Genomic DNA, 113,769 nt, shown 5'->3' with positions numbered 1-113,769 from the left:
AAGGCCGATGCCCGCGTTGTTGACGAGCACGTCGACGGGGCCGCTCGCTTCCAGCGCCGCGGCGATGCTGGCGGGCCGGGTCACGTCGAGCGCCAGCACGCGAAGCCGGTCCGAGCGGGGCAGGACGTCCTGGTCCGGCGTGCGCATGGTGGCCACGACATGCCAGCCCTGCGCATGGAAATGGCGCGCGGTTTCGAGGCCGTAGCCGGAAGAGCAGCCGGTAATCAACACAGTTTTCATGACGCATCCGATTGGGGTTTCGACGTCCGCCACGATAGCGGCAATGCGCCGGACTTCCTACAATGGGAAGTCCAATTTTCGTTTGCCATCGTCCAGACATGAGCGATCCCCTGTCGCAGGTCATCTCGCTGCTCCAGCCGCGTGCCGTGTTCTCGAAATGCATCAGCGGCGCCGGCCGCTGGGGCGTCCGCTACGCGGAATTCGGCCAGCCGAGCTTCTGCGCCGTGCTCGCGGGGCGCTGCCGTCTCGCCGTCGACGGCCACGCGGCACTCACGCTCGAGGCGGGCGACTTCGTGCTCCTGCCGGCAACGCCGGGCTTCGTCCTGTCGGGCTTCGAGGCGGTCACGCCCGAGCGCATCGACCCGAAGCTGACACCCGCGCCGGCCGGCGAGGTCCGCCACGGCACGCGTGGCGGGCGCCCCGACGTGCGCCTGCTCGGCGGTTACTTCGTCTTCGACTCGTCCGACGCGGACTTGCTGGTGCCGCTGCTGCCGGCACTCGTGCATGTGCGCGGCGCCGAGCGGCTTGCGGTGCTGGTGCGCCTGGTCGGCGAGGAAGCGGGCGAACGGCGCTCGGGCCGCGATCTCGTGCTCACGCGCCTCGTGGAGGTGCTGCTCATCGAAGCGCTGCGCGCGACGGCGGGCGAGGATGCGCCGCCGGGGCTGCTGCGCGGACTGGCCGATGCCCGGCTCGGCGCGGCGATACGCCACATGCATGCCGATCCCGCGCGCCCGTGGACGGTGGCCCAGCTTGCGAAGAAGGCGGCGCTGTCGCGCTCGGCATTCTTCGAGCACTTCGCGCGCACCGTGGGAATGCCGCCGATGGAGTACCTGCTCGCCTGGCGCATGGCCATCGCGAAGGATCTGCTCCGCCGCCAGGACTGCGGGATCGCCGAGGTCGCCGAACGCGTCGGCTACGGCTCGGCAAGCACCTTCAGCACCGCGTTCAGCCGGCACGTGGGCCAGCCGCCGGGCCGCTTCGCGCGCGAGCGCTAGGACGTCGGGGCGTGGGGCGTGGGCGCGCTGGGGCGCCGCGGGCGTCGGGGCCGCTCGGCCAACAACGGCAAGCATCGGCAAGCATCGGCATCCCGATGGCGCACGGCACGCCACGGTTCGGTGCCGCACACAGCCGGACCGGCAGCGGTGGTAGTGGTAGAGCTTTCGCGACCGGCCTCGAAGGAGCCACCCATGCGCTTGAACAGAACGGCATGCTTCGCATGCGTCCTGGCGGCCTGCAATGCCGTGCCGGGACTGGCCCAGAACACCGACCCGGTCGCGACCGGCGCCGTGACGGGCTTTACCAGCAACGCCGGCAAGAAGGGAGAGAAGCAGCACTACACCATCTTGCTCAACCTGAACTGGGCAAACGCCGGTTCCGATCCGGGCGCCGTCGTCGCCTTCGGGGCCATGGATAACGGCGATGTCGTCTGGCTTGCCCAGACCGACTACCGCCCGACCTTGCGGCCCGCCAGCGCCCGGCGCGAGTTCGTCACGCCGAAGGCGCCGCTTGCGCTGGCTCAGACGCCGCGCTACCTGATGGTATGCGCGTGGCATCTCGACGACCAGCGAAAGCCTGTCGGCACGCCATTCTCGGCGTACGCCGAGCGGGACGACTCGGGCGCCATCGTCGGCAAGCCGGGGCGCGAACAGGACTCTCTCACGGTCCACTGGGTCCCGGTCCCCGCGCAGCGCGCGCGGGCGAAGTTTGCCGGGGCGGATTATTGCGGCGAGGCGCAACGGTCGCGGACGAGTGCGGTTCCCCATTGGATGGCCGATGCGCCCAAACCGTAGGCAGCCACCAGGCAGTTGCCGCCCGGCGCCCGGGCAATCGTTGCGGGCGGCTTCGTTCGCGTGAATAATGCGTGCTCATCCCCGGCCCGGCTTCGCGGCCGCCAGCACAAATCGGAGTTCTCACATGCTCACGCAACCTCGCTACGTGATCGGCGTACCTGATCTTGCGCGCTCGGCGTCGTACTACCGGGACGTACTCGGCTTCAAGGTGTCCTGGGAAGAGCTGCCGGGCTGGCGCCTGTTCGTGCGCGACGCCTGCATCATCATGGCGGGAGAATGCCCGGACGCGATGCCGGTCGGCGCGACCGGAGACCACGCCTATATCGCCTATATCCAGGTCCAGGAGATCGACAAGCTCCATGCCGAACTGGCGGAGCGCGGGGCGAACGTCATCAAGCCGCTGCGAACGGAACCCTGGGAGATGCGGGAGTTCGCCATCGAGACCGTCGACGGCCACCGGATGATGTTCGGCGAGCCGTGCGCGGGCTGAGCGAAATCCGCTCGCGGCGCGCCATGCGCGCGCTCATGCCTTCCTGACGAACTCCGATTTCAGGCTCATCGCACCGAAGCCGTCGATCTTGCAATCGATGTCGTGATCGCTGTCCACCAGCCGGATGTTCTTCACCTTGGTGCCCATCTTGACCACGCCGGCCGAACCCTTGAGCTTGAGGTCCTTGATGACGGTGACGGTATCGCCGTCCTGCAGGATATTGCCGGCCGCATCGCGATAGACCCGCCCGGCCGCCTCGGCCGGCGCGGCGGCCTGCGCCGGCCATTCATGCGCGCATTCCGGGCAGATGTAGACGCTCCCGTCTTCGTACGTGAACTCGGAATTGCATTTCGGGCAGGAGGGCAATGTGCTCATGGATGATCCTTGGTGCCGGGCGGCGGCAATGAAAACGCGGAAGTATAGCGCTGCCCGGCGGCTGGCCTGCCCTGCCGTGCCCGCGGCGTCCGGGCGGCTCGCATCGTGAAGCGGCGGATATCGGCGGATCATGGAGCATAGCGCTCGACAGCATCGAGTTCGCTGCCCCCGGAGGAGAACCCGCCGACGACCAGCACGCTGCCGTCGGTCAGCAAGGTCGCCGCGGCTGCCCTGCGCGCCACGGACATCGATGCCGCCGTGGTCCAGGCATTGGCGTCGGGATTGTAGATTTCGGCAGTGTCCAGGTCGCTGCCGCCGGCCAGCAGCACGCGCCCGTCGGCCAGCGTGGTCATGGTCGGCAGGGTGCGCGCGCTGTTGAGATTGCTCGTCGTCCAGCTCGAGGTTGCTGGATGGAAGCGCCACGCGGTAGTGCTGATGTCCGACGTCGCCAGCACGCTGCCGTCGGCAAGGCGCGCCGATTGGAAGACATTGCCGCTCGCGCCCATCGGCATTTGCGTGGTGGCACCGCTGTCGTTGACCGGGAACAGCTCGGCGGACGACACGTACCCCCCGGCATTGACGCCGCCGATCACCAGCACGGCGCTGCCGTCGGGCAGCAGCTCGCCGGCGTGCTGGCCGCGCGCGCTGGCCAGCCGCGTGTTCAGGAGGGTCCAGGTGTCGGACGCGGGGTCATACAACTCGGCCGTTTGCGAGAAACCGATGCTGCCTTGGTAAATGACACCGCCGATGACCAGGACCTTGCCATTGGGCAGCAGCGTGGCCGTGTGCCGCGTGCGCGCCTCGGCCATGCTGGCGGCGGCCCGCCAGGTGCCGGTGGCGGGGTCGTAGATCTCCGCGGTTGCCACGGATGTCGTCAGCGAGACTTGCCCGCCGGCGACCAGCACCCTGCCATCGGGCAGCACCGTGGCCGAATGGTCGGAGCGGGGGCCGATCATGCCGGCCGCGGCCGCCCAGTTACCCGCGGCGGGATCATGGATGGCCACCGAGTTGGTGACGCCGGAGCCCGTGTAGCCGCCGGTGGCAAGCACCTTGCCGTCATGGAGCAGCGACACGGAGAAATAATGCCGCGCCGTGGGAAGGGTCGCGACGGACGCCCAGCTGCCGCGCGCGGTGACCGAGATCCGAACCTGCGCCTGGGCCGAGCCTGCCCGGTTGCTGGCGGTGACCGTGTACGTTGCCTGCGACTGGACCGCCGCCGGGGTACCGGTGATCGCGCCGGTTTGCGCATTGAGGCTCAGGCCGGCCGGCAACGCCGGCGCGACCGTAAACGCCGAGGCCGCGCCGCCGGTCACCCGCGGGGTATTGGGAACGATGGCTTCCGCCGCCACGTACAACGCCGCGGGCGTATCGTAGGCCAGGCTGGCCGGCGCGACCGGGGCCGCCTGCACGGCCAGGCGCAACGTGACGACGACCGTGCCCGCCGCGTTGGTGCCGGTGATGGTATAGAGCGTTTCGGCGACGGTAACGGTCGGCGTTCCGCTGATGACGCCGGTCTGCGCGTCGAGGGTCAGTCCCGCAGGCAGGGCCGGCGCAATGCTGTAGCCCGTGATCGGACCGCCGCTGCTGGCAGGCGCGTTGATGGCGATGGGCTCGCCGACGGTGTAGACCACCGCGGTTTCGCGGTAGGTCAGCCCGGCCGGCGCCGCCGCCGGCGACGCGGCCCCGGGCCGAAGGCGGCAACGGCGTTCCGTGCGCCGGCCGGCGGCCGGCGGCCGGGGCATCGGCACCGCTAGCGCATCACGAACGGATTTGCCGTTGCCGCGCCGGTGTTGATCCAGACGCTCTTGGTCTGCAGGTATTCGAGGATGGCGTCGGCCCCGTTCTCGCGCCCGAGGCCCGAGTCCTTGTAGCCCCCGAACGGCGACATGTAGCTGACCGCGCGATAGGTATTGACCCATACCGTGCCGGACTCCACGCGCTCGGCCATGCGGAAGGCGCGGCCGATGTCGCCGGTCCAGACGCCCGCGCCCAGGCCGAAGCGCACGTCGTTGGCTATCGCCACCGCCTCCGCCTCGTCCTTGAAGCGGATGACCGACAGCACCGGCCCGAAGACCTCTTCCTGCGCGATGCGCATGCGGTTGTCCACGCCGGCGAAGATGGTCGGCTCGACAAACCAGCCCTGGCCGCATTCCGGACGGCTGGCGGGCCCGCCGCCGAGCACCACCCGGGCGCCTTCGCGCCGGCCGATGTCGATGTACGACAGCACCTTCTCGTATTGCGCGCGCGTGGTGACCGGGCCGATCTGCGTGCCGGCGTCCATCGGGTCGCCCATGCGCGCGGCGCGCGCGATCGCCAGCAGGCGCGCCATGGCGTCGTCGTAGATCTCGTCCTGCAGCAGCAGGCGCGAGCCGGCGATGCAGGTCTGTCCGGTCGCGGCGAAGATGCCGGACACGGCGCCATTGACCGCATCCTCGATGTTGGCGTCGGCAAACACGATATTGGGCGACTTGCCGCCCAACTCCAGCCCGACGTGCTTCAGGTCGCGCGCGGCCTGCTGCGCGATCAGCCGGCCGGTGCCGTCGGCGCCGGTGAAGGTCACCTTGCGCACCAGCGGATGCGCCACCAGCGCGGCGCCGGCTTCGCCGCCCAGCCCCGTGACGACGTTCACCACGCCGGGCGGGAAGCCGGCTTCCTCGACCAGCTTCATCAGCGCGAGCGTGGACGCCGAGGTGTACTCGGAGGGCTTGATGACGACCGTGCAGCCCGCCGCCAGCGCCGGCGCGAGCTTCCACGCCAGCAGCATCAGCGGCGAGTTCCACGGCGTGACGATGGCGACCACGCCGAGCGGCTCGTGCCGGGTGAAGTTGAAGTAGCCCTTCTTGTCCAGCGGAATCACGCGCCCTTCGACCTTGTCCGCCAGCCCGCCGAAGTAGTGGAACCACTTCGGCACATAGTGCAGCTGCGCGGACATCTCGGACAGCAGCTTGCCGTTGTCGCGCACCTCGATGGCCGCAAGCCGCGCGGCGTGCGCGGCGATGCGGTCCCCGAGCCGGTGCAGCAGCAGGCCGCGCTCGCTGGCGGTGAGCGCCGGCCACGCGCCGGACTTCAGGCTCCGGTGCGCGGCCTGCACGGCGTGGTCCACGTCGCGCGCGTCGCCCCTGGCGATTTCCGCCCATGGCTGCCCGGTGAACGGATTGTCGCTCGGGAGATACTGGCCGCCGGCCGGCGCGGCGCACGCGCCGTCGATGTAGTGCGCAAAGCGTTCCAGCGTCATGCCGCCTCCCGGATGCAGCCCGCCAGGATGTCCAGGGCTTCGTCGAACACGCGGTCCTCGATGGTCAGCGGGTAAAGGAAGCGGATCGCGCTGGGCCCGGGCCCGCACATCAGCAGGATCAGCCCCTTCTGCCACGCCAGCGACTGCACGCGCCTGGCCAGCGCGGGATCGAATGCGCGCGGGCCTTCGCCGGGCACGCCGAACTCGACCGCGACCATGCTGCCCTGGCCGCGCACGTCGGCAATGGCGGGCACTTCGCCGCGCAGCGCCTCGAGGCGGCTCACCAGCCTGCCGCCCAGCGCGTCGGCGCGCGCGAGCAGTTGCTCGTCGGCGATCACGTCGAGCACGGCATGCGCCGCGGCGATGGCGACCGGGCTGCCCGCGTAGGTGCCGCCCAGGCCACCGGGCTCGGCGGCGTCCATGATGGCTGCCTTGCCGATCAGTCCCGACAGCGGATAGCCGCCGGCGAGGCTCTTGGCCACGGTGATCAGGTCCGGCTCCACGCCGCTATGCTCGGTGGCGAACCAGCGCCCGGTGCGGCCGAATCCGGCCTGCACCTCGTCGGCGACCAGCACGATGCCGTGCCGGTCGCACAGGCTGCGCAGGCCCTGCATCAGCGCCGGCGGGGCGACATTGAAGCCGCCTTCGCCCTGCACCGGCTCGACGATGACCGCCGCCACGCGCGACGGCTCCACCACGGTGCGGAACAACTGCTCGATGCTTTGCAGCGACTCGGCCGCCGACACGCCGTGCGAGGGAAACGGCACGTGGAAAATATCCCCGGGAAACGGACCGAAGCCGACCTTGTAGGGATGCATCTTGCCCGTGAGCCCCATGCCGAGCAGCGTGCGGCCATGAAAGCCGCCCGTGAACGCGATGGTGGCCGCACGGCCGGTGTGGGCGCGCGCCACCTTGATGGCGTTCTCCACCGCCTCGGCGCCGGTGGTGAAGAACGCGGTCTTCTTCTCCCCGCCGATCGGCGCCAGCGCATTGAGGCGCTCGGCCAGGCCGACGTAGCTCTCGTACGGCACCACGCTGTAGCAGGTATGCGAGAACGCCTCCACCTGCGCCTGCACCGCCGCCGTGATGCGCGGGTGCGCATGGCCGGTGTTGAGCACGCCGACGCCACCGCCGAAGTCGATGTAGCGCCGGCCCTCCACGTCCCACAATTCCGCGTTGCGCGCGCGGCGCGCGAAGAAATCCGCCTGCGCGGGGGCGCCGCGCGGCGTGGCGGCGAGGCGCCTGGCATGGAGCGACTGGTTGGTCGGGGTGGTGTTCAATTTGGTCTCCGGGTCGATGAGGATGTTTGTCATGGCTATGAGCGCGGCGTTGCCGATGCGCGGTGCCGTCACGTCGCGCGGCGGCCTTCCAGGAAGCCGCCGAAGAAGGCCCGCGCGTTCGCGTCCAGGCTTTCGATGTGGTACCCGCCCTCCTGCACGATCAGCGTGGGCAGCCCGAGCGCGGCGACGGCCGCGCCGAGGCGGGCAAAGCCCTGCGTCGTCACCGCGACCGCCGATTGCGGGTCATCCTTGTAGATGTCGAAGCCGAGCGCGAGCACCAGCGCGTCGGCTTCGAAGCGCGCCACGGCGCGCAGTGCCGTGTCAAGCTGCGCGAAGAAGACGTCCTCGCCCGCGCCGTGCTGCATCGGCAGGTTGACGTTGTAGCCGTCGCCTTCGTCCGCGCCGCGCTCTTCCTCGTAGCCGGCCACCACCGGGTAGAAGTTGACGGGGTCGCCGTGGATCGACACGTACATGACGTCGGCGCGGCGGTAGAAGATCTCCTGCACGCCCTGGCCGTGGTGCATGTCGGTGTCGAGGATGGCCACGCGGCCGAAGCGCTCGCGCAGCGCCTGCGCCGCGATGGCCGCGTTGTTCAGGTAGCACAGCCCGCCGGCGCCATCGACGCGCGCGTGGTGGCCCGGCGGGCGGCACAGCGCATAGGCCTGCCGCGCGCCATCGACGACGGCGCGCGCGCCGGCCACGGCGCTCTGCGCCGACCAGTAGGCCGAGCGGTACGTGTGCGGCCCGACCGGGCAGCTCCCGTCGGTCAGGTAGCGCGCGGCCTTGGCCAGGATCCCGCGCAGCGGATTGTTCTCGCGCACGAAGATATTGGACATGACCTCGTCGCCCCAGTCCTGCGGCATCTGCTTCCACTGCGCATGCGCCTCTTCGAGAAAGCGCAGGTAGTCCATGCCGTGCACGGCGGTCAGCGGGGCGTGGCCGAAATCGGCGGGCTCGCGCACCTCGAATTCCAGCTTCTTCACCGCCTCCAGCAGGCGCAGCGCGCGCTCCGGCACTTCCTGCGGCGTGCGCATCTGGCCGCGCGAGAAATAGGTGCGGGGATGGTGCCGCAACTGTTCGGGATGGAAATAGGTCAGCATGTCTTTCCTCATTGATGGACAGCCTGCGCGACGGTGCCCCGGGCCGCGGCGTGGCGCTGCTTGAGCGCGCCGAGCGCCACGATGCAGGCCAGGGACAACGCGGCCAGGCAGGAATAGAACACCGCGAGCGGCCACCACTGGCCGACGTAGCGGTGCGCAAGCCAGGTGCCCACCAGCGGCGTCATGCCGCCGGCGACGGCGCCGCACACGTGGTACGACAGCGAGATGGCCGAGTAGCGCACGCGGATGGGAAACACGCCGGCCACGAAACCGGCGATCACCGAGTAGAACGAAGCCAGGAAGACCACCGCCATCGCGATGCCGGCCGTCAGCGAAAGCCCGTCGCCGTTGCGCACCAGCAGGAACATCGGATACGGCGAGACCATCGCGCACAGCGCCGCCGCCTTGAGGAAGCGCGCCTCGCCGAACTTCTCCGCCAGCAGCGCGGCAAGCGGCTGCGTGAGGAACTGGATCACCGCCACGGCGAACAGGCAGTCGAGGATCAGCGACTTCGTCACGCCGACATATTGCGTGGTGTACGAGATCATGAAGGTGTTGGTGAAGTAGACTCCGGCGATGCCGAAGGTATTGGCCCCGATGCACAGGGCCACCAGCGCCCCGTAACCGCGGAACACCTCGACCACCGGCAGCCGCGCGGCGGGCTGCTTGTGCCGCTCGCTCTCGAATTCCGGCGACTCGCTCACGCCGAGCCGGATCATCACGCCGACCAGCAGCAACGCCGCGCTGGCCAGGAACGGCAGGCGCCAGCCCCAGCTCATAAAGTCCGCGTGGTCCAGCGAACTCACCGCGCGGAACGCAAGCAGCGACAGCAGCAGTCCGGCCGGACTGCCGAGCTGCGCGAACGAGGCAAAGAAAGTGCGGCGCCCTTCCGGCGCGTGCTCGCCCGCCATCAGCACCGCGCCGCCCCACTCGCCGCCGGCGGAGATGCCCTGCACGATGCGCAGCAGCACCAGCAGCGCCGGCGCCAGCCACGGCACCGGCAGGCGCGCGGGCATCAGCCCCACGCCGACCGTGGCCACGCCCATCATCACCAGCGTGGTCATGAGCGCGCGCTTGCGCCCGAAGCGGTCGCCCAGGTGGCCGAACACGACCGCGCCGAGCGGGCGGGCAAAGAAGCCCACCGCGAATGTCCCGAACGACGCCATGGTGCTGATGAAGGGGTCGTCCGACGGAAAGAACAGTTCGCCGAACACCAGCGCGGCGGCGGTGGCGTAGATATAAAAGTCGTACCACTCGATCGCCGTGCCGATGAAAGCGGCCGCCGCGGCCCGTTTGGGCTGGCGCGGCGGGGGCAGCGTGGAAGTCATGGGAAGTCTCCTCTCTTGGTGCTGCGCGCGTCGGATGGCACTGCAGTGGGAGATTTATAAGCGGCGGGCTGACATTAATCCAATTTCTAATTATTATTCACATCATTAGCGTGACTTATGTCGACGGCCTGGCCGCCGCCCTCCTGCCATGACGACTCCCCGCACCGAAGCCGCCCGCTTCCTGCACGACCGGCTCGACTGGAACCTGCTGCGCACCTTCCTCGTGATCATGCAGGAGCGCAGCGTGAGCCGCGCCGCGGCGCGGCTGTACCTCACCCAGCCCGCGGTCAGCCTGGCGCTCAAGCGCCTCGAGGACACGCTCGGCCGCACGCTGATCCAGCGCCACGGCACGGTCTTCCGCCCGACGCGCGCCGGCGAAGAGGTGTACCGCCTCGCCGGCGAGATCTACGGGCAGATGTCCCGGCTCGAAACCGAACTCGACGACCGCAGCGGCGACATCACCGGCACGGTGCGGCTGTTGACGGTAAGCCGCATGGACTCGCCCGTGTACGACGAATTCCTCGCGGATTTCCACCGCGCCCATCCGCGCGTCGACCTGCAGATCGAGGTGATGCGCTCGTCGGAGATCGTTTCCTCGTTGCTGCGCAATACCGCCACCGCGGGCCTGGCGCTGTGCCGCACGCCGCAGGACAAGCTGGAGCAGCGCTGCTTCCTGCACCAGCGCTACGCCATCTTCTGCGGACGCCACCACCGGCTGTTCGGCCGGCAAGGCCTGACGGTGGCGGACCTGCTGGAGGAGAACTTCGTATCGTTCACGACCGAGCAGCTGGGCGACAGCCTGTCGCCGCTGGCCGTGTTCCGCGACCAGCAAGGCTTTACCGGGCGCATCGTCGCGGTGTCGTCGAGCCTGGACGAGATCCGGCGGCTGATCTTCGCCGGCTACGGCATCGGCTGCCTGCCGGAACACATCGTCCGCGACGATCTCCTGCAGCAGCGGCTGTGGCGCTTGCCTCCGGACGAAGGCATCGCCGACGTGGACATCCACCTGCTCCAGCGCCGCTCGCGCAAGATGACCATCGCCGAGCAGGCCTTCCTCGATGGCATCGAGCGCACGATGCAGCGGTATTCGCTGGCGGAACGGCTCGGCGGGCGCTGAGGCGCCGGCGCTTTGCGGCTGCCCCGCGAAATCCCTTGACTCCGCAAATACGGGGATATACCCTCTTTAAAGGTGCATATCCACCCAACCGCACCCGGCCGGATACATGACAAGCTCCCCAGACGTCCCGGAAGTCAGCCCGTGCAACTGCACGGCCATGCGCAAGGCCTCCAGGCGCTTGTCGCAGATGTATGACAACGCGCTGGCGCCCACCGGCCTGAAGTCCACCCAATACTCCATCCTGGCCGAGATCAAGCGGCACGGCGAGCCGCCGACCATGCGCGAGCTGGCCGACGCGATGGTCATGGACCGCTCCACCCTGGGCCACAACCTGGGGCCGCTGGAGCGGGACGGCCTGGTCGAGCTGGCCGCCAGCGCAACGGACCGCCGCAGCAAGCATGTGGTCCTTACCGCGCGGGGACGCGCCCGGATCGCCGAGGCGCGGCGGCTCTGGCAGGCGGCGCAGAAGCGCTTCGAACAGCGTTTCGGCGCGGCGCAAGCTGCCGCGCTGCGCGCGGTGCTGCTCGACATTGCCGCCGACGAAACGCTCGTGAACCCGGCCTAGGGCGGCCTCACCCACATTGAAGAAAGGCCGCCATGGTCACGGATGCAAAGCGGCCCGAGCCCGACCAGGCGGCCGCAGACAAGAAGAAATTCCTGGTCCTGCTGACGGCGGGGCTGGTGTCTTCGCTGATCATGCTGGACTCCAACATCGTGGCGGTCTCGCTGCCGTCGATCGCGAAGACGCTGGGCGCCACCTTCACGGAAATCGAATGGGTGGTGAGCGCCTATGTGCTCACCTTCGCCGCGCTGCTGCTGGCGGCGGGCTCGTATGCGGACCGGCACGGGCGCAAGCTCGCCACGCTGATCGGGCTGGCCGTCTTCACGGTGGCGTCCGGCCTGTGCGGGCTGGCGTCGACCGCCCTGATGCTGAACCTGGCGCGTGCGTTGCAGGGCGTCGGGGCGAGCCTCCTGCTGACCGCGTCGCTGGCCATCATCAACCATGCCTTCGCCGGCGCCGAGCGCGCCCGGGCCTATGCGTTCTGGGGCGCGTGCCTGGGCATCGCCATCACGGGCGGGCCCATCGTCGGCGGCGTGATCACCGACCTGTTCGGCTGGCGCTGGGCCTTCCTGATCAACCTGCCGATCTGCACGGTGCTCTTTATCGCGGCCGCCGCGGTGCTGACCGAATCGCGCGACCACGAAGCCAAGCGGCTCGACATCGCCGGCATCCTGACCTTCAGCAGCGGGCTTTTCCTGCTGATCTGGGCGCTCATCGACGGCACCGGCACGGGCTGGACCTCGGCGGCGATCGTGGGCCGGATCGCGGGCTCGGCCGCGCTGCTGTCCTGCTTCGTCGCGATCGAGCTGCGGCAGGCGCGGCCGATGGTCGATTTCCGCCTGTTCCGGCAGCCGACCTTCCTCGGCGCCGCGTTCGCCATGCTCGGTTATGCCGCGGGCGCGCAAGTGCTGATCTTCTTCCTGCCGCTGTACCTGCAGAACACCTACGGGTTCGCGCCCGCGGCGGCGGGCCTGGCGATGCTGCCGTTCGCGCTGCCGATGTTCCTCACGCCGCGGCTCGGCGCGGGGCTGGCGACGCGCTATTCGGGCCGGACGCTGCTCGCGCTCGGACTGGCGACCACCGTGGGCGGCGACCTGCTGCTGTGGGCGTTCGCCTCGGCGCACGCGGCGTACCCGCTGTTCGTCGCCGGCATGCTGGTGGCGGGCGCGGGCGCGGGGCTGCTCAACAGCGAAACCGCCAAGGTCATGCAGGGGGCGGTGCCGGTGCAGCGCGCGGGCATGGCGTCGGGGCTGTCGGCGACCACGCGCTTCGTGGGCCTGCTGCTGGGCGTGGCCGGCCTCGGCGCGGTCTTGTCGCACGGCGTCACGCAGCGCTTCGTGGCTGCCGGCGCGACGCTGGGGCTGGACCCGGCAGTGGCGGCGGCCGCGGCAAGGCGCGTGGCCTCCGGCGACACAGCGGGCCTGCTCGGTGCGGTGCCGGCCGGATTGCAGGCGCAGGTGCATGCCGCCGCCGCCAGCGCGTTCGCCGGCGGCTTCGCCGCGGCGAGCCTGGTTGCCGCCGCGGTGGCGGCCATTGCCGGCGTGCTGGCGTTCGCGCTGGTGCGCGCGGCCGATACGGCGCCGGTGAAGGGCGCCGGCCCGGAAGCCAATCTTGTCGCGGTGATGGAATAGCGGCGGGAATAGCAGCGGAAATAGCGGCGGCGGGAATGGCCGCGCGGCAGCCAGCGCCGCCGGCGCCCGGCCTTTACGCCGGGCGCGGCTCCGACACCGCCAGCAGCGTCGGGTCCGCGGGTATCTCGGCGCAATCGTCGCCCACCAGCGGGCACTCCTCGAAGACCAGCGCCACCCAGTCGACGAAGACCCTGACCTTGGGCGCCAGGTGCCGGTTCTGCGGATAGACGATCGAGATCGGCAGCGAGCGCGGGCGCCACTGCGGCAGGATCTCCACCAGCGCGCCCGACTGCAGGTACTCCTTGAGCATGAAACGGGGCGCCTGCAGCAGTCCGGTGCCGCTCAGCCCGTAGGTGACGTAGGAATCGACATCGCTGAAGCTGATTTTGCCCGGCATGCGGATTTCCGTCATTTCCCCATTCACCATGAACGCCAGATCGATTATCCGCCCGGTGCGATTGGATACATAGTGAATGGCGGTATGGTGCTGCAGGTCGGACAAGGTGCGCGGAATGCCGTATTGCGCCAGATAAGCGGGAGCCGCCACCGTGGAAAACCGCATTTCGCCCAGGCGGCGCGCAATCAGGCTGGAGTCGTCGAGCTCGCCGACACGGATGGCGCAGTCCACGCCATCCTGGATCAGGTCGACGAACCTGTCGCTGTGGCTGACCATCAGGTCGATGTCGGGATAGCGGCGGTGAAACCGGTGGAGCTGCGGCGTGACCACCAGCCTGCCCAGCGTGCCCGGCATGTCCGCCCGCAGCTTGCCCTTGGGGCCTTTTCCCAGCGTCGATAGCGCGACTTCCGTCTCCGCGACCTCGGCCAGGATGCGGATGCAGCGTTCGTAGTACTCGGCGCCCTCCGCCGTCAGCTTGAGCTGGCGCGTGGTCCGGTGCAGCAGGCGCACGTGCAGGTGCGCCTCCAGGTTCTTGATGATGGTGGTCGCCGAGGTGCGCGACAGATCGAGCGATTCCGCCGCGCGCGCGAAGCTGCTCATTTCCACCACGCGCGTGAATACTTCCATTGCCTGCAGGCGATCCATTTTCCTCACCGGGATGTCATTCCGGACCACGCCGCTTTCGGGCGAACCGGCGCAAAAGCCGGCCACTGTTCCGTCTCGCCAAATTGTGATGAAAGTTATTGGCGTTTATCCGTGCGAAGCAATGTACCAGAATTCGTGCATCGCAACAGCCGGAATGGGCATATACCCCGAAATGGGTTGCCCGGCTATGTATGAAGACCCTCCGCAACCAGATCCTGAGCATCGAGAGCGCCACAATCAGCGGCCATGCTCAGCGCATTCAATTGCGCACGTACACGCCGGCGCATGCGAGCCGGTGCCTGCCCGTGGTGCTGTATTTCCACGGCGGCGGCTTCATGCATGGCGACCTCGATAGCGCCGACGTCGCCGCGCGCGCCATCGCCGGCCTGACGCCCGCCGTCGTCGTCTCGGTCGCGTATTCGCTCTCGCCGCGCTTTCCGTTTCCGGCCGCGCTCGAAGACGGCTATCTCGCGGCCGCCTGGGTGCTGGCCAATGCCAGGACGCTGCGCATCCATGCCGGGCGCATGGGCGTGGCGGGACACGATGCCGGCGGCAGCATCGCCGCGGGCATCGCCGCCATGGCGCGCGACCGCAAGGACGTCCGCCTGGGGGCGCAGGCGCTGCTGGCGCCGCTGCTGGACCCCAGCATGACCCGCCTGGCCGACGCCCGCAAGATCGCCGCGCCGGACCTGCCCGCCAGCGAATGCGCGCTCGGCTACCGGTCTTACCTGCCCGAGGTGCGGCACCGCATGCATCCGTACGCCGCGCCGCTCGAATCGCGCCGGCTGGCCCAGTTGCCGCCCGCGCTGATCGTGAGCGCCGGGCAGGACCTGCTTCATGTGGAAGGAGAAACGTACGCCCGCGAGCTGATCGCCGCCGGCGTGCCGACCGAGACCACGCGCTATGCGCAGGCATCCCACCGGTCGATCGCGACCGATCCGGCCGCGCTGGCCGCCGTCGCCGCGTTCTTCGGCCGGCGGCTGGCCGGTCCGTGACCACGAATTTCCGATTCCCGAATCCCGATTTCCGAAACCAACTCAGGAGTAGTGAGATGCTCAGTCAGAGATCCCCGTTTCGCAAGCCGCCGGTCCTGGCCGGCATTTCGCTGGCCGTCGCCGCGGCGGTAGCCGGCGTGGCCGGCCTTGCCGGCACCGAGACCAAGGCCGCGCAATCGTCGGCGTCGCCGCCGACCGAGGTGCAGGTGCAGTCGGTGGCGCCGGAGAACGTGCGCGTGTGGTCCAGCTTCTCGGGGCGGCTCAAGGCCGTCGACGAAGCGCAGGTGCGGCCCGAAGTAAGCGGCCGGATCGTCGAAGTCCGCATCAAGGACGGGCAGACCGTGCGCGCGGGCGACGTCATGTTCGTGATCGATCCGCGCACCTACGAGGCCGCCGTGGCCAGGGCGAAGGCGGACCTCGCCGCGGCGCGCACGCGCGCTGACTTCGCGGCGACGGAATACGAGCGGGCCCGCGGCCTGATCGGTTCCGAGGCCATCCCGCGCAGCCTGTACGACCAGCGCGGCAACGAAGACCGCGTCGGCCGCGCCGCCGTGCTGGCCGCCGAGGCGGCGCTGCGCCAGGCCAGCATCAACCTGGACTATGCCTACGTCAAGGCGCCCATCTCGGGCCGCGTCAGCCGCGCCGAGATCACGCTGGGCAACCTCGTGCAGGCCGGCCCCAACGCGCCGGTGCTCACGCGCATCGTCTCCAGCGACGGCATCTATGCCGATTTCGAGGTCGACGAGCAGAGCTACATCCGCAGCATCCGCGGCCAGGCCGACACGCACAGCAAGGAACAGAAGCTGCCGGTCGAGATGACGTTGCTGGGCGATGCCGGGCACACCTACCAGGGCACCATCTACACCTTCGACAACAGCATCGACGTGGCCAGCGGCACCATCCGCGCGCGCGCGAAGTTCGCCAACACCGACGGCGCGCTGGTGCCGGGCATGTTCGTCTCGATACGGCTGGCCGGCGGCAGCGACACCCGCGCCCTGCTGGTGCCCGACGTGGCGCTGGGCAGCGACCAGAGCAAGAAGTTCGTCTTCGTGGTGGGCGCCGACAACAAGGTCGCCTACCGCGAAGTCACGCTCGGCGCCGGCATAGAGGGAAGGCACATCGTGCTGGCCGGCCTGAGCGCTGGCGACCGCGTCGTCACCAAGGGGCTGCAGTTCATCCGGCCGGATGCGGTCGTCTCGCCCAAGGAAGCCGCCGCGGCGCCGCCGAAGGCCGTGACCACCGCCGCGGTCCAGCCGGACGCGGCCAAGAAGACCACGGACTGATGCGATGAACCTCTCCAAATTCTTCGTCGACCGGCCCAACTTCGCGGCCGTCATCTCGATCCTCATCTTCCTGGCCGGCCTGATCGCGATCCCGCGCCTGCCGATCTCCGAGTATCCCGAAGTGGTGCCGCCCTCGGTGGTGGTGCGCGCGCAGTTCCCGGGCGCCAACCCGAAGGTCATCGCCGCCACCGTGGCCACGCCGCTGGAGGAACAGATCAACGGCGTCGAGAACATGCTCTACATGTCCTCCCAGGCCGCCAGCGACGGCGTGCTGACGCTGACCGTCACCTTCAAGCTGGGCACCGACCCCGACCTGGCCACGCAGCTCGTGCAGAACCGCGTCAACGAGGCCCTGCCGCGCCTGCCCGACGTGACGCGCCAGCTCGGCGTGAGCACCGTCAAGAGCTCGCCCGACCTGACCATGGTGGTCCACCTGGTCTCGCCGAACGACCAGTACGACATGCTGTACCTGCGCAACTACGCGCTGATCAACGTCAAGGACGAGCTGTCGAAGATCACCGGCATCGGGCAGATCAACATGTTCGGCTCGGGCAACTACGCCATGCGGGTGTGGCTCAACCCGCAGAAGATCGCCGAGCGCAACATGAACCCCGACGAGGTGGTGGCCGCCATCCGCAAGCAGAACATCCAGGTCGCGGCCGGCGTGGTCGGCGGCGCGCCATACAAGGACAACGTCGAGATCCAGCTGCCGGTCAACGTGCAGGGCCGGCTCACCGACGTCGACCAGTTCGAGAACATCATCATCAAGCGCGAGAACGGCGTCGTCACCTACCTGCGGGACGTCGCCCGCGTGGAGATGGGCGCGTCCGAGTACGCGCTGCGCGCGCTGCTCGACAACAAGCAGGCGCTCGCGCTGATCATCTTCCAGTCGCCGGGCGCCAACGCCATCGAGATCTCGAACAACGTGCGCGCCAGGATGGCCGAGCTGAGCAAGCGCTTCCCCAAGGGTCTCGAATACCGGATCGCCTACGATCCCACCACCTTCGTGCGCGACTCCATCGATGCCGTGATCCATACGCTGCTCGAAGCCATCCTGCTGGTGGTGCTGGTGGTGATCCTGTTCCTGCAGAGCTGGCGCGCGGCCATCATTCCGCTGCTCGCGGTGCCGGTCTCCGTCATCGGCACGTTCGCGGTGATGCACGGCTTTGGCTTCTCGATCAACGCGCTGTCCCTGTTCGGGCTGGTGCTGGCCATCGGCATCGTGGTGGACGACGCCATCGTGGTGGTGGAGAACGTCGAGCGCAACATCGCCGGCGGGCTCAGGCCGCGGGAAGCCACCATCAAGGCCATGCAGGAAGTGACCGGCCCGATCATCGCCATCGCGCTGGTGCTGTGCGCGGTGTTCGTGCCGATCGCCTTCATCAGCGGGCTGACGGGGCAGTTCTACCGGCAGTTCGCGCTGACCATCGCCTTCTCGACGGTGATCTCCGCCTTCAACTCGCTGACGCTGTCGCCGGCGCTGGCGGCCTTGCTGCTGCGCTCGCACGACGCGCCCAAGGATGGCCTCACGCGCTTCATGGACCGCTACCTGGGCGGCTTCTTCGCGCGCTTCAACCGCGTGTTCCACCGCGGCTCCGAGAACTACAGCAGCGGCGTGACCCGCGCGCTGCACCGCAAGCGCGGCTCGCTGCTGATCTACGCCGTGCTGCTCGGCGCCACGGTGTTCGGCTTCAGCCACGTGCCGACCGGCTTCGTGCCGATCCAGGACAAAGGCTACCTGGTCAACCTGATCCAGCTGCCCGACGGCGCCACGCTCGACCGCACCGAGGCCGTGGTGCGGCAGATGACGGACATCGCCTCCAGGGAGCCCGGCTACCGCAACGCCGTGCAGCAGCCGGGGCTGTCGCTCAACGGCTTCATCAACAGCCCGTCGGCGGCCACGGTGTTCTTCGGCGAGAAGAGCTTCGACGAGATGGGCAAGCTCGGCGTGACCGGCCCCAGCCTCGCGCATAGCCTGCAGGCCAAGTTCAGCGCCATCAAGGATGCCTTCATCGCCGTCTTCCCGCCGCCGCCGGTGCAGGGGCTGGGCAACACGGGCGGCTTCAAGCTGCAGATCGAGGACCGCGGCGACGCCGGCTACGAGGCCCTGAGCAAGTCCGTGACGGCGGTGCTGGAGAAGGCGCGCAAGGCACCCGAGCTGGCCGGGGTGTACACCACCTACAACGTCACCACGCCGCAGTTGTTCGCCGACGTGGACCGCACCAAGGCCGCGCAGCTCGGCATCGACGTGGACGACGTCTTCAAGACGATGCAGATCTACCTGGGCTCGCTCTACGTGAACGACTTCAACAAGTTCGGCCGCACGTACCAGGTCATCGCGCAGGGCGACAAGGACTTCCGCTCCAGGCGCGACGACATCCTGGACCTGAAGGTGCGCAACTTCGACGGCAAGATGGTGCCGCTCGGCGCGGTCGTCACCCTGAGCGACACCACCGGCCCGGACAGCGCATCGCGCTACAACGGCTACCGCTCGGCGGACATCAACGGCGGCCCGGCGCCCGGCTATTCGACCGGGCAGGCGCAGGCCGCCATCACCAGGATCCTGGACGACACGCTGTCCGGCGACATGGCGTTCGAATGGACCGAGCTGGCCTACCAGCAGATCCTCTCGGGCAACACCGCGCTGATCGTGTTCCCGATCTGCATCCTGCTGGTCTTCCTGGTGCTCACCGCGCAGTACGAGAGCGTCTTCCTGCCGCTGGCGATCATCATGATCGTGCCGATGTGCCTGTTCTCGGCCATCATGGGCGTATGGCTCACGGGCGGGGACAACAACCTCTTCACGCAGATCGGCTTCTTCGTCCTGATCGGGCTGGCGTGCAAGAACGCCATCCTGATCGGCGAATTCGCCCGCGAGCTGGAGATACACGGCAAGTCCACCTACGAGGCCGCGGTCGAGGCGGCGCACCTGCGCCTGCGCCCGATCCTGATGACCTCCATCGCGTTCATCGCGGGCGTGCTGCCGCTGGTGCTGTCGCACGGCGCCGGCGCGGAAATGCGGCACGCGATGGGCGTGGCGGTCTTCTTCGGGATGATCGGCGTGACGTTCTTCGGCCTCTTCCTGACTCCCATTTTCTACGTGCTGGCCCGCGGCCTGGAGAAGCGCCTCACGAAAACCGAAAAGGTACATCACCATGTCGAAGCGTAATGTGATGGCGGCGCTGGCCGCCGCCGCGTTCCTGGCCGCGTGCACCAGCCCGGTCGGGCCCCAGCCCTCGGGCATCGATACCGCCGCGTCGTGGCGCCGGCTGGACGGCGGCAAGGCCAACGAGGGCGGCGAGGGCGCCGGCGCGGCGCTCCTGGTCGCCAGCGCCGATGCCGAGGTCGACCAGCAGTGGTGGGGCCGTTTCCGGGATCCCACGCTCGATGCGCTGGTGCGCGAGGCGCTCGGCAACAACAAGACGCTGAAGATCGCCCGCGCGCGCGTCGACGAGGCGCGCGCCGGCCGCCTGCTGGCGCAGTCCGCGCTGGCGCCGCAGATCAACGCGGAGGCAAGCAGCGAGCGCGGCAACCGCGGCTTCCTCACCAGCGACAAGGCGGTGACGATCAACCAGGTGGACATCGCCGCGAGCTGGGAGCTCGACCTGTTCGGCCGCAACCAGGCGCGCGCCGCGCAGGCGGGCGCCATCCTGCAGTCGGCCGAGGCCAGCCGGCAGGCCGTGCGGGTGGCGCTGCTGGCCGAGGTGGCGCGCACCTACTTCGACCTGGGCAACTATGCGCGCCAGATCGAGCTGACCCGGAACAACCTCGCCACCCAGCGCAAGACGCTCACGCTCATCCAGGCCCAGTTCCAGGGCGCGATGGCGAGCAACTTCGACGTGCAGCGCGCGGCCGCGCAGGTCTCGGCGACCGAATCGCTGATTCCCGCGCTGCGGACCGGCTATGACCAGTCGGTCAACCGGCTGGCGAGCCTGCTCGGGCGCACGCCGGAATCGATGGGCGGGATGTTCGACGGCGCGGCCGCGGCGCGCGCGACGGTGCCGCCGCTGGACAATGGCATCCTGGTCTCGGCCCCCGCCACGGTGCTGGCGGCGCGCCCCGACGTGCGCGCGGCCGAGCGCGGCTTCGCCGCCAGCATCTCGGGCCGCAAGGCGGCGGTCGCCGAGCTGTTTCCCAACATCTCGCTGACCGCGCTGTTCGGCGCGCAGAACGCCACGCCGTTCTCGTCCACGCCGTGGGGCATCGGCGCGGGCCTGGTCCAGCCGATCCTGAACTTTGGCCGCATCTCGTCGCAGATCGACGCGGCCGACGCGCGCCAGCGGCAGGCCTTCCTCGGCTACCAGCAGACCGTGCTCGAAGCGCTGGAGGACATGGAGAACGCGCTGTCCGGCTACCTCAACGAGAACACGCGCAATGCCTCGCTCTCGGCCGGCGTGGCGCAGAACCGCAAGGCGGTCGAGCTGGCCAGGATGCAGTTCAGCCACGGCTACATCGGCCTGCTCGACGTGCTGGTGGCCGAACGGGACCTGCTCGACGCCGAATCGAAACAGGCTGCCTCGGACGCGAGCCTGCGCAAGGACCTGGTGCGCATCTTCGCGGCGGCGGGCGGCGGCTGGCGCGACCAATAGCGCCGCGCGGCCTTCGCCTGGACGGAACGGCGCGGTGGGATGGCTTGCCATCCCACCGCGTTCGCATTGCCGGCCCAGCATCCAGGCAGGTTTCGCCCTTTCCTCTCCTGACCGGCCTGCTAATCTTATTGCGGTGCAACGTGCGCCGCGTCCGGCTCAACCGAGGAGGGGAAAATGTTTCCATGGATCTGGCTGTGGTCTCCGAATATTCACTTTCCCTGGAGCGGCGCGGTCGCCCAGAACATCGACCCCGACGTGCTGTTCAACGGCATTTCGCCCTCCGCCGGCGACGCCGACATCGAGCGGCGGGCCTTCCACATCGCCTCGTATGGCCGGCAACTCGGCCTCATCACCGAAGTGCTGCTGCACGCGGTGGACCCCGCCTCCATCGACCCGCAGCGGGCCGCCAGTTCCCTGGAGAGGCTGAAGCGCATCCGCGACGAGATCGAATGGCTCAAGACGGACGACGGCGCGCTGTCGCCGGACGCGCTGCTAGGCCATCTGGCCCGGCTCAGAACGGAGAATCCTGCCGAATTCGCGCGGGTGCTGCGGATTGCGAACGGGTGAGTGGCGGGGGCGAGCCGGCGCGGCAGGAGTGCCGGCGAGGAGAAGGAGACCCGGCGATGCCGCCGGGATCGACGGCCGGGCTCTCAGCACCCGGGCTCATCGCCGAGGCCATATGTGCAGGCGAATGGATCATGCCATTTGTTTCTCTTGTACAGAAGATGTACTCCGCCGCCGCCCGCCCACTCGAGTCCCGCCGAACCACTCGAATAGAGGATCCACTCGCCGCCAAAGCCATCGGCAAATTCGACTGTCCCGGTTGCGTAGCAAGGCGAGTAGCGGTCGTGATTCAACACAAAGCCTGGCACCGGATATGCCTTGGAGAAATAGGCCCTGACCTGGGCAGGCGTGGGCTTGAACCGCCCGCATTCCCTGATGAGCATTGGATCTTCGCCATCCTTTATCCCCTGTACCATGCCGGTCCGATTGATGACGACCGACCGGACATTTCTTGCATGGCTATCGAAAGAAACCACGCACAGAAAAACCGCCAGCGTTGCCACAAGTCTGCCGCTGCCGAATAGACCCTTTACCATTTTGCCGTCCTTGCTTCGGTCTCATTCTTGTAGGAAACCTCTGGATGCAAGTACACCTCGTGCATGCTTACGTCCAAGGTTTCCGCCAGTTCGGAGATGAGCCATTTCAGTGAAATACGCTGCGAATCGGTGACGTCATCGTAGATCTCCCTTCCAGCCGGCCCGCTGTGGTTGCCGACCAGTTCGATGCCGATGGCGTCATCGTTGGAGGGAAATCGTCGTGGCCATTCCTTTTTCTCCTCATGCTTGTGAAGGGCGCGCGCTCCACGCTTTGCGGCGGCAGCCGAAATCTCGACCGGACTGCATTTTCTTGTCTCCAGGCACCGCGATCGCAATAGTCCGACATGGGCGGTGGCCCTGAGCAAAGAGGCTGTCTGATAGATCGTGCCATCCAGATCAATGAGGAAATGCGCCCCATTGGCGCTTTTGTTCCCATAGCTGTTGAAGGTACTCTTCGCGGTCGGCGCGCCGGTCTGATGCACCACGATCCCATTCACCTTATGCATCGGCCCGCGCTCGATCGCGGGATGGATGGCCAGCTTGACGCGCTCCGCGTCGACATGACCGTGCTTCGAAATGAACAGCATGGCGTTTTCTCCCTCGGTCAGATGGCCTTGTTGGCCTTGATGTCGTATCTCGCGCCCACGGTCCCGGCGCTGCCGCCTTGCGCGTTCTGCAGCACGTAGTCGTGCCGCACGCGGGCAAAGGACAGCCGGACCTCCTCGCGCGGCATGGCCATGTTGTGGTTGCCCGCCACGGCAACCCGGGTGACCAGCACGTCTTCCATCGTGATCTTCAGGTATTCGAGCGGCGCGCCGCCGGCCTTGCGCATGACCAGCACGGCGGTGTCGATGTGCTTGCCGGCCAGGCAATACTGCACGAGGGTTGGCGTGGCCCGGTCGACGTAGTGCTCGAAAGTCAGGTCATCCACGCTGCATTTGCCCGCGCCGCCGCCGCTGCCTTCGTGCATGCCGGACGGCTGGCTGACGGACCAGTCCCACGTCAGCACCTCGATCTCGTTCGGATGGCGGGCGTCGGCGGATTCGCCGTCGATGCCTGCCAGCTTCAGGAAAATGTCCTCGGACATGGCCTTGCTCCTTGTTGCCTGCGGGTTGAGGTGCGAATGCCGGCCGGCATCGCATCGGCCGGCAAAGCACGGTATCAGCGCAAGCCATTCGCGGATATTGGACGGGTATGAAATGCCCTTTCTCGACCCCGGCTGCCCCGGCGGACAAGCGCCGGGCCGCAACGCCCGGCGCCGCCGCATAGCCCCGCGCAGGCCGGCGCAGGCGTCGAAAGCCCCGCCCGGTAGGCGAAATGAAAGCGCTTTCCGCTAGAATCCTGCCTTTCCGATTCGTGCAGCGCGAGCCGGCGATACCACGCGCGGAATTCACGGGAACCGATGGACATGAAAACAGCGGCTTTCAGCCTGCCACGTTGGCGTTCTACGGGCTGGTTGTGCGACCCCGGCGCGAATGTCCCGCAAGACATCCGCGTCAAGCTGATCGGCAGCCTGTTCGGCACCCTGCCCATCTTCGCCGGCGGCGTGCTCAACACCATCGCCGTGGCCGTGGCCATCGCCTGGCGCGACCCCAGCCCGGCCTTCCTGGCGTGGGTGGTCATCGAGATCCTGCTGTGCGGCACGCGGCTGTGCGTGCTGGTGGCCGCGCACCGGGCCGCGGCCGCGGGCAGGCCCACCTTCACCGATGTCTACGTCCTGCTCGCCGTGCTGTGGGGGGCGAGCGTGGGTTATGGCACGTTCATCAGCATCCTCAGCAACGACTGGGTGGCGGCCACCCTGTCCTGCCTGTCCGCCGCCGCGATGGTGGGCGGCATCTGCTTCCGCAATTTCGGCGCGCCGCGGCTGGTGGCGATCATGATCCTGCTGTCGCTGGGCCCCTGCTGCATTGCCGCACTGCTGTCCGACGAGACCGTGCTGCGCCTCACGCTGGTCCAGATCCCGTTCTACCTGGTCGCCATGAGCATCGCGGCCTTCCACCTGAACAAGCTGCTGGTCACCACCATGAAGGCGGAGCGGGAAAACGACCACCGCGCCCGCCACGATGCCCTCACCGGCCTGCCCAACCGCGCGGGGCTGGTCCACGCCTCCGCCCACCTGTACCAGGCGGACCAGATCGGCGAGGGCAAGACGGCGGTGCTGTACATGGACCTCGACGGCTTCAAGCCGGTCAACGACCGGCACGGGCACGAGGCCGGCGACCAGTTGCTGGTCACCATCGGCAAGCGGCTCGATGCGCTCAAGGGCCCGGACGACATGGTCTTTCGCATCGGCGGCGACGAATTCGTGGTCATCGTGCGCGCGGGCGACCAGGCGGAGATCGCCAGCTTCGCCGACCGGCTGGTCAGCGAGGTGCCGGCGCCGTTCATGCTGGAGCCCGAGGTCAGCGTGGAGATCGGCGCCAGCATCGGGGTCGCGCTGATCCCCGAGCACGGCGCCGACGTGATGGCCGCGCTGACCGCGGCGGACAAGGCCCTCACGCTGGCCAAGCTCAGCGGCAAGGCCCAGTGGACGCTGGCGACCTAGAGACCGGCACGCGAGCGGCGGGAACCGCTCTGTAAATCGCGCCGCGGCGCCCCGCCGCAGGCGGGATTGTGGCGATAGCCGCACAGCCGCCGGCCCGCACCGGCATGCACGCGGGCCGCAGCGGGCATTGCGAAGCGCGTCGACAGATGGCAAACTCGCAACTCTGTTGCAATAACCGGTTCCACCTCGAGAAAACCGGCCGCCCTTTCTCTTCAGCCATCCGTGTTTCGCCGCTCGCTCGCCCTCCTGCTGGTCGTGGCCTTGCTCTTCGGGCAGGCGGGCAACTACGTCCATGCGCTGTCCCATCTCCACGCGCAGCTGCAGAGCAGCTCGTGCGTGGAAGCGGACGACGCCGGCCAATGCGCGCCCGACCAGGACGTCTGCCTGCAGTGCCTGGCATTCGCGGCCCTGGCCGTGGCGATGCCGGCGCTGGCCTCCTGGCTGCTCATCGCCTGTGCGCGCCGCTGGCATTACCCGCTGGCCGCCGAGCGCCACCTTGCCCCCGTATTCTCGCCGCGGCCCCGCAGCCGCGGCCCGCCTCTGACCGGCCCGTCGTTCGCGTAGTGCATTGGCGCGGGCAAGGAGTCCCCGCGCGACACTCCCATATCGTCAGAGGCATTGCCATGTCAGTTTTCCAGCTTCGAGCCATTGCGGCCGGCGCCGCGTCGGCGCTCGCCGTTTCAGCGCACGCCCAGTCGGCGCCCGCCGACACACCTTCCACGCCGCCCACAACGCGGCAAACCCAGGCGCAGCCCGCCGCCCCGGCCAGCCCGGCCACCCCAGCCGCCGGCGACAAGACACTCAACGCGGTCGTCGTCACCAGCAAGCGCCTGGACGAGGCGCGCAACGCCCTGTCGCCCGATACCGGCAGCTCGGTCTACCGTTTCGACAGCGAGGACATCAACGCGCTGCCGCTCGGCGACAACACCCCGCTGAACCAGGTCCTGCTGCAGGCGCCCGGCGTGGTGCAGGATTCCTTCGGCCAGCTGCACGTGCGCGGCGACCACGCCAACCTGCAGTACCGCATCAACGGCGTCACCATCCCCGAGCCGATCAGCGGCTTCGGCCAGATGCTCGACACCCGCTTCGCCGACGAGATCAAGCTGGTGACCGGCGCGCTGCCGGCGCAATACGGCTTCCGCACGGCCGGCATCGTGGACATCCGCACCAAGGGCGCGGCCACCGACGACGAAGGCGAGCCCCGCGCCTTCGGCGGCGAGATCGGCACCGTGATCGGCAGCCACGCCGACCATGAAGCCAACGGCTACATCCAGGGGGCCAAGGGCCCATGGAGCTACTTCCTGAGCGGCTCGTTCAGCGAGAACAATCTCGGCATCGAGAACCCGACCGGCGGCAGCAACGCCATCCACGACCACACCGACCAGGGCAAGGCCTTCGGCATGCTGTCGTACCTGGTCAACCCGAACAGCCGGATCAGCTTCATGTTCGGCAGCGCCGACAACCGCTTCCAGATTCCCAACAGGCCCGGCCTGTCGCCCTCGTTTTCCATCGACGGCGTGGTCCCGCCGGCATCGGACGCGCTCAACGCCAACCAGCGCGAGAAGACCGACTTCCAGATCCTCTCGTTCCAGAACAAGGTCTCGTCCGCGCTGGACTACCAGGTGTCGCTGTTCCACCGCACCAGCCGGGTGGACTACAACCCGGACCCGATCGGCGACCTGGCCTACAACGGCGTGGCCGCCGACATCACCCGCCGGAACGAAGCCTACGGCGTGCAGGCCGACGGCAGCTACATCCTCAACCCGTCGCACACGCTGCGCGCGGGGCTGTTCCTGCAGCGCGAGCGGTTCGGCGTGGACAACACCTCCACCGTGCTGCCGGCCGACGCGGACGGCAACCAGACCAGCGGCGTGCCGCTGTCCATCGTCGACAATTCCAGCAACACGGGCACCACGCTGGGCTTCTACCTGCAGGACGAGTGGAAGGCCACCGACAAGCTCACCATCAACTACGGCGCCCGCTACGACCACGTCAACACCGTGGTCAGCGAGCAGCAGCTCAGCCCGCGCCTGGGCCTGACCTACGACCTCACCAACACGACCCGCCTGCATGCCGGCTATGCGCGCTATTTCACGCCGCCGGCGACCGAGAAGATCGACCCCACCTCGGTGGACAAGTTCGTCGGCACCACCAACGCGCTGCCGTCGGACGCCAATACCGCGGTGCGCTCGGAGCGCTCGGACTACTTCGACCTGGGCATCTCGCACCAGGCCACGCGCAACCTGACGCTCGGCCTGGATGCCTACTACCGCAAGGTCCGCCACCTGCAGGACGAGGGCCAGTTCGGCAACGCCCTGATCTTCTCTTCGTTCAACTACGACGAAGGCAAGATCTACGGGCTGGAGGGCACCGCCAACTACCGGCAGGGAAATTTCGCCGCCTATGCCAACGTGAGCGTGTCGCGCGCCATGGCCAAGGGCATCGAGACCGGCCAGTTCAACTTCGAGGCCGACGAGCTGGCCTTCATCGCCAGCAACTGGGTGCATCTGGACCACGACCAGACCGTGGCCGGCTCGTTCGGCACCTCCTACCTGTGGCGCGGCACGCTGCTCACCGCCGATGCGCTGTTCGGCAGCGGCCTGCGCAACGGCTTCGCCAATACCGGGCACCTGCCGCCGTACCTGCAGGTCAATGTCGGCGCGGCGCATACGTTCGATACACCGGTCGCCGGCAAATTCAAGGTGCGCCTGACGGTGATCAACCTGTTCAACCACGCCTACGAGCTGCGCGACGGCACCGGCATCGGCGTCGGCGCGCCGCAGTACGCGCCGCGGCGCGCCTTCTACGTGGCGGTCTCCAAGCCGTTCTAGCGGGACGCGGGTTCCCTCGCGGGAACCCGCGGATTGCCGGCGAACCTGCTGCACATTGATTTTGCCGGCGGCCCTGGCGCGCTCTGCCTGGCAAACGGCGTGCCGCGCGGCCTGGCGCGGCGCAGCCGTATCGCCCGAACCGCCCTCCGCCGGGACCGTCGCGTGATGGGGGGCAAGGCCCCTCGGTGTTACGTAACACGTAACGGCAACGATCGGCACAGCGGCGGCATGAAACGCCCGCCGACGACCCCCGCCGGATACCCGCAAACCCAGCCTGCAAGCGGGTTCCCGGCCAGCGAAGCAGCACGGTCCGCAGACCTGGAAAACACCTCCGGCCTCGGGCACAGCTATTGCGTGAATGCCCGGTAAGAAAAAATGACTGGAGAGGTCAACCGTGCGTAATCAGCAATATCTGCTTGGCGTGTTGGGCACCCTGGTGCTGCTTGGCGGCTGCGCCAACGGCCACGACGGCAAGATGGGCGCCACCGGGCCCACGGGCGACCCCGGCGCGACCGGCGCCCCGGGCGCGGGCGGCCCGCCCGGAACCACCGGCGCGACGGGCGCGGCCGGCGCCAAGGGAGATACCGGGGCAACCGGTGCGACCGGCCCTGCCGGGGGTGCCACGGGCGCGACCGGGGCAACCGGCGCCACCGGCGCCGACGGCGCAACGGGACCCACGGGCGCCACTGGCGCAACAGGTACCACAGGCGCAACGGGCACGACCGGCGTCACCGGCGGCACCGGCCCCACGGGCGCGACCGGCCCCGCTGGCGGGACAGGCGCGACGGGAGCTACCGGGCCCGCCGGCCCCACCGGATCGACGGGCGCTCCCGGCGCCACGGGTGCCACGGGTGCCACGGGCGCAGCCGGCCCCACCCTGCTCAACGAGGTCGGCGCGGCCGTCAGCAGCGTCGGCAACACCATCGGCGGCGCCGGCACCGGCCCGCTGGCGGCTGTCACGGCGCCGGTGGGCGCCGTCGTCAGCCAGACCGGCGCGCTGGTCGGCGGCCTGGCGCCGCAGACGCTGGCCGATCCGGTCAACCAGGTCCTCACCAGCGCAAGCAAGGCGATCGTCCCGCTGACGTCCACGCTGGCCAGCACCACGCAGACGCTGGGCGCGGCCACGGGGCTGGGCCCGGTGGCCAACAACCTGCTCGGCACGGTCGGCGGCGGCGTGTCCACGCTCGGCACGGCCCTGGCCAACACCAACGCTCCCCTCGTGACCAGCGTGGGCGGCATCGTGAATACCGCCGGCACGGCCGTGGCGTCGCTTGGCGGCCTGTTCAACCCGCCGGCCGGCACCCCGGGCGGCAGCCCGCTGGACCCGGTCACCGGCCTGCTGGGCAGCCTGACCGGCGGCCTCCAGGGCGGACTGCCGGGATTGCCCGGGCTGCCGGGCTCCGGCAATGGCGGCGGCGGCGCGGCGGGCCTGCTGGCGCCGGTCACCACCCTGCTCAACAACACCGTCGGCGGCCTGACCGGCGCCGCCGGGGGCGGTACCGGTGGAAGCGGCGGAAGCGGCAATCCGCTGTCGGGTGTGCTGGCCCCGGTCGCCGGCGTGGTATCCGGCGTGACCGGCGCGGTGGGGGGCGCGGCGGGCGGCAACAATGCGCTGTCCGGCGTGCTGGCCCCCGTCACCAGCCTGGTGTCCGGCCTGACCGGCGCGGCGGGCGGCACGGGCGCCCCGGCCGGCGGCCTGCTCGGCGGGCTGGGGAACACCAGGAAGTAAGGATGGCGCGCCGGCGGACAGCACCCGCGCCGAGCCTGCGTCGCGCGCCGGCTAGCCGCGCAGGGACGCCGCCAGCGCCCGCAGCAAGGCGGCGCCGTCGCCGCGCCACGCGCTGCCATGCATGCACGCCAGCGTGCGCGGCGCCAGCGTTGCCAGCCGCTCGAGCATGGCGCCGGTGCCGGGCGCGTGGGCGTAGTAATCCATGCTGCGCCGGAAGGCTTCGCTCGGCCCCAGGATGTCCCCCTCGGTCAGCGCGGGAAGGCGCGCGCCGGGCTGGGTGAACAGGTCGCTGCACAGCAGCGTGCCGGTGGCCTCCTCCATCAGCACGCCGCAATCCCAGCCATGCGGCAGGTGCGGCGTGGCCAGCCAGCGCACGCTATGGCTGCCGAGGCTGCGGACCTGCCCGTCTTCCAGCGCCAGCACGTGGCGGTCCGTCGCATCGCTGACGGAGACCATCGCGGCGATGGTGCCGCACAGCGGCGCCGCGTGCGGCGCGGCCGCCAGCCATTCGCCGAGCGATCCGCACTCGTCCCCCTCGACATGCGAGAACGCGACATGGCGCAGGCGTTCGGGCGGCATGACGCTGGCCACCGCCTCGCGCACCAGTTCGAACATCTTGCGCGGGCCGGTGTGGAACAGCAGCGGCTCGTCGTCGAGCACCAGGTACTGGTTGAAGGAAAACCCGCCTGGACCGCCCTCGAGGATGACGGGCGTATTGATGCGGTAGATCCCGTCCGACACTTCGTGGACGTTGGTGCCTGACAGTGCATTGGTGATCATCGCCTGCCTCCTCGCTCTCGCAAGCCGCCCGGCGCCGGGCCGGTTGCCCCGGGGCGCGCCGTGGGGACAGTGCTCAGTCTAGGCGAGCGCGGCGGTCCCCGCCATGCCGGCGGCCGGCCGCAAGGCAGCCGCGCGGGGCGCCGACCCGGTTTCCGATCTTGCAGTAGGATTGCGCCATCGCAACGGGGGCCGGCACCGCCAGCCCGTCCGCGCCCTCCGCGCCCGGTCGCATCCAGCAAATCAGGAGAACCACATGTCCACCGACATCCCCCGCACCGCTCTCCAGCTGCGCTCGCTGGTCAAGGCCAGCGGCGAACTGGAACTATCCCTTGCCAGCGTCGACGTGCCCACGCCGGGCCCCGACGAAATACTGGTCCGCATCGAAGCCTCGCCGCTCAACCCGTCTGACCTGGGCCTGCTGTTCGGCGCGGCCGACATGAGCACGGCGAAGGCCAGCGGCACCGCCGGCCAGCCGGTGGTGACCGCGCGCGTGCCCGAAGGCGCGATGAAGGGCATGGCCGGCCGGGTCGGCGAATCGATGCCGGTCGGCAACGAGGGCGCGGGCGTGGTGGTGGCCGCCGGCTCGTCGGCCGCGGCGCAGGCGCTGCTCGGCCGGACGGTGGCCGTGCTGGGCGGCGCCATGTACGGGCAGTACCGCTGCGTGCCGGTGGCGCAGAGCCTGGCGCTGGCGCCCGGGGCCACGCCCGCGGACGGCGCCTCGTCGTTCATCAATCCGCTGACCGCGCTGGGCATGACCGAGACCATGCGGCGCGAGGGACACAAGGCGCTGGTGCACACCGCGGCGGCGTCCAACCTGGGCCAGATGCTCAACAAGATCTGCCAGCAGGACGGCATCGGCCTGGTGAACGTCGTGCGCAAGCAGGAACAGGCCGACCTGCTCAAGTCGCTGGGCGCGGCCCATGTGTGCAACATGGCCTCGCCCACCTTCGCGCAGGACCTGACCGAGGCGATTGCCGCCACCGGCGCGACCATCGCCTTCGACGCCACCGGCGGCGGCAAGCTGGCCGGGCAGATCCTGAGCGCGATGGAAGCGGCCTTGAGCAGGACCGCGGGCACGTACAGCCGCTATGGCACGTCGACGCACAAGCAGGTCTACCTCTACGGCAGCCTGGATCCCAGCCCGACCGAGTTCGTCCGCAATTTCGGCATGGCATGGAGCATGGGCGGCTGGCTGGTGTTCCCGTTCCTGCAGAAGATCGGGCCGGAAGCGTCCGGCGCGCTCAAGGCGCGCGTGGTGGCTGAGCTGAAGACCACCTTCGCCAGCCACTACGCCCGCGAGATCTCGCTGGCCGAGGTGCTGGACCTGGAACAGATCGCGGTCTACAACAAGCGCGCCACCGGCGAGAAATTCCTGGTCAATCCGAACAAGGGACTGGCGTAGGCCGGTGGCCGGAAGCGTGGACCGGCCGGCGGCGGAATTCGCCGACCGGCGGTTTGCTCCCCTCTCCCGCGCAGTGGGAGAGGGGACGGGGGAGAGGGCGGGGGCCGGCGAATGCTGCCGTGCTGGACAACACCATCGGCTTCGTTTCTCGCCGCTAAGCCGGACAAAACCGTCGGCCTCGCTTGATGTGGCTCCTGGCCGAACCGCCCCTCTCCCCGGCCCTCTCCCCGTGAGGGGAGAGGGAGAACACCTTGCTTGGGCTAGCGCTGACGGCGTGGGCGTATCTGGCGGCTTCGTTCATTGCCCTGCGCGCCGAACCGCTCACTCGGTGAAGTCGGTGCTCACGGTGAGGTGTTCCCACTTGTCGATTTCCGCGTTCAGCTCCCTGAGCTTCTCGCGCACGAAGCCGAGCGCGTCGGTGCCCAGCAGCAGGTGCACCGGCGGGTCTTCGGCGGCCACCACCTGCAGGATGGCCTGCGCGGCCTTGGCGGGGTCGCCGGGCTGCTTGCCCGACCTGGCCGCGCGCGCGGCGCGCTGCGGCGCGAGCATGGTGGCGTAGTCCTCGATCTCCGACGAGGTGCGCTGCATCGAGCGGCCGGCCCAGTCGGTGCGGAACGCGCCCGGCTCGATGGCCGTCACCTTGATGCCGAACCCGCTCACTTCCTTGGCCAGCGCCTCGTTGATGCCTTCGAGCGCGAACTTGCTGGCGTTGTAGATGCCCACACCGGGGAAGGTCATCAGGCCGCCCATCGAGGTCACGTTCAGGACATGGCCGCGGCGGCGCTGCCGCATGTAGGGCAGCACCGCCTGCGCCACGCTGAGCGCGCCGAAGACGTTGACGTCGAACTGCGCGCGCACGTCCGCCGGCGCGGCTTCTTCGATGCTGCCTTCGTAGCCGTAGCCGGCATTGTTGACCAGCACGTCGATGGGGCCCGCCTCGCGCTCGACCTGCGCCACCACGCCAGGGATGGCCGCGTCGTCGCGCACGTCGAGGATGTAGCCGAAGGACTGGCCCTTGGCCAGCGCGGCGAATTCCGCGCGCTGCGCTTCGTTGCGCAGCGTGCCGGCGACCTTGTCGCCCTGCGCGATGGCGGCTTGCGCCAGCGCACGTCCGAAACCGGTGCTCACGCCCGTAATGAACCAGGTTTTCATCACTTCTCCAGATGGTTTGCTTGAATTGCCGTTGCCTGCATGGAGCCGTCATCTCGGGCGGCTCCGGCACAACGGAGTATGGACGTTGCTTACCGTATCAAGAAGGAAGATAATCAAAAAGGACTTTGCAAATAAACTGCACAATGAACCACGCTGATTTCCAGGCCTTGTCGGTCTTTGCCCGGGTGGCGCAGGAGCAGAGCTTCAGCGCCGCGGCGCGCGCGCTGGGCATTCCGGTGACCTCGGTCAGCTACACGGTGCGCAAGATCGAGGAACGCCTCGGCGCCCGCCTGCTCAACCGCACCACGCGCAGCGTCAGCCTGACCGAGGCCGGCGCCAAGTTCCTCACGCGCATCGCCCCGCTGCTGCAGGAGCTGGAGCTGGCCATGCATGACGTGGCCGGCGCCTCCAGCCGCTCGATGGGCACCTTGCGCCTGAACGTGCCCCACTCTGCCATACCGCGCGTGATCCAGCCGGTACTGAAGGACTTCCTCACCGCCTACCCCGACATCAATATCGACGTGATCGCGGACAACAGCCTGGTGGACATCGTCGGCCGGGGCTTCGACGCCGGCATCCGCTACGACAACGTGCTGGAAGAAGACATGGTGGTGGTGCCGCTGGTCACGCAGATGCGTTTCTGCGTGGTGGCCAGCGCCGGATACCTGCAAGACAGGCCCAGGCCGCGCCACCCGCGCGACCTGCTCGCGCACGAGTGCGTGAACTACCGCAGCGCCGACAACGGCGCGCTGTACCGCTGGGAGTTCGAGAAGGCCGGCGAAAAACTGCGCATGGCGGTGACCGGGCGCGTCGCCACCAACGACAACACGCTGCTGCTGCAGGCCGCGCTCGACGGCTTCGGCTTCACCTACATCCAGCATCGCGTGGCCGAGCCGCATATCCAGGCCGGCCGGCTGGTCAGCGTGCTGGACAACTGGATTCCGCGCACGGGGCTCTATCTTTATTACTACAATCGGACGGGTATGCCGAAGAAGCTGCGCGTCTTCATCGATTTCGCCAAGGCCGCGCTGGACGGCAACGACAACGGATAGCCGGGCGGCGCACGGGCGCCGCCGGCCAACCAACGGAGTGCGCCGTGTCATCGACCCCCGCGATCTTCAGCTCTGCCCTCCATAACCAGTTCGGCACCTGGCCGCTGGCGTACATCCCCTACGGCGGCGCCGACTACGGCGAGATCCTGGCGGTGGCGCGCGCGGTCGGCGATGGCGACGACAGCGCCTTCCACGCGGCCTGGATGGCCGCCGGCGGCCGGCTCGAAACCCAGGCCGACGCCGCGCTGGCCGCTGGCCACCGGACCAGCGCGCGCGAACTGTACCTGCGCGCGAGTTGCTTCTACGCCACCTCGTTCCATCCGCTCTACGGCACGCCGGTGGACCCACGGCTGCTGGCGGCGTTCCGCAAGGAGATGGCGGCCTTCGACAAGGGCATGGCGCTCGGCGATCCGCCGGTCACGCCGATGCGGATTCCGTTCGAGCACACCACGCTGCCCGCCTACCTGATCCCGGCCGCCGGGCAGGCCGGCGCGCGGCGCCCGCTGCTGATCGTCACCAACGGCTACGACGCCACCATCCCCGACGTCTATTTCTTCATCGCGGCGGCTGCCTCGCGGCGGGGCTACCACACGCTGCTGTTCGACGGCCCCGGCCAGGGCGAAGTGCTTTACGAGCAGGGCATCCCGCTGCGGCCGGACTGGGAAACCGTGGTGCGCGCGGTGGTGGATTTCGCGCTCGCGCTGGACGTGGCGGACCCCGCGCGCATCGCGCTCTACGGCATCAGCCTGGGCGGCTACCTGGCGCCGCGCGCGGCTTCGGGCGAGCCGCGCCTGGCCGCCTGCATCGCCGACCCCGGGCAATGGGCGGTGGCCGACGGCTTCCGCGCGGCGGCGCGCAAGCTGGGCGCCACGCCGGCCGAGGCGGCGGATCTCGGCCAGCTCGGCGATGCCACGCTGGCCCGGCTGGAGCAGGCCGTGGAGCAGGACCCGCACCGGCGCTGGGCCGTGGTGCAGCGCGGCTTCTGGGTCAACGGCACGGCCAGCCTGCGCGACTACCTGGCCAGTGTCGAGACCTACACCATGCAGGGCCGCGCGCAGGCGATCCGCTGCCCCACCCTGCTCACGCGCGCGGAAGAAGACCCCGTCGCCGACGGCGCCGGAACGTTGTTCGAGGCCCTCACCTGCCCGAAGACCTTGCTGCCCTTCACCGCGCAGGAAGGCGCCGCCGACCACTGCGAGACGCAGAACCGCTCGCTGGCGAACCGGCGCATGCTCGACTGGCTCGATGATGTCTTCGGCAAGAGCTGACCGCCGGCGGCGATGCAGGGACAATCCGGCGGCCCGGCCTCAGCCGAAGTTGCCGAAGATATCGTTCAGCTGCCTTGACGGCACCGCGCCGCCGAGCCCGTCGAACGAGCCCGCCTTGAGCTGCCCGGCGGCGGCCAGCATGCCGGCCCAGGCAGCGCGCGCGAGCCCCCCGCCCACGCTGATGCGCCGCACGCCGAGGTCGGCCAGTTCGTCCACGCTCATGCCGGGCCGCATCATCAGCACGTTGAGCGGCCTGGGCGCGACGGCGCGCACCATCGCCGCGATGTCCGCCTTCGCCGCCACGCCCGGCGCGTAGAGGCAATCGGCCCCGGCCTCGGCAAACGCGACCAGCTTGTCGATGGCGGGCGCCAGCGCGGCCGGATCGGCCAGCATGCCTTCGGTGCGGGCAACCAGCAGCACGTCCTGGCCCGAAGCGTCGATGGCCGCGCGCGCGGCGCGGATGCGCTCCACCGCGAGCGCCTGGTCGTACAGCCCGCCGCTGCGCGCATCGAGATCCTCGATGGACAGGCCGGCCACGCCGGCGTCGACGGCCAGGCGCACATTGCCCGCCACGCCTTCCGGCTCCTGTGCGAAGCCCGATTCGAAATCGGCATTGACGGGCAGGTCCACGCCCGCGCACAGCGCCGTCAGGTGCCGCAGCACATCGTCGCGCCCGACCGCGTTGTCGGCGCGGCCCAGCGACCATGCCAGGCCCGAGCTGGTCGAGGCGAGCGCGGCAAAGCCCAGGTGCTGCAGCATGCGCGCGCTGCCCACGTCCCACGGATTGGGCAGCACGAAGCAGCCTTGCTGGTGCAGGGCGCGGAAGGCGGCGCGCTTCTCGGCGACGGGGCGGGTCATGGCTATCTCCTGGTCTTCGCTCTGTAGGTATGCGGAATGCGGTACGTGGAATGCGCCCGGGCCGGCGCGCGCCGAGCGAAGATCATACCGCCACCCGCGCCGCCGCGCGCCGGCCGCCGCGTGCTCAGGCCTCGTCCTCCCGGCTCTCGAACGCATGCACGATCTCGTCGATCATCGCCCGCACGCGCGCCGTGTGGCGCAGGTCCTGGTGCGTGACGAGCCAGACTTCATAGTGCATGGCGCGCGTGCGCTCCGGCCACACGCGCACCAGCCCCTCGCGCTCGGCCAGGTAGGCCGGCACCTCGCCGATGGCGATGCCGGCCTTGATGGTGCTGCGCAGCATCAGGCTCGAATACATGGCGGCCACGATCCGCCCCGCGTGGATCGGCTCGCCGGCCAGCGTGGGGGCCCGGTTGCCCGCCACCAGCGGCTGGTAGACCACCAGGTCGTGGCCGGCGAACGCGGTGCCGGGCACCGGCTCGCCGTGGCGCGCCAGGTAGGCAGGCGCGGCATACAGCCCGACCGGCCAGCGCGCCAGCCGGCGCGCCACCAGGTCGGGGTTGGCGGGCTTCATGGTGCGCACCGCGATGTCCGCCTCGCGCCGCGCCAGGTTGAGCATGTTGGTGGAGGTATTGAGCAGGATCTTCACGTCGGGATGCGCCGCGTGCAGGCGCCCGATGGCGGGGATCAGGAATTCCAGCGCCAGCGAGTCCGTGGTGGTCACGCGCACCTCGCCCTCCAGCCGCGTGTCCACGCCCTGGGCCTGCCTGAGCAGCTCGTGCGCCGACTGCTCCATCTTCAGCGCCGAGCGCAGCACCGCCTCGCCGGCCGGCGTGAGCGCATAGCCGTCGGAGGTGCGCAGGAACAGCGTGGCGCCGAGCGCCCGCTCCAGCGCGGCGAGGCGCCGGCCCACCGTGGCCTGGTCGAGTTCCAGCGTGCGCGCGGCACGCCGCAGCGTGCGCTCGCGCTGCACCGCGAGAAAGATCCGGGTGTCGTCCCAGTTCATGAAAAGCCGCTCCGGTGTGATGCAAATCTGCATCTGACGGACGGAATAATGCAGCACAAATTCATCACCGTGCAAACCTATACTCGGCCCATCGACCACAAGACACGAAACCGGGACCAGATACATGAACGACATGAACATAAGCGACATGAACGGCATGAAGGCCATCACCTTCCACGAGTTCGGCGAAGCCGACGTCTTGCGGCTGGAGACCGTGCCGGCGCCGGCGCTGCGCCCGCACGACCTGCTGGTGCGCAACCACGCCGCCGGCGTGAACCGCGCCGACCTGATCCAGCGGCGCGGCGGCTACGGCCGCCAGTATTTCGGCGACTCGGACATCATGGGGCTGGAGATCGCCGGCGAAGTGATCGGCATGGGCGCACAAGTGAGCGGCTTCGCGCCGGGCGACCGCGTGATGGGCATCGTGGGCGGCGGCGCCTATGCCGAGCTGGCCCGCATCGACCACCGCATGGCCATGCGCATCCCCGACGGCATCGGCTACGTGGAGGCCGCGGCCATCCCCGAGGTCTTCGTCACCGCGCACGAGGCGCTGCTCCACCTGGGCCGCGCGCAAGCCGGCGACGCGGTACTGATCCACGCGGCGGCCGGCGGGGTCGGCTCGGCGGCGGTACAGCTTGCGCGCGCCGCCGGCGCGAAAGTGTTCGCCACCGCCGGCGCGGGCAAGCTCGGGCGAGTGCGCGCGCTGGGCGCCGACGTGGCCATCGACTACAAGGCGGAGGACTTCGCCGCGGCGGTGGCGCGGGAAACGGACGGGCGCGGCGTGGACGTGGTGGTGGACTTCATCGGCGCGCCCTACCTGGAGCGCAATGTGCGCGCGCTGGCCGATGGCGGCAGGCTGGTGCAGGTGGGCCTGATGGGCGGCGCCGAGGGTGCGGCGCTGCCGCTGGAGCGGCTGCTGTACGGCCACCTGCAGATCATCGGCACGGTGATGAAATCGCGCCCGCCCGAGGTCAAGCGCGCCATGACGCAGCGCTTTGCCGCGCGCTGGCTGCACCGCTTCGGGCCGGGCGGCCTGGCGCCGGTGGTGGACAGCGTGTTTGCGCTGGCCGACGCCGCCGGCGCGCACCGGCGCATGGAATCCAACCTGGGCGTGGGCAATATCGTGCTCGCCGTCGGGTGAGCGCAGCCCGCCCGGGCGCCGGCGCTATACTCCGCCACGAAGCGCCGCCATGCGCACAACTGGCACAATTGGCACGACGGGCACGGCCAGCGGCCAGCGGCGGCGGGCAGACAAGCACGGCGAAGACGGGGAGAACGCGGGGTGGACCGACTGCAGGCCATGAAGACATTCGTCACCGTGGTGGAGACCGGCGGCTTTACCGCCGCCGCGCGCAAGCTCGACGTCTCGCCGTCGGTGGTGAGCCGGATCGTCAATGAGCTGGAAGCGCACCTCGCCGTGCGCCTGCTGACCCGCACCACGCGGCTGGTGCGGCTGACCGATACCGGCTCGGCCTACTTCGAGAACTGCCGCCGCATCCTCGGCGAGATCGACGATGCCGAGCTGCTCGCGGCCGGCTCCCACGCGGAGCCGCGCGGGCCGCTCGCCCTCACCGCGCCGGTCCTGTTCGGCGCGGCCTACGTGACGCCGATCGTCACCGCGTACCTGCAGCGCTACCCGCATGTGGACGCCACCTGCCTGCTGCTGGACCGCACGGTCAACCTCGTCGAGGAAGGCATCGACGTGGGCATCCGCATCGGCGAGCTGCCGGACTCCTCGCTGCAGGCGGCGCCGGTCGGGAGCGTGCGGCGGGTGGTGTGCGCGGCGCCCGCCTATCTCGAGCGGCACGGCGTGCCGCAGGCGCCGGAGGATCTCGCGCGGCACACGGTCATCGTGGCCAGCGCGGTCTCCGCCTCGCCCGAATGGCGCTTCGACGCCGGCGGCAGCCAGGTGGTCACGCGCCTGCAGCCGCGCCTGACCACCTCCACCAACGAGTCGGCCATCGTCGCGGCGGCGGCCGGCTTCGGCATCGTGCGGCTGCTGTCGTACCAGATCGCCGGCCATCTGCGCGCCGGCACGCTGCAGGTGGTGCTGCGCGAATTCGAGCCGCCGCCCTTGCCCATCAACGTCATCCACCGGGAAGGCCGCCATGCCACGCGCAAGGTGCGCGCCTTCCTCGACCTGGCCATCGACACGCTGCGCGCCGATCCCTCGCTGCGCTGAGCGCGCGTCCCGCTCCCGGTCTTCCTCCCCTCCCCACGCCTCCCCGGCGCATCCCATTATTGGGCCAGCGAGAAGAATCCTTTCTCGCCGGCGCCGTTTTTCCCGCGCGGCGCCACCCCTAAGATGCCTTCACGCACTCGGGCAAGACGCCAGCGGCCACTCCGGCACGGCGCGCGGCCCGCGGCGATTCCACCCTACCCCGATCCCAAGGAATCCCAGCCATGAAGGTCTACTTCCACCCGCTCTCCGGCCACTCGCACCGCGTCCGCCTGTTCCTCGCGCTGACCGGCACCGATGCCGAGTTCATCCACGTCGACCTCGCCAAGGGCGCGCACAAGGAACCGGCGTTCCTGCGGCTCAACCCGTTCGGCCAGGTACCCGTGCTGGTCGACGGCGACACCGTGGTCACCGATTCGAACGCGATCCTGGTGTACCTGGCCACGAGCCTGGGTAAGAGCGACTGGCTGCCGGCCTCGCCCGCCGGCGCCGCCGCGGTGCAGAAGTGGCTGTCGGTCGCCGCCGGCGAGATCGCCTACGGCCCCGCCGCCGCGCGCCTGATCACGGTGTTCGGCGCGAGCCTGAACGCGGAGGAAGTCATCGGACGCGCCCATGTGGTCCTGCGCCGCGTGGACGACGCGCTGGCCGCCTCGCCGTGGCTGGCGGCGGACCATCCCACGCTGGCCGACGTGGCGCTCTACAGCTATATCGCCCGCGCCCCGGAAGGCTTCGTCGACCTCGCGCCGTATGCCAACGTCAATGCGTGGCTGGCGCGCATCGAGGCGCTGCCCGGCTTCGTCGCCTTCCAGAAGACGCCGGCCGGCCTGGCCGCCTGACCGGGCGGCCGCAAGCCAGCCCCGACCGACCGCCCGCCCGAACGCCACCAGGAGACCGCCATCATGTCCCAGCTCTCGCCTACCGTACCGACCCGGGTTCCGCCGCTGCCCTGGCATGCCGGCGAACGCGTGCTGCAGGAGCGCGCGGGCGTGGCGCGCAAGATGGAGGAGCTCGGCGCGCGCTTCGTGCGCGACCACATGCCGGACCAGCATCGCCAGTTCTTCGCGCAGTTGCCGGTGGTGGTGCTGGGCGCGGTGGATCCGGACGGCAACGTCTGGGCCACGCTGCGCGCGGGCATGCCGGGCTTCCTGCATTCCCCGCACGACAAGGCGCTCGGCGTGCGCCTGCCGCGCGAGGCGGCCGACCCCGCCGAGCGCGGCATGGAGGACGGCGACGCCATCGGCCTGCTCGGCATCGACCTGCTGACGCGGCGCCGCAACCGGCTCAACGGCACCATCCGGCGCGGCGCGGCGGCGCCGGGCGCGGCGGCGTTCGAGATCGCGGTGGGGCAGAGCTTCGGCAACTGCCCGCAGTACATCCAGCAGCGCAACTACGCCTTCACGCGCGACCCCGCCGCGCCGGGCGCGGCACAGCCACAGCGCACGGACGCGCTGGACGCGCGGGCGCGCGCGCTCGTCGCCAATGCCGACACCTTCTTCGTGGCGTCGTACGTGGACCTGCCCGACGGCACCCGCCAGGTGGACGTGTCCCATCGCGGCGGCAAGCCGGGCTTCGTGCGGCTGGACGACGACGGCGGCATGACCATCCCGGATTTCGCCGGCAACCTGTTCTTCAACACGCTCGGCAACTTCATGGCCAACCCGCGCGCGGGGCTGGTGTTCGCGGACTTCGCCACCGGCGAACTGCTGCAGATGACCGGCTCGGCCGAGGTCATCCTCGATTCGCCCGAGATCGCCGCCTTCCAGGGCGCCGAGCGCCTGTGGCGCTTCAAGCCCGCCAGCGTGGTGCGGCGCGCGGATGCGCTGCCGGTGCGCTGGGCGCCGGAGCCCGATGGCGTGTCGCCCGCGGTCGAACTCACCGGCGACTGGGACGCCGCCGCCGAGCGCCTGCGCGCCCGCCCGCTGGCCAATGCGTGGCGTCCGTTCCGCGTGGCGCGGCTGGTGGAGGAAAGCGTGGGCATCCGCTCCTTCCACCTCGAGCCCGCCGACGGCGCCGGGCTGCTGCCGCACCTCGCCGGCCAGTACCTGCCGGTCCGCGTGATGGCCGGCTCGCCGCCGGCGCCCGCGATCCGGACCTATACGCTGTCGTCGGCGCCGGCCGACGGCATCTACCGCATCAGCGTCAAGCGCGAAGGCACGGTATCGCAGCACCTGCACGACAACTTCAAGGTCGGCGACATCGTGGAAGTGCGCCCGCCGGCCGGCGCCTTCACCATCGACGCCGCCGCGCAGCGCCCCGCCGTGCTGCTGGCCGCCGGCATCGGCGTCACGCCCATGCTGGCCATGCTGCGCCACCTGGTCTACGAAGGGCTGCGCACCCGCCACATGCGCCCGGCCTATTTCTTCCATGCCGCGCGCACGCTGTCCGAGCGCGCCTTCGCGCGCGAACTGAGCGCGCTGGCCGACAGCGCGCAGGGCGCCGTGCAATACGTGCGCGTGCTGAGCGACCCGCGCGACGCCGAGCCGCAACGGGACTTCGACGAAACCGGCCGCATCGACATCGGCATGCTTCGGCGGCACCTGCCGTTCGGCGACTACGACTTCTACCTGTGCGGCCCGGGCCCGTTCATGCAGTCCCTCTACGACGGCCTGCGCGCGCTCAACGTGGCCGACGGCCGCATCCATGCCGAAGCCTTCGGCCCGGCCGCGCTGCACCGCCGCCGCGATGCCGCGCAGCCCGCCGCCGCGCCGGCCCCCGCCGCCAGCCCCGCCACGGCGGCGGTGCCGGTGGTCTTCGCCCGCTCGGGCAAGGAAGCGCGCTGGTCGCCGGACGCCGGCTCGCTGCTGGAACTGGCCGAACAGCGCGGGCTCGCGCCCGGGTTCGGCTGCCGCAACGGCAGTTGCGGCACCTGCCGCACGCGCGTCCTGCAAGGCGCGGTGGCCTATCTCGAAACGCCCGAATTCGCGGTGGAGGACGGCGAAGCGCTGATCTGCTGCGCGGTGCCGGCGGCGGGTGGCGAAGGAGAAGCGCCCGCGCCGCTGCAGCTCGATCTTTGAATGCGGCCTGCCCGCGGGCCGCCTGCGCCTGCCGCCACGGCGCCGATCCCTCCGCGCCGCCCCGGATACACCACTTGCCGCGCCCCTCGTCCAGCGAGGAGCGCGGCTTCGCCGTTCCTGCGGGGAAGTTCTCTTTCCGCCAAAACAATCTACAAAGATTGTTTTTATATATTTTTTAGGCTAGCATTCCTCCCAGTGATCGCGCGGCGGCGATCCCTCTCTTCCCATCATCCAGATCCCTGAGACAGGAAAACCCCATGCGTTACGTCCGCTTCACCCTTGACGGCAAGACTCTCCTCGGCGCCCGCGAAGGCAGCCAGATCCGCGTCCTCGGCGAGGAACCGCTCGAATCCCTGCTCGCCGCCGGCGTCGACCTCGAAACCTACGCGAGCACCCGCCGCGGCGGGCGCCTCGTCAGCGAGGACGACATCACCTTCCTGCCCGTGGTCGAGCATCCCGCCAAGATCTTCTGCATCGGCCTGAACTACGCCGACCACACCAGGGAAAGCAAGTACGAGCAGCCCGCCTATCCCACCATCTTCCCCCGCTACGACACCAGCCTGGTCGGACACGGCCAGCCCATCGTCCGCCCGCGCGCGTCCGACACGCTCGACTACGAGGGCGAGCTGGCCGTGGTGCTCAAGAAGGGCGGGCGCCATGTCGCGAAGGAAGACGCGCTCGGCTGCATCGCCGGCTATGCGCTGTTCAACGACGGCTCCGTGCGCGAGTACCAGTTCCTCACGCCGCAGTGGACCGTGGGCAAGAACTTCGACGCCACCGGCGCCTTCGGCCCCGAGCTGGTCACCGCCAGCGAAGTGCCGCCCGGCGGCAAGGGCCTGCTGCTCGAGACGCGCCTGAACGGCGTGGTGGTGCAGTCCGCCAGCACCGATACCATGATCTTCGACATCGCCACGCTGATCTCGGTGATCAGCGAAGCCATCACGCTGGAGCCCGGCGACGTCATCGTCACTGGCACCCCGAGCGGCATCGGCTGGGCGCGCGAGCCGCGGCTGATGATGAAGCCGGGCGATGTGTGCGAGGTCTCGGCAACGGGCTTTGCCACGCTGCGCAACACGATTGCCGACGAGGCCGGCGAGGCCGAGGCAGCCCCGGTGGCCGGGGCCGCGCTGGCTGCCTGACGCCATTCGCGGAGGAGACAATGAATAAAGACAATGGCCGGCCCAAGGCCGCCGTGCATTCGCTCGATCACTATGCGCTGACCGTGCCGGACCTCGCGCAGGCCGAGCATTTCCTCACTGCCTTCGGCCTGGCCGTGACGCGCCGGCAAGGCCGGCTCGACGTGGCGGCGCGCGACGGGCACGTCTCGGCGCGCTTCTTCGCCGGCGAGCGCAAGGCCCTCGCCTACCTGAGCTTCAACTGCTTCGCGGGCGACCTCGACGCCATCCGCGGGCAGCTGCTCGCGGCCGGGGCGCGCTTTGCCGGCGGCAGCCCGCACGTCACGGCAGAGGGGCTGTGGTTCTTCGATGCCGACGGCAATCTCATCCAGGTCAAGGCTGGGCCCAAGACCTCGCCCGGGGCCAAGAGCCCGCTCGACGAGGTGCACGGCCCGGCGGATGCGCGCGGCGCCCGTTTCCGCAGCGGCGTGAAGGCGGTCCGCCCGCGCCGGCTTTCGCACGTGCTGCTGTTCACGCCGGGCGTGTCGCGCGCGCTGGCCTTCTACGGGCGCACGCTGGGCCTGCGCCTGTCGGACCGCTCCGGCGAAGGCATCGCGTTCACGCATGCGCCGCACGGCTGCGACCATCACCTGGTGGCCTTCGCCGGCAGCGCGGCGCGCGGCTGGCACCACGCGGCGTGGGACGTCGCCAGCATCGACGAGGTCGGCCAGGGCGCCGCGCAGATGGCGGCGGCGGGCTACAAGGAGGGCTGGGGGACGGGCCGGCACGTGCTGGGCTCCAACTTCTTCCACTACGTGCGCGATCCCTGGGGCTCGTTCTGCGAATACTCGGCGGACATCGACTACATCTCCGCGGGGCGGGACTGGCCGTCCGGGGATTTCCCGCCGGAAGACTCGCTGTACCAGTGGGGCCCCGACGTGCCGCCCTACTTCACCCACAACACCGAAGCCTGACGACATGCGGCGCCGGAAGCGCCGCGCGCGGCCTTACACCGCGACCACCTTGCGCGCGCGCGTCCTGGCCGCGACCTCGCTGCCCTTCTGCGCGGCGAGGTACGCCATGACGAGGTTGGTGGTTTCCTGGAAGTGCCTGTTCAGCAGCGCGCAGGCCAGGTCGGCGTCGCCGTTGATGGCCGCGTCGACGATCGCCTCGTGCTCGGCGGCCACGTCGCGCTTGCGCCCGGTGCCCGGCAGCTGCATCGACAGCAGGCGGTAGCGCGCGGTCTGGTCGCGCAGCAAGGCGGAAAAGCGCAGCAGCCAGGGCGAGCCGCAGCCGGCCACCAGCGCGGCGTGGAAATCCGCGTGCGCGGCCTCCCACTCCGGGTTCATGTGCCGGCCCTCGCCGGGCAGCAGGACCGGCAGGCGCCTGAGCCGGTGATGCGCGGCGATCAGTTGCCCTTCCCACTCGACGTCGCCGGCGGCGATCGCGTCGCGCAGCGCCTGCGTCTCGATCTGCTGGCGCACGCGCGTGATGTCCAGCAGCTCGCTCGCGGACAGCTCGGCCACGCGGAAGCCCTTCTGGTCGATGGCCACGACGAAGCCCGTCGCGCACAGGCGCGAGAGCGCCTCGCGCAGCGGGATCACGCCAGCCTGGTAGCGTTCGGCAAGCTCCTTGAGCCGCAGCTTGCTGCCGGCGGGCAGCTTGCCCTGGATGATGTCTTCCCGCACCGTGAGTTCGAGAATCGACGCCCAGGTGCGCCCGCCGGTATCGAACGCGCCGTCCGCGGAAGCAGCCGGCGAGGCGCCGGCATGTGGCGTTGGCGAGGTAGCCAAGTCAGCCCCTGTTTCATAGATATTCCGCATTTTATCTATTTTCCGGCGATGGCCGGCCAGAGTTTGCGAAACCGGGCTGGCGAAGCGCAGCCGCCGCTACACCACCCCCTGCGCCAGCATCGCGTCGGCCACCTTCACGAACCCGGCCACGTTGGCGCCTTCCACGTAGTTGATATAGCCGTCCGCCTTCTGGCCGTAGTGGATGCAGTTGCCGTGGATGTCCTTCATGATGGCGTGCAGCTTTTCGTCGACCTCGGCGTGGTGCCACGCCAGGCGCATGGCGTTCTGCGACATCTCCAGGCCCGAGGTAGCCACGCCGCCGGCGTTGCTGGCCTTGCCCGGCGCGTAGAGGATGCGCGCGGCCAGGAAGCGGTCGACCGCGTCGAGCGTGGACGGCATGTTGGCGCCTTCGGCCACGCAGAACACGCCGTTGGCCAGCAGGCGCCCGGCGTCGCCGCCGTCGAGCTCGTTCTGCGTGGCGCACGGCAGCGCCACGTCGGCCGGCACGTGCCACGGCGTGCGGCCGGCCTCGAAGTGCAGGTCCTGCGCGGCGGCGAAATCGGCCAGGCGGCCGCGCGCCTCGTTCTTGAAGGCCATCAGCGCGGCCAGCTGCTCGCGGTCCATGCCCTGCGGATAGTGCAGCACGCCGCCGGAGTCGGACACCGTGAGCACCTTGGCGCCGAGCTCGATGGCTTTCTCGGCGGCGAACTGCGCCACGTTGCCCGCGCCGGAGATCAGCACGCGCAGGCCGTCGAAGCCGCGCCCGCGCCGGTGCAGCATCTCCTGCGCGAAGTACACCGTGCCATAGCCGGTGGCTTCGGGCCGCATCAGGCTGCCGCCGAAGGCCAGGCCCTTGCCGGTGAACACGCAGGCGGCATGGTTGGAGAGCTTCTTCATCATGCCGGCCATGAAGCCGACCTCGCGCGCGCCCACGCCGATGTCGCCGGCGGGCACGTCGGTGTCGGGGCCGAGGTGGCGGTACAGCTCGGTCATCAGCGCCTGGCAGAAGCGCATGACCTCGCCGTCGGACTTGCCCTTGGGATCGAAGTCGGAGCCGCCCTTGCCGCCGCCCATCGGCAGCGTGGTGAGCGCGTTCTTGAAGGTCTGCTCGAAGCCGAGGAACTTCAGCACCGAGAGATTGACGGTGGGATGCAGGCGCATGCCGCCCTTGTAGGGGCCGATGGCCGAGCTGTGCTGCACGCGGAAGGCGCGGTTGACCTGCACCTGCCCGCGGTCGTCGGTCCACGCCACGCGGAACTGGATCACGCGCTCGGGCTCCACCAGCCGCTCCAGCAGGGCCTGTTCGCCGTAGCGCGGATGCTGTTCCACGAACGGCCACAGCGTCATCATGACTTCCTTCACGGCCTGGAGGAATTCCGGCTGGTCGGGGTCGCGCCGGGCAACCCCGGCCAGGAAGGTTTCGAGGGAGGCAGGTCTCACGGGTGTCTCTTCGTCTTGGTTGTGCTGAAGCTTCGGGCTGGGATGGCCGCCGCGGATACGTGTCAGCGGGCATGCCTGGGGATGCCGCGGCGCGGCCCCGGGACTTCACGGGCGGCGCGGCCGCAGACATGTAGGCACATTCATGGCTGGGCATGAATGTATCGACAAGGCGAGAGCTTAGCATCCGCTGTGCCTTGGCAGCCATGTGCGCGCGGAGCGGCGACGGCAAAGCGCCGCCCATGGCGGGAAGCGCCCGTTTTTTCCGTGCGATCAACGGCCACGCGCGGGCATGTGCGGCGGGCGCGGCCCGCGGCGGCTCACACTGGCGCCAGCCCGATCAGGCGGCTGACGTTGGCGGCCGCCTTTTGCAGCGCGGGCACGATCTCCACCGGAATCCGCTCCGGCGTCGCCTCGCCCGACGAGGTGGAGATGCCCAGCGACAACTGCCGCGACCCCGCGGCGGGCACCGGCACCGAGACCGATACCTGGTTGCTTTCCGGGTAGGCCAGCACGCTCCACTCGCCCGGCGGCAGCGGCAGCGCCATCGCCAGCGCGCTGCCGGGCGGCAGCACGCTGCCCACGCGCAGGTTCATCACCACCAGCCGGCGCCGCTCGGCCGGCGCCATGGCCCGCCCGATGATGATCACGCCCTCCGGATTGGCTTCGCCGAGGTTGGCCGTGCCGGAGTAGGCGTCGGCGAGCTGCTGCAGCCCTTCCTGCACGGCCTCGGTCACGCCGAGGCTTTCCAGCGCCGCGAAACCAATCTCGAAGATGCGGGTGGTCAGGCGCCAGCGGTTGCCTTCGCGCGCCACATAGGCGTCCTCTTCCAGCGTCAGCAGAAAGCGCAGCACGGTGGGATGCGGCAGGTCCACCGCGCGCGACAGCTCCGCCAGCGTGGGGCGGCCGTTGTGACGGAATGCCTGCAGGATGGCTAGACACCGCTGGATCGATCTATTATTCTTCATTCGCTAACCGTTCACCTAGAGGACTATACGTTCACTAAGTGAACATATTAAAGCAATGAGAAGGCCGCGGCAAGTACCGCGCCTCGTTCCTCACGGAGACAACATGACGACACCTTCCGCCCCGGACGCGCCCGCGCCCTCTTTGTCCTTGCCGCGCTGACGGCCCTGGCCGCCGCCGCCGCGCCGCTGGCCGCGCGCGCCGCCGACGCCTGGCCGTCGCGGCCGATCAAGTGGGTGGTGCCCTACCCGCCGGGCGGCTCGACCGACATGCTCGCGCGCATCGTCGGCCAGAAGCTCGGCGAGCGGCTGCGCCAGCCCGTGGTGGTGGAGAACAAGGCCGGCGCCGGCGGCAACGTAGGCACCGACTACGTCGCCAAGCAGCCGGCGGACGGCTACACCATCGTGATGGGCAATATCGGCCCCATCGCCATCAACCCTTCGCTCTATCCCGACCTGCCCTACAGCCCGCTCAGGGACCTGGCGCCGGTGACCATGCTGATGGCGGTGCCGAACCTGCTGGTGGTCAACCCGGCGCTGCCGGTGCATTCGGTGCAGGAGCTGGTCGACTACGGCAAGCGGCAGCCGGCGCCGCTCAGTTATGCCACGCCGGGCGCCGGCACCTCGCTGCACCTGGCGGGCGAACTGTTCGCCACCACCGCCGGCCTGCGCCTGACCCACGTGCCGTACAAGGGCAGCGCGCCGGGCCTGAACGACACCATGGCCGGCCACGTGCCGCTGATGTTCGACAACATGCCGTCCGCGCTGCCGCTGGTGAAGGCCGGCAAGCTGCGCGCGCTGGCCATCACCAGCGCGCAGCGCTCGCCGCAGTTGCCTGACGTGCCCACCATGGCCGAGGCCGGCCTGCGCGGCTACGAGATCGCGGGATGGTTCGGCGTGCTGGTGCCGGCGGCCACCCCCAGACCCATCGTCGCCCGGCTCGACGCCGAGCTGCAGGCCGTGCTGAACCTGCCCGACGTGCGCCGCAAGCTCGAAGAGATGGGCGGCATCGTCTCGGGTGCCGGCCCGCAGCCGTTCGGCCGCTATATCGAGGCGGAAGCGCGCAAGTGGGGCACGCTGGTGCACAGCGCCAACATCACCATTCAATGAACCGCGGCGCCACCGGCCACCGGCCACCGGCCGCGGCCTGCCGCATCCACCACGGAGACCAGCCATGACGCAATACCGTTTCATCGAAGTCCAGCCCATCGCCGGCGCGCTCGGCGCGGAAATCGGCGGAGTCGACCTGGCAAAGCCGCTGCCGGCGGAAACCTTCGCCGAGATCCAGGCCGCGCTGCACGCGCACCTGGTGATCTTCTTCCGCGGCCAGGAGCTCACGCCCGAGCAGCACAAGGCCTTCAGCGCGCATTTCGGCGAACTGCTCGAGGTGCCGTTCATCCGCGCGCTGCAGGGCCACCCGGAAATCCTGCCGGTGATGAAAGGCAAGACGGAACAGACCCGGCGCAATTTCGGCGGCCTGTGGCATTCCGACATGAGCTACGCCGAACAGCCGCCGATGGGCTCGGCGCTCTATGCGCGCGTGATCCCGCCCTATGGCGGCGACACGCTGTGGACCAATATGTACCGCGCCTACGATGCGCTGTCCGACGGCCTGAAGGCGGTGCTGGACAACCTGCGCGCCGTGCACAGCCCGGTGCGCTCGTACGGCGCCGCGGGCGCGGTGGTCAACAACGGCGATCCGGCCCACAAAATGGACGTGCGCACCGACGAGCGCGCCAGCAGCGAGGTCACGCACCCGGTGGTGCGCGTGCACCCGGCCACCGGCAAGAAGGCGCTCTACGTCAACAGCACCTACACGCTGCGCTTCGAAGGCATGACCGAGGAAGAAAGCGCGCCGCTGCTGCAGTACCTCTACGGCCACGCGGTGCGGCCGGAGTTCACCTGCCGCTTCCGCTGGACGCGCGGCGCGCTGGCGGTCTGGGACAACCGCTGCACGCAGCATCTCGCCATGAACGACTACGACGGCTTCGACCGCGAACTGCACCGCACCACCATCGCCGGCGACCGGCCGCTCGCGGTCGCCGCCTGAGACGTCGTTTCAAGAAGGTCCTGGCGTCGTTGCGCGGCCTTGCCGTACCAGTTGTACTGTCCGCGCCGCGCGCCCAGCCAGGACCGCTTCGCTCCATTTTGAAACAACGTCTGGGACGGCCGGCACGCGTCAGGCGATCCGCAGCGCCGGGCCGCGCGCCGCCAGCGCGGCGCACAGGCCCGGCTCGGGCGCGCGGTCGGAGATCAGCCAGGCGGCCTTGTCGAAATGCTTGACCAGCACGCCGGCATTGCGGCCGAACTTGGTGTGGTCGGCCACCACGCACGCCACGCCGGCGGCCAGCAGCATGCGGCTGCGCAGCTCGGCGGCGGCGCGCGAGAAATCGCTCATCTGCCCGTCGGCCGTGATGCCGCCGGTGCCGACGAAGGCGAAGTCCGCGCGATAGCGCGACAACTGCTCGATGGTGTCCCAGCCTTGCGTGGCGTCTTCGTTGTCCTGCAGCTCGCCGCCCAGCATCACCACGCGGTTGCCGTTGCGCCGGCCCAGCAGCAGCGCGATGGCGATGTCGTTGGTGTAGACCACCAGGTTGCGGTGGCCGTGCAGCGCCTGCGCCACCGCGTGGGTGGTGGTGCCGTAGTCGAGGATCACCGAGGCGCCGTCGGGCACCAGCTCCGCCGCGCGCATGCCGATGGCGCGCTTGCCTTCGACGTTGACCGCGGCGCGGGTCTGGGCGTCGGGCTCGGCCCGCTCGGGCGAAAGCGCCCCGCCGTGCGTGAGGATCAGCAGGCCGCGCGCGGCCAGCACGTTGAGGTCGCGCCGGATGGTCTCGCGCGAGACGCCAAGCTCGCCGACCAGTTCGCTGATCGCCAGCGCGCCGCTGGCGACAAGCTGGTCGAGAATGAATTTCTGTCGCTGTTCAGCCAGCACGGCAACTCCGCAGCATTAGGGAACGAGAGCGGCATTCTAGCGTCGATGCCGCCCGCCGCAGCACGCCGTCGCGACAAGCGGTAGCATGGCGCACTCGCCACGCCACCGCCCCGCTTCATGCGCTCCCCGCCATCCCTGCCGCCCCTTTTGTCCCTGCGCGCCTTCGAGGCCGCCGCGCGGCGGCTGAGCTTCAGCCAGGCCGCGCAGGAGCTGTTCGTGACCCAGGGCGCGGTCAGCCACCATATCCAGCGGCTGGAGAGCGACCTCGGCGTGGCGCTGTTCGAACGGCGCACGCGCGCGGTGGCGCTGACGCCCGCGGGGCAGGCCTACTACGCGCAGGTGCACGCGGCCTTCGAGCTGCTGCGCCTGGGCACCGGGCAGATCCGCGCGGCGGCGCCCGCGCGCGCCGCGCTGACGGTCGGGCTGCTGGCATCGTTCGCCACGCGCTGGCTGGCGCCGCGGCTGCCGGCCTTCGCCGCCGCCCATCCCGGCATCGACCTGCAGCTGCGCCCCGATATCGCGCTGGCCGACGTGGCCGCCGGCGAGGTGGACATGGCGATCCGCTATGGCCGCGGCGCGTGGCCCGGCGTGCGCGCGCAGTTGCTGATGCCGGAGCGCCTGTCGGTGGTGTGCGCGCCCGCGCTGGTGGCCGGCGCCGGCCGGCCGCGGCAGCCACAAGACCTGCTGCGCCACCCGCTGCTGGCCTCGCACGCCAGGCAGCCGTTCGAATGGGACGCCTGGGCGCGCCGCTTCGGCGTGGACCTGCGGCAGGCGCAGACCGTGCACCTGCACGACTACAACATCGTGGTGGAAGCGGCGCTGGCCGGGCAAGGCCTGTGCATGGGCCGCCACCGGCTGATCGCGCCGCAACTGGCCGCCGGCACGCTGGTCGAGGCCCTGCCCGGCACGGTGCTGGAAGATCCGCGCATCGGCTGGTGGCTGGTCATGCCGCCCGGCGCGCCCGGCGAGCCCGCGCGGGCGCTGCGGGCCTGGCTGGCGGATACGGTGGCGCGGGAAGCCGCCGCGGCCACGCATCAATCCGGCTCATGCGTATGAGACGAAAACTGGTTTGTCACGCCGCGGCGGCGGCCATAGGATGGGGCTTTCCACTCGACACCGCCTCCTGCCATGCCGCAGGAGCCTTGCTGCCATGAGCCAGATCACCCAGATCACCCAGATCACCCAGATGACCCAGACCGCCCACCCCGCCGCCCGCTCCATCTCCGCCCGCGTCGCCGAGCTCGGCCTCGCGCTCGAACCCGCGGCCGCGCCCGCGGCCAACTACGTGCCGTTCGTGCTGGAAGGCAACGTGCTCTATATCTCCGGCCAGATCTCGCGCGAGCACGGCCAGCCGGCCTGCCTGGGCCGCCTGGGCGACAACGTCTCCGACGAAGAAGGCGCGCGCGCCGCGCGCCTGGCGGCGCTGGGCCTGCTGTCGCAGATCGCGGCCGCCACCGGCGACCGGCTCGACCGCGTGGCGCGCGTGCTGCGCCTGGGCGTGTTCGTCGCCGGCACGCCGGATTTCCATCGCCAGAGCGCCGTGGCCAACGGTGCGTCGGACCTGATGGTGCAGGTCTTCGGCGAGGCCGGCCGCCATGCGCGCAGCGCGGTCGGCGTGGCCGCGCTGCCCAGCGGCGTGGCCGTGGAAGCCGAGGCCGTGATCCTGCTCGGCCAGCCCTGAACCCGCGTGCGTCACACCGGAAAACCCATGTCCGCTCCCCTCACTTCCGCCGCCGTGGACGCGCTGCGCGCGCTCACGCCCGGCACCCGCGCCACCACGCATTTCAACCACGCCGGCGCCTCGCTGCCGTCCGCCGCCACGCTGGAGGCGATCGAGGCCCACTTGCGGCACGAAGCCGCCGCCGGCCCGATGGAAGCCGGCGTGGCGGCGCGCGCGCAGACCGAGCGCGCGCGCACGCTGGCCGCGCAACTGCTGAACGCCGCGCCGGCCGAGATCGCGCTGACCACCGGCAACTCGCCGGGCTGGGGCGCGGCGTTCGCGGCGCTGCCGCGCTGGCAGCCCGGCGACCGCATCCTGGTCGCTCGCCACGAATGGGGCGGCAACCTGGCGGCCATGCGCCTGCATGCGCAGCGCGCGGGTGCGTCCATCGAAGCCATCCCGTCCGACGACAGCGGCGCGGCCGACCCGCAGGCGCTGGAGGCCATGCTCGACGAGCGCGTGCGGCTGGTCGCGCTGACCTGGCTGCCGGCCAACGGCGGCCTGATCAACCCGGCCGCGGCCATCGGGCAGGTCACGCGCCGCCATGGCATTCCTTACTTCATCGATGCCGCCCAGGCGGTGGGCCAGTTGCCCGTCGACGTGGCCGCGCTCGGCTGCGACGTGCTGACCGGCCCCGGCCGCAAGGCGCTGCGCGGCCCGCGCGGCACCGGGCTGCTCTATGTGCGCAAGGACTTCCTGCCGCGCCTGACGCCGGCCTGGGCCGACACGCATTCGGCGCCGCTGGGCGCGGATGGCGAACCGGTGCTGCGCGCCGACGCGGCCCGCTTCGAATCGGCCGAGGCCGCCAAGGCACTCCATTGCGGGCTGGCCAATGCCTTGCAGGAAGCGCTGGAGATCGGCCTCGACGCGATCCGCGCGCGCATCGACGCCACCGCGCAGGCGCTGCGCGCGCAACTGGCGGCGATACCGGGCGTGTCGGTGCTGGACCAGGGACGCGAGCGCTCCGGCCTGGTGGCGTTCGACCTGGCCGGCCACGACCCGCTGGACGTGCAGCGGCGCCTGGCGGCGCAGGGCATCTCGATCGGCAGCAACGGCGTGAGCTACACGCCGCTGGACATGAACGCGCGCGGGCTCGGCCAGATCGCCCGCGCCTCGGTCAGCTACCTGACGACCGAAGCGGAGATCGACAAGCTGCTGGACAGCCTGCGCGCGCTGGCCCGCCGGCGCTGATGCCGATACCGACGCCGATACTGACGCCGATACCGACGCCGATGCCGCCGCGCCAGCGCGTCAGTGCATGCGCGGCGGCGACAGGCTCGCGCCGGCGGCCGGCGCATCGTGCGCGCCCGGCGACAGGCGGATGGCGAGCAGGGCCACGGCCACCCCGGCCAGCGGCACCAGTGCCGCCACCCACGTCACCGCGCCCAGGCCCGGGCCGCGCGTGATGACTTCGCCGCCCAGCCACGCGCCGATGGCGTTGCCAAGGTTGAAGGCGGCGATATTGAAGCTCGACGCCAGGCTCTGCCCGGCCCCGGTGGCGCGCTCCAGCACCCACATCTGCAGCGGCGCCACGGTGGCGAACGCGGCCACGCCGAGCAAGCCGACGAACACCACCGTCAGCACCTTGCTGTGCAGCACCAGCGACATCAGGCCCAGCACCACGGCCAGCGCCAGCATGCTGCCCAGCACGGTGCGCTGCAGGTGGCGGTCGGCCAGGCGCCCGCCGAGCAGGTTGCCGGCCACCAGCCCCACGCCGAACACCAGCAGGATGGGCGAGACCGCGCTGTCGGCAAAGCCGGTGACCCGGGTCAGGATCGGCGCGATATAGGTGAACACGGCAAACACACCGGCATAGCCCAGCACCGTGGTCAGCAAACCCAGCAGCACCGGCCGGCGCATCAGCGCGCGCAGGTCGCGGCGCAGGTCGGGCGCCTCCGGGGCCTGGCGCTCGGCCGGCACCAGCAGCGCGATCACCACCATCGCCAGCAGGCCCACGGCCGCCACCGCCCAGAAGCTGGCGCGCCAGCCGCAGGCCTGGCCGAGCCAGGTGCCGAACGGCACGCCCAGCACGCTGGCCACGGTCAGTCCGGTGAACATCACGGCGATGGCCGAGGCGCGCCGCTGCGGCGCCACCAGCCCGGTGGCCACCACCGAGCCCACGCCGAAGAAAGTGCCGTGCGCCAGCGCGGTCAGCACGCGCGCGGCCATCAGCGTTTCATAGCTGGGCGCCAGCGCGCAGGCGGCGTTGCCGACGGTGAAGATGGCCATCAGGATCAGCAGCGCGGTCTTGCGCGGCCAGCGCGCGGTCAGCGCCGTCATCAGCGGCGCGCCGGCGACCACGCCGAGCGCGTAGCCGGAGATCAGCAGGCCGGCCGCCGCGATGCTGACGCCGAGGTCGGTGCCGACCTCGAGCAGCAGGCCCATGATGATGAATTCGGTGACGCCGATGCCGAAGGCGCCGGCGGTCAGGGCGTAGAGAGCTAGTGGCATGTCTGGAAAACCTGGGTTGCGGGGTTCAGCGGCGCCGGCAGTCCGCCCGCGCCGCACGGGAAGAAGTATGGGGATGCCAGGATTGATGCGGTAGACTGCCCGCAAGAACAGCATTTATGAATTGAAATCACAATGTCGCGGCTCGACGTCAATCGCTCCGGCGAGATGGAAGTCTTTGTGCGGGTGGTGGAACAGGGCGGCTTCTCGGCGGCGGCGCGCGCGCTGCGCATGACGCCGTCTGCGGTCAGCAAGCTGGTGGCGCGGCTCGAAGCGCGCCTGGGCGCGCGGCTGGTCAACCGCTCCACGCGCCGCATCGAGCTGACCGCCGAGGGCCGCGTGTTCTACGAGCGCGCCGTGCGCGTGCTGGCCGACCTCGACGAGGCCGAGCGCGGCGCCGCCGCCAGCGCCGCGCCGCACGGGCGCGTGCGCATCAACGCCAACGTGCCCTTCGGCGATCATTTCCTGCTGCCGCTGGTGCCGGAATTCCTCGCGCAGTATCCCGAGATCCACCTGGACATCGTGCTGACCGACGAGGTCATCGACCTGCTGGAAGAACGCACCGACGTGGCGATCCGCGCCGGCGGGCTGAAAAGCTCGCAACTGCTGGCGCGCAAGCTGGGCGAGACCCGCATGATGGTGGTGGGCGCGCCCGCCTACCTGGCGCGGCGCGGCACGCCGCGGGTGCCGGCCGACCTGGCCGCGCACAACTGCCTGCGGCTGGGCTACGCGCGCGCCATCGAGGGCTGGCCGATGCTGGAGCACGGCCAGGCCACGATGGTGGCGCCGGCCGGCAACGCCGTGACCAGCAACGGCGACGCGCTGCGCCGCATCGTCGTGGGCGGGCTGGGCCTGGCGCGCATGGCCACCTACCAGGTGCGCGAGGACATCGCCGCCGGGCGGCTGGTGCCGCTGCTGGAAGACTTCAACCCGGGCGACCTCGAGGCGGTGCACGCGGTCTACCTGGGACAGGGCCGGCACCTGCCGGCGCGCGTGCGCGCGTTGCTGGATTTCCTGGCGGCGCGGGTGGACATGGGCGAGTAGCGCGCCGGACGCGCGGGCCCGGCCGGCACGCCGAAGGCACATCCGCCGGCGCGGCGGCGCCAGCCATGCGGACTATGCTGGGAGGGTGGCCGCCCCGCGCGGCCCGGAAAGCGCTGCGGCAGGTCCCGCATGCGCCACCGCGGGCCATCCCGCAAGGAGACGAGACGATGCTGGTCCAGCCTTATCTGTTCTTCGAAGGCCGCTGCGAGGAAGCGGCCGAATTCTATCGGCGCGTGCTGAGCGCGCGGGTCGAGATGCTGATGCGCTTCAAGGAAGCGCCGCCGCCGCAGGCGCCGCCGCCAGAAGGCTGCGCGCCCGGCCCCGTCGACGGGGAGAAGATCATGCACATGGCCCTGCGCATCGGCGAGACCACGGTGCTGATGTCCGACGGGCGCTGCAGCGGCAAGCCGAGCTTCCAGGGCTTCGCGCTGTCGGTCACGGTGCCGGACGCGGCTGCCGTGGACCGCGTCTTCAATGCGCTGGCCGAGGGTGGCCAGGTGCTGATGCCGGCGGGCGAGACTTTTTTCGCGGAGCGCTTCGGCATGTGCGCCGACCGCTTCGGGGTGTCATGGATGGTGATTGCGGTGAAAAAACCGTAAGGCGCGCCGCGCAGGCAGCGCGGGCAATCGGTGATGCGGGAGGAGGATCTTCGGCGGCCGGCCCGGCCGCGGGTGGAGGGCTCCCGCGGCCGGGCCGGGCACCGTCAGGCGCTGGCGCCGCTGGCTTCGCTGCTGTAGGCCGGCGTTGCCGACACGCCGCTCAGGTCGCGGCCGGCGAGGTCGAGCGCCGCGGCGCCGTGGGCGCCGTCGGTGAATGCATCGCGGCGGTCATTGACGCGCGCACCGTCGGTAAACGGGTTGCGGCGGTCGTTGACGCGCGCGCCGTCGGTGAACGGGTCGCGCTTGCCGTTGTGCAGGTTGTAGCCGTACTTGTCGCCGGCGTTGACGCTGTCTTTCGGACCCTGTGCGCTGGCCTGCGTCGATGCCATGACGCAAAGGCCGAATGCTGCTGCGGAAACGAGGGTCGTGAAGAGCTTCTTGTTCATGATTGCTGCTGGATTCCAGATTGGGGCGGCACTTTCCACTTGTGGTGGAGCGGGATAGGCGGAGTCTTGCATCCCGCATGTCGTCTGTTTCGCCTTTTTGCTTGCACCGGCACGATTGGGGGCGCCGGCACAGACAGCAGTGTAGCCATCGCCATGCATTCCTGTGATGAATTAAAATTCTGGTTTTCAGTCGGAATTTTCACAACGGAATGACGGCTTGGGCGACCGGCGCAAATGGCTGCCGGCCCGCGCGGGCGCGGGCATCCGGCGCGGCGGCGCAGGCGCCGGACACGGACGCGCGCGCACCCTCGCCCGCGGACGGGAGAGGGTGCGCAAGGCAATCGGGTATCGCGCGCGGCGCTAGTCGGCCTCGCCCGCGTGGCCGGCGCCGCCGCGCTGCGCTACCCGCGGGCTGTTCTGCCAGCCGCCGCCGAGCGCCAGGAACAGGTTGATCTGGTCCAGCGCCACCTGGCTGTCGGACGCGGCCAGCGCCGCCTCGGCCGCGGCCAGGGTGCGGTCGGCGTCGAGGCTGGACAGGTACGGCGTGCGCCCGGCCTGATATAGCTGGCGGTGCTGGCGCGCGGCCTCGCGCGCATCGTCGCGCGCCACGCGCAGCGACTGGTTGCGCTCCAGCTCGCGCGTGTATTCGCTCAGCGCGCCCTGGGTTTCCTGCAGGGCTTTCAGCACCACGCCGTCGAACTGCGCCAGCGCGGCATCCGCGCCCGCTTCCATCGCATGGATGCGCGGCCGCACGCCGTTGGTGGGCAGGTTCCAGGTGACCAGCGGGCCGATGCCCCAGCGCGCCGTGGGCCCGGTGCCGAAATCGCTGAGCAGGCCGCTCAGGCCGGCCGTGGCGCCGAGGCGGATCGACGGATAGAGGTCGGCGGTGGCGACCCCGATCCTGGCGGTGGCCGAGGCGAGCTCGCGCTCGGCCTGGCGGATGTCGGGCCGGCGCTTGAGCAGCGCGGCGCCGTCGCCCACCGGCAGCGCCTGCCGCAGCCTGGGCTCCTCGTGGCAAGCGGACTCCTCTTCGGCCAGCGCGGCGGGCGGCTTGCCCAGCATCACCGCCAGCCGGTAGGCCGCGCCCTCCTTCTCGGCCTTGAAACGCGGCAGCGCGGCACGCAGGGTCTCGGCCTGCGAGCGCGCGCGCAACAGGTCGGCGGGCTGGCCACGGCCGGCGGCGACCAGCTTGCCGGCGATCTCCGCGCCGCGCTCCTGCAGCGCAAGCTGGTGCTCGGCCACTTCAAGCTCGTGCGTGGCCGCGCAGCCCTGCACGTAGGCGCGCACGGTCTGCGCCACCACGCCCACGCGCGCCATGTCGAGCGCGGCCTGGCTGGCCTCGGCACTGGCCAGCGCAGCCTCGTCGGCGCGCGCGAGCTTGCCGAAAAAGTCCACCAGGTAAGACACCGCGAAGCCCACGTCGCCGAGGCTGAAGACCGGTATCTTTTCCTTGATCAGGAAACTCTCGCCGGCCACCTGCGCGCGCTCGGCCTTGGCGGAAACCGCGGCCTGCGGCAGGTTCTCGGCCTCCACCTCGTGATAGACCGCCACCGCGCGGCGCAGGTTGGCGGCGGCCACGCGCAGGCTGGTGTTGGCGGTGAGCGCCTGCTGCACCAGCCGGTCGAGCTTGGGGTCGTCATAGAGCCGCCACCAGTCCTCCGGCACCGGCTCGACCGAGACGGCGCTGTCCTGCGTGCCGAGCAGCGGGCCGTTGGCCTCGGGCGCGCGCACCGCCGCGTGCTCCGGCACCTTGTAGTCGGGGCCGACCGTGGTGCAGGCGAACAGCAGCGGCGCCAGCGCCGGCAGCAAGGCCTGCGCGAGCCTGTTCAGTCCGGGCCGGTTCATTGCGCCACCCCGGCGGCCGGGCCCGCGCGCCGCGCTGCCACCACCTGGCGCGGCTCCGTCACCGACACCGTGGCGGTGCGTCCCGATACCAGTTGCACGTCCGCGGGCACCGCGTCGAACACGATGCGCACCGGGATGCGCTGCGCCAGCCGCACCCAGTTGAAGGTCGGGTTCACATTGGGCAGCAGGCTGGCGCCGCTGCTGCGGTCACGGTCCTCGATGCCGGCGGCGATGCTCTGCACGTGGCCGCGCAGCGTGGTGCGCTCGCCCATGATGCGCACCGCGACCGGGCTGCCGATATGGATGCGGTGCAGCTTGGTTTCCTCGAAATAGCCTTCCACGTGGAACGAGTTCGCATCGACCATCGACAGCACCGGGCGGCCGGTGCTCACGTAGTCGCCCAGGCGCGGCAGGCGGTCGTTGAGCACGCCGTCCACCGGGCTGGCCACGCTGGTGCGCGCCAGGTTCAGGCGCGCCACGCCCACCGCCGCCTCGGCCTGCGCCAGCGCGGCTTCGCCCTGCTGCACCCTGGCCTGCCCTTCCTCCACCACCTCGGTGGCGACCACTTCGCTCAGCGCATGGTTGCGCGTGGCTTCGCGGCGCGCCTGCGCCAGCGTCGCGCGCAGCGCGGCAGCACTTGCCTCGGCCTGCTGCAGCGCCAGCCGGTAGCGGTCCTGGTCGATCACGAACAGCACCTGGCCGCGCTGCACGCGCTGGTTGTCCTTCACCAGGACCCTGGTGACCAGGCCCGACACGTCGGGGGCGACCTGCACCACGTCGGCGCGCACGTGGCCGTCGCGCGTCCACGGCGCCACGGTGTAGTAGTCCCACAAATGCCTGACGACGAACAGCGCCGCCACCGCGGCCAGCAGGGTCAGGGCCACGGGGACCAGCAAACGGATCTTGAATTTCATGATTGCAGCCAGCGGGCCAGGGAGACCACGCTACCGAGCACGATCAGGTAGAGGGCGAGGTTGAACAGGGAACGGTGCCAGACCATCCGGTAGAAACCCAGGCGCGCCAGCAGCGCGCGCAGGCCGGCGGTCATGGCGAAGGCAAGCAGCATCAGTGCCAGCAGGCTGGGCACGAACACGCCGTACAGATCGATCTCGGCGTTCAGCATGCGGTCTGCGCGCGCACGGCGGCGCCCGCCGCCACGGGCGCGTGGACAAGCGGCGCGGCGGCGGCCGGATGCGGCTGCGCGTGGTAAAGCGTGACCTGCAGCACGAACAGCGCGGCCAGCGTATCGCGCACGGCGTGGCCGGCGGTATCGTCGGCCTGCGCGGCCACTTCGCGCATGGCGGTGTCGATGCGCGCGGACAGTGCCTCGGGCGGCGCCATCGCGTGGCCGGCCTTCAGGCGCGCGCGGAAATGCCCGGCGGCGCCGTTGAGCACGCGCGTGACCGCGCGCCGCGCCGGCGGGCGCAATGCGGCCAGGTTGCGTTGCAGCGCCAGCGCGCCGAAACCGACCTGCAACTCGGCGAAGCCGTCCGAGGACATCTTGTCGTCGCTGGCCGCCAGGCGCGGTACCAGCTGGCCGAGGCGGTCCAGCATGCGGGCGCCCAGCTTGCCCTGCTGGGGCGCCTCGCCGCGCGTGGCGGCCTGCGCGAGGTCCTTCCAGCTGGCGCGGATCAGCCGGTGCGCCGCCACGCGCGCGCCGAACGGCCGCGTGGCCATGAACCACAGCGGCGCGAACAGCATGCCGCCCACGCTGGCCAGGCTGGTATTGAAGGTGCCGAGGAAGTTGGCGTCGTAGAGGCTCTGGAAGTTGCCGAACGAAGCCGTGTTGACCGACAGCAGCATGGCGATCAGGTTGAAGCCCGGGCGCGAGATCAGCAGGCCGATGCCCATGTAGGGCACCGCCAGCATGCCCACCAGCGTTTCGAAGTTGTGGGCCTGCGGCACCACCAGGAACAGGTAGAAGCACGACACCAGGAAGCACACCACGCTCCAGCGCATGAAGGCGCGCGCCACCGGCCGCGGCTCCTCCACCGTGGCAAAAAAGCAGCTGGCGATGGTGGCCACCACCACGGCGCCGGCGCCGTCTTCCCAGCCCGAGGCGATCCACAACAGGCCGGCGCAGAACACGGCAAGGCAGGTGGAGCACGCGTAGTACAGCAGCATGCCGTGGTCGTGGTGGTGCGCGCGGCCGGCCGCGCCGGCGCGGTAGCGCAGCGCGGGCGCGGCGCCGTTGCCGGGCTGGTCGCCGATGCTGCGCTGCAGGGCCTGGCAGTCTTCGCACAGCGCCGCGAGCGTGCGCAGGTGATCGTTGGCGGTGGCCACCAGGCCCGCATGCCAGCCGGGCGCCGCGCCGTAGGCGCGCCACGGCGCGGCGGCCGGTTCCAGCGCGGGCGACGGCCCCGTGAAGCCGCCGTCGATCCAGGCTCGCATGTCGGCCATGTGGCGCGCCAGGTGCTCCGGCACGCCCTGCGCATGGCCGCGCAGCGCCTGCAGCAGGCCGGCCAGCGAGGACAGCACCGGCAGCAGCATGGTCATGCGCTCGCGCAGCGCGCGCGCGCTGCGCAGCGTGTCGGCGCTTTCGGTGTCGTAGGAGAGCTGGGCGATCAGCTGGTCGAGCGCGAGGATGTCGGCGGCCAGGCGGTGCCGGCTGCCGTGGCGCGAGACATTGGCATCGGGCTCCGGCGAGAGCATGTCCGAGGCCCACAGCGCCGCGTCGGCCAGCCAGGTGGCGGAGCGGGCACGCAGCGCGGGCGCCACCTTGGCCGGGAACACGATCGAGCCGACCAGCCCGGCGCACAGGATGCCGACCACGATCTCCTCGATGCGCGCCACCGCGATGGCGAACACCTGGGCCGGCTCGCTGACCGCGGGCAGCGCCACGATCGGCAGCGTGTAGGCGGCCAGCAGGAAGATATAGCTGCGCGGCGTGCGCTGCAGCAGCGAGAGATAGAGCAGCGCGCCGGTCCACAGCGCGATGCCGGCCATCAGCAGCACCGGCTCGTTGACCAGCAGCGGCACGGTGGCCACCGCGCCGGCGGCGCCAAGCAGCGTGCCCGCCACCCGGTACGCGGCCTTGGAGCGCGTGGCCCCGGTCAGCGGGTGGGAGACGAAATAGACGGTCGCCATGGCCCAGTAAGGGCGGGGCAGACCCAGCGCCAGCGCGATATAGAGCGCGAGCATCGAAGCGGCAAACGCTTTGAGCGAAAAGAGCCATTGCCGTGCGCTCGGCCATGCCATGGGGACGCAAACCTGTAGTAACCGCAGTGGGATGGAAGTGTAGTCAACTGGCGGTCATTCCGAACATGATTTAAAATTGCCGTCGACATTCGCTTTTTTCATATCGCTTTTCTCATATTCCTCCCCGAGTCCCCGCCTACAGGAAGCCACCCGTGCCCATCGATATCCGTGCCCTGCGCTATTTCGTCGAGACCGTGCGCCTGCAGAGCTTCACCCAGGCGGCCGGCTCGCTGTACGTCACCCAGTCCACCATCAGCAAGATGGTGCGCCAGCTGGAGGACGAGGTCGGCCAGCCGCTGCTGATCCGCGAAGGCAAGCAGGTGCGCCTGACCGACGTGGGGCGCGTGGTCTACGAGCGCGGGCAGGAAGCGCTGGGCGTGGTGCACCGGCTCACGCTGGAGGTGGCCGACCTGTCGTCGCTGGGGCGCGGCCAGCTCACGGTGGGACTGCCGCCGATGGCCAACCTGTTCTTCACGCCGGCCGTGAGCGCCTTTCGCCAGCGCTACCCCAACCTGGAACTGAGCATGGCCGAGCACGGCGGCCACATGGTGGAGCAGCAGGTGGCCAGCGGCGAGCTGGAGGTGGGCGCGACCGTGCTGCCCGGCGACAGCGGGCTGGCGCTGGCCACGCGCGAGTTCGCCAAGTACCCGGTGTGGGTGGCCGGGCCGCGCAAGGCGAGCTGGGCGAAGAACAAGACCGTCAGCCTGGCGGCGCTGCGCGACGAGCCGCTGCTGCTGCTGACCGACGAGTTCTCGCTCACGCGCAAGCTGCGCGTGGCCTTCATGGAAGCCCGCGTCGAGCCGCGCGTGGTGGCGCAAAGCGGGCACTGGGACTTCCTCGCCTCGATGGCGGCCGCGGGCCTGGGCACCACCTTCCTGCCGCAGCCGCTGCTGGCCCGGCTCCAGCTCGACGACAAGCTCGCCGTGGCGCGCCTGGCCGAGCCGGCCATGGACTGGACGCTCGCGCACATCTGGTCGCCCGGGCGCTATCTCTCCCACGCGGCGCGCGCGTGGTTCGCGGTGTGCGAGGAAGTGCTGGGCGCCTGAGCGGCACGCATCCGCGCCCGTGCCGTCCGCCACGCCCGCGGGCCATGAAAAAAACGACTTCCAACCATAGTTTTAAATCGTTTCTGGAATCGACGGCCGGGGCCTACACTGCTTTTCGTCGGGCGCGGCATGCAGTCCCGGATCAACCCCCGGAGCCGCCGTGCCCGTCCGTGAAGACGAACCATCATGCAGAACCCAGTGACCGCGTACCTCCTCCCTGCTCTCACGCGGCCGCTTCTTTCCCGGCTGATGATTCACTAGCCGCAGGGGGCGGCCGACCCGCCGTCCCCTGACTTTTACGAGCCTGCCCGCCCCCTCCACCGCATGCGGCGCGCCGCGCGACGGCTCGACTACCCGGACAAACACATCATGAAAAAGATCGCTCTCGCCGGTGCCGGCCTGATGGCACTCTCCTGCTCGCTTTCGGCCCTGGCCGGCCCGGACTTCGCCGTCATCGAAAAGGCCCGTGAAGCCAAGCGCGCCCAGCAGCACGCCAGCGCCAGCCAGCCCCTGGCAGCGGCCACCACCACCCAGGCGTCGGTAACGCCGCGCGGCGTGGTCTACCAGCGCGAGGTAGCGGCCGTGCCGGCCAGGGACACCATCGGCCAGCAAGCCGTCCCCGCCAAGAACGCGGCCCAGCCGGAAACGGCCGCGAACGGCTCCAGGAGCTGAGTCCGCGCCTGCGCGAAGCCGGCCGGCCGACAACAGGGCCGGCCCGGCGCCATGCATCGTTGCACGGCGCACCGTGCGTTGAACTTGGCGGACGCTGCCTAGGGGACGCCGGTACACTCGTGCCGATACGGGAAACCTGGATGGGGCGTCAATGCGCAGCGAGTATCCCCGTTCACGGCCATCGGGCCCGGAGCACATCGGCGCCACTGCCACGGGCGCGCAGGCAGCGCCCGCCAGCAGCCTCGCGCATGGCCACCTCCGCCCGCTCGACGGCCTGCGCGGCATCGCCATCCTGCTGGTCTTCTTCCATCACTCGGTCGTGCCGGCCGCGCTGGGCGACACCGGAACCATCGGCCATCTCGCGGTCAAGCTGCTGGTGTCGGGATGGATCGGCGTGGACGTCTTCTTCGCGCTGTCCGGATTCCTGATCACCGGCATCCTGCTCGACGCGAAAGGCACGCCGCGGTACTTCGTCAATTTCTACGCCAAGCGCACGCTGCGGATCTTCCCGCTGTATTACTTTTTCCTGGTTTTGTTCTTTCTGGTCCTTCGGCCATTTCTGGCGGAAATCTACCAGCCCGGGCAAGCCTATGCGGACCTCTATCACGCGCAGGCCTGGTTCTGGAGCTACCTGCAGAACTGGTACTTCGCCAGGCTGCCGGAAGGGTCGCCCGTGCCGGTGACGCAACTGTGGTCGCTCGCCATCGAAGAACAGTTCTACCTGGCCTGGCCGGTGGTCGTGTTCCTGTGCCCCGCGCGGCGCGTGGCGATCCTCTCGCTCGCTCTGTGCGTGGCCTCGCCCGCGCTCAGGCTGGTGCTCATCAGCGACGGCTGGGACCAGATGGCGATCTATGTATCCACGCTCACCCACCTCGACCCGCTCCTGTTCGGCGCGCTCGTGGCGTCGTATGCGCGCAGCCGGGCTCCGCTGCCGACCGCCCGGCAGGTGCTGGGCGCGTTCGCGGTGCTGGCGGTCGCCGGCGCGGCACTGGTCGCCGTGCTGGACGGGGCGCTGAGGCGCAACGGGCTGGCGCTGCAGACGCTGGGGTTCAGCATCATCGGCGCCAGCTCCGCGCTGCTGATCGCGGCCACGCTGCTGCTCCCCGCGGGCGCCCGGCTGAACCGCTTTCTCGGCCATCCCTTGCTGACGATGTTCGGGAAATACAGCTATTCGCTCTACGTGTTCCACCCGCCCGTCCTGTATGCGATGGCATGGGTGTTCCGTACGCGGCTGCGGCTGCTGCCGGACGACGGCAGCGTCTTCTCGGCCGGATACCTGTGCTTCGTGCTGGTCTCGTTGCTGGCCTGCATGCTGGTCAGCCTTGCCACCTGGCATTTGTTCGAGGCAAGGCTGCTGGCGCTGAAGCGATACTTCGGCACGGCACCGGGGCCCCGCGCGCGCATGGCGCCGACCTCCGGCCGGTAACCGCGCAGCCCGCGGGGCGGCCCGGGGCGGCCTACAGCAGCACGCCGATCTCGCACAGGCCGCGGAGCTGCGCGCGGCGGTTGCCGTCGCTGCCGAAGGCCGCCCCTGGCGCGGTGCGGCGCGCGCCCACATAGGCGAACTCGGCGCGCGCGAAGAAGCGCTTGTACTGGTACGTGGGGGTCAGCGTGACCGACCACGCCTCGCTGCCCGGGCCATACAGGAGACTGGGCGCGCCGCCCGCCGCCGTGCCGGTCGAGGCGATGTACTCCAGCCGCGCCGGCAGCTTGAACCCAGGCAGCCGCAGGCCGGCGGGCGTGGCATCGGCGCCGAAGTCGTAGCTCATCAGCAGCGCGCCGCCGTAGGTCGAGGCGGCCTCGTTCGCGCCGTACCGGGGAAGCCTGGGCACGCGCGTGTACTGCAGGTAGGGCTGGAACGTCCATGCGCCCCGGGTGCGCGTGTAGATCAGGTTGTAGATCTGCTGGTTGTTCTGGTACAGCGGCGTGGCGGTGGCCGATACATCGGTATGGCTGGTGTTGGCGCCCGCGCTGAACGCGATGGTGCTGCTGCTGTCCAGCGCATAGCTGGCCAGACCGGAGACCCAGCTGTAGCGCCGGGAATAGAAACCGTCGTTCACCGATGCCGACAGGGTCAGCGGACCGGCGGCATAGTTGACCTGGATGCTGCGGTTCACCGCGTTCTCCTGGTTCCACAGCAGGCCGCGCTGGATGTTCATGTTCTGGAACGAGAAGGTGCTCTCCGCCCCGATCAGCGTGGGCAGTTTCCCGACCATCACCGACAGCGTGTCCGTGGGCGCGATCTTGAGATAGCCCTGGGCCAGCGGGCCGAACAAGGCCGGCGTGGCATCCGAGGCGCGCAGGTAAGGCACGCCGAGCGCCGGGAGCGAGTAATAGCCGGCCTGGACGAAGAACTGCAGCAAGCCATCGGCCTTGTTGACGAAGACCTGGGCGTTGCCGAGGTCGAACTGCCGGCTGCGGTCCGCCGGCAAGGCGTGGCTCTGCACCTGCCCGAGCCCGCTCAGCACGCCGCCCACGTACAACGGCCCGAGCGCTCCCGCGTCGAAACGCATGGGGGCCGCGCTCAGCGTGCCCGCCATGGCGGGCTGCGGCGCCGGCGCGGGCGCTTCCGGCCCGGGCTGCGGGCGGGCGTCGGCCGTTGCCTGCGGCGGCTGGTCCTGCGCCCATGCGGCAACGGGGCCGGCGCTCAATGCCGTCAGGACGGTGGCGACGCAGATGGGGACGTGTCTTTTCATCGGATGGGTTCCTTCGCTGGTCTGGCATGCCGCGTTGCAGGCTTGCACCACCGGAGCGAAGCCGGCCGCCGCGACACTGGAATACCGCACCGCCTTGGTGCGGCACCGGCTCGCCAGCAAAGAACGTGCCGCTGCGTGAGGCAAATGACCGCCATCCCGCCTCCCGCCTGGCGTTTGTTTTCCATGAAAAAAACGACTGATATATATAGTTTTATATCGTTATCCGAATCTCACGCGCAGGCATACACTGCCGTGCTTCAAGCGTGGCGCGTCGAATTTCAAACGCTGGATCGACCGGACGCAGCCACGCCGCCTCCGCCGGAGAAGACGCATCATGAAGACCGGATGGATACCCGGGTAGATGGTTGGCTCTGCGGCCGCGTGCTCCCTCTGCTCTGACGCGGCCGCATTTTTATCGGCTGGTTTTCCTCTGGCCGCGGGGAGCGGTCCCAAGCCCGCTCCCCGTTTTTTCTTCGCCACGGCATGCGCGACCTCATCGCGGCCGGCGGCTTCCCGGCCACGAAGACGCCGCACCGGACCAGGGCGCCTTGCACCAGGCGGGCGCCGCGCGGCGGACCGGCAAAGGCGGCGGGCGCCGGCGCGCCGGTCATGCTTTGCGCGCCGATGGCGCCGCGGCACGGCCTAGCGCAGCCAGGGCGCATCGTGGCCGTCGCCCGCGCCGTAGCGCGCCAGCGCCTGCGCATGCAGGGCCGGCGATATCGCCCGCAGCGCGGCCAGCGCCACGTGATGCCGGTCGACCTCGAAGAAGCTGCGCAGCGCGTCGCGCGTGTCGCTGCGCCCGAAACCGTCGGTGCCCAGCGCGGTGAACGGCGCATCCACATAAGAGGCGATCAGTTGCGCGCAGGCCCGCACGTAGTCCGTGGCGGCAATGACCGGCACGGTGCCGGGCAGGCAGCGCTGCACGTGGCTCTGCGCGTCGCCGCCGGCCGTGAACAGGTGGCTGCGCTCGCATTCGCGCGCGTCGCGGGCCAGCTCGGAGAAGCTGGTCACGCTCCAGATCTCGGAGCGGATGCCCCAGTCTTCGGCCAGCAGTTCCGCTGCGGCGATGACCTCGCGCAGGATGGGGCCGGAGCCGAGCAGCCGCACGGCCGCGCCCGCATCGGGAGCACCGGGAGCACCGGCGGCATCGCCGCCGGCCGGCCCGCGCGTGCCGAAGCGGTACATGCCCTTGATGACGCCCTCGTGCGCGTGCGCCGGCAGCGGCGCCTGCGCGTAGTTCTCGTTGTTGACGGTCAGGTAATAGAACTCGTCGTGCTGCTCTTCGAGCATGCGGCGCGCGCCGTGGTCGATGATGACGGCGGCCTCGCTGGCGAAGGCGGGGTCGTAGGCGCGGCAGTTCGGCACGGTGGAGGCGATCAGCTGGCTGGTGCCGTCCTGGTGCTGCAGGCCTTCGCCGGCCAGCGTGGTGCGCCCGGCGGTGGCGCCGATCAGGAAGCCGCGCGCGCGCTGGTCGGCCGCGGCCCAGATCAGGTCCCCCACGCGCTGGAAACCGAACATCGAGTAGTAGATGTAGAACGGCAGCATGGCCACGCCGTTCACGCTGTACGAGGTGGCCGCCGCGGTCCAGGACGCCAGCGCCCCGGCTTCGGTGATGCCTTCCTCGAGCAGCTGGCCTTGCCGGCTTTCCTTGTAGTACAGCATCGAGCCGGCGTCTTCCGGCTCGTAGAGCTGGCCCGTCGGCGCGTAGATGCCGATCTGGCGGAACAGGTTGGCCATGCCGAAGGTGCGCGCCTCGTCGGCCACGATGGGCACCACGCGCGGGCCCACCTCGCGGTCCTTGATGAGGTTGGTGAACAGCCGCACCACGGCGGTGGTGGTGGAGACCGCGCGCTCGTCCGGCTCCATGGCGAAGCGGGCGTACTGCATCAGCGCCGGCATGCGCAGCGCGCTCGCGTGGCGGCTGCGCGCCGGCAGGTAGCCGCCGAGCGCGCGGCGGCGCGCGTGCAGGTAGGCCATCTCGGCGCTGTCCTCGGCGGGCTTGTAGAAGCGCAGCGCCTCCACCGCGGCATCGTCCAGCGGCAGCTTGAAGCGGTCGCGGAAGGCGCGCAGCGCGTCCACGTCGAGCTTTTTCTGCTGGTGGGCGGTCATGCGCGATTCGCCGGCCTCGCCCATGCCGAAGCCCTTCTTGGTCTTGGCCAGGATCACGGTGGGCGCGCCGGCATGCTCCTGCGCGGCGCGGAAGGCCGCGTAGAGCTTGCGGAAGTCGTGCCCGCCGCGGCGCAGCGCGTCGATGTCGGCGCTGCTCATGCCGGCGGCCAGCGCCTTGAGTTCGGGGTCGCGGTTGAAGAAGTTGGCGAGGTTGTAGTCGCCGTCCTTGGCGCCGAGGTTCTGGTACTCGCCGTCCACCATCGCGGCGAAGCGGCGCAGCAGCGCGTGGCCGGTGTCGCGCGCGAACAGGGTGTCCCACTCCGAGCCCCACACCACCTTGACGACGTTCCAGCCGGCGCCGGCGAACAGCGCCTCCAGCTCGTTGATGACCTGGCCGTTGCCGCGCACCGGGCCGTCCAGCCGCTGCAGGTTGCAGTTGATGACGAAGGTCAGGTTGTCGAGCTGCTCGCGCGCGGCCAGCGAGAGCGCGGCCAGCGATTCCGGCTCGTCCATCTCGCCGTCGCCGAACACGCCCCACACGCGGCGCCCGGCCGTCTCGGCGATGCCGCGATGGGCCAGGTAGCGCAGGAAGCGCGCCTGGTAGATCGCGCTGATGGGGCCGATGCCCATCGAGCCGGTCGGGAACTGCCAGAAATCCGGCATCAGCCAGGGATGGGGATAGGAGCACAGGCCGCCGCCGTCCACCTCCTGCCGGTAGTTGGCGAGCTGGCTCTCCGACAGCCGCCCCTCGAGGAAGGCGCGCGCGTAGACGCCCGGCGCCGAGTGCGGCTGGAAGTAGACCAGGTCGCCCTTGCGCTCGCCCTCGTCGGCGCGGAAGAAGTGGTTGAAGCCCACTTCGAAGATTTCCGCCGCCGAGGCGTAGCTGGACAGGTGGCCGCCCAGTTCGCCGTAGGCCTTGTTGGCGCGCACCACCATCGCCAGCGCGTTCCAGCGGATGATCGAGGTCAGGCGCTGCTCCATGTCGAGGTCGCCGGGGTAGCGCGGCTGCTCGCCCACGCCGATGGTGTTCTGGTAGGCCGAGTACGGATGCGCGCGGCGGCCCAGGCCGAGATGGCTGGCATGCTCGGCCAGCCGCTCGAGCAGGAAACGCGCGCGCGGCGCGCCCTCGGCGCGGACCACGCCGGCGAGGGCGTCGAGCCATTCCCGGGTTTCTTCGCGGTCGGTGTCCTCGCCGTGGGCAAGATCGTTGGCTGCGGCTTGGTGCGGGGCGTGCATGGCTGTGTCTCCGTGGGCGGTTCCGTGGCGGGCGACGGCGTCGAGGATGGCGCATCGCCCCGGCGCGGGCCGCCCTTCCGGCAAGGTCCGGGAGGCCGCGCATGCAGGATTTCATTGTAGGGAGAGGGGTGCCGCAGAAGCTGCCGAATTCGGGCATCCGGCGGTCCGCGCGCAGCGGAACATGCTGCCAAGTGGCGCAGTCCCGCCATGCTTGTGCCGCGAAGCCGGTGAATTCCGGAATGACGTGCCGCGGCCTGCGGCGGGGGCCGTGCCGGTGGCGCGGCCGGTCCGGCTATTGCAGGTTGCCCCAGCGCGGCGCCGCCGGCTCGGCCGCGGCCCATTTCCAGCCGCCCGCCTGCTTGCAGGCGGTGGTCAGGAACCAGCTGCGCTGCCGCTTGCCGTCGTCGTCCACCGAGAACAGCGCCTCGCGGCATTCGGCCAGCGGCGTGCGGATGACGCGCACCACGCGCACCCAGCCGTGCTGGTTGCCGTAGGGAATGGGATGGCGGATTTCCCAGCGCTGCTGCTCGTCGACCGGCATGGCGCCGATGGTGGCGGCGATGCTGTCCTGCTCGGCGCGCTGCCAGTTGCGGAACACGTACTTGGCGCCGGCATCCGCCGCCGCGGCCACGCCGATGCCCACGCTGGCGCCGATGGCCGGGTTGCCGGTGACGGCGCCGGTGGCCACGCCGGCCACCGCGCCGGTGAGGTCGCCCACCGAGGCGCAGCCGCTGGCCAGCGCCGCGGCCAGCAGCGCGGCCAGGGCGGGAGCCGGGGCCCGCAGCCGTTGCCGGCCGCTCATTGCAGCGAGCCCCAGCGCTCGGTGGCCGGCTCGGCGGTGGCCCACTTCCAGTTCTGGCCGTCGCGGCAGATCGCCGCGATATAGAAGGCGCTCGGCTTGCCCTCCTCGTCCACCGAGAACAGGATTTCCTTGCACGGCAGCGACTTGCCGCCGATCTCGCGGCTGACGGTGACGCGGCCGTGCTCGGCCGGCTCCAGCGGCACCGCGTGGTCGGTCTTCCAGTCGGCCACGGCATCCACCGCGAGGCCGCCGGCGGCCTGGGCGATGCGGTCCTGCGCGGCGGCATGGACGCGCCGCTGGCTGTATTGCAGGGCCGCCCTGGCGCCGGCCTGCACGCCCAGGCCGATGCCGGTGGCGACGGCGGCGTTGTCGGTCACCGCGCCGGCCACGGCGGCGCCGGCAATGCCCGCGCCGGCGGCCGTGCCCTCGTTGAGCAGGGAGCTGCAGCCGGCGGCGGACAGGCACAGCGCGGCGGCGGACAGCACGGCCACGGCGCGCGAAGTGTGCAAGGGAAGATCGGAACGATTCATGGCAGCGGCAGACCGGCGCCTTGACCGGCGCGTTCGCAAATGCGGGCGAGGATACCCGCGCGGGATGCGGCGGCCAAGCAAGAAAGTGTCAAAGTTTGTAAACAGCGGCACCGGGCAGGCGTTCGCCGCCCGGCCTTGCTGCCCTTATACTCGCGCCCATGGCCTACGATCTCACCGACAAACTCGTCATCGGCATCTCGTCCCGGGCGTTGTTCGACCTCGAGCACGAGAACGGCATCTACCAGTCCCAGGGCGTGGCGGCCTACGCCGCCTACCAGCGCGAAAACGAGGACCAGCCCCTGCTGCCGGGCACGGCCTTCCCGCTGGTGCAGGCCCTGCTCGGCCTCAACAGCCTGATCCCCGGGCGGCGCCTGGTGGAGGTGGTGGTGATCTCGCGCAATTCGCCCGATACCGGGTTGCGCGCCTTCAACGCCATCGAGACCCACCGGCTGGACATCACGCGCGCGGCGTTCACCGGCGGCGAGCCGATCGCGCGCTACCTGAAGGCCTTCAAGGTCGACCTGTTCCTGTCGCGCGAGGCCGCCGACGTGCAGGCCGCCATCGACGGCGGCGTGGCCGCGGCGCAGCTGTACGAGGCGCCCGCCGACTACCGCGCGGCGGCCGGCCAGATCCGCATCGCCTTCGACGGCGACGCCGTGCTGTTCTCGCCCGAGTCCGAGCAGATCTACAAGGAAAAGGGACTGGAGGCCTTCATCAAGAACGAAAGGCGCCACCGCCACAAGGCCATGGCCGAAGGCCCGTTCGCCAAGCTGCTGCTGCGCCTGGCCGAGGTCCAGGCGCATTTCCCGCCCGGCCAGAGCCCGGTGCGCATCGCCATCGTGACCGCGCGCAACAGCCCCGCCCACACGCGCGTGGTGCACACGCTGCGCGCCTGGAACGTCAGCATCGACGCCGCCTTCTTCCTCGGCGGCCTGCCCAAGGACCAGGTGCTGCAGGCCTTCGGCGCGCATATGTTCTTCGATGACCAGGAAGGCCACGTGGAGCTGGCCTCCGCGGTGGTGCCGTCCGGGCGCGTGCCTTACCAGGGCGGCGAGCTGGGCGGCGGCAAGCCGCGCCGGCGGAGCAGGAAAGCGCCCGCCGCCGCGCCGGCGGAGGAACCCGCGGCGTGAAGATCTTCGGCCTCTACCTGATTACCGCCTGCGCGGAAATCCTGGGCTGCTACCTGCCCTACCTGTGGCTGCGCCAGAACGCCAGCGCCTGGGTGCTGGTGCCGGGCGCGCTCTCGCTGGCGCTGTTCGCGTGGCTGCTGACGCTGCATCCGGATGCATCCGGGCGGGTCTACGCGGCTTATGGCGGGGTCTATATCGCGGTGGCGATCGCCTGGCTGTGGCTGGTCGACGGCGTGCGGCCCACGCCGTGGGATTTGGTTGGGGTGGCGGTGGCGATGGCGGGGATGGCGGTGATTGTGTGGCAGCCGCGGTGAGTGATCGGGCCGGGATGGTTTGAGCGGTGGCGCTGTTTGCGGGCGCCGGCCGTCTCCCCCGGCCCTTCTCCCGCGGGCGGGAGAGGGGAGCAAACCCGGGCAATGAACAAAGCCCTGGCTGCGCCCACACCGCCCGAGCCAGCCCTCAAGCCGCCACCCGCGCCCCGCCCTCCCGGTATTGCGCCAGCAACTGCGCGCGCCGCGCCGCCGCCTTCTCCATATTGGCTTCCTTGACGTGCCCGAAGCCGCGGATGTCGTCCGGCAGGCCGGCCAGCGCCACGGCCGTGTCGAGCCGCGCGGCGTCCAGCGTGGCGCAGAACTCTTCCACCATCGCGATGTAATCCTCGATCAGCTTGCGCTCGGCGCGCCGCTCGGCGGTCTTGCCGAACACGTCGAACGCGGTGCCGCGCAAGCCGCGGGCGCGCGCCAGCAGACGGAACGCGCCGAGCATGGCCGGGCCGAAGCGGCGCTTGACCAGATGGCCCCTCGCATCGCGCCTGGCCAGCAGCGGCGGCGCGAGGTGGAAGCCGAGCTGGTAGTCGCGGCCGGGCTCGCCTTCGAACTGGGCGCGCAGCTTGTCGAGGAACGCGGGGTCGGCGTACAGGCGCGCGACCTCGTATTCGTCCTTGTAGGCCATCAGCCTGGCGAGGTTGCGCGCCACCGCTTCGGTCAGCGGCAGGCGGGTGCCGGCGCCGAGCGCCTTCTCGGCATTGCGCACGCGTTCCACCACGGCGCCGTAGCGGGCGGCGTAGGCGGCGTTCTGGTAGGCGGTGAGCAGCGCCTCGCGCTGGCGGATCACGCTGTCGAGCGTTTCCGGCATCGCCACCACCTGCGCGCGCGCGGCCGGCTGGAGCCGGGCGCTCAGCGCGGCTTCGCCGTGATGGGCGAGGTAGCGGCCCCAGTCGAACGCGAGCAGGTTCTTCTCCACCGCCACGCCGTTGAGCTCGATCGCGCGCGCCAGGCTCTCGCGGCGCAGCGGGATCCAGCCTTTCTGCCAGGCAAAGCCGAGCAGCAGCGGGTTGGAGTAGATCGAGTCGGCCAGCAGCGTGACGGCCCAGGCGTTGGCGTCGATGAAGGCGCAGGCGTCGCCCACGCTGGCGCGCAGGTCCTGCTCGGCCGAGGCGCCGGGGAATTTCCACTTCGGGTTGTGGATGAATTCCGCGGTGGGCGTGTTGGCGCTGTTGATGGCGGCCGCCGTCACGCCGGTGCGGGTCTTGGACAGGACCTCGGGCGAGGCCGAGACGATGGCGTCGCAGCCGATCACCAGCCGCGCCTCGCCCATGGCGATGCGGGTAGCGTGCAGCGCGGCCGGCGTGGGCGCGATCTGCACGTGGCTGATCACGGCGCCGCCCTTCTGCGCCAGGCCCGCCATGTCGAGCACGGTCACGCCCTTGTTTTCCAGGTGCGCCGCCATGCCGAGCAGGCCGCCGATGGTGACCACGCCGGTGCCGCCCACGCCGGTCACCAGCACGCCGTAGGCGCGTTCCAGCGCCGGCAGCGCGGGCTGCGGCAGCGCGGAGAAATCGGCGCCGGCGCCCTTGCCGCCCGCGGCGGCCGGCTTCTTGAGCTGCGCGCCTTCGGCGGTGACGAAGCTCGGGCAAAAGCCGTTGACGCAGGAGAAGTCCTTGTTGCACGACGACTGGTTGATCTTGCGCTTGGTGCCGAGCGGCGTTTCCAGCGGCTCCACCGACAGGCAGTTGGACTTCACCGAGCAGTCTCCGCAGCCTTCGCACACCGCGTCGTTGATGAAGGCGCGCCGGGCCGGGTCCGGATAGGTGCCGCGCTTGCGGCGGCGGCGCTTCTCGGTGGCGCAGGTCTGGTCGTAGATCAGCACGGTGACGCCGGCGGTGTCGCGCAGCTGCAGCTGGATCTCGTCGAGCCGGTCGCGGTGATGCACGGCCACGCCGCCGGGCAGCATGCCGCCGTCGCCGTACTTCTCCGGCTCGTCGGTCACCACCACGATCTTGCTGGCGCCTTCGGCCAGCACCTGGTGGGCGATCTGCGGCACCGTCAGCACGCCGTCGACGGGCTGCCCGCCGGTCATGGCCACGGCGTCGTTGAACAGGATCTTGTAGGTGATGTTGGCCCTGGCCGCGATCGACGCGCGCACGGCCAGCAGGCCGGAGTGGAAGTAGGTGCCGTCGCCGAGGTTGACGAACACGTGCTTCTCGCCGGTGAAGTGCATCTGCCCGGTCCACGCCACGCCTTCGCCGCCCATCTGGCTGAAGGTGTCGGTATTGCGGTCCATCCACAGCGTCATGTAGTGGCAGCCGATGCCGGCCATCGCGCGCGAGCCCTCGGGCACGCGGGTGGAGGTGTTGTGCGGGCAGCCCGAGCAGAACCACGGCTTGCGCTCCACCGCGATGCGCGGGCGCGCGGCCTCGCGCTCCTTGGCCTCGATCAGCGCCACGCGCGCGGCGATGCGCGCGCGCACGTCGGCCGGCAGCGCGGTCTTTTCCAGGCGGGTGGCGATGGCCTTGGCGATCAGCGCCGGCGACAGCTCATAGTGCGCGGGCAGCAGCCAGTTGCCGCGCGGCACCGACCATTCGCCGCCGTGGTTGCCGCGCTCGTCGAATTTGCCGTAGACCTTGGGGCGCACGTCCTCGCGCCAGTTGTAGAGTTCTTCCTTGAGCGCGTATTCGAGGATCTGGCGCTTCTCCTCCACCACCAGGATTTCTTCCAGGCCGGTGGCGAACTCGCGCGCGTCCTGCGCGTCGAGCGGCCACACGCAGCCCACCTTGAGCACGCGGATGCCGATGCGGCGGCAGGTGTCGTCGTCCAGGCCCAGGTCGGCCAGCGCCTGGCGCACGTCGAGGTAGGCCTTGCCGGCGGTCATGATGCCGAAGCGCGCATCGGGCGAATCGAGCACCACGCGGTTGAGCTTGTTGGCGCGCACGTAGGCCAGCGCCGCGTACCACTTGTGGTCCAGCAGGCGCGCTTCCTGCACCAGCGGCGGGTCGGGCCAGCGGATGTTGAGGCCGTCCGGCGGCATGGCGAAGTCCTCCGGCAGCCGGATCCGCACGCGGTCCGGGTCGATCTCCACCGAGGCGTTGGACTCCACCACGTCGGTCACGCATTTCATCGACACCCACAGGCCGGAGTAGCGGCTCATGGCCCAGCCGTGCAGGCCGTAGTCGAGGTATTCCTGCACGTCGGACGGGTACAGCACCGGGATGCCGGAGGCCATCAGCACGTGCTCGGACTGGTGCGCCACGGTGGACGACTTGGCCGCGTGGTCGTCGCCGGCCAGCAGCAGCACGCCGCCGTGCCTGGACGAGCCGGCCGAGTTGGCGTGCTTGAGCACGTCGATGGAGCGGTCCACGCCCGGGCCCTTGCCGTACCACATGGCGAACACGCCGTCGCGGGTGGCGCCGGGGAACAGGTTGACCTGCTGCGAGCCCCACACCGCGGTGGCGGCCAGGTCTTCGTTGACGCCGGGCTGGAACACCACGTCGCTGGCGGCCAGGTGTCGCTTGGCTTTCCACAGCGCCTGGTCCACGCCGCCCAGCGGCGAGCCGCGGTAGCCGGAAATGAAGCCGGCGGTGTTGAGGCCGGCGGCGCGGTCGCGCGCCTTCTGCAGCATGGGCAGGCGCACCAGCGCCTGGGTGCCGCTCAGGTAAACCCTGCCCTTCTCCAGCGTGTACTTGTCGTCAAGCGAAACCGTTTCCAGGGAGGCCAGCTCGGCTTGCTGGGCGGGGGATAGGGGTGCATTCATCGATGCTGTCTCCGTGTGCGCTCTGTGGGGCTGCGCTGAGTGTAGGAAGGCCGTCCGATATCGTAAAATCAAGAATTCAGAGAACAGGTATGCGCTAAACGGATAGCAAGCGTTTACCCTGTAGCCGCCCAGGAACGCCCCATGCCGAACCGACGCACCAGCAGACAAGACAGCGCGCCGCGCCTTGCCAAGGAAATCACGCTGCGGCAGTTCCGCTACTTCGCCGCGGCGGCCGAGACCGGACAGTTCTCGATGGCGGCCACCGCCCAGCACGTGTCGCAATCGGCCATCACCAACGCGGTGCTGGTGCTGGAGCAGCAGCTCGGCGTGCGCCTGTTCGACCGCCTGCCGCACGGCGTGACGCTGACCGCCGAAGGCCACCGCCTCTACCGGCGCGCGCGCGAGATCCTGGACGCGGTGGAGGACACCCTGCGCGAGCCGCGCTTCCAGGCCCACAACCTGCGCGGCAAGGTGCGGCTGGCGGCGTCCTACACCGTGCTGGGCTACCTGCTGCCGGGGCTGCTGGCGCGCTTTCGCACCAACTACCCGGACATCGACTTCGACCTGCACGACATGGACCGCGAGGGCATCGAGCAGGGCGTGCTGAGCGGCGACATCGAACTGGGCATCTGCCTGCTGTCCAATATCGAGAAGCTGCAGCGCTTCGCCCACCACACGCTGATCCGCTCGCGGCGGCAGCTGTGGGCCTCGCCCTCGCATCCGCTGCTGGCGCTGCCGCGCCTGACGCTCAAGGACATCGCGGCCCATCCTTACATCCTGATCACCGTCGACGAAAGCGAGCGCGCCACCATGCGCTACTGGCGCGGCAGGCGGCTGGCGCCGTCGGTCGCGTTCCGCACCAGTTCGATGGAGGCGCTGCGCGGGCTGGTGGCGCACGGCTTCGGCGTGACCGTGCTGTCCGACATGGTGTACCGGCCGTGGTCGCTCGAAGGCCGCCAGATCGAGGCGCGGCCGATCGCCGACGGCGTGCCCGACATGGAGGTCGGCCTGCTGTGGCAGCCCGGCCGCACGCTCGACAAGCCGGCCGACGCGCTGCGCGAATTCCTGATCCACGCCAGCGGCAGCTAGTCCTTCCCGTTGTGCCGCTGGCGTGCCACGCTGGCACACGCTGTTCCAGATTGGCACACCGGTGCGCGCCGTGCCGCCCGGCGCGCGCCGCCGCGCGCCCGTGTTTGCGCGCCCCGTGCCGCCGCGATGCCGCTGCCGCGCCGCAGCATGCGGCGGGCATGCCTCTTGCGGATATGGCAGCGTGCGCGCGGCCTCGCCGCACGGCGGCTGTCGCCCGACAGCGGACCACACCAAAGAACGGAGCGAGACATGGACATGGCGGAAATCGCCCAGCTGGGCGTTGCGAATCCCTACAAGGACCAGTACGAGAACTACATCGGCGGCGCCTGGGTGGCCCCGGTCGACGGCCAGTACTTCGAAGCGATCACGCCGGTCACCGGCAAGCCGTTCACGCGCGTGCCGCGCTCCAACCAGAAGGACATCGACGCCGCGCTCGACGCCGCCCACCGCGCCAAGGCGGCCTGGGGCCGCACCTCCGCCACCGAGCGCGCCAACATCCTCAACCGCATCGCCGACCGCATCGAGGCCAACCTCGTCACGCTGGCGGTGGCCGAGACCATCGACAACGGCAAGCCCATCCGCGAGACCACCGCGGCCGACCTGCCGCTGGCGGTGGACCACTTCCGCTACTTCGCCGGCTGCATCCGCGCGCAGGAAGGCGGCATTTCCGAGATCGACCACGACACCGTGGCCTATCACTTCCACGAGCCGCTGGGCGTGGTCGGCCAGATCATCCCGTGGAACTTCCCGCTGCTGATGGCCACCTGGAAGCTCGCGCCGGCGCTGGCCGCCGGCAACTGCGTGGTGCTCAAGCCGGCCGAGCAGACCCCGGCCTCGATCCTGGTGCTGATGGAGCTGATCGGCGACCTGCTGCCGCCGGGCGTGCTCAACGTGGTCAACGGCTTCGGCCTGGAGGCGGGCAAGCCGCTCGCGTCCAGCCCGCGCATCAACAAGATCGCCTTCACCGGCGAGACCACCACCGGGCGGCTGATCATGCAGTACGCCTCGCAGAACATCATCCCGGTGACGCTGGAGCTGGGCGGCAAGTCGCCCAACATCTTCTTCGAAGACGTGATGGCCGCCGACGACGCCTTCTTCGACAAGGCGCTGGAAGGCTTCGCCATGTTCGCGCTGAACCAGGGCGAAGTCTGCACCTGCCCGTCGCGCGCGCTGATCCAGGAATCCATCTACGAACGCTTCATGGAGCGCGCGCTCAAGCGCGTGGCGGCGATCAAGCAGGGCCACCCGCTCGACAAGGCCACCATGATCGGCGCGCAGGCGTCGCAGGAGCAACTGGAGAAGATCCTCTCGTACCTCGACCTGGGCAAGCAGGAAGGCGCGCAATGCCTGATCGGCGGCGAGCGCAACGCGCTGGGCGGCGACCTGTCCACCGGCTACTACGTCAAGCCCACGGTCTTCGCCGGCCACAACAAGATGCGCATCTTCCAGGAAGAGATCTTCGGCCCGGTGGTCTCGGTGACCACCTTCAAGGACGAGGACGAGGCGCTGGAGATCGCCAACGACACGCTCTACGGCCTCGGCGCCGGCGTGTGGAGCCGCGACGGCGCGCGCGCGTTCCGCATGGGCCGCGGCATCCAGGCCGGACGCGTGTGGACCAACTGCTACCACGCGTATCCGGCGCACGCGGCGTTCGGCGGCTACAAGCAATCCGGCATCGGACGGGAGAACCACCGCATGATGCTGGACCACTACCAGCAGACCAAGAACCTGCTGGTGAGCTACAGCCCCAACGCTCTCGGCTTCTTTTGATCCAGCGCAAACATGCGCGCGCGGGCCGCTGGTGCAGGGCGGCCCGCACGCGCATGATCGGAATCGCGCCCGCCGCGCGGCGGGCGCCTCCGCCAACTGAATCAGCATCAGGAGTCGACACATGACAGCAATGATGAAAGCCGCCGTGGTGCGCGAATTCGGCGCCCCGCTCACGATCGACGAGGTCCCCGTGCCCGAGCCCGGGCGCGGCCAGATCCAGGTCAAGATCGCCGCCTCCGGGGTCTGCCACACCGACCTGCACGCCGCCGAGGGCGACTGGCCCGTCAAGCCCACCCTGCCCTTCATTCCCGGCCACGAAGGCGTGGGCTACGTCTCCGCCGTGGGCGCCGGCGTCACGCGCGTGAAAGAAGGCGACCGTGTCGGCGTGCCGTGGCTGTACAGCGCCTGCGGCTATTGCGAGCATTGCCTGCAGGGCTGGGAAACCCTGTGCGAGAAGCAGCAGAACACCGGCTATTCCGTCAACGGCGGTTATGGCGAATACGTGGTGGCCGATCCCAACTACGTGGGCCTGCTGCCCGACAGCGTGGGCTTCGTCGAGATCGCGCCGATCCTGTGCGCCGGCGTGACGGTCTACAAGGGCCTCAAGGTCACCGACACGCGCCCGGGGCAATGGGTGGCGATCTCCGGCATCGGCGGCCTCGGCCACGTGGCCGTGCAGTACGCGCGCGCCATGGGCATGCGCGTGGCGGCCGTGGACATCGACGACAAGAAGCTCGAGCTGGCCCGCAAGCTCGGCGCCGAAGTCACCGTCAACGCGCGCACCACCGACCCGGTGGCCTACCTGCAGAAGGAAATCGGCGGCGCGCACGGCGCGCTGGTCACCGCGGTCTCGCCCAAGGCATTCGGCCAGGCCATCGGCATGGTGCGGCGCGGCGGCACCATCGCGCTCAACGGCCTGCCGCCGGGCGACTTCCCCACGCCGATCTTCGACGTGGTGCTCAAGGGCATCACCATCCGCGGCTCCATCGTCGGCACCCGCAGCGACCTGCAGGAATCGCTGGACTTCGCCGCGCACGGCGCGGTCAAGGCCACGGTTTCCACCGCGCCGCTGGAGAAGATCAACGATATCTTCGCGCGCATGCGCGCCGGCGATATCGAAGGCCGCGTGGTGATGGATTTCGCGGGAAGCTGAACCTCTCGCAAGGAGCGCCCCCAAATGTCCGACACCACACCCGCCGGCGCCGTGCAGCGCGTGATCGCCACGCCTGCCGCGCTGGCGCTGATCGAGCGCCTGCGCGCGCAGCACGGCGAACTGATGTTCCACCAGTCCGGCGGCTGCTGCGACGGCAGCGCGCCGATGTGCTACCCGGCCGGCGAGCTGATCATCGGCGAGGCCGACGTCCGCCTGGGCGAGATCGGCGGCACGCCGTTCTACATGACGCGCGCGCAGTTCGAGTACTGGCAGCACACGCGGCTGGTGATCGACGTGGTGCCCGGCTCGGGCGGCATGTTCTCGCTGGAAGGGCCGACCGGCCTGCGCTTCCTGACGCGCTCGGAACTGTTCAGCGACGAGGAGGCGGCGCGGCTGGCGCGGCACGATCCGGCGGGCTGAGCCCGGGCGCCGCTTCCCCTGCCCTTTCGCCCTTTCCTCCCCTCCGCCGCCCGGTTCCTCAGTCGCCTTTCCTCAGGCGCCGGTAGATCGTGTTGCGGGAAACGCCAAGCTCGCGCGCGGCCAGGCTGACGTTGCCCGCGTGCCGCGCCAGCGCCTGCCGGATCAGGCCCGCCGCGGCATCGCGCAGCGGCGCCGCGGCGGCCGGCGTGGCCGCGGTGTCCCGGGCGGCCATCGCGCCGTCCAGCTCTTCGAAGAAGTCCTCGGGCAGATGCGCCAGCCCGATCTCGTCCTCGCCTTCGGCCATGATCGCCGCGGTGCGCAGCACGTTGACCATCTGCCGCAGGTTGCCGGGCCAGGGATGGCGCAGGAAACACGCCATCGCCTCGGCCGACACGCGCCGCGGGCGGGCGCCGCCGCCCGGCTCGGCCTGCGCGAGCTGCTGCGCCAGGATGCGCTCGACCAGCGCCGCGTGGTCGGTGCGCTCGCGCAGCGCGGGCAGCGTGACCGCCAGCGCGTTGATGCGGTAGTAGAGGTCTTCGCGGAAAGTGCCGTCGGCGATCATCGCGCGCAGGTCGCGGTGGGTGGCGCAGATGATGCGCAGGTCCACCGGCAGCGCGCGCGCCGCGCCCAGCGGGGTGACCGCGCGCTCCTGCAGTACGCGCATCAGCCGCACCTGCTGCGCCAGCGGCATGTCGCCGATCTCGTCGAGGAACAAGGTGCCGCCATGCGCCTGCGCCAGCTTGCCGGGACTGCCGCGCCGGCGCGCGCCGGTGAAGGCGCCGTCCTCGTAGCCGAACAGTTCCGCCTCGATCAGCGATTCGGGTATCGAGGCGCAGTTGACCGCCACGAACGGCGCGTCGCCGCGCGGGGAGGCGCGGTGGATGGCGCGCGCCAGCCACTCCTTGCCGGTGCCGGTGCGGCCGAGGATGAGGATCGGGATATCGCGCCCGCGCACCTTGTCCACGCGCTGCAGCACGGCGGCCATGCGGGCGTCGCCGGTGTCCAGCTCTGCCAGCGGCGAGGCATGGCGGGGCGGCGCCGCCGCGGGTGCCGCGCGGCGCGCGGGCTGCAGCGGCGCGGTGCGCGCGAATACATGCACGCGGCTGGGCAGCGTGAGCGTGAGCAGCTGGCCGCCGGCCTCGCCGCCTTGTTGCAGCGCGGCGCCCAGCGGCATGCCGAACAGCGCGGCGAAGCTCTGCCGGTCCAGCGAGCCGGGCGACAGCCCGAGCTGGAACAGCCCGCTGCGGTTGGCCGCGAGAAAGGTGCCGTCGGGCGCGAACGCGGCCATGCCCTCGAACAGCGTGCCGACGAATTCCGGCCTGGCGTGGAAGCGCACCAGCGCGCCTTCGGTGAAATGCGTGGCGAACAGGTGGTTCTCGATCATCTGCGCCGACATCCGCACCAGCGCCATGGTGTGCTTGTGAAAGCCGCGGTGATCGCCGCTGACGTCGAGCGCGCCGAGGATCTCGCCGTAGGGCCCGGCGATGGGCGCGCACGAGCAGGTCAGCAGCCGGTTGGCGCGCAGGAAGTGCTCGTCGGCGTGGACCACGGCCGGGCGCGCTTCGGCCAGCGCGGTGCCGATGGCGTTGGTGCCCTTGCTCGACTCCGCCCACGACACGCCGGGCGCCAGCGCCACGCGCCGCGCGCGGTCGGCGAAATCGCTGTCGCCCAGGCTGTGCAGGATCACGCCGCCGCTGTCGGTGAGCAGCACCATGCTTTCGGTGCCGGCGATCTGCGCGTGCAGGGTTTCCATCACCGGCAGCGCATGCTTGTAGAGCACCTGGCTGGCGTCGACCAGTTCGTGCAGCGCGCCCTGCGGCAGCGGGTGGAAATCCCCCGCGTGGGCGGCTTCGAGCCCGAAGGCGAGCGAGCGCGCGTGCGCGCGGGCAAGCAGGCAGAGGCGCTCCGGGTCGTCGGGGGGTGCCGCGGCGTGGCGGGCAAGCGGGCTGCTCATGACGGCTGGTCTCCTGTTATGGATCCCGGTCGGGCCGGGTCGGCCGTCTCGATGCGCGGTGTGGCGGCGGCATGGCGACCTTGCCGCGAAACCTTATCACAAGCGGCGGGCGCCGGGCCAGCGCGCCGGCGCCCGCCGCGGGGCCGGTGTAAAGTAAGCGCTTTCCCCGCTACCGCCGCGCCTGTGGCGCGCGCGCTTTCGAAAGGCACATGATGAGCATCGTGATAGACCGCTTCGACCACATCGTCCTCAACGTGAAGGACGTCGAGGCCAGCGCCGCATGGTATGAGAGCGTGCTCGGCATGACGCGCGAGGATTTCGACTCGCGCACCGGCAAGCGGGTCTCGGTCCGCTTCGGCCAGCAGAAGATCAACCTGCGCCCGCTCGGCACCGACACCGTGGCGTGGTTCACCGGCGTGCATCCCACCGCCGGCAGCGACGATCTCTGCTTCATCACGCACAATTCGCCGGAAAGCGTGGTCGCGCACTGGCTGGCGCACCACGTGCCGATCGAGGCCGGCCCGGTGCAGCGCAGCGGCGCGCTCGGGCCGATGACCTCGGTCTATTGCCGCGATCCGGACGGCAACCTGATCGAAGTGGCGTCATACCCGAAAAACTGAGCGGGAAACGCCACGCGGACGTGAGCGCCGCGCCCGGCTCAGCGCTTGCCGTCGAGCAGGCCGTTGAGCAGGTCGTCGAACGCGGCCTGCGCGTCTTCCAGCGCCTGCAGCGCGGCGTCGAAGGTGGTCAGCGCCATCTTGGACGGGGTGCCGGCGCCCTGTGGCGGGAACTGCCCTTGCAGCGCCGTGAAGGCCACCTGCACCTGCCGCGTGGCGCTGACCACGCGCTCCATCGCCTGGGCTTCTTCGGCGCGGTTCTGGCCGGCCCGGGCCGGATCGTTCTGTTCGCTCATGTGCTTGGCTCCGTGCGCGGCCGCACGGGCCGCCGTTGATGTGGGCCGTATCGTACAAGAAGAACAAGAAGTGGAAGAACTTGCTGGCGCCCGGCCGGGTCGAAGCCGTGGCCGCGGGAGAACATCCCCGGGGCTCCGCGCCGCCGCCTCCGGCCGCGCCGGACAATTTCGCGAACCGAGCATGCCGTCATCCTTTCCCCGCAAGACGCTCGCCGCCGCCCTGCTCACGGCGGGCGGCTTCACCTTCTACTGGACCTACCTCACGCTGAACCAGGGCCGGCTGCTGTTCGACGCCCGCCGCCGGCCGCCGCGCGAGCTGCCCGCCGGCGTCGCCGCCTATTCGCACGAGGTGCCGGGCGGCCTGCTGCGCGGCTATGTGTACGGTGCGCCACCGGCGCCGGACGGCGACCGGGCGCCGCCGGCGGGTGGCGCCGGCGGCGCGCAAGAAGGCGTGCGCGACCTGCTGTTCTACCTGCCGGGGCGCGGCGAGGACGTGCTGGTCACCATGCAGTACCTTGCCTGGCTGCCGCCGCGGGTGGGCTTTGCCACCATGGATTACCGCGGCGTGGGCCATTCGGACGGCGCGCCGTCCGAGGCCGCCGCCGTGGCCGACGCCAGCCAGTTCCTGCTGCACCTGCGCCGCGTCTTCCCGGGCACGCGCGTGCACGTGGTCGGGCGCAGCCTGGGCACCGGCGTGGCCATCCAGCTGGCCGACCTGCAGGATTTCGAAAGCCTGCAACTGATCACGCCGTACGACTCGCTGCTGGAGATCGTGCGCAAGCGCTTTCCGCTGGTGCCGCTGCGGCAACTGATGCGCCATCACTTCGACTCCATCTCCCACTGCAAGAAGGTGGTGCAGAGCACCAAGGTGCTGCTGGCCGAGCGCGACGACGTGGTGCCGCACGAATGCTCGGAGCGCCTGATGGCCGCGTGGCCGATGCCGGTGGCGCAGCAGACCATGCCCGGCACCGATCACTTCACCATCATCGAGCGGCCGGACACCTGGCGCGCGCTGGCCGCGTTCGCCCAGCAGGTGGGCCTGCCGGGCGGGCAGCCGGCGCCGGCGCGGCCGCGGGCCGCGGCGCCGGACGAGGAGATGGCGGGCGGCAACGACCTCCCCGCCCCCGATCCGCGCGGCATGCCGGCATGGGCGCCAAGGTAGAATGCGCGCATGAAAAGAGTCGTTGCAAAGGCAGCCATCGCCACTTTGGCGCTGGCCGCCGCCTCCGCCCTGCTTGCCGGGTTCGCCGCCGTGGTGAGCCTGCGCCAGCTTCCCGACGTCGCCGCGCTGCGCGATTATCGCCCCGACCTGCCGCTGCGCATCTTCACCAGCGACAACGTCCTGATCGGCGAATTCGGCAACGAGCACCGCGAGTTCGTCCCGCTCGAGCGCATGCCGCGCCAGATGTCCAACGCCCTGCTGGCGGCCGAGGACGACCAGTTCTACGAGCATGCCGGCGTGGACATCCCCGGCATCGTGCGCGCCGCGCTGGCCAATATCGGCGAAGGCTACGCGCAGGGCGCCTCCACCATCACCATGCAGGTGGCGCGCAACTTCTACCTCTCGCGCGAGAAGACGCTGTCGCGCAAGTGGTATGAAATCCTGCTGGCCTGGAAGATCGACCACTCGCTGCCCAAGGACCGCATCCTCGAGCTGTACATGAACCAGGTCTACCTGGGCGAGCACGCGTATGGCTTCGGCAGCGCCGCGCAGGCGTATTTCGGCAAGCCGCTGGACGCGCTCTCGCTGGCCGAGACGGCGATGCTCGCGGGCCTGCCCAAGGCGCCCTCGACCATGAACCCGGTGGCCAACTTCCAGCGCGCCAAGCTGCGCCAGCAATACGTGCTCGGGCGCATGCAGGCGCTGGGCATGATCACGCACGAGCAATACCAGGCGGCCCGCCAGGAAACCCTGCAGGTGACGGGCGGGCGCAACGGCCGCTTCGACGGCCATGCCGAATACGTGGCCGAGCTGGCGCGCCAGCTCGCCTACGAGCGCTTCGGCGACGAGGCCTACACGCGCGGGCTGAACGTCTACACCACGGTGTCGTCGGTGCGGCAGAGCCTGGCCTACGAGGCCGTGCACGCCGGCCTCGAGCAGTACGGCCGGCGCCACGCCGGCGCGCAGCCGCCGCAGGCCGCGCTGGTCTCGCTCGACAGCAAGACCGGCGCCATCGAGGCCATGATCGGCGGGGCCGACTTCGGCACCAGCCGCTTCAACCACGCCACCCAGGCCGAGCGCCAGCCGGGCTCGACCTTCAAGCCCTTCATCTATTCGGCCGCGCTCGAGCGCGGCCTGTCGTCCAACACGGTGATCAACGACGCGCCGCTCGATGCGTCGTCGCGCTGGCAGCCGGGCAACGACGACGGCAAGTTCCTCGGCGCGGTGAGCCTGCGCCAGGCGCTGGCCGAGTCGCGCAACCTGCCGGCCATCCGCACGCTGCAGGCCATCGGCATTCCGTACGCGGTGGACTACGCCGGCAAGTTCGGCTTCTCCGAGCAGCAGTTGCCGCGCTACCTGCCGATGGCGCTGGGCACCGGCACCACCACGCCGCTGCGGCTGGCCGCCGCCTACGGCGTGTTCGCCAGCGAGGGCTACCGCACCGAGCCCTACCTGATCGACCGCATCAGCGACGGCGCCGGCAACGTCCTGTTCAGCGCGGCCAGCGAACCGCGGCCGAGCCGCGTGATTCCCGCGCGCAATGCCTACGTCATGAACAACCTGCTGCACAGCGTGGTGACCAGCGGCACCGGCGCCGGGCTGCAGCGCTACCTGCGCCGCGCCGACGTGGCGGGCAAGACCGGCACCACCAACGACTCGGTGGACGGCTGGTTCGCCGGCTACGCGGCCGGCGTCGTCACGGTGGCGTGGATGGGCTTCGACGACAACCGCACGCTGGGCCGCCACGAATTCGGCGCCACCACGGCCTTGCCGATCTGGGCCTCGTACATGGAAGGCCGCCTCGCCGGCCAGCCCGAGGAAGCGCTCGCCACGCCCGCGGACCTCGTGCACAGCGGCGACGACTGGCTCTATCCGGAATACGCCGACGGCAGCCACGGCATCGCCTCGCTCGGCTTCCCGCCGCCGGGGCAAGCCCAGGACCCCGCCGCCGATGCAGAACAGGACGGCGCGGCCGCGCCCGGCGCGCCCGCCGACCCGCTCAAGGCCGCCTCGCCGGCCACGCCCGCGGCCATCGCGCCGCGCGCACCGCAGCCCAGCACCTGACCCCCCGGCCTGCCGCGCGACATGGCGGCCGGCGATACCGAGCCCGCGCGGCCGCCTCCCGATGCCGACAAGCCTGTCCCCCTACCACGGCCTGCTGATCTGGGCCGTGGCCGCCGCGGCCACCATCGGCGTGATCACGCGGCCGTTCCGCCTGCCGGAGGCCTTCTGGGCCGTGGCCGGCGCGCTGCTGCTGTGCGCCACCGGCCTGCTGGCCGTGCCCGACGCGCTGGCCGCGGTGGCGCGCGGCTACGATGTGTACCTGTTTCTCGGCGGCATGATGCTGGCGGCCGAGCTGGCCCGCAAGACCGGGCTGTTCGACCACGTGGCGGCGCTGGCGGTGCGCCGGGCCAGGGGTTCGGCGCGGCGCCTGTTCGTGCTGGTCTACGGCATCGGCACGGCGGTCACGGTGTTCATGTCCAACGACGCCACCGCGGTGGTGCTCACGCCCGCCGTGCTGGCGGCCACGCGCGCCGCCCGGGTCAGGCATCCGCTGCCCTACCTGTATGGCTGCGCCTTCATCGCCAATGCCGCCAGCTTCGTGCTGCCGATTTCCAACCCGGCCAACCTGGTGGTGTTCGGCGCGCACATGCCCTCGCTGGCGGGCTGGCTGGCGCGCTTCGCGCTGCCGTCCGCGCTGGCGATCGCCGCCACCTTCGCCGCCTTGTACTGGACGCAGCGCCACGCGCTCGCCGAGCGCATCGCCGCCGACGTGCCGGTGCCGCCGCTGTCGCCCGAGGCCAGGCTCACCGCGGCCGGCATCGTCGCCATGGGCGTGGTGCTGCTGGCCGCTTCCCTGCTCGGCGCGGAACTGGGCTGGCCGACCTGCCTGGCCGGCGTGGCCACGCTGGTGCTGGTATGCGCGCGCCGGCCCGGCCTGTGCGTGCCGGCGCTGCGCGAGATCTCGTGGGGCGTGCTGCCGCTGGTGGCAGGCTTGTTCGTGCTGGTGGCCGGGCTCGAGCGGACCGGCGTGATCGCCCGGCTGGCGGCCACGATGCAGGCGCTGGCGCAGCACTCGCCCGCCGCCGGCACCTGGCTGCCGGGCGCGGTGGTGGCGCTGGCCTCCAACGTGGTCAACAATCTGCCGGCCGGGCTGATCGCCTCGTCCGCGCTGGCGGCGGGGCATGCCGGCACGGACGTCGCCAGCGCGGTGCTGGTCGGCATCGACCTCGGGCCCAACCTTTCGGTCACGGGCTCGCTGGCCACGCTGCTGTGGCTGACCGCCCTGCGGCGCGAAGGCCACGAGGTGGGCGCGCTGCAGTTCCTGCGCCTGGGGGCGCTGGTGATGCCGGCGGCGCTGGTGCCCGCGCTGGCCTGGCTGGCGTGGTGAGCCGGCTCAGGCCGGATGGCCCTGCCCGCCGTGCAGGCGCTCCTGCTCGCGGTGGAACCTGGTGTGGCGGTATAGCCCGTAGATGCTGGTGGCGGTAAAGCCCAGCTGCTGCACGAACAGCCCGTAGGTGCCCGTCACCAGCGCGAACACGCTCCATACCAGGTTGGAACAGAGATAGGCGATCCAGCCCCAGCGCGACGCCTTGTTGTGCAGCGCCACCAGCAGCGAGCCGCTCATCGCCAGCGCGCAGCCGGACCATTCGAGGCCATTGAGCAGATTGGGAATGTACTGTTGCGCCAGATCCATCGCGCTTGTCTCCTGAATGATTTCAGATTTTGTTTTGTGCCCATATTTTGCATACAAAGCGAGACGAAGCTTAGCCTGCAAGCGGCAGGCGGGGCAAGTGTTTTTGCGCGAGGAAACGGGCGCGTGGGGGCCGCGGGCGGTGGCGCCGACAGGCGGAGGCGATGCGAAGGCGATGCGAAGGCGATACGGGCCCACTGCCGCGGGATTATTTCGTCAGGTAGATGACGATCACGATGACCCCGAGGCCTGCCAGGGTGAGCAAGAGATAAGCAAGCATCGGCGGCAGGTGTTGGTTGGGTGGTGTTGGCGTGCCTCCAGTATGGGGTGGCTGCAACGGCACTGCCGTAGGGCAATGGCTGATTCAGCCGGGGCGGTGTCCTACACGCGGCGCCGGCCTCGTCGCCAGTGCCGGCGCCGCTCTCAGGCGCGGCCCAGGATCTCCGCCAGGGCCTCCATCGCAAGCGGCTTGGCAAGGTGGAAATCGAAGCCCGCGGCCGCGCCGCGCGCGCGGTCGGCCGGCGCCGCGTAGCCGCTCAGCGCCACCAGCCGCGTGCACTCGAAGCCCGGCAGCTGGCGCAGGCGCTGGGCCAGCTCGAAGCCGTCGATGCCGGGCAGGCCGATGTCGATCAGCGCGATGTCGGGCGTGAAGCCGGCGGCAATCGCGAGCGCGTCCTCGCCGCTGGCGGCCAGCCGCACTTCGTGGCCGTCGAGCTCGAGCAGCATGCCCAGCGCGCGCAGGCCCTCGGCGTTGTCGTCGACCAGCAGGATGCGCAGCGGGCCGAGCCCCGCCCGCTGCGCCGCGGCATCGGCCGCGCCCGCGCACACCACCGGCAGCCGCGCCCGCACTTCGGTGCCGAGCCCCTTGCCTTCGCTGTGCACGGTCACCGTGCCGCCATGCAGCTCGACCATGCGCTTGACGATGGCCAGGCCCACGCCGAGCCCGCTGCCATGGGCGTCGCCCGCGAACTGGCTGAACATGTCCAGCACATTGGGCAGGTAGGCCGGCTCGATGCCGATGCCGTTGTCCTTGACCGTGATCACCAGCATGTCGAAGGCGCCGGCGTCGTCGGCCTGCGCGCCGTCCGCCTCGCCCATCGGCGACGGCTCGACCTGCACCGACAGGTCCATGGCGCCGCCGCGCGGCGTGTACTTGATCGCGTTGGACAAGAGGTTGGTCACCACCTGCGTGAGCCGTGCCGCGTCCGCGTACACCGTCACCGGCGCATCGGGCAGCGAGGCGGTGAGCACGTTGCCATGCCACTCGATGTCCGACGCCACCGCAGCCAGCGCGTCCGCCACGATGTCCTGCATGTTGGCGTGGGTGCGCACGATCGGCACCTTGCCCTGCTTGATGCGCGAGGCATCGAGCAGGTCGTCGGTCAGCCGCTTGAGCTGGCGCATCTGGCGCTCGGCGATATCGAGCATTTCCGCGGCCGCCTGCTGCGCCGTCGCGAGCCGGCGGCTGACCTTGATCGCGCTGTCGATGGCGGCGATGGGATTGCGCAGTTCATGCCCGAGCATGGCGAGGAACTCGTCCTTGCGCGTGTCCGACAACTGCAGCGCCTCGCGCGCGGCCTTGGCCTGCGCCGCCTCGGCAATGGCGGCGTCCTTGCTGCGCGACATGCTCAGCACCGCGCCGGCGAAACTGGCCAGGCTCTCCAGCAGCCGGCAGTCTTCCTCGTCGAAACAGCGCCCCGGCTCGTGGGCCGCGACCCAGATGGTACCCCACGGCTCGCCGTCGCCGGGGATCGGCACCACCAGTTCTTCGACCATCTCCGGCGCAAGCGCCGGCAGGCAGGAGAAATGCCGCTGCGGATGGTCGAACAATTGCGGGCTGCCCAGTTCGAGCGTGATGCCCGACGGGCTCTCGTCGCACGGCACCACATGGCCGGCCAGGGTCTCGCCGAGGCCGGCGGTGGCGGTCCAGCGCAGCGCCGGCATGCCGTCGCCGCCGGCTTCGGGCAGGCTGATGCCGGCGCTGCCCGCGCCGCACAATTGCAGCGCGGAATCGGCCAGCGACTGCAGCAGCGCGAGATCGGACGAGACCAGCGCCCGCGCCAGCCGGCGCAGGGCCACGCATTCGGCCCCGTAGTCGGGCGAGCGGGCCGCGCGCCGGGCGAGTTCGCCGGTCGTCAAGGCGCCCGCGCTGCGTGCGCGCAACAGCGAAGGAGATGGTGATGTCATGCGAGTCACTCCCGGAGCCACGGCGGACTCCCTGGCCGGCACCGGCGCGCCGGGTGCGCGCGGGGCGTCCTGCCTGCCGGGAATGGTAACGGATTTCCACTTGCGCCGGCCCGCGCGCAAGCTGCGTGCAACGGCCACGCCGCACGCATCTCCCCGACAATCCCCCGCCTGCTCCACATGGCATCCGCGTGCGGCCACGTACAGGTGCCGAAAACGCGATACGCGAATCTACTTAAGAAGTTTCCCTAGGCACCATGAGAGGAGTCTGAACTTAAGATAGGGAGGACGGCCCGAAGTACAGGAGGGCAATGATGCGCCCGCACAATGCAACGGAAAAGGATTGCGAGGAGGTACAGGACCTGCTGACGGCGTGCGGCCTGCCGCTGGACGGCGTGGCCCGCCACATCGGCAACTTCCTCGTGGTGCGCGACAACGCGGGCCTGCTCGGCTGCGCCGGCGTGGAGAACTATGGACAGGTGGCCGTGCTGCGCTCGGTGGCCGTGGCCGAGCGCGCGCGCTCGGCCGGGCTCGGCGAGCTGCTGGTGGCCGCCATGCTGGCCGAGGCGCGCACGCGCGGCGCGCAATCGGTGGTGCTGCAGACCACCAGCGCCGCCGGCTATTTCGCCCGGCTGGGCTTCGAGCGCATCGAGCGCGCCTGCATGCCGCCCGAGCTGCGCGACGCGATCTCGCTGCGCGACGCGTGCCCGGCCTCCGCCACCGTGATGCAGGCCGCGCTGTAGCCCGTCACACGTCCCGCCTGCCTGTACACCTGCTTGCACGCCTGCCCGTGGCACCCGGCGCCCGCTGTTGCGCCTGCTGTTGCGCGCAACGCACCCCGGCGCGCGGAAGGGCGTAGGATATCGTCTTGCCGGAGCCACCCGCCCGCCGGCGCGGCTGCCGCCCGTCCTTCACCTTCGCTCACCAACCGCACGATATGGAATCCGACTCCCAGGCATCTCCACCGCAACGCGACGAGGCGGCAGGCAGCGTGTCGTCCCGCATACGGTCGCGCCTGCAGGCGGCGCGCGAGCGCTTCCACGCCAACGACAACATCGCCGCCTACGTCCAGCCGGGCGAACTCGAAGAACTGCTGGAAGAGGTGCAGTCGCGCATGGAAGACGTGCTGCGCAGCCTCGTGATCGACACCGAGAGCGACCACAACACGCGCGAGACCGCGCGCCGCGTGGCCAAGATGTACCTGAAGGAAATCTTCGCGGGACGCTACGTCAGCCAGCCCAACGTCACCGAGTTCCCCAACGCCGAGCGCATCAACGAGCTGATGATCGTGGGCCCGCTGCGCGTGCGCAGCGCGTGCTCGCACCACCTGTGCCCGATCATCGGCAAGCTGTGGGTGGGCGTCATGCCGAACCAGCACTCCAACCTGATCGGGCTGTCGAAGTACGCGCGCCTGGCCGAGTGGATCATGTGCCGGCCGCAGATCCAGGAAGAAGCCGTGACCCAGGTGGCCGACCTGCTGCAGGAAAAGATGAGTCCCGACGGACTGGCCATCGTCATGGAGGCCGAGCACTTCTGCATGCACTGGCGCGGCGTGCGCGATACCGACGCCAAGATGACCAACAGCGTGATGCGCGGCTCCTTCCTCAAGGACGACAGCCTGCGCCGCGAATTCCTGACCCTGCTGAGCCGGCACCGGGACTAGCCCGGACGCCGCGCGCCACCCACACCGGACACTCCACGGGAGACATCATGCTCGTACGCCTGCTCTATGCCAGCCGCGCATGCCAGCCGGCCTATCCCGCGCTGGTCGACGACATCGTCGCCACCAGCGTGGCCAACAACCCGAAGCACGGCATCACCGGCGTGCTGTGCTACGGCAACGGCATCTTCATGCAGGCGCTCGAAGGCGGGCGCAGCGAAGTCTCGCGCCTGTACCAGCTGATCGTGCGCGATGCGCGCCACGAGGACGTGGTGCTGCTGCACTACGAGGAAATCCTCGAGCGCGAGTTCGCCGGCTGGGCGATGGGCCTGGTCAACACCGGCAAGGTCAACATGGCCACCATCCTCAAGTACTCCTCGCACGGCGAGCTCGACCCCTACCGCACCAGCGGGCTGGCCTCGCAGGCGCTGCTCAAGGAACTGATCGCGGGCGCGTCGATCGTGGCGCGCACCTCGGAGCGGCACCGCTTCTGAGCGCGGCAGGACCACACCACACAACAACGCAACGACATCAACGACATCAACGACAGGAAGAATCTGTGAGCGCGAACTTCAATCCCGGCGCGGCAGCCGAACTGCTGGCCGACGCCTGGCGCCGCGGCACGCAAATGCGCGACCTGCCCGCCGCCGCCAAGCCCGCCACGCTGGCCGAGGGCTACGACGTGCAGGACCGCTTCATCGCCGCGCTCGGCGATCCGGTGGCGGGCTGGAAGCTCGGCGTGGGCAGCGCCAGCGCCATGCGGCGCGCGGGGCTGGCGCGCCCGCTGGCGGGCCAGATCGGCGCCTCGCGCTGCCTGGAAGCGGGTGCCGCCGTGACGGTCCCGGCGGGCGCCGTGGCCACCATCGAATTCGAGATCGCGGTGCGGCTCGCGCGCGACGTGCCGCCGCAGCGGCAAGCGCTCGCGCCGGACGCGCTGGCGGCGCTCGTCGACAGCGCCCAGGTCGCCTTCGAGGTGGTGCTGTCCCGCTATGAGGACCGCGGCGCGGTCGGCATGCCGGCCTTCGCCGGCGACAACGTCGGCTTCCACGCGCTGGTGCTGGGCCCGCGCATCGACCCGGCAAGCATGGAGGCGGTGCGCGCCAGCGCCAGCGTGGCGGTCGACGGCGAGGTGCGCGCGCTGCCGCTGGCCGGCGACGACGCCATCTATCCGCTGGACGCGCTGCAGTCCCTGCTGGCGCATGCGGCCGAGCGCCGCATCACGCTGCGCCAGGGCACCGTGGTCACCACCGGCACCCTGACCCGGCCGTTCGACGTGCCGCCCGGCGCGCACGAGATCCGCGCCAGTTATGCAGGCGGCGAATTGCCGATGCGGCTGGTCTGCCGCTCTTGACAATTCCTTAAGATTTCACATATTCCGAATTTTCGCCTTGCCCTGTTATCCACACTTTGTGTGGATAACACTGTCGACAAACTCCGCAAACGGCGCTGGCAAGCCAACCCCATCGGACTGCCCACAAAACGGGCAACTGCCGCGCGGCCGCTGCGCCAGCCGGCCCTCTACTCCGGAACGGCCGAGGGCGTCAAGGAATGTGAAGGGCGTGCGCGCCATGCGCCGCCGTCCGCGCGCGGGCGGGAACGGCACCGCGAAGTGAGTGCGGGCTAGCCTGCCGGCCAACCCGCGCGGGCACTCCGCCCCGCCTCAGGCGGCGAGCTTCGCGGCCGCGTCGCGCAGCGCGGTGCGCAGGCCTTCTTCCACCACCGGGTGGTAGTACGGCATGGCCAGCATCTGCTCGACGGTAAGCGCCTGCTGATAAGCCCAGGCCAGCAGGTGCGCAATGTTCTCGGCGCGCGGGCCGGTCCATTCGGCGCCGAGGAAGCGCCCGCTCTGCTTGTCGGCATAGACGTGCATCAGCCCCCGGTTCTTCAGCATCACGCGGCTGCGGCCCTGGTCCTCGAAGCTCACCTCGCCGGTGACGAAGCTGTCCGGCGCGAGGTCCGCATGGCGCTGGCCCACCATCGCGATCTGCGGGTCGGAGAACACCACGCCGATCGGCGCGCGGCGCGCCAGCGGACGCACCGCGGGGAAAGCGGCCGCGTTCTCGCCGGCGGCCTTGCCTTCGTCGGCGGCTTCATGCAGCAGCGGCAGCACGTCGTTGGCGTCGCCCGCGATGAAGACCGGCGCCGTGCCGCATTGCAGGGTGGCCGGGTCGAACACCGGCACGCCGCGCCAGTCGAGCTCGAGCCCGCTGTTCTCCAGCCCCAGGTTGCGCACATTGGGCACGCGGCCGGTGGCGGCCAGCGCGTAGTCGAAGCGCTCGGTGACCGGCTTGCCGTCGAGATCGGTGAAACCGATCACCACTTCGTCGCCGTCGCGGTGCATCTCGCCCAGGCTGGCATCGGGATCGAGGTAGAACTCCTGGCGGAAGCTGGCCACGGCATTGGCCTTGATGGCCGGGTCGGTAAGCGGGCCGACACCGCCGCGCAGGCCGAACACCCGCACATGCACGCCCAGGCGCGACAACGCCTGGCCCAGTTCGAGGCCGATCACGCCGGGGCCGAACACCGCCACGCGGCGCGGCAGGTCGTCCCAGGCGAAGACGTCGTCGTTGACCACCAGGCGGTCGCCGAACACCTTCAGCGGCGCCGGCACCATCGGGCTGGAGCCGGTGGCGATCACCACGCGGCTGGCGCGCACGGTGGTGTGGCCATCCACGTCCAGCACGGTGTTGTCGATGAAGCGGGCATAACCGCGGATCTTGTCTTCGGCGGGGATGCCGTCGACGCCGCGCACCACGAAGCCGACGAAGCGGTCGCGCTCGCGCTTGACGCGGTCCATCACCTCGCGGCCGTCGACGCGGATCGCGCCGTCCACGTGCACGCCGAACGGCGCGGTGTGGCGCAGCTCGTGCGCGGCCTCGGCCGCCGCGATCAGCAGCTTGGAGGGCATGCAGCCGACGCGGGCGCAGGTGGTGCCGTAGGGTCCGCCTTCGATGATGACGGCGCGCTTGCCGGCCGCGCGCGCCGCGCGGTAGGCGGCCAGGCCGGCGGTGCCGGCACCGATCACGGCGACGTCGGTATGGATGGTCTGCACGGTCTGCTCGCTCTGCGTGGTGGTCATGACGATGTCTTTCCTGGTGGAGTCTGCTTCAATCAGCGGACCCGATGGCAGCGGCTGGCGCTGCCATCGGGTCCGCCGACTAGGGCGGGGCTGCCGGCATTGCCGGCGCCGCGCCCGTGCGGCGGTCAAGCGTGGCGGACCATGTGCCGGTCCGCCGGTGCGGGCATGGGTGCGGATGCGCTCAGCGCGCGAGATAGGTCTCGAGCGCTTCGGCGCCGCCGACCAGGCTGCCGTTGATGAAGATCTGCGGCGCGGTCATGTTGCCGGACACGGCGCCCAGCACCTTGCCGCGGATCTTGTGTTCGAGCGGCACGTCGATGTACTCGTAGCCGTTGTCCGACAGCATCTGCTTGGCCTTGGCGCAGAACGAGCAGCCCACCTTGGAGAAGACCACGACCTGGTCGGGCTTCTTGGCGTTCGGCGCGATGTAGTCGAGCATGGTGTCGGCGTCCGAGACCTTGAACGGGTCGCCCGGCTCTTCCGGCTCGATGAACATCTTCTCGACCACGCCGTCCTTGACCAGCATCGAATAGCGCCAGCTGCGCTTGCCGAAGCCCAGGTCGGTCTTGTCGACCAGCATGCCCATGCCTTCGGTGAACTCGCCGTTGCCGTCGGGGATCATCACGATGTTTTCCGATTCCTGGTCCTTGGCCCATTCGTTCATCACGAAGGTGTCGTTGACCGACACGCACAGGATCGCGTCCACGCCATGCTTGGCGAAGACCGGAGCCAGTTCGTTGTAGCGCGGCAGGTGGGTCGACGAACAGGTCGGGGTGAACGCGCCGGGCAGCGAGAACAGGGCGATGGTCTTGCCCTCGAACAGGTCAGCGGTGGTCACCGTCTTCCATTCATTGTTTTCGCGGACGCGGAACGAGACGTTGGGGACGCGTTGACCTTCACGGGATTGCAGCATGGGTATGGCTCCTGGGTGACTGGGGGGTAGATGGCCGCGTGTTGCAGCGAAGACCCGATTCTGAAGGGACGATCTCTATTTGTACAATTTATCGTCACAAATACCGCGATTGCAAATTACTATCGATGCGGCATAGGAAGGCCCTATGTCACGCCAAAAGGAGCATGGAAGGGGCGGGTCAGCCCTGCGCGCCGCCGCGTTCGGTGCAGGTTTCCCGTACGCACCCGCGCAGCCAGCGATGGGCCAGGTCGCCATCCATTCTCGGGTGCCAGAGCAACGAAACAGTGATTGCCGGGACGGAGAACGGCAGGGGAAAACCATGCAGGCCGCCGCGCAGGCCCCCGGTATGCCGTTCGGGAACACTGGCGATCAGGTCGGAGGAGCGCGCCAGTGCCAGCGCGGTCGAGAAACCGCCGACGATGGTCGCGGCTTCCCTCTCCAGGCCAAGAGATTTCAAGGCTTCGTCGATCGGTCCTTTTTCGAGGCCGCGGCGCGACACGACAACGTGCCGTCCGGCCGCATAGCGCGCGGGAGTGATCTCGCCATGGCACAACGCGTGTCCCATGCGCACGGCGCCGATGAAACGGTCCCTGAACAATGCCTGCGCGCGCAGCTCGGGACTGGTCGCATCGCCGACGACTCCTGTCTCCAGGTCTACGGTGCCATCCCGCAGCGATGTACTCTCCCTGTCCGGCTTTTGCACGAAGCGCAGCCGCACACCTGGCGCTTCCTCGCCGATGCGCGCAAGCAGCTCGGGCCCGAAGGTTTCGACGAAGCCCTCGCTGGTCCTCAGTGTGAACGTCCGGGCAAGCGCCTTGAGATCGAGCGCCGCGGCCGGCCGCAGGACGGCTTGCGCATCCTGAACGAGGAGATTGACCCGCTCCCGCAGTTCGAGCGCGCGCGGCGTAGGCACCAGGCCCCGCCCGGCCCGGACCAGCAGAGGGTCCCCGGTGGTCTCGCGCAACCGCGACAGCGCCCGGCTCATCGCGGACGGGCTGAGGCGCAAGCGCCGGGCAGCCCGCGCGACACTGCCTTCGGCGAGCAGCACATCAAGGGTAACGAGCAGGTTCAGATCGGGGCCAGACATGCGCCGAGCATAGCATGGGGCGCATCGTGACATGGCGTCATACGCATCGGTAAAGTGCAAATGCTGCGTCTTCCGCAATCATCGGCCCATGGCTATCTTTGGACACGCGCTCGGACGGTATCCGTCGGGGCAAAACCGGAGAAAACGCATGGTTCGCAATACCTTGGAAACGTCGATCGAAGGCATCAGATCGGTCTGGGGGCCGCTGAGCACCGAAGTGGTCGCGGGTTGCCGCCGCCACCTGGAGAATCTGCTCGAAGCCCCTGCCACGCAGGCATGGCTGGCGGCGCTGCACACGGAAGCGCCCTTGAACAAAGAGTTGCACCGGGACCCGACCCACGGGTTCGTGCTCCTGGCGCACACGGAACACGCCGGCCTATACAGGCCGCCGCATGACCACGGCCGAAGCTGGGTCATCTACGCGGTGCAGCAAGGCGAGATCGAGATGACAAGCTATGCTCGCACGGTGGCTCCCGACGGCAGCGTCCGGCTGGTGAAAAGGGACGCGATATCGATGGGGCCCGGGCAGACCCAGGTGTATCTCCCTGGCGATATTCACGACACGCGGTGCGTGGCGGGGCCGGCGCTCCTGTTCCGCTTTACGGAACGCGATCTGAAGAGCGAAGACGTCGCCGGGCATCGCGTGACAAGGTATGTCCGGCAGGACAATGCCTGGACGGCGGGGACGCCGTGATCAGGCCGTCCAGGCGGGCCGCGGGGCGCTGGCCGTCGTTGATCCCTAATCGACCTGCTTCGCTCGGCCTCATGAAGCGAGCCTGATCCAGGGGAAGTAGCGCACCCGGCGCCCGGATCTTTTCGAAACGGCTTCTTAGGCAACGGCGCACCTCAGCACCGGAAAGTACTGACACCCATTGCGGACGTTTCGCAATTCGGGCGGTGTTCACGGCCTTTACATTCGTCACAATTGCCGCCCCCATCCAGCGGCCTCTTCCCAGGCGCCGGCAGCTCTTCCAGCCCCTGCCGGCACGCCTGCCTTTGACGAGAATGCCTTATGCGCCGCTGTTTTTCCCCGTGCCCCGCCGCCGGCGCGCCGCCACGCCGGCACCGCCTGGCCGGCGGCCTCGCGGTTGCGCTGCTGGCGCTGTGCCTGCCCGCGCCGGCGGCGCCGGCCCTGGCCGCGCCGCCGGCCGCACCATCGGCCGCACCATCGGCCGCACTACCAGCCGCACCCCCCGACGCGATTTCCGGCGCGATTTCCGGCGCGCCGCTCCGGCTTGCGCCCTCGCCGGCCGCCGCCGGCGCCCAGGGCAGCGGCGCCGCGCGCTGGGCCGCCACGCCGCTGGCGGGCGACCCGGAACTGGCCGCCTGGCGCCGCACCCACGCCAGCCTGCGCGCGGGCGTGGTGGGCAATTACCTGCCGCCGTTCGACCTGGTCGACCTGGAGGGCGAATACCGGGGGATTTCGGCCGACTACCTCGCCGTCCTCGCCGCGCGGCTGCGCGTGCCGCTGCGCATCGTGCGCTACCCCTCGCCGCAGGCGGCGCGCAGCGCGCTGGACGCGGGCGCCGTCGATCTGGTCACCACCACGCTGGACGGCCACGCCGGCGGCCCGCGCACCGCGCCCTACCGCGCGCACCACCTGGTCGAGGTAGTGTCGCGCCGCGACGGCGCGCGCGGCACGGCGACGCGCGCCATCGGCTACCTGCGCGGCGAGGTCGCGCCGGCCGCGCTGGAGCGCGCCTATCCGGACGCGCCGCTGCAGCCGTTCGACAACCTGCTCGGCGCGTTCGACGAGCTGGTGCGCAAGGCGGACTTCGTGATGGTCACCAGCGCCGCCGCGGCCGGCTACCTGATCGACCAGTACAACTACGACGACCTGAGCGCGCGCAACTTCGCGCCGCTCGCGCCGGAGGGCGTGCGCTTCGCCGTCGCCGCCCCCGCGCTGGGCAGGATCGTCGACCGCGCGCTGGCCGGCCTGCCGGCGGCGCTGCGGTACCAGATCGACAACGCGTGGGTGCCCGCCGCGCTCGAATTCGACATCGCCGGCAAGCTCAACCTTTCCGCCGCCGAAAGCGCCTGGCTCGCGCGCCACCCGGACGTGCGCTACCTGGCGTCGCGCGATCTCATGCCGTTCCAGTTCCTCGGCGCCGGGCAGCGGCTCGAAGGGCTGACCGAACAGGTGCTGCGCCTGGTCGGCCAGCGCACCGGACTGCGCTTCGTGCCGTACTGGCCGACCACCGCCGCGGCCGCCGGCGCCGACCTCGACGACGGCGCGCTGGACCTCGTGCCGGTCCTGCCGCTGAACCATCCGGCCACCGGGCAGGGCAGCCTGTCGGTCAGCGCGCCGTATTACTCGGGCAACTGGGTGGTGGTCACGCAGGCCGGCAACGACGGCATCCAGAGCGTGGCCGACCTGGCCGGCAAGGTCGTGGCGGGGCCGCCGTTCAACGGCATCCAGGAACTGGTGAACGCCAGCTACCCGGTGCGCCGGCACGAGACCGGCACCTACGAGGAAGCGTTCGGCCTGGTGGCGGCCGGCAAGGCGGACGCCACCATCGCCAGCGCCTTCATGGCCGACTACATGCTCAAGCGCGCGTATGCGGGCCGGCTGCGCATCGCCGCGGCAACCGGCGGCATGCCGCTCGAGGTCGGCCTCGGCGTGGCCAGGCAGCATCCGGAGCTGCTGGCCATTCTCGACAAGGCCATCCTCAGCATCTCGCGCGACGATCTTGGCGCCATGCGCGCGCACTGGACGCAGGCCCGCGCGCCGGCGCTCGCGTGGCGCCAGCTGCTGCCCTGGCTGATCGCCGGCGCGGCGGTGCCGCTGGTGGTCAGCGCGCTGTTCCTCGGCTGGGTGACGTCGCTGCGGCGCCAGGTGACGCAGCGCACCGCGGCCGAACATGCCTTGCTGGACCAGCTCGCGTTCCAGGCCACGGTGCTGGACGGCATCCCGCAGCCGATCTTCCTGCGCGACGACGCGCTGCGCATGATCACCTGCAACCGCGCCTACGAGACGGCGCTCGGCACCGGCCGCGACGCGCTGCGCGGCACCGCGCCGGCGCTCGCGCACGCCGTGCTCAAGCCCGACCTCGACCACGCCGAGCACCTGGAGATCTACCGGCAGGTGCTGCGGACCGGGCAACCCTTCTCCGCCGACCGCCGCCTGGTGATCAACGGCGAGACCCGCAGCGTGATCAGCTGGGTGGTGCAGCTGCGCCGCGCCGACGGCGGCACCGCCGGCATCGTGGGCGGCTGGATCGACGTGACCGAGCGCGAGCAGATGCTGGCCGAACTGGCCGCCGCCAAGGACCGCGCGGAAGCCGCGAGCCGCGCCAAGTCCACCTTCCTGGCTTCGATCAGCCATGAGATCCGCACCCCGATGAACGCCATCCTCGGCATGCTGGAACTGGTGCTGACCCGGCGCGGCACGCACGACCGCGAGCAGCTCGGCACGGCGCACGGCGCCGCCACCTCGCTGCTGTCGCTGCTCGACGACATCCTCGACCTGTCCAAGATGGAAGCCGGACAGTTCACCCTGCAGCCGCGCGCGGCCAGCCTGCGCGACGGCCTGCACGAAGTGGTGCGGATGTTCCGGCCGGTGGCGTCGCACAAGGGCCTGGCGCTGGCGCTGGAGGTGGGCGCGGCGGTCGCGCCCGTGCACGTGGTGGACATCCTGCGCATCAGGCAGGTCATCGGCAATTTCGTCTCCAACGCGATCCGCTTCACCGATCGCGGCGGCGTGTGCGTCGTGCTGCGGGGCGAGGCCGTGCGCCATGGCCGGCAGGCGCTGGAGATCATCATCGAGGACAGCGGCATCGGCATTCCGGCCGAGGCGCTGGGCAAGCTGTTCCGCCCGTTCGCCCAGGTGGAATGCGCGGGCCGCCCCAACACCGGCGGCTCCGGGCTGGGCTTGTCGATCTCGCACAACCTGGTGCGCAAGATGGGCGGCCAGGTCACGCTCGAAAGCGAACCCGGGCACGGCACGCGGGTCAGGGTGCGGCTGGACCTGCCGGTGTCCGCCGCCGCGCCGGCGCTGGCGGCCCCGCCCGGGCCCCGCGGCGGCTTCGCCCCGTTCCCGCCGGGCTGCCGGGTCCTGGTGGTGGACGACCACGCGCCCAACCGCCTGCTGCTGGTGCGCCAGCTGCAGCGCTTCGGCATTGCCTCCAGCACGGCCGAGGACGGGGCACAGGGCCTGCGGGCCATCCTGCGGGAGTCGCCGGACCTGGTGATCTGCGACTGCATGATGCCGGTGATGGACGGCTTCGGCCTGGCCAGCGCGGTGCGCGCGCGGCGCGGCACCGTGGGCCGGGTGCCGATCATCGGCTGCACCGCCAGCGGCCAGGCCGAGGACCACCGGCGCGCGCTGGCCGCCGGCATGAACGCGGTGATGGTCAAGCCGGTCGGCCTGGCGACGCTGGAACGCACGCTGCGCACCTATCTGGGTGCCGGCGCGGCGGATGCGCAAAAGGACCGGGAGGCGGAAGGCAGTGCGGAAGGCGGTGCGGAAGAAGGCGCGAAAGAAGGTGCGGAAAACGAAGCGGAAGAAGCGGGGGCGGTACGGCAGGAGAAATGATCGCGGCGAGCCCCGGCGAACGCCGGGCGCCGGGCGGCGCATCGCCGGCGCGTCACTGCCCCGGCGAGAGCCGGCAGCGCCGGGCGAAATCGACCAGGTCCACCAGCGAGCTGACCTGCAGCTTGCCCATGATGCGCGTCTTGTGGCTGCTCACGGTCTTGTTGCTGATGAACAGCAGTTCGCCGATGGCCTTGTTGGACAGGCCGCGCACCAGCATCTGCAGGATCACGATCTCCTTGTCCGACAGCAGCATGAGCCGCTCCTCGTCCGCGCGCTGCGAGACCGGCGGCAGCTCGCGCTCGTGGCGCATCTCCGGGAACACCGTGTAGCCGGCCATCACCGCCTCGACGCAGCGCACGATTTCCTTCATGTCCTGCATCTTGCTGACGAAGCCCTGCGCGCCGGCCTGCCGCACGCGCGGCGCGAAGGTGGCCTGGTCCTGCCCGGAAATCACCAGGATGCGGATCGGCGGATGGAGCAGCTTGAGCCGGGGGATCACGTCGAGGCCGCTGATGCGGGGGATGTCCAGGTCCAGGATGGCGAGGTCCGGCTCGAACTGCCGCACAGCCTCGATCGCAGCCTGGCCGTTGTCGGCTTCCAGGATGTTGCTGACCCCCAGCACTTGCGACAACTGTGTCTTGACCACCAGGCGCAAAGCCGGATGATCGTCGACGATCAAGATCGTTGCCACGCGCGTTCTCCCCAAGATTCCCAAAGACTTTTTCGCTTACTGCGCCTGCTTCACTGATTTTCTTGCTTCACTGATTTTCCGTTCGCCACCCGCCCCGGCCTTGCCGTGATTTTGCGGGTGAAGCGCGGATTATGTTATGAAATTACGCCACGGTAGACGGGAATTGTCTGCATGGAATATGGGAAATTTCCCAAAATGTGAACGGCGCAACGGGACAGGCGCGGGGCAGCCATTTTACCGCCATGATGGGCCGCGGCGTCGCCGCCAAGGGGACCGGACTCCGCTTTTCTCCTGCAATCAGCGCTGCCGATACGGACGTTTCTCCGGAGCCGTGCGGAAAAAACGCCAGGCATCGCGCGAAATCGCATTTGCGGGATACCTGCGCAGGAGCCGCGAAAGCCGCCTGCGCCCCCGATTTGCCGAAATTTCGCAAACCGCCGCCGCGCCGTCAGGGATACAGTCTGAAGCCGATGGCCTTGCCGGCGCGCCGCGCCGCCGTGCCCACAACGATCCCCGCGTGCACGCGCACCGTCTTCCCGGATATGAGCCCATGCTGGCCGATGCTATGTCCTCCAAAACCCTGATCGTCATCGCCGACGACCATCCCGTCATGCTGCTGGGCCTGCGGGGTCTGCTGGCGCAGTTCGACACCGTCGAGATCGCCGGCATGGCGCGCAATTCGACCGAGATCATCGCCCTGCTGGACCGCCGCCCGTGCGACATCCTGCTGACCGACTTCGTCATGCCGGGCGGAGCCCACGGCGACGGCATGCATATGCTGGAACTGGTGCGCAAGCACTATCCCGCGCTCTGGATCCTGGTGGTCACCATGCTGGACAACCCCGGCCCGCTCGGCAAGCTGGCGCGGTTCGAGAAACTGTCGGTGGTCAGCAAGCTCGACGACGCATCGCATATCGCCACCGCGCTCGGGCAGATGCTGGTCGGGCGCCGCTACCTCTCGCCGGCCATCCAGGCGCTGCTCGACAGCGCCACGCCCCAGGTGGATCCGCGCGTGCGCTTCGGCGCGCTCAGCCCGCGCGAAATCAGCGTGATCCGCCTCTACCTGACCGGCATGTCGGTCAGCCAGATCGCGGCGAACCTCGGGCGCAGCATCAAGACCATCAGCACGCAGAAGATGTCGGCGATGCGCAAGCTGGGCCTGCGCGGCGACATGGACCTGTTCAGCTATGCCACCTCGACCGGGCTGCTCGGCCAGACGCTGCTGCACGCGGGCGGCAAGCCGCCGCCCGAACCGGCCGAGGGCACCAGCCCGCCATGACCGTCGCCGTGGTCTGGCGCCGTAGTCCGCACTAGCCCGCACTAGTCCACATTAATCCGCCGTAGTCCGCGGTAGGCGACATTAGCCAGCATTGACCCGCATCAACCCGCGTCCACCCGCGTCGACCGGATAGCCAGCGAGCCCTTCAACCCATCTCGTGCGGATAGCGTTGCGCGGCGCCCGCGCGCCGGGCGGCGGCATCGGCATCGGCGTGCCAGGGCTGCCCGGAGCCGCCGTGCTCGCCCGCGGCCGCCGAGGCGGCCTGCATTTCAAAACCGGAATCGGGCAGGGGCACGGTGATCGTGGCCACCAGGGACAACGGACACCACCAGAGCGCTCTCAACAGATTCATTTGTCCCCTCCTTGCCCGCATCGGGGCCGACGACCACGGCCGGCGATGATCGACCGCTGCCCGGCTTTATTTGCTGCATTTCACCATGAATGCCGTGGTCTGTTCCACCGCATAACGGCAGCCGGAGGGCTTCAATTGAGGGTTGTCACAAACATTTCATCGTGATACGCGACGAACGTGATTTTTTGGGCACGTAGCTGGCGCGGGCGCTGCGGGGGTGCGCCCGGAAAGCGGCCGCGCAAAAGCACGGCGCCCGCGTGCGCGGGCGCCGTCGCGAAGATGTGCGCAGGCAGCTGGAGCCGCCAGGCTGCGCTCAGCAGATCCGCCAGCCCGGCGCGCCCGGCTCTTCCAGCGGCGTGGCGCGCAGGTAGCTGGTGGTTTCGCCGCAGCGCTCGCGGTTGCTCCTGCGCAACTGCAGGCCGTTGAGCACCCCGCCGATCACGTTGGCATGGGCGCGCTCGAGCTGCTTGAGCGCCTCGGTCACCTTTTCCTGCGGCGTGCAGTCGGCGCGCACGAACAGCAGCGTGGAGCCGGCCAGGCGCCCCACCAGCGCCGCGTCCGCCACCGCCAGGATAGGCGGCGTATCGACCAGGATCAGGTCGAAGCCGGCGTCGCAGGTCAGCAGCAGCTCGCGCAGCGCCGGCAGCATCAGCAGCTCGGACGGGTTGACCGGCCGGGTGCCGGCCGCGAGCAGCCACAAGCCCGGCACCGCGGTGGGCCGGATCGCATCGTGCAGGGCCAGCGTGCCGCACAGCAGGTCGGCCAGCCCCGGCATGCCCTCCAGCCCGAACTGGCCGGCCACGCGGGCGCGGCGCAGGTCGCCGTCGACCAGCAGCACGCGCATGCCGGCTTCGGCCGCCAGCACCGCCAGGTTGACCGCGCCGAAGGTCTTGCCGGCGCCCGCCGACGCGCTGGTGATGACCACGATGTGGTTGGCCGCGCCTTCCATGGCGAAATGCAGCGCCGCGCGCAGGGTGCGCAGCCCTTCCACGGCCGGCGCATGCGGGAACTGCCGCGCCAGCAGGTAGCGGTCGTGCAGCGCGGGCGGGTCGGCCGCCACTTCCGGCTGCACCGGGGTTGGCGAGACCGCGCCGCGCAAGGCCGCGCGCGCGGTGCCCTCCACGCCGGAAGGCAGGCGCATGGCCTGCTGGTGGTCGCCCACCAGCAGCGTCGGCGCGATCAGCGAGCGCGGCGACGCCTGGCTGCGGCGCTCCAGCTCGGCCTGTTCGGGGCTGAACACCACCTCGCCCACCATCGGCAGCGCCAGCGTGTTCTCCATCTCCGGCGCGCTGTCCATGCCCTGGCGCGCGCGGCCCTTGTAGCCGGCCACGGCGATGCTGCCGAGCAGGCCGAGCAAGGCCGCCAGCCCGGTCAGCAGGCCCCGCTGGGGACCGACCGGCAGCGCCGGGGCCACGGCGAAATCCACCAGCCGCACGTCGCTGGTGCGGTCGGACTGCGCCAGCGCGAGCGCCTGCGCCTGCCGGCGCAATGCCATGTAGGTATCCTCGGCCACCTTCACGTCGCGGGTCAGCGAGGCGGATTCGCGCTCGGCCTCGGTCAGGCCCTTGCGCTGCGTATCGAGGTTGCGACGATCGCTGGTGAGCTGCTGGAGCTGGTCGTCGACCGCCTGCACCTCCTGGCTCTCGGTGGTGTACTTGCGCAGCAGGCGCGCGCGCTCGAGCCGCAGCGCGGAGATCTGCTTCTGGTACTCGATGCTGCCGCTCAGGTACGACTTCGACTCCTCGGCGGGCTGCATCGAGCCGGCGCGGGCGCGGTACCGCGCGAGCGCGGCTTCGGCCTGTTCGAGCTGGGCCTTCACGCGCGGCAGCTCGCCGGTGATGAAGTCGAGCTGCTGGTCGGCTTGCTCGCGCCGCTGGCCGACCTCGGTATCGGACACCGAATGCGCCACGGCATTGACCACCGCGGCGGCGCGCGCGGGGTCGCCGTCGCGCCAGGCGATGCGGACCGCCTGCGGGGCACCCCCGGCGGTGCCCGCGGCGCCCGCCATGATCGCGCCGGCCGTGCCCGGCTGGGCCTCCACCCTGAGGCCGCGCACCAGCAGGTCGTAGGCCGTGACGGGGTCGCGGCGCATCAGCGTGAAGCGGGTGCCCGCGCGCGCGTCCAGCCGCGCCAGCTTCATCGACACGCCTTCGCCGCGCACCACGTCGCCGACCTTGCCGGTCAGCAGCGTGGCGCCGTCGGCGCGCTCCAGGCGGTACTGCTCGTCGCCGAGCACCACCAGCGTGAGCGGCTGGTTGAGCAGGTTCTCGGGCACGTTCAGCGCCAGCACGTCGATGCGCTCGCCGCCCCAGGCATAACCCGACAGCGCGCTCAGCGGCGGCGCCAGCGGCCCCGCTTCCGCGTTGCCGGCGAAGCGCGCCCACAGCGGCCCGACGACAGGCACCACCTGCGGCGCGGAGACGATGTCGAGCCGGGCCTCGCGCACCACCGGCGTGAGCACCGCGCGGCTGGTCAGCGCGTCCGGACGCAGCTCGCCGGAGGCCGGCGCCGCAGTGCCGGCGGGCCGCTCGCCATGCCCGCTCCACTTGCCGGATTCCGGCCGCACCAGCGCGTCGGCCTGGTAGACCGCGGGCAGCGACCACGCATAGATCGCCCCGCACAGGGCGGCGCCGGCGGTCGCGCCAAGGATCATCCCGGCATGATCGTGCAATGCGCGGGCCACGCCGCGGCGCGCGGCCGCGGCCGGCGCCCGGAATGCCGGCGCGGGGCCGGCTTGGGTAAAGGTATTCACAGGCAGCTCCCTGAGTGGGCTGAATGCGATGGGTGCGCGTCGGCTGCGCAGGATCGTGCCGCGCCCGTGCCGTCGAGCAGGAACAGTTCGCCGGGCCGCCCGGACAGCAGGCGTCCGTACTCGCGCGCAACCAGGCCGTAGCATTCGCAGGCGTGCAGCTCCAGCCGGCGCCGGTCGATCAGCGTGATATGGCCCCGGCTGTAATGGATCAGGCCGAGGTCGGCGAGCTTGCCGGCGGCCTCCGTCACCCCTTCGCGGCGCACGCCCAGCCGGGCGGCGATCATCTGCTGAGTGATGGCGATCTCGTTGGAGCACAGGCGGTCCGCGGTGAGCAGCAGCCAGCGGCAGACCTGCTGGCTCAGCGAGTGGTAGCGGTTGCACACCGCCGTCTGCGCGATCTGGGTCATCAGCGCCTGCACGTACAGCAAGGCCGCGCGCAGCGTGGCCGGCGAGCGCAGCAGCTCCTGCCGCAGGCGCACCGAGGCCAGGCGGAAGCCGTAGCCCGGGGTCTGCACTTCGAAGCGGAACGGCATGGCGTGGCCGCCGGTGACCACCGGAATGCCGATCATGCCCTCGCTGCCCACGGTGGCGATCTCGATGGCCGTGCCGTCCTCGAGGAAAGACAGCATCGACACCACCGCGGTGGTCGGAAAGTAGACGTGGTTGGTGTGCTGGCCGATGTCGCACAGCAGTTGCCCGGGGCGCATGCGCATCAGTTCGACGTAGTCGGAGAGAGCGCCCCAGTCCTCGCGTGGCAAGCCGCGCAGCAGGAGATTGACGTCCGGAGATAGTCGCTGGCCGTACATTGTCGTTCCCTCCGCAAATCGGTGCTGCCTGCGCGCCGCGCCGGCCCGCCCGTGCGGGCTCCCGCGCTGGCTGCGGGGACGGCCGGCGGCTGCCGCCGCGCGCGTGCGGGCGGCAGCAAGCACGCCACCATTGCCGCAAGATTTGCGCCAATGGCGGCCCTTCCCTGCCCGGTTCGTCGTTGCTGGCAACACCGTCACGCCTGGTTACCTCTCGTTACGTTCGGTTACTCCTTCGGCATCGGCATCAGCCCGGCTCCCACCGGGGCGATCGCCGCCGCCGCGAGCGCCAGGCTCTCCTCCGGCACGGCCGCGGGTGCCTTGCGCGGCGCCTCGGCCTCGCTTTTGTACGTTGCGCTTGGCATGGAGAGTTCGCGCGCGATGTGTTCGCCGAGCCGCAGCGACAGCGCGGCGATGGTGATGGTGGGGAAGTTCGCCCCCACCGTGGGAAACACCGAGCTGCCCGCCACATAGAGGTTGGCCAGGCCGTGCACGCGGCAGTTGCGGTCCACCACGCCCGATCTTGGCGAATCATGCATGCGCGTGGTGCCCATGTGGTGCCACGTACCCTCGAGCGAGGCCGGCCACGGCTGCCCTTCGGTGGGCGGATCGAGCGTGACCTGCGCCACCCCGCTGCGCTGCAGCTCGTCGGCCAGCAGCGCGAAGGTGCGGTCGAAGGTGCGCTGCACCAGGCTGCCGACGCGCCAGTGCACGCGCACGCGCGGCATGCCGAGCCGGTCGCGCTGGTCGCCGAGCGTCACCCGGCTGTGCGGATCGGGCTCGGCTTCGACGATGGCCTGCATCTTGACGCCGGTGATCAGCGGGCGCGGCTGCAGCAGCCGCGTCAGCCCGAAGCCCACGGTATCGATCGGGTGGGCGGCCATCATCAGCAGGTCGCGGCTGAGCTTGCGTCCCGGCTGCTCCTTCTTCAGCAGCGCCTGCTTGGTGCGGATCAGCGCCTCGGCGCCGCGGCTGCCCTCGCCGTAGAACAGCGAGAAGAACCACACGCGCGAGTTGAGCAGCCCCTCGCGCTCGAGCACGGCCGGCTTGAGCGCGAACTGCGAAGACACGTGGGTGCCGTGGGCCTTCACCGCCGCGCTCTGGTAGTGGTACTTGATGTCGTACAGCTTGTTGCGCGCCCACGCCTTGCTGAAGCGCACGCTGCCGGACATCAGCCGCGGGTGGTCCATGAAATAGCGCCCCACCAGGTCGGCGCCGTTGCCCAGCCCGGCCGGCTGCACGTCGTTCGAGGCCAGCAGCAGCCGCGCATTCTCGATGCCGCCGGTGGCCAGCACGAACAGGCGCGCCGCCACCTTGACGCGCCGCCCGCTGAGCGTGGCCACCGACACCCGCGTGACCGACGACGCGTCCGCGCTGGCGTCGATGTTGACGGCATTGGCGTACAGGTAGACCTTGACGCGCTGCGACTTCTCGAGCTGCGGGCGGTACAGCTTGCCGAAGCGCGCCGGCGGGCTGAACTGGGAAATGGTGTCGCGGATATGCCCGCCCGTCAGCGGCAGGCGCCGCACGTCGTGGCGCCGGATCGCGGCTTCCCAGTAGGCGGGGTCGAAATTGTTGGGCCCGAGCTTGAGCAGGGCGTGGGTGCGCTCGTAGAACGGCGTCAGCTCGTCGAGGCCGAACGGCCAGCCGCTGTGCGCGACCCAGCTGCGCTTTTCCAGGTCCCACGGGTCCAGCGGCCGGCACCATCCGCCCCAGCAATTGCTGCTGCCGCCGAGATAGCGGCTGCGGCTGCCGTCGGCAAAGGTGTAAGGCAGGCCGGTGTTCTCGCCGCGGTAGAGGTCGCGGGTCTCGTCGTCGGCGCTATAGCCGCCGCTTTCCAGCAGGCAGGCATCGATCCCCAGGCGATCCATCTCCAGCGCCAGCGTGATGCCGGCCACGCCGGCACCGATGATGCAGACGGTGCTGTGCACGACGGTGTCGTCCTGCAATTTTCTTGTATCGATGAACATGACCTGCTCCCCGCTCGCCGGACGCGACGCCCGGCGGCAACCCCTGCGCTTTCGATCCATCTTCCTACGGTGTGCTCGTCCGCGTTCGCCAACATTGCGCCAACGGCGGCCAAGCGCACTTGTCCTGGCTTGTCCTCCTCCTTGCGTGGATGTCAGCCGTCGCCGGCGCGCCAGCCCGGCACGGGCACGGCGCGCGCGGGCTCCTGCGCGGGCTTGCGCTCCGGCTCCTGCGCGGGGGGCTCGGCCTGCAGCACCCGCAGCAGGTCGGCCGCCATGCCCTCGACCGAGAAGCGCCGCGCAAAACTGGCCTGCGCGCGCGCGCGCATGGCGCCGCGCTCGCGCTCGCCCAGGGCGAACCAGCAGCGCAGCAGCGCTTCCGTGCCCTCCACCGTGTCCGGCGCGGCCAGGCCGGCGCCATCGCCCTCGACCTCACGCCAGATATTGACCTTGTCCGAGATCAGCACCGGCACGCCGCAGGCCATCGCCTCGGCCACCGCGATGCCGAAATTCTCCTGGTGCGACGGCAGCGCGAAGACATCGCTGGCGCGGAACGCGCCCCACTTCATCGGCCCGTCGAGCATGCCGGGCCAGCTCACGCGCGCGCCGATGCCGGCCGCCTGCGCCTGCGCGCGCAACCGGTCGCTCCAGCCCGCGCTGTCCGGGCCGGCCATCACGAGGTGGGCGTCCGGGTACCGCGCCGCAGCACGGGCGAACGCCGCGATCAGCAGGTCGCAGCCCTTTTTTTCGTGGATGCGGCCGAGGAACAGCACGATGCGCTTGCCGCGCAGCTCGGGATGCGCGGCCAGGAAGCGCTCGCGCAGCGGCACGCCTTGCGGTGCGTCGCCGGCGGCGGCGTCCGGCGGCGGCGCCTGCGTGCCGAAGCTGACCACCAGCGCGCGGGCCCGGTACAGCCAGAACGACTGGCTGGCCAGGCGCCGCTCCTCCTCGGCGGTAAACAGCACCGCCCGCGCGTCGCGCAGCACGCGGTATTCCGCCCACGGCCAGTACAGCCATTTCTTCAGGTGCTTGAGCGGGTAGGTGCGCTTGAACCACGGGTCGAGCATGCCGTGCGGGTAGACGTAATAGGGCACCTCCAGCTTGCGCAGCGCGCGCCAGGTCCCGAAGCCGTGGTATTGCCAGAGGCCGTTGACGATCACCGCGTCGAATTCGCGCGCATGTTCGCGCAGCCACGGCACCAGCCGCGGCGAGTAGCGATAGAAGCCGCGCGCCGGGCCGAGCGCGTGCAACGGCAGCGCAAAGCCGGCCACGCACGGCGCGTCCGGCGCGTCCAGCGACACCACCTCGACGCGATGGCCTTGCGCCACCAGTTGCGCGCTGCCCTGGCGCACGCTTTCCACCGGGCCGCCGCCGCGCAGATCGACCGACGCAAGCACATGGAGGATCTTCATCTGGGCGCCCCGCTCGGTTGATAGCCCAGGCGCGGCACCTGCGCGTCCGCGCCCGGATCCACGGCCGCCGCCGGTGCCGGCAGCGGGAGAGGGTGCGCCGCCGGCAGCGGCCGGGGCTGGCGCGCCGGCGCCACGACCTCGGCCACCTCCACGCCCTGCGCCTGCGCGGCTTGCCGGCCGCGGGCCTCGGCGCGCAGCAGGCGCGCATGGGTGGCCACCAGCAGGCCCAGCGCCACGCCGTACAGCAGGCCCGAGAAACGCGGCCCGAGCGGATTGCCGCCGATCGAGGTGGCCGGCAGCGACGCCAGCACCAGCAGCGCGCGCCCCATCACGGCCAGGTACGGCGCGTCGGGCGCCACGCGGCGCCAGTGCCGGTAGGCCACGCTGCCGCGATACAGCGCGTACAGCACGATCAGCGGAAAGGCGATGCCGAACAGCACGCCGCCGGCGAACAACTGGTAGACCCAGAAGTTGTGCCCGGCCGTCCATTCGTTGATGGCGTAGAACTCCTTCTCGGTCATCTGCCCGGTGAGCGCCGGCAGGTAGGCCGGCGAATAGCGGTAGTAATGCCCGTAGCCCTTGCCCACCAGCAGCGAGGTCTTGTTCTGCGTGACCTGGTCGTACTGGTCCTTCAGCTCGGCCAGCCGGGTGGCGGTGGTCGGGTCGATGCCCGACTCTGTCGCCTTGGCCGCGGCCAGGCGCTGGGTCCAGTGCGCGGCGACGCTGGGAAACAGCGCCGAGCCGACCAGCGCGGTGCCGCCCGCCAGGGTTGCCGTGATGACCGTGGCGCGCAGCGCCGCGCGCATCAGATGCCGGATCGACGGCGCGCTGAGCCAGGTCGCGAACAGGAACAGCAAGGCCGTGCCCACCAGCAGGCTGCGCGTCACGCTCAGCATCTCGATCACCACGCTGACGATGAACAGCAGCAGGTTCATCTTCGTCACCCGCCGGGCGATGACGAATTCATGCAGCAGCACGCCCTGCAGCACCAGGAAGGCCGGCGAGACGATGCGAAAGCGCACGTTCTCCAGCCCACCGCCCACCGCCATGCCGTAGGCGAACGTAAACAGCAGCGACACCGCCACCGCGTTGAACATGACGCCTTCCATGTACGCCAGCCGGTCTTGCGGCCACGGGTGGCAGGCGGCCAGGTAGCCGAGCAGGAACAGCAGGAAGGGCAGCAGCACGCGCAGGTAGTTGCCGAGGTCGTTGCCTTGCACGAGCTGGGCCACCAGGCTGCCCGGCACCGTCAGCAGCAGCGCCGCCATCACCAGCCGGCTCAGTTGCGTGCGCCCGGTGAAACGCGGCGCGATCAGCGCCAGCGCGACGGCCGCCCCGACGGCGGGCACCGTCAGCAGGATCTGCAGGATGCGGGTGCCGTTCTCGTCGACGCTCTTGAAATCGAGCGCGAGCGGATACAGCATCAGCCAGATCCACAGCGGGGCGAAGGGATTGCGCATGGCGGGCGCCCTCCGTCAGCCGCGGCGGGCCCGTGCGGGCGCCATGCGCGGCGGCACCGGCCGGCCCGCGCATGGCGCGGCCCGGCGGCCGCCCGCAGGCGGCGCTGCCTGTTGTATTGCCGACATTGTTCTTTTCCCCCAACTGTTCTTTTGCCCGTCCTGCTCGTCCTGCTCGTCCTGCACGTCTGTCTGGCTGCGCTCTCCTGTCGTTGCTTCCCTGGTTGCCGTCCTTCGTTGCTCCTGCGTGCCGTGCCCGCCGCGCCGGTTCCGGCGCTACTCCGTCTTCCCCGGCTGCAATGCATGCGCCGTGAGATCCTCGGCGGCGCGCGCTTCCACCGCCTGCGGCGGCTCGGGGCCATCGCCGCACAGGGCGCGCAGGCGCGCGTCGAGGCGCTCGAGCACCGCCCCCGAAGACAGCGTGGCTTCGGCGTAGGCGCGCGCGGCGGCGCCCAGCTCGGCCCGGCGCGCGGTGTCCGCGGCCAGGCTCTTGATGGCGCCGGCGAGGGCGTCGATGTCGTCGGGCGGCACCGCCACCCCGCGCCCGGCCACCGCGGCGAACAGCTCGGTGCCCGCGTTGGCCATGGCCACGGTGGGGCGGCCGCTGGCCAGCATGCCGGTGAGCTTGGACGGCATCACCAGGTCGGCCGCGTCGCCGCGCTGCGGCAGCACGTGGATGTCCGCCAGGTTGAGCAGCTCGTTGAGGCGGTCGGCCGGCTGCAGCGGCAGGAAGCGGCAGTTCTCCAGGCCCGCGCAGTAGGTCTCGAGCATGGGCCGCGCCGGGCCGGTGCCGCAGAAGACGAAGGTGATCCCGGCATGGCCGGCCAGCGCCGCCACGGCGCACACCAGCACTTCCAGGCCCTGCTTCTCGCCCATGTTGCCGGCGTACAGCACCACGATCTGCTCGGGCGCGATGCCGAGTTCCTCGCGATAGAGGCTGGGCCGCCCGAGCGGGAAGATGGCCGCGGTATCGACCCAGTTCGGCAGGCGGAACACGCGCGCGGCGGGCACGCCCTTGCGCGCGGCGTGCTCGGCCATCTTTTCCGAGATGGTCGACACCACGTCGAAGCGGCGCATCAGGAAACGCTCCACCGCCAGCGCCGCGCGCCGCAGCCATGGGCGCCTGAGCAGGCCCAGCTCGAAGGCGGCGTCCACTTCATAGTCCTGCACGTGCAGCCAGCCGCGCGCGCCGGTCACGCGCGCCAGCGCCAGCGCCGCGGGCACGCTCATCAGGCTGGGCGCCACCGCGATGACCACCTCCGGCCGCCACGCCGCCTGCGCCAGCAGCGCGGGCAGCGCGCCCAGCGCGAAGCTGGCCAGGTGCAGCAGGCGGGTGGCGCCGGTGGGCCGCCGCGGCACCCACAGCGGGGCCCGGTAGATCCGCACCCCGCCGCGCCACTCGCGGCTGTAGCGCGCGGCCGAATAGCCGTCGCCCACGCGCCAGGCCGGATAGTAGGGCGGCGCGCATACCACGCGGACCTCGTGCCCGCCGGCCGCCAGCGCCTCGGCCATCTCGGCCGTGTACTTGCCGGTTCCGGTCAGCTCCGGTGCGTAGTTCTGTCCGCAGACAAGGATTCTCACGGGTCGCTCCATCGAATTTGCGCGAATGTCCCGGCCGCCGTGCCGTGCCCGCCGCGCCGGTGCGCGCGGGCGCGGCGCGCGTCAGGTGTGCACGC

97 protein-coding genes (2 of these 97 only partly in view) are annotated in these 113,769 nt (G+C 70.3%); 51 read left to right on the top strand and 46 right to left on the bottom strand.

The features are described 5' to 3' along the window. Positions 1-240, bottom strand: partial view of an SDR family oxidoreductase gene (locus tag ACKI2N_RS23345; RefSeq protein ID WP_420993125.1) — the start only. Its footprint begins 504 nt before the window's first position; the window shows 240 of its 744 coding nt (coding positions 1-240); its start codon is at positions 238-240; its stop codon lies off the left edge, out of view. Between the two features lie 98 nt (positions 241-338). On the opposite strand from ACKI2N_RS23345, the gene ACKI2N_RS23340 reads away from it, so the two are divergent. The 3 genes from ACKI2N_RS23340 (at position 339) to ACKI2N_RS23330 (ending at position 2,520) form a co-directional block, all read left to right on the top strand. After that, entirely contained in the window at positions 339-1,235 is an 897-nt protein-coding gene (locus tag ACKI2N_RS23340; protein ID WP_420993124.1) for an AraC family transcriptional regulator, read from the top strand. 192 nt (positions 1,236-1,427) lie between these two features. Beyond that, positions 1,428-2,030: a hypothetical protein gene (locus ACKI2N_RS23335; RefSeq protein WP_420993123.1), complete on the top strand. Its 603-nt coding sequence runs from the start codon at positions 1,428-1,430 to the stop codon at positions 2,028-2,030. A 124-nt stretch (positions 2,031-2,154) separates the two neighbouring features. Next, the gene (locus tag ACKI2N_RS23330; RefSeq protein WP_420993122.1) at positions 2,155-2,520 is read left to right on the top strand and encodes a VOC family protein; all 366 of its coding nucleotides are present in this window, start codon (positions 2,155-2,157) and stop codon (positions 2,518-2,520) included. 33 nt (positions 2,521-2,553) lie between these two features. Here the strand turns inward: ACKI2N_RS23330 and ACKI2N_RS23325 are convergent, their stop codons facing one another. The 6 genes from ACKI2N_RS23325 to ACKI2N_RS23300 form a co-directional block, all read right to left on the bottom strand. Further along, complete coding sequence (locus ACKI2N_RS23325) at positions 2,554-2,895, bottom strand: zinc ribbon domain-containing protein YjdM (RefSeq protein WP_420993121.1); 342 nt, start codon at positions 2,893-2,895, stop codon at positions 2,554-2,556. Between the two features lie 128 nt (positions 2,896-3,023). Continuing rightward, positions 3,024-4,526 carry a kelch repeat-containing protein gene (locus tag ACKI2N_RS23320; RefSeq protein ID WP_420993120.1) on the bottom strand — a complete coding sequence of 501 codons (1,503 nt, stop codon included), beginning with the start codon at positions 4,524-4,526 and terminating at the stop codon, positions 3,024-3,026. A gap of 119 nt (positions 4,527-4,645) precedes the next feature. Beyond that, positions 4,646-6,130: an aldehyde dehydrogenase gene (locus ACKI2N_RS23315; RefSeq protein WP_420993119.1), complete on the bottom strand. Its 1,485-nt coding sequence runs from the start codon at positions 6,128-6,130 to the stop codon at positions 4,646-4,648. After that, a complete protein-coding gene (gabT, locus tag ACKI2N_RS23310) occupies positions 6,127-7,443 on the bottom strand; it encodes a 4-aminobutyrate--2-oxoglutarate transaminase (protein WP_426990938.1) in 1,317 nt (438 codons plus the stop codon). The genes ACKI2N_RS23315 and gabT overlap by 4 nt, the downstream gene beginning before the upstream one ends. Positions 7,444-7,478: 35 nt before the next feature. Beyond that, entirely contained in the window at positions 7,479-8,510 is a 1,032-nt protein-coding gene (locus ACKI2N_RS23305) for a histone deacetylase family protein (protein ID WP_420993117.1), read from the bottom strand. An 8-nt stretch (positions 8,511-8,518) separates the two neighbouring features. Beyond that, positions 8,519-9,838, bottom strand: coding sequence for an MFS transporter (locus ACKI2N_RS23300; RefSeq protein WP_420993116.1), 1,320 nt, complete (start codon positions 9,836-9,838; stop codon positions 8,519-8,521). A gap of 148 nt (positions 9,839-9,986) precedes the next feature. Between ACKI2N_RS23300 and ACKI2N_RS23295 the strand changes: the two genes are divergently transcribed. The 3 genes from ACKI2N_RS23295 (at position 9,987) to ACKI2N_RS23285 (ending at position 13,148) form a co-directional block, all read left to right on the top strand. Continuing rightward, on the top strand, positions 9,987-10,955 hold the full coding sequence (locus ACKI2N_RS23295) for a LysR family transcriptional regulator (RefSeq protein WP_420993115.1): 969 nt from the start codon (positions 9,987-9,989) through the stop codon (positions 10,953-10,955). Between the two features lie 106 nt (positions 10,956-11,061). Continuing rightward, positions 11,062-11,520: a MarR family winged helix-turn-helix transcriptional regulator gene (locus ACKI2N_RS23290; protein ID WP_420993114.1), complete on the top strand. Its 459-nt coding sequence runs from the start codon at positions 11,062-11,064 to the stop codon at positions 11,518-11,520. 32 nt (positions 11,521-11,552) lie between these two features. Further along, positions 11,553-13,148: an MFS transporter gene (locus ACKI2N_RS23285; RefSeq protein ID WP_420993113.1), complete on the top strand. Its 1,596-nt coding sequence runs from the start codon at positions 11,553-11,555 to the stop codon at positions 13,146-13,148. Positions 13,149-13,221: 73 nt separating this feature from the next. Here the strand turns inward: ACKI2N_RS23285 and ACKI2N_RS23280 are convergent, their stop codons facing one another. Continuing rightward, on the bottom strand, positions 13,222-14,190 hold the full coding sequence (locus ACKI2N_RS23280) for a LysR family transcriptional regulator (protein ID WP_420993112.1): 969 nt from the start codon (positions 14,188-14,190) through the stop codon (positions 13,222-13,224). A gap of 191 nt (positions 14,191-14,381) precedes the next feature. Between ACKI2N_RS23280 and ACKI2N_RS23275 the strand changes: the two genes are divergently transcribed. The 5 genes from ACKI2N_RS23275 to ACKI2N_RS23255 all read left to right on the top strand — a co-directional run bounded on the left by ACKI2N_RS23275 (position 14,382) and on the right by ACKI2N_RS23255 (position 21,624). Next, positions 14,382-15,185, top strand: coding sequence for an alpha/beta hydrolase (locus ACKI2N_RS23275; RefSeq protein WP_420993111.1), 804 nt, complete (start codon positions 14,382-14,384; stop codon positions 15,183-15,185). Between the two features lie 56 nt (positions 15,186-15,241). After that, a complete protein-coding gene (locus tag ACKI2N_RS23270) occupies positions 15,242-16,468 on the top strand; it encodes an efflux RND transporter periplasmic adaptor subunit (RefSeq protein ID WP_420993110.1) in 1,227 nt (408 codons plus the stop codon). Positions 16,469-16,472: 4 nt separating this feature from the next. Then, positions 16,473-19,637 carry an efflux RND transporter permease subunit gene (locus ACKI2N_RS23265; RefSeq protein ID WP_420993109.1) on the top strand — a complete coding sequence of 1,055 codons (3,165 nt, stop codon included), beginning with the start codon at positions 16,473-16,475 and terminating at the stop codon, positions 19,635-19,637. After that, on the top strand, positions 19,624-21,057 hold the full coding sequence (locus ACKI2N_RS23260; protein WP_420993108.1) for an efflux transporter outer membrane subunit: 1,434 nt from the start codon (positions 19,624-19,626) through the stop codon (positions 21,055-21,057). The genes ACKI2N_RS23265 and ACKI2N_RS23260 overlap by 14 nt, the downstream gene beginning before the upstream one ends. A 174-nt stretch (positions 21,058-21,231) precedes the next feature. Then, complete coding sequence (locus ACKI2N_RS23255) at positions 21,232-21,624, top strand: hypothetical protein (RefSeq protein ID WP_420993107.1); 393 nt, start codon at positions 21,232-21,234, stop codon at positions 21,622-21,624. Positions 21,625-21,707: 83 nt separating this feature from the next. Here ACKI2N_RS23255 and ACKI2N_RS23250 read toward each other — a convergent pair whose 3' ends face one another. From ACKI2N_RS23250 to ACKI2N_RS23240, 3 genes are read right to left on the bottom strand one after another with little or no spacing between them, the layout of a single operon-like run. Continuing rightward, a complete protein-coding gene (locus tag ACKI2N_RS23250; protein ID WP_420993106.1) occupies positions 21,708-22,157 on the bottom strand; it encodes a hypothetical protein in 450 nt (149 codons plus the stop codon). Next, entirely contained in the window at positions 22,151-22,744 is a 594-nt protein-coding gene (locus tag ACKI2N_RS23245) for an N-acetylmuramoyl-L-alanine amidase (protein WP_420993105.1), read from the bottom strand. The genes ACKI2N_RS23250 and ACKI2N_RS23245 overlap by 7 nt, the downstream gene beginning before the upstream one ends. Before the next feature lie 17 nt (positions 22,745-22,761). Continuing rightward, positions 22,762-23,244: an Hcp family type VI secretion system effector gene (locus tag ACKI2N_RS23240; protein ID WP_420993104.1), complete on the bottom strand. Its 483-nt coding sequence runs from the start codon at positions 23,242-23,244 to the stop codon at positions 22,762-22,764. A 315-nt stretch (positions 23,245-23,559) separates the two neighbouring features. On the opposite strand from ACKI2N_RS23240, the gene ACKI2N_RS23235 reads away from it, so the two are divergent. The 4 genes from ACKI2N_RS23235 to ACKI2N_RS23220 all read left to right on the top strand — a co-directional run bounded on the left by ACKI2N_RS23235 (position 23,560) and on the right by ACKI2N_RS23220 (position 29,262). Continuing rightward, positions 23,560-24,702, top strand: a complete 1,143-nt coding sequence (locus tag ACKI2N_RS23235; protein ID WP_420993103.1) for a GGDEF domain-containing protein — start codon at positions 23,560-23,562, stop codon at positions 24,700-24,702. Between the two features lie 255 nt (positions 24,703-24,957). Continuing rightward, complete coding sequence (locus ACKI2N_RS23230; RefSeq protein ID WP_420993102.1) at positions 24,958-25,266, top strand: hypothetical protein; 309 nt, start codon at positions 24,958-24,960, stop codon at positions 25,264-25,266. 59 nt (positions 25,267-25,325) lie between these two features. After that, on the top strand, positions 25,326-27,533 hold the full coding sequence (locus ACKI2N_RS23225) for a TonB-dependent receptor (protein ID WP_420993101.1): 2,208 nt from the start codon (positions 25,326-25,328) through the stop codon (positions 27,531-27,533). A gap of 394 nt (positions 27,534-27,927) precedes the next feature. Continuing rightward, complete coding sequence (locus tag ACKI2N_RS23220; RefSeq protein WP_420993100.1) at positions 27,928-29,262, top strand: collagen-like triple helix repeat-containing protein; 1,335 nt, start codon at positions 27,928-27,930, stop codon at positions 29,260-29,262. A gap of 51 nt (positions 29,263-29,313) precedes the next feature. On the opposite strand, the gene ACKI2N_RS23215 is transcribed toward ACKI2N_RS23220, so the two are convergent. Further along, a complete protein-coding gene (locus ACKI2N_RS23215; protein ID WP_420993099.1) occupies positions 29,314-30,042 on the bottom strand; it encodes an MBL fold metallo-hydrolase in 729 nt (242 codons plus the stop codon). A 253-nt stretch (positions 30,043-30,295) separates the two neighbouring features. Here ACKI2N_RS23215 and ACKI2N_RS23210 point away from each other — a divergent pair, with 253 nt between their 5' ends. Further along, entirely contained in the window at positions 30,296-31,444 is a 1,149-nt protein-coding gene (locus tag ACKI2N_RS23210) for a zinc-binding dehydrogenase (RefSeq protein ID WP_420993098.1), read from the top strand. 321 nt (positions 31,445-31,765) lie between these two features. On the opposite strand, the gene ACKI2N_RS23205 is transcribed toward ACKI2N_RS23210, so the two are convergent. Continuing rightward, positions 31,766-32,596, bottom strand: a complete 831-nt coding sequence (locus tag ACKI2N_RS23205) for an oxidoreductase (RefSeq protein WP_420993097.1) — start codon at positions 32,594-32,596, stop codon at positions 31,766-31,768. A gap of 143 nt (positions 32,597-32,739) precedes the next feature. On the opposite strand from ACKI2N_RS23205, the gene ACKI2N_RS23200 reads away from it, so the two are divergent. Both ACKI2N_RS23200 and ACKI2N_RS23195 read left to right on the top strand, forming a co-directional pair. Beyond that, positions 32,740-33,648 (top strand): LysR family transcriptional regulator, encoded by a 909-nt coding sequence (locus ACKI2N_RS23200; RefSeq protein WP_420993096.1) that lies wholly within the window; start codon positions 32,740-32,742, stop codon positions 33,646-33,648. A gap of 44 nt (positions 33,649-33,692) precedes the next feature. Beyond that, on the top strand, positions 33,693-34,916 hold the full coding sequence (locus ACKI2N_RS23195; RefSeq protein WP_420993095.1) for an alpha/beta hydrolase family protein: 1,224 nt from the start codon (positions 33,693-33,695) through the stop codon (positions 34,914-34,916). Positions 34,917-34,955: 39 nt separating this feature from the next. On the opposite strand, the gene ACKI2N_RS23190 is transcribed toward ACKI2N_RS23195, so the two are convergent. Together ACKI2N_RS23190 and ACKI2N_RS23185 are read right to left on the bottom strand one after the other, a co-directional pair. After that, positions 34,956-35,774, bottom strand: a complete 819-nt coding sequence (locus tag ACKI2N_RS23190; protein WP_420993094.1) for an isocitrate lyase/PEP mutase family protein — start codon at positions 35,772-35,774, stop codon at positions 34,956-34,958. Positions 35,775-35,898: 124 nt separating this feature from the next. Further along, positions 35,899-36,780, bottom strand: a complete 882-nt coding sequence (locus ACKI2N_RS23185) for a LysR family transcriptional regulator (RefSeq protein ID WP_420993093.1) — start codon at positions 36,778-36,780, stop codon at positions 35,899-35,901. A gap of 157 nt (positions 36,781-36,937) precedes the next feature. Between ACKI2N_RS23185 and ACKI2N_RS23180 the strand changes: the two genes are divergently transcribed. The 6 genes from ACKI2N_RS23180 (at position 36,938) to ACKI2N_RS23155 (ending at position 44,062) form a co-directional block, all read left to right on the top strand. Beyond that, positions 36,938-37,921, top strand: coding sequence for an NAD(P)H-quinone oxidoreductase (locus ACKI2N_RS23180; protein ID WP_420993194.1), 984 nt, complete (start codon positions 36,938-36,940; stop codon positions 37,919-37,921). Positions 37,922-38,062: 141 nt separating this feature from the next. Continuing rightward, positions 38,063-38,962, top strand: coding sequence for a LysR family transcriptional regulator (locus ACKI2N_RS23175; protein ID WP_420993092.1), 900 nt, complete (start codon positions 38,063-38,065; stop codon positions 38,960-38,962). A gap of 221 nt (positions 38,963-39,183) precedes the next feature. Beyond that, positions 39,184-39,795 carry a glutathione S-transferase family protein gene (locus ACKI2N_RS23170; RefSeq protein ID WP_420993091.1) on the top strand — a complete coding sequence of 204 codons (612 nt, stop codon included), beginning with the start codon at positions 39,184-39,186 and terminating at the stop codon, positions 39,793-39,795. A 63-nt stretch (positions 39,796-39,858) separates the two neighbouring features. Next, on the top strand, positions 39,859-41,973 hold the full coding sequence (locus ACKI2N_RS23165; RefSeq protein ID WP_420993090.1) for a pyridoxamine 5'-phosphate oxidase family protein: 2,115 nt from the start codon (positions 39,859-39,861) through the stop codon (positions 41,971-41,973). 257 nt (positions 41,974-42,230) lie between these two features. Next, a complete protein-coding gene (locus tag ACKI2N_RS23160; protein ID WP_420993089.1) occupies positions 42,231-43,112 on the top strand; it encodes a fumarylacetoacetate hydrolase family protein in 882 nt (293 codons plus the stop codon). Positions 43,113-43,132: 20 nt separating this feature from the next. Continuing rightward, complete coding sequence (locus tag ACKI2N_RS23155; RefSeq protein WP_420993088.1) at positions 43,133-44,062, top strand: VOC family protein; 930 nt, start codon at positions 43,133-43,135, stop codon at positions 44,060-44,062. A 33-nt stretch (positions 44,063-44,095) separates the two neighbouring features. Here ACKI2N_RS23155 and ACKI2N_RS23150 read toward each other — a convergent pair whose 3' ends face one another. From ACKI2N_RS23150 to ACKI2N_RS23140, 3 genes are all read right to left on the bottom strand, one after another. Then, positions 44,096-44,881 (bottom strand): GntR family transcriptional regulator, encoded by a 786-nt coding sequence (locus ACKI2N_RS23150; RefSeq protein WP_420993087.1) that lies wholly within the window; start codon positions 44,879-44,881, stop codon positions 44,096-44,098. Positions 44,882-44,977: 96 nt separating this feature from the next. After that, positions 44,978-46,321 carry an NADP-specific glutamate dehydrogenase gene (gene gdhA, locus ACKI2N_RS23145; protein ID WP_420993086.1) on the bottom strand — a complete coding sequence of 448 codons (1,344 nt, stop codon included), beginning with the start codon at positions 46,319-46,321 and terminating at the stop codon, positions 44,978-44,980. Between the two features lie 317 nt (positions 46,322-46,638). After that, the gene (locus tag ACKI2N_RS23140) at positions 46,639-47,286 is read right to left on the bottom strand and encodes an IclR family transcriptional regulator (protein ID WP_420993085.1); all 648 of its coding nucleotides are present in this window, start codon (positions 47,284-47,286) and stop codon (positions 46,639-46,641) included. 237 nt (positions 47,287-47,523) lie between these two features. Between ACKI2N_RS23140 and ACKI2N_RS23135 the strand changes: the two genes are divergently transcribed. Together ACKI2N_RS23135 and ACKI2N_RS23130 are read left to right on the top strand one after the other, a co-directional pair. After that, positions 47,524-48,393 carry a Bug family tripartite tricarboxylate transporter substrate binding protein gene (locus ACKI2N_RS23135; protein ID WP_420993084.1) on the top strand — a complete coding sequence of 290 codons (870 nt, stop codon included), beginning with the start codon at positions 47,524-47,526 and terminating at the stop codon, positions 48,391-48,393. 64 nt (positions 48,394-48,457) lie between these two features. Beyond that, complete coding sequence (locus ACKI2N_RS23130) at positions 48,458-49,333, top strand: TauD/TfdA dioxygenase family protein (protein WP_420993083.1); 876 nt, start codon at positions 48,458-48,460, stop codon at positions 49,331-49,333. Positions 49,334-49,462: 129 nt separating this feature from the next. On the opposite strand, the gene ACKI2N_RS23125 is transcribed toward ACKI2N_RS23130, so the two are convergent. Beyond that, entirely contained in the window at positions 49,463-50,218 is a 756-nt protein-coding gene (locus tag ACKI2N_RS23125) for a DeoR/GlpR family DNA-binding transcription regulator (protein ID WP_420993082.1), read from the bottom strand. Positions 50,219-50,335: 117 nt separating this feature from the next. Here ACKI2N_RS23125 and gcvA point away from each other — a divergent pair, with 117 nt between their 5' ends. The 3 genes from gcvA to ACKI2N_RS23110 all read left to right on the top strand — a co-directional run bounded on the left by gcvA (position 50,336) and on the right by ACKI2N_RS23110 (position 53,129). Beyond that, a complete protein-coding gene (gene gcvA / locus ACKI2N_RS23120; RefSeq protein WP_420993081.1) occupies positions 50,336-51,274 on the top strand; it encodes a transcriptional regulator GcvA in 939 nt (312 codons plus the stop codon). A gap of 130 nt (positions 51,275-51,404) precedes the next feature. Continuing rightward, positions 51,405-51,899: a RidA family protein gene (locus ACKI2N_RS23115; RefSeq protein WP_420993193.1), complete on the top strand. Its 495-nt coding sequence runs from the start codon at positions 51,405-51,407 to the stop codon at positions 51,897-51,899. A gap of 27 nt (positions 51,900-51,926) precedes the next feature. Continuing rightward, positions 51,927-53,129, top strand: coding sequence for an aminotransferase class V-fold PLP-dependent enzyme (locus tag ACKI2N_RS23110; protein ID WP_420993080.1), 1,203 nt, complete (start codon positions 51,927-51,929; stop codon positions 53,127-53,129). Positions 53,130-53,189: 60 nt separating this feature from the next. On the opposite strand, the gene ACKI2N_RS23105 is transcribed toward ACKI2N_RS23110, so the two are convergent. Beyond that, positions 53,190-54,389 (bottom strand): MFS transporter, encoded by a 1,200-nt coding sequence (locus ACKI2N_RS23105; RefSeq protein WP_420993079.1) that lies wholly within the window; start codon positions 54,387-54,389, stop codon positions 53,190-53,192. Between the two features lie 132 nt (positions 54,390-54,521). On the opposite strand from ACKI2N_RS23105, the gene ACKI2N_RS23100 reads away from it, so the two are divergent. Beyond that, positions 54,522-55,430 carry a LysR family transcriptional regulator gene (locus tag ACKI2N_RS23100; RefSeq protein ID WP_420993078.1) on the top strand — a complete coding sequence of 303 codons (909 nt, stop codon included), beginning with the start codon at positions 54,522-54,524 and terminating at the stop codon, positions 55,428-55,430. 167 nt (positions 55,431-55,597) lie between these two features. Beyond that, a complete protein-coding gene (locus tag ACKI2N_RS23095; RefSeq protein ID WP_420993077.1) occupies positions 55,598-56,029 on the top strand; it encodes a VOC family protein in 432 nt (143 codons plus the stop codon). Between the two features lie 104 nt (positions 56,030-56,133). Here the strand turns inward: ACKI2N_RS23095 and ACKI2N_RS23090 are convergent, their stop codons facing one another. From ACKI2N_RS23090 to ACKI2N_RS23070, 5 genes are all read right to left on the bottom strand, one after another. Next, positions 56,134-56,475, bottom strand: a complete 342-nt coding sequence (locus ACKI2N_RS23090) for a hypothetical protein (protein WP_420993076.1) — start codon at positions 56,473-56,475, stop codon at positions 56,134-56,136. A 360-nt stretch (positions 56,476-56,835) separates the two neighbouring features. Beyond that, entirely contained in the window at positions 56,836-58,320 is a 1,485-nt protein-coding gene (locus ACKI2N_RS23085; RefSeq protein WP_420993075.1) for an efflux transporter outer membrane subunit, read from the bottom strand. After that, positions 58,317-59,234 (bottom strand): efflux RND transporter periplasmic adaptor subunit, encoded by a 918-nt coding sequence (locus ACKI2N_RS23080; RefSeq protein ID WP_420993074.1) that lies wholly within the window; start codon positions 59,232-59,234, stop codon positions 58,317-58,319. Before ACKI2N_RS23080 ends, ACKI2N_RS23085 begins: the two co-directional genes overlap by 4 nt. Continuing rightward, complete coding sequence (locus ACKI2N_RS23075) at positions 59,231-59,443, bottom strand: DUF1656 domain-containing protein (RefSeq protein ID WP_420993073.1); 213 nt, start codon at positions 59,441-59,443, stop codon at positions 59,231-59,233. Before ACKI2N_RS23075 ends, ACKI2N_RS23080 begins: the two co-directional genes overlap by 4 nt. After that, positions 59,437-61,518, bottom strand: a complete 2,082-nt coding sequence (locus ACKI2N_RS23070; RefSeq protein WP_420993072.1) for an FUSC family protein — start codon at positions 61,516-61,518, stop codon at positions 59,437-59,439. The genes ACKI2N_RS23075 and ACKI2N_RS23070 overlap by 7 nt, the downstream gene beginning before the upstream one ends. Before the next feature lie 152 nt (positions 61,519-61,670). Here ACKI2N_RS23070 and ACKI2N_RS23065 point away from each other — a divergent pair, with 152 nt between their 5' ends. The 3 genes from ACKI2N_RS23065 to ACKI2N_RS23055 all read left to right on the top strand — a co-directional run bounded on the left by ACKI2N_RS23065 (position 61,671) and on the right by ACKI2N_RS23055 (position 64,662). Next, the gene (locus ACKI2N_RS23065; RefSeq protein ID WP_420993071.1) at positions 61,671-62,564 is read left to right on the top strand and encodes a LysR family transcriptional regulator; all 894 of its coding nucleotides are present in this window, start codon (positions 61,671-61,673) and stop codon (positions 62,562-62,564) included. A 369-nt stretch (positions 62,565-62,933) separates the two neighbouring features. Beyond that, on the top strand, positions 62,934-63,236 hold the full coding sequence (locus ACKI2N_RS23060; protein ID WP_420993070.1) for a hypothetical protein: 303 nt from the start codon (positions 62,934-62,936) through the stop codon (positions 63,234-63,236). 151 nt (positions 63,237-63,387) lie between these two features. Then, positions 63,388-64,662, top strand: coding sequence for an acyltransferase family protein (locus ACKI2N_RS23055; protein ID WP_420993069.1), 1,275 nt, complete (start codon positions 63,388-63,390; stop codon positions 64,660-64,662). A 31-nt stretch (positions 64,663-64,693) separates the two neighbouring features. Here the strand turns inward: ACKI2N_RS23055 and ACKI2N_RS23050 are convergent, their stop codons facing one another. The 4 genes from ACKI2N_RS23050 to ACKI2N_RS23035 all read right to left on the bottom strand — a co-directional run bounded on the left by ACKI2N_RS23050 (position 64,694) and on the right by ACKI2N_RS23035 (position 70,609). After that, positions 64,694-65,932 carry an outer membrane beta-barrel protein gene (locus tag ACKI2N_RS23050; protein WP_420993068.1) on the bottom strand — a complete coding sequence of 413 codons (1,239 nt, stop codon included), beginning with the start codon at positions 65,930-65,932 and terminating at the stop codon, positions 64,694-64,696. A gap of 642 nt (positions 65,933-66,574) precedes the next feature. Next, positions 66,575-69,277 (bottom strand): alpha-ketoglutarate dehydrogenase, encoded by a 2,703-nt coding sequence (mdeB, locus tag ACKI2N_RS23045; protein ID WP_420993067.1) that lies wholly within the window; start codon positions 69,275-69,277, stop codon positions 66,575-66,577. A 292-nt stretch (positions 69,278-69,569) separates the two neighbouring features. Then, on the bottom strand, positions 69,570-70,079 hold the full coding sequence (locus tag ACKI2N_RS23040; RefSeq protein ID WP_420993066.1) for a hypothetical protein: 510 nt from the start codon (positions 70,077-70,079) through the stop codon (positions 69,570-69,572). Then, positions 70,076-70,609 carry a hypothetical protein gene (locus ACKI2N_RS23035; protein ID WP_420993065.1) on the bottom strand — a complete coding sequence of 178 codons (534 nt, stop codon included), beginning with the start codon at positions 70,607-70,609 and terminating at the stop codon, positions 70,076-70,078. The genes ACKI2N_RS23040 and ACKI2N_RS23035 overlap by 4 nt, the downstream gene beginning before the upstream one ends. A gap of 158 nt (positions 70,610-70,767) precedes the next feature. On the opposite strand from ACKI2N_RS23035, the gene ACKI2N_RS23030 reads away from it, so the two are divergent. Continuing rightward, the gene (locus ACKI2N_RS23030) at positions 70,768-71,739 is read left to right on the top strand and encodes a 5'-nucleotidase (protein ID WP_420993064.1); all 972 of its coding nucleotides are present in this window, start codon (positions 70,768-70,770) and stop codon (positions 71,737-71,739) included. Next, positions 71,736-72,053 (top strand): YnfA family protein, encoded by a 318-nt coding sequence (locus ACKI2N_RS23025; RefSeq protein WP_420993063.1) that lies wholly within the window; start codon positions 71,736-71,738, stop codon positions 72,051-72,053. Before ACKI2N_RS23030 ends, ACKI2N_RS23025 begins: the two co-directional genes overlap by 4 nt. Before the next feature lie 145 nt (positions 72,054-72,198). Here ACKI2N_RS23025 and ACKI2N_RS23020 read toward each other — a convergent pair whose 3' ends face one another. Then, a complete protein-coding gene (locus ACKI2N_RS23020; protein ID WP_420993062.1) occupies positions 72,199-75,768 on the bottom strand; it encodes an indolepyruvate ferredoxin oxidoreductase family protein in 3,570 nt (1,189 codons plus the stop codon). A 141-nt stretch (positions 75,769-75,909) separates the two neighbouring features. On the opposite strand from ACKI2N_RS23020, the gene ACKI2N_RS23015 reads away from it, so the two are divergent. The 4 genes from ACKI2N_RS23015 to ACKI2N_RS23000 all read left to right on the top strand — a co-directional run bounded on the left by ACKI2N_RS23015 (position 75,910) and on the right by ACKI2N_RS23000 (position 80,200). Further along, positions 75,910-76,857, top strand: a complete 948-nt coding sequence (locus ACKI2N_RS23015) for a LysR family transcriptional regulator (protein WP_420993061.1) — start codon at positions 75,910-75,912, stop codon at positions 76,855-76,857. Positions 76,858-77,106: 249 nt separating this feature from the next. Next, complete coding sequence (adh, locus tag ACKI2N_RS23010) at positions 77,107-78,627, top strand: aldehyde dehydrogenase (protein WP_420993060.1); 1,521 nt, start codon at positions 77,107-77,109, stop codon at positions 78,625-78,627. A 121-nt stretch (positions 78,628-78,748) separates the two neighbouring features. Next, the gene (gene adhP / locus ACKI2N_RS23005; protein WP_420993059.1) at positions 78,749-79,780 is read left to right on the top strand and encodes an alcohol dehydrogenase AdhP; all 1,032 of its coding nucleotides are present in this window, start codon (positions 78,749-78,751) and stop codon (positions 79,778-79,780) included. 24 nt (positions 79,781-79,804) lie between these two features. After that, complete coding sequence (locus ACKI2N_RS23000; protein WP_420993058.1) at positions 79,805-80,200, top strand: DUF779 domain-containing protein; 396 nt, start codon at positions 79,805-79,807, stop codon at positions 80,198-80,200. A 58-nt stretch (positions 80,201-80,258) separates the two neighbouring features. Here ACKI2N_RS23000 and ACKI2N_RS22995 read toward each other — a convergent pair whose 3' ends face one another. After that, a complete protein-coding gene (locus ACKI2N_RS22995) occupies positions 80,259-82,154 on the bottom strand; it encodes a sigma-54-dependent Fis family transcriptional regulator (RefSeq protein WP_420993057.1) in 1,896 nt (631 codons plus the stop codon). Between the two features lie 212 nt (positions 82,155-82,366). Here ACKI2N_RS22995 and ACKI2N_RS22990 point away from each other — a divergent pair, with 212 nt between their 5' ends. Continuing rightward, entirely contained in the window at positions 82,367-82,774 is a 408-nt protein-coding gene (locus tag ACKI2N_RS22990) for a VOC family protein (protein ID WP_420993192.1), read from the top strand. Positions 82,775-82,812: 38 nt separating this feature from the next. On the opposite strand, the gene ACKI2N_RS22985 is transcribed toward ACKI2N_RS22990, so the two are convergent. Further along, entirely contained in the window at positions 82,813-83,067 is a 255-nt protein-coding gene (locus ACKI2N_RS22985) for a hypothetical protein (RefSeq protein WP_420993056.1), read from the bottom strand. 181 nt (positions 83,068-83,248) lie between these two features. Between ACKI2N_RS22985 and ACKI2N_RS22980 the strand changes: the two genes are divergently transcribed. The 3 genes from ACKI2N_RS22980 to ACKI2N_RS22970 all read left to right on the top strand — a co-directional run bounded on the left by ACKI2N_RS22980 (position 83,249) and on the right by ACKI2N_RS22970 (position 87,620). Next, the gene (locus ACKI2N_RS22980; RefSeq protein ID WP_420993055.1) at positions 83,249-84,229 is read left to right on the top strand and encodes an alpha/beta hydrolase; all 981 of its coding nucleotides are present in this window, start codon (positions 83,249-83,251) and stop codon (positions 84,227-84,229) included. A gap of 9 nt (positions 84,230-84,238) precedes the next feature. Next, positions 84,239-86,293 carry a penicillin-binding protein 1A gene (locus tag ACKI2N_RS22975; RefSeq protein ID WP_420993054.1) on the top strand — a complete coding sequence of 685 codons (2,055 nt, stop codon included), beginning with the start codon at positions 84,239-84,241 and terminating at the stop codon, positions 86,291-86,293. Positions 86,294-86,354: 61 nt separating this feature from the next. Next, positions 86,355-87,620, top strand: a complete 1,266-nt coding sequence (locus ACKI2N_RS22970; protein ID WP_420993053.1) for an arsenic transporter — start codon at positions 86,355-86,357, stop codon at positions 87,618-87,620. Between the two features lie 6 nt (positions 87,621-87,626). On the opposite strand, the gene ACKI2N_RS22965 is transcribed toward ACKI2N_RS22970, so the two are convergent. Next, positions 87,627-87,926 carry a nicotinamide mononucleotide transporter gene (locus tag ACKI2N_RS22965; RefSeq protein WP_420993052.1) on the bottom strand — a complete coding sequence of 100 codons (300 nt, stop codon included), beginning with the start codon at positions 87,924-87,926 and terminating at the stop codon, positions 87,627-87,629. A gap of 420 nt (positions 87,927-88,346) precedes the next feature. Further along, on the bottom strand, positions 88,347-90,110 hold the full coding sequence (locus ACKI2N_RS22960) for an ATP-binding protein (protein WP_420993051.1): 1,764 nt from the start codon (positions 90,108-90,110) through the stop codon (positions 88,347-88,349). A gap of 308 nt (positions 90,111-90,418) precedes the next feature. Between ACKI2N_RS22960 and arsN2 the strand changes: the two genes are divergently transcribed. The 4 genes from arsN2 (at position 90,419) to ACKI2N_RS22940 (ending at position 93,118) form a co-directional block, all read left to right on the top strand. After that, positions 90,419-90,850 (top strand): arsenic resistance N-acetyltransferase ArsN2, encoded by a 432-nt coding sequence (arsN2, locus tag ACKI2N_RS22955; RefSeq protein ID WP_420993050.1) that lies wholly within the window; start codon positions 90,419-90,421, stop codon positions 90,848-90,850. 194 nt (positions 90,851-91,044) lie between these two features. Further along, positions 91,045-91,770, top strand: a complete 726-nt coding sequence (gene folE / locus ACKI2N_RS22950) for a GTP cyclohydrolase I (protein ID WP_420993049.1) — start codon at positions 91,045-91,047, stop codon at positions 91,768-91,770. A gap of 47 nt (positions 91,771-91,817) precedes the next feature. Next, positions 91,818-92,261, top strand: coding sequence for a BLUF domain-containing protein (locus ACKI2N_RS22945; protein WP_420993048.1), 444 nt, complete (start codon positions 91,818-91,820; stop codon positions 92,259-92,261). Positions 92,262-92,326: 65 nt separating this feature from the next. Then, on the top strand, positions 92,327-93,118 hold the full coding sequence (locus ACKI2N_RS22940) for a fumarylacetoacetate hydrolase family protein (RefSeq protein WP_420993047.1): 792 nt from the start codon (positions 92,327-92,329) through the stop codon (positions 93,116-93,118). A gap of 309 nt (positions 93,119-93,427) precedes the next feature. Here the strand turns inward: ACKI2N_RS22940 and ACKI2N_RS22935 are convergent, their stop codons facing one another. From ACKI2N_RS22935 to ACKI2N_RS22925, 3 genes are all read right to left on the bottom strand, one after another. Beyond that, the gene (locus ACKI2N_RS22935; RefSeq protein WP_420993191.1) at positions 93,428-94,819 is read right to left on the bottom strand and encodes a dihydrolipoyl dehydrogenase; all 1,392 of its coding nucleotides are present in this window, start codon (positions 94,817-94,819) and stop codon (positions 93,428-93,430) included. 208 nt (positions 94,820-95,027) lie between these two features. After that, positions 95,028-95,759 (bottom strand): glutathione peroxidase, encoded by a 732-nt coding sequence (locus tag ACKI2N_RS22930; RefSeq protein WP_420993046.1) that lies wholly within the window; start codon positions 95,757-95,759, stop codon positions 95,028-95,030. A gap of 178 nt (positions 95,760-95,937) precedes the next feature. Further along, positions 95,938-96,846, bottom strand: coding sequence for a LysR family transcriptional regulator (locus ACKI2N_RS22925; RefSeq protein ID WP_420993045.1), 909 nt, complete (start codon positions 96,844-96,846; stop codon positions 95,938-95,940). Between the two features lie 148 nt (positions 96,847-96,994). On the opposite strand from ACKI2N_RS22925, the gene ACKI2N_RS22920 reads away from it, so the two are divergent. Further along, a complete protein-coding gene (locus tag ACKI2N_RS22920; protein WP_420993044.1) occupies positions 96,995-97,540 on the top strand; it encodes a hypothetical protein in 546 nt (181 codons plus the stop codon). A gap of 318 nt (positions 97,541-97,858) precedes the next feature. Then, positions 97,859-101,380 carry an ATP-binding protein gene (locus tag ACKI2N_RS22915; protein WP_420993043.1) on the top strand — a complete coding sequence of 1,174 codons (3,522 nt, stop codon included), beginning with the start codon at positions 97,859-97,861 and terminating at the stop codon, positions 101,378-101,380. A 52-nt stretch (positions 101,381-101,432) separates the two neighbouring features. Here the strand turns inward: ACKI2N_RS22915 and ACKI2N_RS22910 are convergent, their stop codons facing one another. After that, entirely contained in the window at positions 101,433-102,071 is a 639-nt protein-coding gene (locus tag ACKI2N_RS22910; protein ID WP_420993042.1) for a response regulator, read from the bottom strand. Between the two features lie 550 nt (positions 102,072-102,621). Here ACKI2N_RS22910 and ACKI2N_RS22905 point away from each other — a divergent pair. Beyond that, positions 102,622-103,350, top strand: coding sequence for a response regulator (locus ACKI2N_RS22905; protein ID WP_420993041.1), 729 nt, complete (start codon positions 102,622-102,624; stop codon positions 103,348-103,350). 145 nt (positions 103,351-103,495) lie between these two features. Here ACKI2N_RS22905 and ACKI2N_RS22900 read toward each other — a convergent pair whose 3' ends face one another. The 8 genes from ACKI2N_RS22900 to ACKI2N_RS22865 form a co-directional block, all read right to left on the bottom strand. Further along, positions 103,496-103,702 (bottom strand): hypothetical protein, encoded by a 207-nt coding sequence (locus ACKI2N_RS22900; protein WP_420993040.1) that lies wholly within the window; start codon positions 103,700-103,702, stop codon positions 103,496-103,498. A gap of 313 nt (positions 103,703-104,015) precedes the next feature. After that, positions 104,016-106,454, bottom strand: coding sequence for a polysaccharide biosynthesis tyrosine autokinase (locus ACKI2N_RS22895; RefSeq protein ID WP_420993039.1), 2,439 nt, complete (start codon positions 106,452-106,454; stop codon positions 104,016-104,018). Further along, positions 106,451-107,260, bottom strand: coding sequence for a Crp/Fnr family transcriptional regulator (locus ACKI2N_RS22890; protein ID WP_420993038.1), 810 nt, complete (start codon positions 107,258-107,260; stop codon positions 106,451-106,453). The genes ACKI2N_RS22895 and ACKI2N_RS22890 overlap by 4 nt, the downstream gene beginning before the upstream one ends. Before the next feature lie 224 nt (positions 107,261-107,484). Beyond that, entirely contained in the window at positions 107,485-109,227 is a 1,743-nt protein-coding gene (locus ACKI2N_RS22885) for an FAD-dependent oxidoreductase (protein WP_420993037.1), read from the bottom strand. Between the two features lie 152 nt (positions 109,228-109,379). Beyond that, the gene (locus ACKI2N_RS22880; protein ID WP_420993036.1) at positions 109,380-110,636 is read right to left on the bottom strand and encodes a glycosyltransferase; all 1,257 of its coding nucleotides are present in this window, start codon (positions 110,634-110,636) and stop codon (positions 109,380-109,382) included. After that, positions 110,633-112,096 (bottom strand): hypothetical protein, encoded by a 1,464-nt coding sequence (locus ACKI2N_RS22875; protein ID WP_420993035.1) that lies wholly within the window; start codon positions 112,094-112,096, stop codon positions 110,633-110,635. Before ACKI2N_RS22875 ends, ACKI2N_RS22880 begins: the two co-directional genes overlap by 4 nt. 273 nt (positions 112,097-112,369) lie before the next feature. Beyond that, a complete protein-coding gene (locus tag ACKI2N_RS22870) occupies positions 112,370-113,674 on the bottom strand; it encodes a glycosyltransferase WbuB (RefSeq protein WP_420993034.1) in 1,305 nt (434 codons plus the stop codon). 81 nt (positions 113,675-113,755) lie between these two features. Beyond that, a protein-coding gene (locus ACKI2N_RS22865) for a glycosyltransferase (RefSeq protein ID WP_420993033.1) crosses the window boundary here: on the bottom strand, positions 113,756-113,769 show its final stretch. Its footprint extends 1,162 nt past the window's final position; 14 of the gene's 1,176 nt are visible here — the last part of the coding sequence; the start codon falls outside the window, past its right edge; its stop codon occupies positions 113,756-113,758.

Source organism: Cupriavidus sp. 30B13 (assembly GCF_049059565.2).
Classification (GTDB): Bacteria; Pseudomonadota; Gammaproteobacteria; order Burkholderiales; family Burkholderiaceae; genus Cupriavidus.
The sequence above is the reverse complement of the archived record's forward strand: the minus strand, read 5'-3'. Positions and strand labels throughout refer to the sequence as shown.

Bases quoted from the DNA above. Each gene is read 5' to 3' on its own strand.
- ACKI2N_RS23340 (WP_420993124.1), top strand. From the start codon at position 339: ATGAGCGATCCCCTGTCGCAGGTCATCTCGCTGCTCCAGCCGCGTGCC.
- ACKI2N_RS23335 (WP_420993123.1), top strand. From the start codon at position 1,428: ATGCGCTTGAACAGAACGGCATGCTTCGCATGCGTCCTGGCGGCCTGC.
- ACKI2N_RS23330 (WP_420993122.1), top strand. From the start codon at position 2,155: ATGCTCACGCAACCTCGCTACGTGATCGGCGTACCTGATCTTGCGCGC.
- ACKI2N_RS23325 (WP_420993121.1), bottom strand. From the start codon at position 2,895: ATGAGCACATTGCCCTCCTGCCCGAAATGCAATTCCGAGTTCACGTAC.
- ACKI2N_RS23315 (WP_420993119.1), bottom strand. From the start codon at position 6,130: ATGACGCTGGAACGCTTTGCGCACTACATCGACGGCGCGTGCGCCGCG.
- gabT (WP_426990938.1), bottom strand. From the start codon at position 7,443: ATGACAAACATCCTCATCGACCCGGAGACCAAATTGAACACCACCCCG.
- ACKI2N_RS23305 (WP_420993117.1), bottom strand. From the start codon at position 8,510: ATGCTGACCTATTTCCATCCCGAACAGTTGCGGCACCATCCCCGCACC.
- ACKI2N_RS23300 (WP_420993116.1), bottom strand. From the start codon at position 9,838: ATGACTTCCACGCTGCCCCCGCCGCGCCAGCCCAAACGGGCCGCGGCG.
- ACKI2N_RS23295 (WP_420993115.1), top strand. From the start codon at position 9,987: ATGACGACTCCCCGCACCGAAGCCGCCCGCTTCCTGCACGACCGGCTC.
- ACKI2N_RS23290 (WP_420993114.1), top strand. From the start codon at position 11,062: ATGACAAGCTCCCCAGACGTCCCGGAAGTCAGCCCGTGCAACTGCACG.
- ACKI2N_RS23285 (WP_420993113.1), top strand. From the start codon at position 11,553: ATGGTCACGGATGCAAAGCGGCCCGAGCCCGACCAGGCGGCCGCAGAC.
- ACKI2N_RS23280 (WP_420993112.1), bottom strand. From the start codon at position 14,190: ATGGATCGCCTGCAGGCAATGGAAGTATTCACGCGCGTGGTGGAAATG.
- ACKI2N_RS23275 (WP_420993111.1), top strand. From the start codon at position 14,382: ATGAAGACCCTCCGCAACCAGATCCTGAGCATCGAGAGCGCCACAATC.
- ACKI2N_RS23270 (WP_420993110.1), top strand. From the start codon at position 15,242: ATGCTCAGTCAGAGATCCCCGTTTCGCAAGCCGCCGGTCCTGGCCGGC.
- ACKI2N_RS23265 (WP_420993109.1), top strand. From the start codon at position 16,473: ATGAACCTCTCCAAATTCTTCGTCGACCGGCCCAACTTCGCGGCCGTC.
- ACKI2N_RS23260 (WP_420993108.1), top strand. From the start codon at position 19,624: ATGTCGAAGCGTAATGTGATGGCGGCGCTGGCCGCCGCCGCGTTCCTG.
- ACKI2N_RS23255 (WP_420993107.1), top strand. From the start codon at position 21,232: ATGTTTCCATGGATCTGGCTGTGGTCTCCGAATATTCACTTTCCCTGG.
- ACKI2N_RS23250 (WP_420993106.1), bottom strand. From the start codon at position 22,157: ATGGTAAAGGGTCTATTCGGCAGCGGCAGACTTGTGGCAACGCTGGCG.
- ACKI2N_RS23245 (WP_420993105.1), bottom strand. From the start codon at position 22,744: ATGCTGTTCATTTCGAAGCACGGTCATGTCGACGCGGAGCGCGTCAAG.
- ACKI2N_RS23240 (WP_420993104.1), bottom strand. From the start codon at position 23,244: ATGTCCGAGGACATTTTCCTGAAGCTGGCAGGCATCGACGGCGAATCC.
- ACKI2N_RS23235 (WP_420993103.1), top strand. From the start codon at position 23,560: ATGGACATGAAAACAGCGGCTTTCAGCCTGCCACGTTGGCGTTCTACG.
- ACKI2N_RS23225 (WP_420993101.1), top strand. From the start codon at position 25,326: ATGTCAGTTTTCCAGCTTCGAGCCATTGCGGCCGGCGCCGCGTCGGCG.
- ACKI2N_RS23215 (WP_420993099.1), bottom strand. From the start codon at position 30,042: ATGATCACCAATGCACTGTCAGGCACCAACGTCCACGAAGTGTCGGAC.
- ACKI2N_RS23210 (WP_420993098.1), top strand. From the start codon at position 30,296: ATGTCCACCGACATCCCCCGCACCGCTCTCCAGCTGCGCTCGCTGGTC.
- ACKI2N_RS23205 (WP_420993097.1), bottom strand. From the start codon at position 32,596: ATGAAAACCTGGTTCATTACGGGCGTGAGCACCGGTTTCGGACGTGCG.
- ACKI2N_RS23200 (WP_420993096.1), top strand. From the start codon at position 32,740: ATGAACCACGCTGATTTCCAGGCCTTGTCGGTCTTTGCCCGGGTGGCG.
- ACKI2N_RS23190 (WP_420993094.1), bottom strand. From the start codon at position 35,774: ATGACCCGCCCCGTCGCCGAGAAGCGCGCCGCCTTCCGCGCCCTGCAC.
- ACKI2N_RS23185 (WP_420993093.1), bottom strand. From the start codon at position 36,780: ATGAACTGGGACGACACCCGGATCTTTCTCGCGGTGCAGCGCGAGCGC.
- ACKI2N_RS23180 (WP_420993194.1), top strand. From the start codon at position 36,938: ATGAAGGCCATCACCTTCCACGAGTTCGGCGAAGCCGACGTCTTGCGG.
- ACKI2N_RS23170 (WP_420993091.1), top strand. From the start codon at position 39,184: ATGAAGGTCTACTTCCACCCGCTCTCCGGCCACTCGCACCGCGTCCGC.
- ACKI2N_RS23165 (WP_420993090.1), top strand. From the start codon at position 39,859: ATGTCCCAGCTCTCGCCTACCGTACCGACCCGGGTTCCGCCGCTGCCC.
- ACKI2N_RS23160 (WP_420993089.1), top strand. From the start codon at position 42,231: ATGCGTTACGTCCGCTTCACCCTTGACGGCAAGACTCTCCTCGGCGCC.
- ACKI2N_RS23155 (WP_420993088.1), top strand. From the start codon at position 43,133: ATGAATAAAGACAATGGCCGGCCCAAGGCCGCCGTGCATTCGCTCGAT.
- ACKI2N_RS23140 (WP_420993085.1), bottom strand. From the start codon at position 47,286: ATGAAGAATAATAGATCGATCCAGCGGTGTCTAGCCATCCTGCAGGCA.
- ACKI2N_RS23130 (WP_420993083.1), top strand. From the start codon at position 48,458: ATGACGCAATACCGTTTCATCGAAGTCCAGCCCATCGCCGGCGCGCTC.
- gcvA (WP_420993081.1), top strand. From the start codon at position 50,336: ATGCGCTCCCCGCCATCCCTGCCGCCCCTTTTGTCCCTGCGCGCCTTC.
- ACKI2N_RS23115 (WP_420993193.1), top strand. From the start codon at position 51,405: ATGACCCAGACCGCCCACCCCGCCGCCCGCTCCATCTCCGCCCGCGTC.
- ACKI2N_RS23110 (WP_420993080.1), top strand. From the start codon at position 51,927: ATGTCCGCTCCCCTCACTTCCGCCGCCGTGGACGCGCTGCGCGCGCTC.
- ACKI2N_RS23105 (WP_420993079.1), bottom strand. From the start codon at position 54,389: ATGCCACTAGCTCTCTACGCCCTGACCGCCGGCGCCTTCGGCATCGGC.
- ACKI2N_RS23100 (WP_420993078.1), top strand. From the start codon at position 54,522: ATGTCGCGGCTCGACGTCAATCGCTCCGGCGAGATGGAAGTCTTTGTG.
- ACKI2N_RS23095 (WP_420993077.1), top strand. From the start codon at position 55,598: ATGCTGGTCCAGCCTTATCTGTTCTTCGAAGGCCGCTGCGAGGAAGCG.
- ACKI2N_RS23090 (WP_420993076.1), bottom strand. From the start codon at position 56,475: ATGAACAAGAAGCTCTTCACGACCCTCGTTTCCGCAGCAGCATTCGGC.
- ACKI2N_RS23085 (WP_420993075.1), bottom strand. From the start codon at position 58,320: ATGAACCGGCCCGGACTGAACAGGCTCGCGCAGGCCTTGCTGCCGGCG.
- ACKI2N_RS23080 (WP_420993074.1), bottom strand. From the start codon at position 59,234: ATGAAATTCAAGATCCGTTTGCTGGTCCCCGTGGCCCTGACCCTGCTG.
- ACKI2N_RS23075 (WP_420993073.1), bottom strand. From the start codon at position 59,443: ATGCTGAACGCCGAGATCGATCTGTACGGCGTGTTCGTGCCCAGCCTG.
- ACKI2N_RS23070 (WP_420993072.1), bottom strand. From the start codon at position 61,518: ATGGCATGGCCGAGCGCACGGCAATGGCTCTTTTCGCTCAAAGCGTTT.
- ACKI2N_RS23060 (WP_420993070.1), top strand. From the start codon at position 62,934: ATGAAAAAGATCGCTCTCGCCGGTGCCGGCCTGATGGCACTCTCCTGC.
- ACKI2N_RS23055 (WP_420993069.1), top strand. From the start codon at position 63,388: ATGCGCAGCGAGTATCCCCGTTCACGGCCATCGGGCCCGGAGCACATC.
- ACKI2N_RS23050 (WP_420993068.1), bottom strand. From the start codon at position 65,932: ATGAAAAGACACGTCCCCATCTGCGTCGCCACCGTCCTGACGGCATTG.
- mdeB (WP_420993067.1), bottom strand. From the start codon at position 69,277: ATGCACGCCCCGCACCAAGCCGCAGCCAACGATCTTGCCCACGGCGAG.
- ACKI2N_RS23040 (WP_420993066.1), bottom strand. From the start codon at position 70,079: ATGAGCGGCCGGCAACGGCTGCGGGCCCCGGCTCCCGCCCTGGCCGCG.
- ACKI2N_RS23035 (WP_420993065.1), bottom strand. From the start codon at position 70,609: ATGAATCGTTCCGATCTTCCCTTGCACACTTCGCGCGCCGTGGCCGTG.
- ACKI2N_RS23030 (WP_420993064.1), top strand. From the start codon at position 70,768: ATGGCCTACGATCTCACCGACAAACTCGTCATCGGCATCTCGTCCCGG.
- ACKI2N_RS23020 (WP_420993062.1), bottom strand. From the start codon at position 75,768: ATGAATGCACCCCTATCCCCCGCCCAGCAAGCCGAGCTGGCCTCCCTG.
- ACKI2N_RS23015 (WP_420993061.1), top strand. From the start codon at position 75,910: ATGCCGAACCGACGCACCAGCAGACAAGACAGCGCGCCGCGCCTTGCC.
- adh (WP_420993060.1), top strand. From the start codon at position 77,107: ATGGACATGGCGGAAATCGCCCAGCTGGGCGTTGCGAATCCCTACAAG.
- adhP (WP_420993059.1), top strand. From the start codon at position 78,749: ATGACAGCAATGATGAAAGCCGCCGTGGTGCGCGAATTCGGCGCCCCG.
- ACKI2N_RS23000 (WP_420993058.1), top strand. From the start codon at position 79,805: ATGTCCGACACCACACCCGCCGGCGCCGTGCAGCGCGTGATCGCCACG.
- ACKI2N_RS22995 (WP_420993057.1), bottom strand. From the start codon at position 82,154: ATGAGCAGCCCGCTTGCCCGCCACGCCGCGGCACCCCCCGACGACCCG.
- ACKI2N_RS22990 (WP_420993192.1), top strand. From the start codon at position 82,367: ATGAGCATCGTGATAGACCGCTTCGACCACATCGTCCTCAACGTGAAG.
- ACKI2N_RS22985 (WP_420993056.1), bottom strand. From the start codon at position 83,067: ATGAGCGAACAGAACGATCCGGCCCGGGCCGGCCAGAACCGCGCCGAA.
- ACKI2N_RS22980 (WP_420993055.1), top strand. From the start codon at position 83,249: ATGCCGTCATCCTTTCCCCGCAAGACGCTCGCCGCCGCCCTGCTCACG.
- ACKI2N_RS22975 (WP_420993054.1), top strand. From the start codon at position 84,239: ATGAAAAGAGTCGTTGCAAAGGCAGCCATCGCCACTTTGGCGCTGGCC.
- ACKI2N_RS22970 (WP_420993053.1), top strand. From the start codon at position 86,355: ATGCCGACAAGCCTGTCCCCCTACCACGGCCTGCTGATCTGGGCCGTG.
- ACKI2N_RS22965 (WP_420993052.1), bottom strand. From the start codon at position 87,926: ATGGATCTGGCGCAACAGTACATTCCCAATCTGCTCAATGGCCTCGAA.
- ACKI2N_RS22960 (WP_420993051.1), bottom strand. From the start codon at position 90,110: ATGACATCACCATCTCCTTCGCTGTTGCGCGCACGCAGCGCGGGCGCC.
- arsN2 (WP_420993050.1), top strand. From the start codon at position 90,419: ATGATGCGCCCGCACAATGCAACGGAAAAGGATTGCGAGGAGGTACAG.
- folE (WP_420993049.1), top strand. From the start codon at position 91,045: ATGGAATCCGACTCCCAGGCATCTCCACCGCAACGCGACGAGGCGGCA.
- ACKI2N_RS22945 (WP_420993048.1), top strand. From the start codon at position 91,818: ATGCTCGTACGCCTGCTCTATGCCAGCCGCGCATGCCAGCCGGCCTAT.
- ACKI2N_RS22930 (WP_420993046.1), bottom strand. From the start codon at position 95,759: ATGCTGCAATCCCGTGAAGGTCAACGCGTCCCCAACGTCTCGTTCCGC.
- ACKI2N_RS22925 (WP_420993045.1), bottom strand. From the start codon at position 96,846: ATGTCTGGCCCCGATCTGAACCTGCTCGTTACCCTTGATGTGCTGCTC.
- ACKI2N_RS22920 (WP_420993044.1), top strand. From the start codon at position 96,995: ATGGTTCGCAATACCTTGGAAACGTCGATCGAAGGCATCAGATCGGTC.
- ACKI2N_RS22915 (WP_420993043.1), top strand. From the start codon at position 97,859: ATGCGCCGCTGTTTTTCCCCGTGCCCCGCCGCCGGCGCGCCGCCACGC.
- ACKI2N_RS22905 (WP_420993041.1), top strand. From the start codon at position 102,622: ATGCTGGCCGATGCTATGTCCTCCAAAACCCTGATCGTCATCGCCGAC.
- ACKI2N_RS22900 (WP_420993040.1), bottom strand. From the start codon at position 103,702: ATGAATCTGTTGAGAGCGCTCTGGTGGTGTCCGTTGTCCCTGGTGGCC.
- ACKI2N_RS22890 (WP_420993038.1), bottom strand. From the start codon at position 107,260: ATGTACGGCCAGCGACTATCTCCGGACGTCAATCTCCTGCTGCGCGGC.
- ACKI2N_RS22885 (WP_420993037.1), bottom strand. From the start codon at position 109,227: ATGTTCATCGATACAAGAAAATTGCAGGACGACACCGTCGTGCACAGC.
- ACKI2N_RS22880 (WP_420993036.1), bottom strand. From the start codon at position 110,636: ATGAAGATCCTCCATGTGCTTGCGTCGGTCGATCTGCGCGGCGGCGGC.
- ACKI2N_RS22875 (WP_420993035.1), bottom strand. From the start codon at position 112,096: ATGCGCAATCCCTTCGCCCCGCTGTGGATCTGGCTGATGCTGTATCCG.